The organism is Bradyrhizobium sp. USDA 4538 (assembly GCF_024171045.1).
In the GTDB taxonomy this organism is placed as follows: domain Bacteria; phylum Pseudomonadota; class Alphaproteobacteria; order Rhizobiales; family Xanthobacteraceae; genus Bradyrhizobium; species Bradyrhizobium australafricanum.
In genome coordinates this window covers 7,897,802-8,011,137 of sequence record NZ_JALJZE010000001.1, presented here as the reverse complement: position 1 = coordinate 8,011,137, position 113,336 = coordinate 7,897,802, and the positions used below count along the sequence as shown (strand labels likewise).

The 113,336-nt window shown below is 64.5% G+C and carries 100 protein-coding genes, 1 tRNA gene and 1 pseudogene (2 of these 102 running past the window's edge); 52 read left to right on the top strand and 50 right to left on the bottom strand.

Annotated elements, in window-relative coordinates:
* Positions 1 to 2,166, bottom strand: the 5' portion of a protein-coding gene (locus tag J2R78_RS36860) for a glycosyltransferase (RefSeq protein ID WP_253608664.1). It extends 684 nt beyond the left edge of the window; 2,166 of the gene's 2,850 nt are visible here — the first part of the coding sequence; the start codon lies at positions 2,164 to 2,166; its stop codon lies beyond the left edge, outside the window.
* Between the two features lie 194 nt (positions 2,167 to 2,360).
* Positions 2,361 to 2,972, bottom strand: coding sequence for a hypothetical protein (locus J2R78_RS36855; protein ID WP_057018479.1), 612 nt, complete (start codon positions 2,970 to 2,972; stop codon positions 2,361 to 2,363).
* Between the two features lie 245 nt (positions 2,973 to 3,217).
* Here J2R78_RS36855 and J2R78_RS36850 point away from each other — a divergent pair, with 245 nt between their 5' ends.
* On the top strand, positions 3,218 to 4,846 hold the full coding sequence (locus J2R78_RS36850) for a beta-(1-6) glucans synthase (protein ID WP_253608663.1): 1,629 nt from the start codon (positions 3,218 to 3,220) through the stop codon (positions 4,844 to 4,846).
* On the opposite strand, the gene J2R78_RS36845 is transcribed toward J2R78_RS36850, so the two are convergent.
* Positions 4,806 to 5,186 carry a hypothetical protein gene (locus J2R78_RS36845; RefSeq protein WP_016844836.1) on the bottom strand — a complete coding sequence of 127 codons (381 nt, stop codon included), beginning with the start codon at positions 5,184 to 5,186 and terminating at the stop codon, positions 4,806 to 4,808. The genes J2R78_RS36850 and J2R78_RS36845 overlap by 41 nt on opposite strands.
* Positions 5,187 to 5,280: 94 nt before the next feature.
* Positions 5,281 to 6,651, bottom strand: coding sequence for a hypothetical protein (locus J2R78_RS36840; protein ID WP_253608662.1), 1,371 nt, complete (start codon positions 6,649 to 6,651; stop codon positions 5,281 to 5,283).
* 183 nt (positions 6,652 to 6,834) lie between these two features.
* Between J2R78_RS36840 and glmU the strand changes: the two genes are divergently transcribed.
* Complete coding sequence (gene glmU / locus J2R78_RS36835) at positions 6,835 to 8,193, top strand: bifunctional UDP-N-acetylglucosamine diphosphorylase/glucosamine-1-phosphate N-acetyltransferase GlmU (RefSeq protein WP_253608661.1); 1,359 nt, start codon at positions 6,835 to 6,837, stop codon at positions 8,191 to 8,193.
* A 257-nt stretch (positions 8,194 to 8,450) separates the two neighbouring features.
* Here glmU and J2R78_RS36830 read toward each other — a convergent pair whose 3' ends face one another.
* The 3 genes from J2R78_RS36830 to J2R78_RS36820 all read right to left on the bottom strand — a co-directional run bounded on the left by J2R78_RS36830 (position 8,451) and on the right by J2R78_RS36820 (position 11,389).
* Entirely contained in the window at positions 8,451 to 10,034 is a 1,584-nt protein-coding gene (locus tag J2R78_RS36830) for a cation acetate symporter (RefSeq protein ID WP_253608660.1), read from the bottom strand.
* A 12-nt stretch (positions 10,035 to 10,046) separates the two neighbouring features.
* The gene (locus tag J2R78_RS36825; RefSeq protein ID WP_253608659.1) at positions 10,047 to 10,361 is read right to left on the bottom strand and encodes a DUF485 domain-containing protein; all 315 of its coding nucleotides are present in this window, start codon (positions 10,359 to 10,361) and stop codon (positions 10,047 to 10,049) included.
* A gap of 77 nt (positions 10,362 to 10,438) precedes the next feature.
* Positions 10,439 to 11,389: a LysR family transcriptional regulator gene (locus J2R78_RS36820; protein WP_076828910.1), complete on the bottom strand. Its 951-nt coding sequence runs from the start codon at positions 11,387 to 11,389 to the stop codon at positions 10,439 to 10,441.
* 175 nt (positions 11,390 to 11,564) lie between these two features.
* Here J2R78_RS36820 and J2R78_RS36815 point away from each other — a divergent pair, with 175 nt between their 5' ends.
* The 6 genes from J2R78_RS36815 (at position 11,565) to J2R78_RS36790 (ending at position 17,550) form a co-directional block, all read left to right on the top strand.
* On the top strand, positions 11,565 to 12,629 hold the full coding sequence (locus J2R78_RS36815) for a carbon-nitrogen hydrolase family protein (RefSeq protein WP_057018472.1): 1,065 nt from the start codon (positions 11,565 to 11,567) through the stop codon (positions 12,627 to 12,629).
* Between the two features lie 175 nt (positions 12,630 to 12,804).
* Complete coding sequence (locus tag J2R78_RS36810; RefSeq protein WP_057018716.1) at positions 12,805 to 13,599, top strand: adenylate/guanylate cyclase domain-containing protein; 795 nt, start codon at positions 12,805 to 12,807, stop codon at positions 13,597 to 13,599.
* A gap of 136 nt (positions 13,600 to 13,735) precedes the next feature.
* Positions 13,736 to 14,011: a hypothetical protein gene (locus J2R78_RS36805; protein ID WP_253608658.1), complete on the top strand. Its 276-nt coding sequence runs from the start codon at positions 13,736 to 13,738 to the stop codon at positions 14,009 to 14,011.
* Positions 14,008 to 14,655 carry a hypothetical protein gene (locus J2R78_RS36800; protein ID WP_253608657.1) on the top strand — a complete coding sequence of 216 codons (648 nt, stop codon included), beginning with the start codon at positions 14,008 to 14,010 and terminating at the stop codon, positions 14,653 to 14,655. The genes J2R78_RS36805 and J2R78_RS36800 overlap by 4 nt, the downstream gene beginning before the upstream one ends.
* A gap of 175 nt (positions 14,656 to 14,830) precedes the next feature.
* A complete protein-coding gene (gene glmS / locus J2R78_RS36795) occupies positions 14,831 to 16,657 on the top strand; it encodes a glutamine--fructose-6-phosphate transaminase (isomerizing) (protein ID WP_057018713.1) in 1,827 nt (608 codons plus the stop codon).
* Positions 16,658 to 16,752: 95 nt separating this feature from the next.
* On the top strand, positions 16,753 to 17,550 hold the full coding sequence (locus J2R78_RS36790) for a DUF502 domain-containing protein (protein ID WP_253608656.1): 798 nt from the start codon (positions 16,753 to 16,755) through the stop codon (positions 17,548 to 17,550).
* Positions 17,551 to 17,677: 127 nt separating this feature from the next.
* On the opposite strand, the gene J2R78_RS36785 is transcribed toward J2R78_RS36790, so the two are convergent.
* Entirely contained in the window at positions 17,678 to 17,944 is a 267-nt protein-coding gene (locus tag J2R78_RS36785) for a GIY-YIG nuclease family protein (protein ID WP_253610016.1), read from the bottom strand.
* A 168-nt stretch (positions 17,945 to 18,112) separates the two neighbouring features.
* Complete coding sequence (recG, locus tag J2R78_RS36780) at positions 18,113 to 20,221, bottom strand: ATP-dependent DNA helicase RecG (protein WP_253608655.1); 2,109 nt, start codon at positions 20,219 to 20,221, stop codon at positions 18,113 to 18,115.
* Between the two features lie 245 nt (positions 20,222 to 20,466).
* On the opposite strand from recG, the gene J2R78_RS36775 reads away from it, so the two are divergent.
* Positions 20,467 to 20,757, top strand: a complete 291-nt coding sequence (locus tag J2R78_RS36775) for a succinate dehydrogenase assembly factor 2 (RefSeq protein WP_076828908.1) — start codon at positions 20,467 to 20,469, stop codon at positions 20,755 to 20,757.
* Positions 20,754 to 24,272 carry a transcription-repair coupling factor gene (mfd, locus tag J2R78_RS36770; RefSeq protein WP_253608654.1) on the top strand — a complete coding sequence of 1,173 codons (3,519 nt, stop codon included), beginning with the start codon at positions 20,754 to 20,756 and terminating at the stop codon, positions 24,270 to 24,272. The genes J2R78_RS36775 and mfd overlap by 4 nt, the downstream gene beginning before the upstream one ends.
* Positions 24,273 to 24,297: 25 nt before the next feature.
* Here mfd and J2R78_RS36765 read toward each other — a convergent pair whose 3' ends face one another.
* A complete protein-coding gene (locus tag J2R78_RS36765; protein ID WP_076828905.1) occupies positions 24,298 to 25,203 on the bottom strand; it encodes a LysR family transcriptional regulator in 906 nt (301 codons plus the stop codon).
* A 190-nt stretch (positions 25,204 to 25,393) separates the two neighbouring features.
* Between J2R78_RS36765 and J2R78_RS36760 the strand changes: the two genes are divergently transcribed.
* The 5 genes from J2R78_RS36760 to J2R78_RS36740 are packed head-to-tail and all read left to right on the top strand — an operon-like array spanning position 25,394 to position 29,841.
* Positions 25,394 to 26,170: an amino acid ABC transporter ATP-binding protein gene (locus tag J2R78_RS36760; protein WP_253608653.1), complete on the top strand. Its 777-nt coding sequence runs from the start codon at positions 25,394 to 25,396 to the stop codon at positions 26,168 to 26,170.
* A 27-nt stretch (positions 26,171 to 26,197) separates the two neighbouring features.
* Complete coding sequence (locus tag J2R78_RS36755; protein WP_253608652.1) at positions 26,198 to 26,992, top strand: ABC transporter substrate-binding protein; 795 nt, start codon at positions 26,198 to 26,200, stop codon at positions 26,990 to 26,992.
* Between the two features lie 8 nt (positions 26,993 to 27,000).
* Positions 27,001 to 27,666 (top strand): amino acid ABC transporter permease, encoded by a 666-nt coding sequence (locus J2R78_RS36750; RefSeq protein ID WP_092084788.1) that lies wholly within the window; start codon positions 27,001 to 27,003, stop codon positions 27,664 to 27,666.
* Positions 27,653 to 28,909, top strand: a complete 1,257-nt coding sequence (locus tag J2R78_RS36745; RefSeq protein ID WP_253608651.1) for a M20/M25/M40 family metallo-hydrolase — start codon at positions 27,653 to 27,655, stop codon at positions 28,907 to 28,909. Before J2R78_RS36750 ends, J2R78_RS36745 begins: the two co-directional genes overlap by 14 nt.
* On the top strand, positions 28,906 to 29,841 hold the full coding sequence (locus J2R78_RS36740; RefSeq protein ID WP_197971312.1) for an arginase family protein: 936 nt from the start codon (positions 28,906 to 28,908) through the stop codon (positions 29,839 to 29,841). The genes J2R78_RS36745 and J2R78_RS36740 overlap by 4 nt, the downstream gene beginning before the upstream one ends.
* Before the next feature lie 53 nt (positions 29,842 to 29,894).
* Here the strand turns inward: J2R78_RS36740 and J2R78_RS36735 are convergent, their stop codons facing one another.
* From J2R78_RS36735 to J2R78_RS36725, 3 genes are all read right to left on the bottom strand, one after another.
* Positions 29,895 to 31,121: a GGDEF domain-containing protein gene (locus tag J2R78_RS36735; protein WP_253608650.1), complete on the bottom strand. Its 1,227-nt coding sequence runs from the start codon at positions 31,119 to 31,121 to the stop codon at positions 29,895 to 29,897.
* A gap of 106 nt (positions 31,122 to 31,227) precedes the next feature.
* A complete protein-coding gene (locus J2R78_RS36730) occupies positions 31,228 to 32,781 on the bottom strand; it encodes a class I adenylate-forming enzyme family protein (RefSeq protein ID WP_253608649.1) in 1,554 nt (517 codons plus the stop codon).
* Between the two features lie 28 nt (positions 32,782 to 32,809).
* Positions 32,810 to 34,543 carry an extracellular solute-binding protein gene (locus J2R78_RS36725; protein ID WP_253608648.1) on the bottom strand — a complete coding sequence of 578 codons (1,734 nt, stop codon included), beginning with the start codon at positions 34,541 to 34,543 and terminating at the stop codon, positions 32,810 to 32,812.
* 370 nt (positions 34,544 to 34,913) lie between these two features.
* Here J2R78_RS36725 and J2R78_RS36720 point away from each other — a divergent pair, with 370 nt between their 5' ends.
* Together J2R78_RS36720 and J2R78_RS36715 are read left to right on the top strand one after the other, a co-directional pair.
* Positions 34,914 to 35,744 (top strand): invasion associated locus B family protein, encoded by an 831-nt coding sequence (locus tag J2R78_RS36720; RefSeq protein WP_253608647.1) that lies wholly within the window; start codon positions 34,914 to 34,916, stop codon positions 35,742 to 35,744.
* Positions 35,745 to 36,083: 339 nt separating this feature from the next.
* The gene (locus J2R78_RS36715) at positions 36,084 to 37,358 is read left to right on the top strand and encodes an MFS transporter (RefSeq protein WP_253608646.1); all 1,275 of its coding nucleotides are present in this window, start codon (positions 36,084 to 36,086) and stop codon (positions 37,356 to 37,358) included.
* A 47-nt stretch (positions 37,359 to 37,405) separates the two neighbouring features.
* Here J2R78_RS36715 and hspQ read toward each other — a convergent pair whose 3' ends face one another.
* On the bottom strand, positions 37,406 to 37,738 hold the full coding sequence (gene hspQ / locus J2R78_RS36710) for a heat shock protein HspQ (RefSeq protein ID WP_021081543.1): 333 nt from the start codon (positions 37,736 to 37,738) through the stop codon (positions 37,406 to 37,408).
* A 121-nt stretch (positions 37,739 to 37,859) separates the two neighbouring features.
* On the opposite strand from hspQ, the gene J2R78_RS36705 reads away from it, so the two are divergent.
* Positions 37,860 to 38,813 carry an AEC family transporter gene (locus J2R78_RS36705; RefSeq protein ID WP_016845765.1) on the top strand — a complete coding sequence of 318 codons (954 nt, stop codon included), beginning with the start codon at positions 37,860 to 37,862 and terminating at the stop codon, positions 38,811 to 38,813.
* Between the two features lie 70 nt (positions 38,814 to 38,883).
* Here J2R78_RS36705 and J2R78_RS36700 read toward each other — a convergent pair whose 3' ends face one another.
* Positions 38,884 to 40,068, bottom strand: a complete 1,185-nt coding sequence (locus J2R78_RS36700; RefSeq protein WP_253608645.1) for a UbiH/UbiF family hydroxylase — start codon at positions 40,066 to 40,068, stop codon at positions 38,884 to 38,886.
* A 132-nt stretch (positions 40,069 to 40,200) separates the two neighbouring features.
* Between J2R78_RS36700 and pcsA the strand changes: the two genes are divergently transcribed.
* The 3 genes from pcsA (at position 40,201) to J2R78_RS36685 (ending at position 42,785) form a co-directional block, all read left to right on the top strand.
* Positions 40,201 to 40,929, top strand: a complete 729-nt coding sequence (gene pcsA / locus J2R78_RS36695) for a phosphatidylcholine synthase (RefSeq protein ID WP_057018701.1) — start codon at positions 40,201 to 40,203, stop codon at positions 40,927 to 40,929.
* Positions 40,926 to 41,651 (top strand): TerC family protein, encoded by a 726-nt coding sequence (locus J2R78_RS36690; protein ID WP_253608644.1) that lies wholly within the window; start codon positions 40,926 to 40,928, stop codon positions 41,649 to 41,651. Before pcsA ends, J2R78_RS36690 begins: the two co-directional genes overlap by 4 nt.
* Before the next feature lie 159 nt (positions 41,652 to 41,810).
* Entirely contained in the window at positions 41,811 to 42,785 is a 975-nt protein-coding gene (locus J2R78_RS36685; RefSeq protein ID WP_092084833.1) for a quinone oxidoreductase, read from the top strand.
* 102 nt (positions 42,786 to 42,887) lie between these two features.
* Here J2R78_RS36685 and J2R78_RS36680 read toward each other — a convergent pair whose 3' ends face one another.
* Both J2R78_RS36680 and rimO read right to left on the bottom strand, forming a co-directional pair.
* Complete coding sequence (locus tag J2R78_RS36680; RefSeq protein WP_253608643.1) at positions 42,888 to 44,084, bottom strand: acetylornithine transaminase; 1,197 nt, start codon at positions 44,082 to 44,084, stop codon at positions 42,888 to 42,890.
* A gap of 236 nt (positions 44,085 to 44,320) precedes the next feature.
* Positions 44,321 to 45,646, bottom strand: a complete 1,326-nt coding sequence (rimO, locus tag J2R78_RS36675) for a 30S ribosomal protein S12 methylthiotransferase RimO (protein ID WP_253608642.1) — start codon at positions 45,644 to 45,646, stop codon at positions 44,321 to 44,323.
* A 116-nt stretch (positions 45,647 to 45,762) separates the two neighbouring features.
* On the opposite strand from rimO, the gene J2R78_RS36670 reads away from it, so the two are divergent.
* From J2R78_RS36670 to J2R78_RS36660, 3 genes are all read left to right on the top strand, one after another.
* On the top strand, positions 45,763 to 46,353 hold the full coding sequence (locus J2R78_RS36670) for an ANTAR domain-containing response regulator (RefSeq protein WP_028332037.1): 591 nt from the start codon (positions 45,763 to 45,765) through the stop codon (positions 46,351 to 46,353).
* On the top strand, positions 46,350 to 47,507 hold the full coding sequence (locus tag J2R78_RS36665; RefSeq protein WP_253608641.1) for a CmpA/NrtA family ABC transporter substrate-binding protein: 1,158 nt from the start codon (positions 46,350 to 46,352) through the stop codon (positions 47,505 to 47,507). Before J2R78_RS36670 ends, J2R78_RS36665 begins: the two co-directional genes overlap by 4 nt.
* A gap of 341 nt (positions 47,508 to 47,848) precedes the next feature.
* A complete protein-coding gene (locus J2R78_RS36660; RefSeq protein ID WP_016844408.1) occupies positions 47,849 to 48,001 on the top strand; it encodes a hypothetical protein in 153 nt (50 codons plus the stop codon).
* Positions 48,002 to 48,075: 74 nt separating this feature from the next.
* Here the strand turns inward: J2R78_RS36660 and J2R78_RS36655 are convergent, their stop codons facing one another.
* The 4 genes from J2R78_RS36655 to pxpB all read right to left on the bottom strand — a co-directional run bounded on the left by J2R78_RS36655 (position 48,076) and on the right by pxpB (position 51,211).
* Positions 48,076 to 48,492, bottom strand: coding sequence for a hypothetical protein (locus J2R78_RS36655; protein WP_253608640.1), 417 nt, complete (start codon positions 48,490 to 48,492; stop codon positions 48,076 to 48,078).
* A 152-nt stretch (positions 48,493 to 48,644) separates the two neighbouring features.
* The gene (locus tag J2R78_RS36650; protein ID WP_253608639.1) at positions 48,645 to 49,418 is read right to left on the bottom strand and encodes a LamB/YcsF family protein; all 774 of its coding nucleotides are present in this window, start codon (positions 49,416 to 49,418) and stop codon (positions 48,645 to 48,647) included.
* Between the two features lie 30 nt (positions 49,419 to 49,448).
* Positions 49,449 to 50,483, bottom strand: a complete 1,035-nt coding sequence (locus J2R78_RS36645) for a biotin-dependent carboxyltransferase family protein (protein WP_253608638.1) — start codon at positions 50,481 to 50,483, stop codon at positions 49,449 to 49,451.
* A complete protein-coding gene (gene pxpB / locus J2R78_RS36640; protein WP_253608637.1) occupies positions 50,480 to 51,211 on the bottom strand; it encodes a 5-oxoprolinase subunit PxpB in 732 nt (243 codons plus the stop codon). The genes J2R78_RS36645 and pxpB overlap by 4 nt, the downstream gene beginning before the upstream one ends.
* A gap of 212 nt (positions 51,212 to 51,423) precedes the next feature.
* Here pxpB and J2R78_RS36635 point away from each other — a divergent pair, with 212 nt between their 5' ends.
* Positions 51,424 to 52,122 (top strand): ribonuclease activity regulator RraA, encoded by a 699-nt coding sequence (locus J2R78_RS36635; RefSeq protein ID WP_253608636.1) that lies wholly within the window; start codon positions 51,424 to 51,426, stop codon positions 52,120 to 52,122.
* Positions 52,123 to 52,145: 23 nt separating this feature from the next.
* Complete coding sequence (locus J2R78_RS36630) at positions 52,146 to 52,550, top strand: cupin domain-containing protein (RefSeq protein WP_016847553.1); 405 nt, start codon at positions 52,146 to 52,148, stop codon at positions 52,548 to 52,550.
* A 163-nt stretch (positions 52,551 to 52,713) separates the two neighbouring features.
* Here the strand turns inward: J2R78_RS36630 and J2R78_RS36625 are convergent, their stop codons facing one another.
* The 9 genes from J2R78_RS36625 to J2R78_RS36585 all read right to left on the bottom strand — a co-directional run bounded on the left by J2R78_RS36625 (position 52,714) and on the right by J2R78_RS36585 (position 62,258).
* Entirely contained in the window at positions 52,714 to 53,556 is an 843-nt protein-coding gene (locus tag J2R78_RS36625; protein WP_253608635.1) for a DUF2147 domain-containing protein, read from the bottom strand.
* A gap of 172 nt (positions 53,557 to 53,728) precedes the next feature.
* Positions 53,729 to 54,502 (bottom strand): transporter substrate-binding domain-containing protein, encoded by a 774-nt coding sequence (locus J2R78_RS36620; RefSeq protein ID WP_253608634.1) that lies wholly within the window; start codon positions 54,500 to 54,502, stop codon positions 53,729 to 53,731.
* A 55-nt stretch (positions 54,503 to 54,557) separates the two neighbouring features.
* Entirely contained in the window at positions 54,558 to 55,193 is a 636-nt protein-coding gene (locus J2R78_RS36615; RefSeq protein WP_253608633.1) for a hypothetical protein, read from the bottom strand.
* A gap of 141 nt (positions 55,194 to 55,334) precedes the next feature.
* Positions 55,335 to 56,759 carry an amidase gene (locus J2R78_RS36610; RefSeq protein WP_253608632.1) on the bottom strand — a complete coding sequence of 475 codons (1,425 nt, stop codon included), beginning with the start codon at positions 56,757 to 56,759 and terminating at the stop codon, positions 55,335 to 55,337.
* Between the two features lie 68 nt (positions 56,760 to 56,827).
* Complete coding sequence (locus J2R78_RS36605; protein WP_253608631.1) at positions 56,828 to 57,817, bottom strand: hydroxyacid dehydrogenase; 990 nt, start codon at positions 57,815 to 57,817, stop codon at positions 56,828 to 56,830.
* Between the two features lie 29 nt (positions 57,818 to 57,846).
* Positions 57,847 to 58,947: an ABC transporter ATP-binding protein gene (locus J2R78_RS36600; protein WP_253608630.1), complete on the bottom strand. Its 1,101-nt coding sequence runs from the start codon at positions 58,945 to 58,947 to the stop codon at positions 57,847 to 57,849.
* A 4-nt stretch (positions 58,948 to 58,951) separates the two neighbouring features.
* Positions 58,952 to 59,863, bottom strand: a complete 912-nt coding sequence (locus tag J2R78_RS36595) for a carbohydrate ABC transporter permease (protein ID WP_225164406.1) — start codon at positions 59,861 to 59,863, stop codon at positions 58,952 to 58,954.
* Positions 59,863 to 60,801: a carbohydrate ABC transporter permease gene (locus J2R78_RS36590; protein ID WP_253608629.1), complete on the bottom strand. Its 939-nt coding sequence runs from the start codon at positions 60,799 to 60,801 to the stop codon at positions 59,863 to 59,865. The genes J2R78_RS36595 and J2R78_RS36590 overlap by 1 nt, the downstream gene beginning before the upstream one ends.
* A 116-nt stretch (positions 60,802 to 60,917) precedes the next feature.
* On the bottom strand, positions 60,918 to 62,258 hold the full coding sequence (locus J2R78_RS36585; protein ID WP_253608628.1) for an ABC transporter substrate-binding protein: 1,341 nt from the start codon (positions 62,256 to 62,258) through the stop codon (positions 60,918 to 60,920).
* A gap of 443 nt (positions 62,259 to 62,701) precedes the next feature.
* Between J2R78_RS36585 and J2R78_RS36580 the strand changes: the two genes are divergently transcribed.
* Positions 62,702 to 63,442 carry a Spy/CpxP family protein refolding chaperone gene (locus J2R78_RS36580; protein ID WP_076828866.1) on the top strand — a complete coding sequence of 247 codons (741 nt, stop codon included), beginning with the start codon at positions 62,702 to 62,704 and terminating at the stop codon, positions 63,440 to 63,442.
* A gap of 305 nt (positions 63,443 to 63,747) precedes the next feature.
* Here the strand turns inward: J2R78_RS36580 and J2R78_RS36575 are convergent, their stop codons facing one another.
* Genes J2R78_RS36575 through J2R78_RS36565 form a run of 3 tightly spaced genes read right to left on the bottom strand, consistent with a single transcriptional unit; the run spans position 63,748 to position 66,779 of the window.
* On the bottom strand, positions 63,748 to 64,149 hold the full coding sequence (locus J2R78_RS36575; protein WP_253608627.1) for a VOC family protein: 402 nt from the start codon (positions 64,147 to 64,149) through the stop codon (positions 63,748 to 63,750).
* 24 nt (positions 64,150 to 64,173) lie between these two features.
* Positions 64,174 to 65,361, bottom strand: coding sequence for an acyl-CoA dehydrogenase family protein (locus J2R78_RS36570; RefSeq protein ID WP_253608626.1), 1,188 nt, complete (start codon positions 65,359 to 65,361; stop codon positions 64,174 to 64,176).
* Between the two features lie 11 nt (positions 65,362 to 65,372).
* A complete protein-coding gene (locus J2R78_RS36565; RefSeq protein WP_253608625.1) occupies positions 65,373 to 66,779 on the bottom strand; it encodes an MFS transporter in 1,407 nt (468 codons plus the stop codon).
* Positions 66,780 to 67,043: 264 nt separating this feature from the next.
* Between J2R78_RS36565 and J2R78_RS36560 the strand changes: the two genes are divergently transcribed.
* Positions 67,044 to 67,295: a PilZ domain-containing protein gene (locus tag J2R78_RS36560; protein WP_253608624.1), complete on the top strand. Its 252-nt coding sequence runs from the start codon at positions 67,044 to 67,046 to the stop codon at positions 67,293 to 67,295.
* A gap of 85 nt (positions 67,296 to 67,380) precedes the next feature.
* Positions 67,381 to 68,112, top strand: coding sequence for an adenylate/guanylate cyclase domain-containing protein (locus tag J2R78_RS36555; protein ID WP_225646743.1), 732 nt, complete (start codon positions 67,381 to 67,383; stop codon positions 68,110 to 68,112).
* Between the two features lie 160 nt (positions 68,113 to 68,272).
* Here J2R78_RS36555 and J2R78_RS36550 read toward each other — a convergent pair whose 3' ends face one another.
* On the bottom strand, positions 68,273 to 70,342 hold the full coding sequence (locus J2R78_RS36550; RefSeq protein ID WP_253608623.1) for an ATP-dependent helicase: 2,070 nt from the start codon (positions 70,340 to 70,342) through the stop codon (positions 68,273 to 68,275).
* Positions 70,343 to 70,454: 112 nt separating this feature from the next.
* On the opposite strand from J2R78_RS36550, the gene J2R78_RS36545 reads away from it, so the two are divergent.
* A complete protein-coding gene (locus J2R78_RS36545; protein ID WP_057018676.1) occupies positions 70,455 to 70,712 on the top strand; it encodes a hypothetical protein in 258 nt (85 codons plus the stop codon).
* Positions 70,713 to 70,885: 173 nt separating this feature from the next.
* Here J2R78_RS36545 and J2R78_RS36540 read toward each other — a convergent pair whose 3' ends face one another.
* Together J2R78_RS36540 and J2R78_RS36535 are read right to left on the bottom strand one after the other, a co-directional pair.
* Positions 70,886 to 71,140 (bottom strand): hypothetical protein, encoded by a 255-nt coding sequence (locus tag J2R78_RS36540; RefSeq protein WP_168856375.1) that lies wholly within the window; start codon positions 71,138 to 71,140, stop codon positions 70,886 to 70,888.
* A 119-nt stretch (positions 71,141 to 71,259) separates the two neighbouring features.
* Entirely contained in the window at positions 71,260 to 71,460 is a 201-nt protein-coding gene (locus J2R78_RS36535; RefSeq protein ID WP_026192767.1) for a DUF3072 domain-containing protein, read from the bottom strand.
* A gap of 61 nt (positions 71,461 to 71,521) precedes the next feature.
* Here J2R78_RS36535 and J2R78_RS36530 point away from each other — a divergent pair, with 61 nt between their 5' ends.
* Both J2R78_RS36530 and J2R78_RS36525 read left to right on the top strand, forming a co-directional pair.
* A complete protein-coding gene (locus J2R78_RS36530; protein WP_253608622.1) occupies positions 71,522 to 71,833 on the top strand; it encodes a hypothetical protein in 312 nt (103 codons plus the stop codon).
* 169 nt (positions 71,834 to 72,002) lie between these two features.
* On the top strand, positions 72,003 to 72,185 hold the full coding sequence (locus tag J2R78_RS36525; RefSeq protein ID WP_225646739.1) for a hypothetical protein: 183 nt from the start codon (positions 72,003 to 72,005) through the stop codon (positions 72,183 to 72,185).
* 176 nt (positions 72,186 to 72,361) lie between these two features.
* On the opposite strand, the gene J2R78_RS36520 is transcribed toward J2R78_RS36525, so the two are convergent.
* Entirely contained in the window at positions 72,362 to 74,350 is a 1,989-nt protein-coding gene (locus J2R78_RS36520; protein ID WP_309145030.1) for a PAS domain S-box protein, read from the bottom strand.
* A 273-nt stretch (positions 74,351 to 74,623) separates the two neighbouring features.
* Here J2R78_RS36520 and J2R78_RS36510 point away from each other — a divergent pair, with 273 nt between their 5' ends.
* From J2R78_RS36510 to J2R78_RS36490, 5 genes are all read left to right on the top strand, one after another.
* A complete protein-coding gene (locus J2R78_RS36510) occupies positions 74,624 to 80,914 on the top strand; it encodes a HAMP domain-containing protein (protein ID WP_253608621.1) in 6,291 nt (2,096 codons plus the stop codon).
* 16 nt (positions 80,915 to 80,930) lie between these two features.
* Entirely contained in the window at positions 80,931 to 82,427 is a 1,497-nt protein-coding gene (locus J2R78_RS36505) for a sensor histidine kinase (RefSeq protein ID WP_225162188.1), read from the top strand.
* Between the two features lie 84 nt (positions 82,428 to 82,511).
* Positions 82,512 to 83,669 carry an HlyD family secretion protein gene (locus J2R78_RS36500; RefSeq protein ID WP_253608620.1) on the top strand — a complete coding sequence of 386 codons (1,158 nt, stop codon included), beginning with the start codon at positions 82,512 to 82,514 and terminating at the stop codon, positions 83,667 to 83,669.
* Positions 83,666 to 85,279: a DHA2 family efflux MFS transporter permease subunit gene (locus J2R78_RS36495; RefSeq protein ID WP_253608619.1), complete on the top strand. Its 1,614-nt coding sequence runs from the start codon at positions 83,666 to 83,668 to the stop codon at positions 85,277 to 85,279. The genes J2R78_RS36500 and J2R78_RS36495 overlap by 4 nt, the downstream gene beginning before the upstream one ends.
* 80 nt (positions 85,280 to 85,359) lie before the next feature.
* Positions 85,360 to 86,703: a sorbosone dehydrogenase family protein gene (locus J2R78_RS36490; RefSeq protein ID WP_253608618.1), complete on the top strand. Its 1,344-nt coding sequence runs from the start codon at positions 85,360 to 85,362 to the stop codon at positions 86,701 to 86,703.
* An 18-nt stretch (positions 86,704 to 86,721) separates the two neighbouring features.
* On the opposite strand, the gene J2R78_RS36485 is transcribed toward J2R78_RS36490, so the two are convergent.
* Positions 86,722 to 86,979 (bottom strand): hypothetical protein, encoded by a 258-nt coding sequence (locus tag J2R78_RS36485; protein WP_028340659.1) that lies wholly within the window; start codon positions 86,977 to 86,979, stop codon positions 86,722 to 86,724.
* A gap of 201 nt (positions 86,980 to 87,180) precedes the next feature.
* Between J2R78_RS36485 and J2R78_RS36480 the strand changes: the two are divergent.
* Positions 87,181 to 87,999 (top strand): annotated as a pseudogene (locus J2R78_RS36480) (aminoglycoside phosphotransferase family protein).
* Positions 88,000 to 88,011: 12 nt separating this feature from the next.
* Here the strand turns inward: J2R78_RS36480 and J2R78_RS36475 are convergent.
* Together J2R78_RS36475 and J2R78_RS36470 are read right to left on the bottom strand one after the other, a co-directional pair.
* Positions 88,012 to 88,179 (bottom strand): hypothetical protein, encoded by a 168-nt coding sequence (locus J2R78_RS36475; RefSeq protein WP_016847764.1) that lies wholly within the window; start codon positions 88,177 to 88,179, stop codon positions 88,012 to 88,014.
* 84 nt (positions 88,180 to 88,263) lie between these two features.
* Positions 88,264 to 88,722, bottom strand: a complete 459-nt coding sequence (locus J2R78_RS36470; protein WP_253608617.1) for a helix-turn-helix domain-containing protein — start codon at positions 88,720 to 88,722, stop codon at positions 88,264 to 88,266.
* A gap of 151 nt (positions 88,723 to 88,873) precedes the next feature.
* On the opposite strand from J2R78_RS36470, the gene J2R78_RS36465 reads away from it, so the two are divergent.
* Positions 88,874 to 89,794, top strand: a complete 921-nt coding sequence (locus tag J2R78_RS36465) for an alpha/beta fold hydrolase (protein ID WP_253608616.1) — start codon at positions 88,874 to 88,876, stop codon at positions 89,792 to 89,794.
* Between the two features lie 7 nt (positions 89,795 to 89,801).
* Here the strand turns inward: J2R78_RS36465 and J2R78_RS36460 are convergent, their stop codons facing one another.
* The gene (locus J2R78_RS36460; RefSeq protein WP_253608615.1) at positions 89,802 to 90,356 is read right to left on the bottom strand and encodes an SGNH/GDSL hydrolase family protein; all 555 of its coding nucleotides are present in this window, start codon (positions 90,354 to 90,356) and stop codon (positions 89,802 to 89,804) included.
* A gap of 475 nt (positions 90,357 to 90,831) precedes the next feature.
* Here J2R78_RS36460 and J2R78_RS36455 point away from each other — a divergent pair, with 475 nt between their 5' ends.
* Both J2R78_RS36455 and J2R78_RS36450 read left to right on the top strand, forming a co-directional pair.
* On the top strand, positions 90,832 to 92,094 hold the full coding sequence (locus tag J2R78_RS36455; RefSeq protein WP_253608614.1) for an integrase arm-type DNA-binding domain-containing protein: 1,263 nt from the start codon (positions 90,832 to 90,834) through the stop codon (positions 92,092 to 92,094).
* Positions 92,095 to 92,590: 496 nt separating this feature from the next.
* The gene (locus tag J2R78_RS36450) at positions 92,591 to 92,926 is read left to right on the top strand and encodes a peptidase inhibitor family I36 protein (RefSeq protein ID WP_253608613.1); all 336 of its coding nucleotides are present in this window, start codon (positions 92,591 to 92,593) and stop codon (positions 92,924 to 92,926) included.
* A 414-nt stretch (positions 92,927 to 93,340) separates the two neighbouring features.
* Here J2R78_RS36450 and J2R78_RS36445 read toward each other — a convergent pair whose 3' ends face one another.
* The 3 genes from J2R78_RS36445 to J2R78_RS36435 are packed head-to-tail and all read right to left on the bottom strand — an operon-like array spanning position 93,341 to position 94,890.
* Entirely contained in the window at positions 93,341 to 93,709 is a 369-nt protein-coding gene (locus J2R78_RS36445) for a hypothetical protein (protein WP_253608612.1), read from the bottom strand.
* Entirely contained in the window at positions 93,706 to 94,137 is a 432-nt protein-coding gene (locus J2R78_RS36440; protein ID WP_253608611.1) for a hypothetical protein, read from the bottom strand. Before J2R78_RS36440 ends, J2R78_RS36445 begins: the two co-directional genes overlap by 4 nt.
* A 15-nt stretch (positions 94,138 to 94,152) precedes the next feature.
* On the bottom strand, positions 94,153 to 94,890 hold the full coding sequence (locus J2R78_RS36435) for a hypothetical protein (RefSeq protein ID WP_253608610.1): 738 nt from the start codon (positions 94,888 to 94,890) through the stop codon (positions 94,153 to 94,155).
* Between the two features lie 820 nt (positions 94,891 to 95,710).
* On the opposite strand from J2R78_RS36435, the gene J2R78_RS36430 reads away from it, so the two are divergent.
* The 3 genes from J2R78_RS36430 (at position 95,711) to J2R78_RS36420 (ending at position 97,164) form a co-directional block, all read left to right on the top strand.
* Complete coding sequence (locus J2R78_RS36430) at positions 95,711 to 96,019, top strand: helix-turn-helix domain-containing protein (protein WP_253608609.1); 309 nt, start codon at positions 95,711 to 95,713, stop codon at positions 96,017 to 96,019.
* Positions 96,020 to 96,037: 18 nt separating this feature from the next.
* A complete protein-coding gene (locus tag J2R78_RS36425) occupies positions 96,038 to 96,424 on the top strand; it encodes a hypothetical protein (RefSeq protein WP_253608608.1) in 387 nt (128 codons plus the stop codon).
* Between the two features lie 491 nt (positions 96,425 to 96,915).
* Positions 96,916 to 97,164: a hypothetical protein gene (locus J2R78_RS36420; RefSeq protein ID WP_253636035.1), complete on the top strand. Its 249-nt coding sequence runs from the start codon at positions 96,916 to 96,918 to the stop codon at positions 97,162 to 97,164.
* A gap of 413 nt (positions 97,165 to 97,577) precedes the next feature.
* Here J2R78_RS36420 and J2R78_RS36415 read toward each other — a convergent pair whose 3' ends face one another.
* Entirely contained in the window at positions 97,578 to 99,890 is a 2,313-nt protein-coding gene (locus J2R78_RS36415) for a P-loop ATPase, Sll1717 family (protein WP_253608606.1), read from the bottom strand.
* A gap of 192 nt (positions 99,891 to 100,082) precedes the next feature.
* Positions 100,083 to 100,172 (bottom strand) — tRNA-Ser (locus J2R78_RS36410).
* Positions 100,173 to 100,323: 151 nt separating this feature from the next.
* On the opposite strand from J2R78_RS36410, the gene J2R78_RS36405 reads away from it, so the two are divergent.
* A complete protein-coding gene (locus J2R78_RS36405) occupies positions 100,324 to 100,803 on the top strand; it encodes a low molecular weight phosphatase family protein (protein ID WP_253610014.1) in 480 nt (159 codons plus the stop codon).
* Here J2R78_RS36405 and J2R78_RS36400 read toward each other — a convergent pair.
* Positions 100,757 to 101,191: an NUDIX domain-containing protein gene (locus J2R78_RS36400; RefSeq protein ID WP_253608605.1), complete on the bottom strand. Its 435-nt coding sequence runs from the start codon at positions 101,189 to 101,191 to the stop codon at positions 100,757 to 100,759. The two genes, J2R78_RS36405 and J2R78_RS36400, sit on opposite strands and share 47 nt — an antisense overlap.
* Before the next feature lie 811 nt (positions 101,192 to 102,002).
* Between J2R78_RS36400 and J2R78_RS36395 the strand changes: the two genes are divergently transcribed.
* Positions 102,003 to 102,911 (top strand): septal ring lytic transglycosylase RlpA family protein, encoded by a 909-nt coding sequence (locus J2R78_RS36395; RefSeq protein WP_229190724.1) that lies wholly within the window; start codon positions 102,003 to 102,005, stop codon positions 102,909 to 102,911.
* A 33-nt stretch (positions 102,912 to 102,944) separates the two neighbouring features.
* Here J2R78_RS36395 and J2R78_RS36390 read toward each other — a convergent pair whose 3' ends face one another.
* Complete coding sequence (locus J2R78_RS36390) at positions 102,945 to 103,880, bottom strand: alpha/beta fold hydrolase (RefSeq protein ID WP_253608604.1); 936 nt, start codon at positions 103,878 to 103,880, stop codon at positions 102,945 to 102,947.
* 162 nt (positions 103,881 to 104,042) lie between these two features.
* On the opposite strand from J2R78_RS36390, the gene J2R78_RS36385 reads away from it, so the two are divergent.
* From J2R78_RS36385 to J2R78_RS36360, 6 genes are all read left to right on the top strand, one after another.
* A complete protein-coding gene (locus J2R78_RS36385; RefSeq protein ID WP_253608603.1) occupies positions 104,043 to 105,302 on the top strand; it encodes a D-alanyl-D-alanine carboxypeptidase family protein in 1,260 nt (419 codons plus the stop codon).
* 1 nt (position 105,303) lies between these two features.
* The gene (tmk, locus tag J2R78_RS36380; RefSeq protein WP_253608602.1) at positions 105,304 to 105,990 is read left to right on the top strand and encodes a dTMP kinase; all 687 of its coding nucleotides are present in this window, start codon (positions 105,304 to 105,306) and stop codon (positions 105,988 to 105,990) included.
* Positions 105,987 to 107,027, top strand: coding sequence for a DNA polymerase III subunit delta' (locus tag J2R78_RS36375; protein WP_076828832.1), 1,041 nt, complete (start codon positions 105,987 to 105,989; stop codon positions 107,025 to 107,027). Before tmk ends, J2R78_RS36375 begins: the two co-directional genes overlap by 4 nt.
* 87 nt (positions 107,028 to 107,114) lie before the next feature.
* A complete protein-coding gene (gene metG, locus J2R78_RS36370) occupies positions 107,115 to 109,109 on the top strand; it encodes a methionine--tRNA ligase (RefSeq protein WP_253608601.1) in 1,995 nt (664 codons plus the stop codon).
* Positions 109,110 to 109,123: 14 nt separating this feature from the next.
* A complete protein-coding gene (locus J2R78_RS36365; RefSeq protein WP_253610013.1) occupies positions 109,124 to 109,915 on the top strand; it encodes a TatD family hydrolase in 792 nt (263 codons plus the stop codon).
* On the top strand, positions 109,912 to 110,718 hold the full coding sequence (locus J2R78_RS36360; protein WP_092084660.1) for an MBL fold metallo-hydrolase: 807 nt from the start codon (positions 109,912 to 109,914) through the stop codon (positions 110,716 to 110,718). Before J2R78_RS36365 ends, J2R78_RS36360 begins: the two co-directional genes overlap by 4 nt.
* Positions 110,719 to 110,722: 4 nt before the next feature.
* On the opposite strand, the gene J2R78_RS36355 is transcribed toward J2R78_RS36360, so the two are convergent.
* Both J2R78_RS36355 and J2R78_RS36350 read right to left on the bottom strand, forming a co-directional pair.
* Complete coding sequence (locus J2R78_RS36355; RefSeq protein ID WP_253608600.1) at positions 110,723 to 112,372, bottom strand: acyl-CoA synthetase; 1,650 nt, start codon at positions 112,370 to 112,372, stop codon at positions 110,723 to 110,725.
* A 25-nt stretch (positions 112,373 to 112,397) separates the two neighbouring features.
* A protein-coding gene (locus J2R78_RS36350; RefSeq protein ID WP_253608599.1) for a TRAP transporter large permease subunit crosses the window boundary here: on the bottom strand, positions 112,398 to 113,336 show its end. Its footprint extends 948 nt past the window's final position; 939 of the gene's 1,887 nt are visible here — the last part of the coding sequence; its start codon lies off the right edge, out of view — the gene reads right to left on this strand; it ends in the stop codon at positions 112,398 to 112,400.

Sequence of the window (113,336 nt, the reverse complement as noted above, 5' to 3'; positions counted from 1 at the left end):
GCCGGGCAGGAAGCGCCGCCAGTGCTTCTTGACGATCTGGAAGCCGCCATAGGCCCAGCGATGGCGCTGCTTCTTGAAAGCCTCATAGGTGTCGGGCAGCAGGCCTTCGCCGTAACGCACATTGGTGTAGTGCGTGAGCCAGCCCTGCTGCTGGATCGAGAGGCCGAGATCGGTGTCCTCGCAGATCGTGTCGCTGGACCAGCCGCCGGCCTTGTCCATGGCGGCGCGGCGGATCAGGCACATCGTGCCGTGCACGATGATGGCGTTGAACTCGTTGCGCTGGACCATGCCGATGTCGAAGAACCCGGCATATTCGCCGTTCATGATGTAGTGCATCAGCGAGCGATCGCCGTCGCGATGCTCCTGCGGCGCCTGCACGAGGCCGACGCGCGGATCGGCGAACGCCGGCACGAGATCCTTCAGCCAGTCCGGATGCACGACATAGTCGGCGTCGATGATGCCGATGATCTCGGCATCCGCCGCGGTGCGGTCCATCGCGATGCGCAGCGCACCGGCCTTGAAGCCCTGCACCTTCTCGGCATTGATGAACTTGAAGCGCTCGCCGAGCAGCCGGCAGTGATCCTGGATCGGCCGCCAGAAGTCGGGATCGGGCGTGTTGTTGATGATGCAGACGCACTCGAAGTTCGGATAGTCGAGCCGCGACACCGCATCGAGGGTCTGCTTCAGCATCTCGACCGGCTCGAAATAGGCCGGGATGTGGATCGAGACCTTCGGAAACTTCACGTTCTCGCCGATCGTGGCAGGCGCAAGCGGCTCGCTCTTGCCGATCAGCCGGCGCGGGCCGCGGCCGAACGCCACCGCCGCGATCTCCTCGATCCGCGCCATCGCGATCAGGACCAGCGGAACCAGCAGCACCAGGCCGAGGCTGAGCGCGAAGGCCGAGCCCCAGACGAAGTAGTGCGTCGTCCAGTAGGAGAACACCGTCGCGACCCACGCGCCGACGCCATTGGCGGCCGCCGACAGCAGCAGCGCCTGCATCACGGTCGGTTGGTCCAGCCGCAGGATCGGCAGCGACATGAACAGGCCGACCAGGACGGCGACCAGCGCGATCTTCCAGTAGTTCGGATCGGTGACCGGTCCGGTCCAGGCGAACTTTGGCTCGCGGTCGGCATTGAGGATGCCCCAGTAGGGGCCGACGCCGCCTTCGAAGAACTTCCAGGGCTGATCGATCGCCTCGACGATGTTGTAGTCCATGCCGATGGCTTCGGCGCGGGTGACGAAGTTGCGAAGCACGGTGGCCTGCTGGAACGGGCCGGGAACGGCGCTGCGCAGATTGTAGCCCTGGCTCGGCCAGCCGAATTCGGCAATCAGGATGCGTTTGCCGGGGAAGGAGTCGCGCAACAAATTGTAGCGGTCGACCGCCTGGTCCACCGCCTGCTTGTCGGTGAAGTTTTCCCAGTAGGGCAGCACGTGCGCGGCGACGAAGTCGGACGAGTTGGCGAGCTGCGGATGGTCGCGCCAGATGTTCCAGATTTCACCGGTGGTGACGGGGACGTTGACCGACTTCTTGACCCGCTGGATCACCTTGATCAGCCGGTGCACGTTGTTTTCGGCGACTGCCCACTTGATCGCTTCAGCGCGCTTGCTCAAGCCGCTGCTGCCGTTTTCATCCGGCTGCATTTCCGCGTCGCGGAGGCGCTGCGCTTCCTCGCGAAGGATGCGCTCGGACTCCTCGGGCGGCACGCCGATCTCCGGAACCGAGCCGAGGTTTTCCAGCGGCACCTGCTCGCCGCGGAACACGGTTTCGTTGCCGACCACGATGCCGATGACGTTGCTGTTGCGCTTGGCCAGGTTGATCGCGGCTTCGATCTCGCGGTTGTTGCGGTTGGCGTCCTTGTCGATCCACGCACCAACCGTGACCTTCATGCCGAATTCGGCGGCGACCGGCGGCACCAGCTCGTTGCCTTCGGTCGATGAATAGAGACGGACTGCCTTGGTGAGCGTGGAGAGCTTTCGCAGGTCGGTGCGCACCTTCTCGGTGTCGGCGGCGACGTCGGCGACGGTGTGGCCGGACTCGAACGGAGCGTAGGACAGGCTCGGCAGCGTGCCACGGAAATCGGGCGCCGGCTGCTTCTCCTGGAAGAGACCCCACAGGGCGGCGTGGGCGGCGGTGACAAGCAACAGGACGGCGACGACGGCGCGCATCGCGGTTAAACCATACGGGGCCTGAGATTGAGGACTAAGCGAACCCGTCCCCTGGGTTCGACCAACACGACAGCGGAGGGAAAGATATCTCCGCCATCCGATTTAACAACTGGTGTGCCGCGATGGCGTTTTAAGGGCGCAAGCCGTTCCAGCCGCGAAAAAAATCGCGGCCGGACCCCGGTCGCGGGATATGGCTATTTCGACGCCGGCGCAGGTGACGCCGACGGGGTCGGTGCAGGCGAGGGCGAGGCTGCCGGTGCCGGTGCGGCGGTGCCGGCCGTCGCCGGCGCCGGGGTGGGAGCAGCGGCGGCGGCCGCGGCCTGGGGCTGCGCGCCCGGATTGATCCAGCAGGCGTGGATGCGGCCGTCGAGGCTGCCGCGGACCTTGTCGTCGATCTGGGCGCCGAACCGGGTCAGGCAGCGGAACGCCGCTTGGACGTGGCCGCCGGGGCAGCCGAACCGGTCGTAGAGGTCGAGATGGCGGAACGCGGTATCGAGGTCGTCGTTCCACATCAGGCGGACGACGCGGCGGCCGAGCCAGACGCATTCCGGGTTGCCGGCCGGGCCGTTGATGGCCTGCTGGGCCTCGACGAACTCCTCGACCTTGCGCTGGTTGGCTTCCCGTGCGGCATTTGCGTTGGCGTCGGGCTGTCCGGGCTGCTGTTTCGCCTGATCCGGCGGATTCGGCGTGCCGCTCTGGGCGAACGCGCCGCCGGCCCCAATGAGGAGCGCAAGGCCCGTGACAAGGCCCGTTACGGCAAGATGGCGCAAAGTAGTGTTCTTCAACTCAAGCAGCCGTCGACGCATGTATTCCCCGATAATGTTCCTGCCCCCGCGGGATCATCCTAACGGCTCGCGTGATGCCGTCCAAATAGGTCTCCAGTGCGGCGGAGACTCTGGCGAAATCTGATGACTGGAATTTGGTATTTTGTCCAGCAAACTCACAACTTTATCGACCCAGCGCAAAACTGTCGCAGGACAACCATGGTATTGACCTAATCCCGCTCTTGGCAGATGGGCTGTGACCGGCTAATTCGACGGTCCCCCGGAGGATGGAACCGATTTCGCTTCGTACGCCGCTGGCGCTTCTCCTGATCTCGCTCGCCGTGATTGCATCCGTGTGGTGGTGGCTCGCCACGCCGATTACGCTCGTGCGCGCGCCGATCGATCCCGCTGCAAAGCTGCAATGCGTGTCCTATACGCCGTTCCGCGGCGCGCAGACGCCGCTGGATCCCACCACGCAGATTCCAGTCGAGCAGATCGAGCAGGATCTGACCGATCTCGCCAAGGTCACCGACTGCGTGCGCACCTATTCGATCGAGAACGGCCTCGACCAGGTCCCCGGCGTTGCGGCCAAGGTCGGGCTGAAGGTGATGCAGGGCATCTGGCTCAGCAGCAACCGCTTCAAGAATTTGCAGCAGATCGCGATCGCGGTCCGGCTCGCCAAGGAGTATCCCGGCGTCGTCACCTCGCTGATCGTCGGCAACGAGGTGCTGCTGCGCGGCGAGATGACCGCTACCGATCTTGCCGGCAACATCCGCGCGGTGAAGGCGGCGGCGGGCAATCTTCCTGTCACCTATGCCGACGTCTGGGAATACTGGGTGAAGAACCGCGAGATTTATGACGCGGTCGATTTCGTCACCATTCACATCCTGCCGTATTGGGAGGACATCCCGGTCAAGGCGAAGTACGCCGCGGCGCATGTCGACGATATCCGCAAGCGGATGGCGGTGACATTCCCGGGCAAGGAGATCCTGATCGGCGAGACCGGCTGGCCGAGCCAGGGGCGGATGCGGGAGGGCGCATTGCCGTCGCGCACCAACCAGGCGCGGGTGGTGTCCGAGATCCTCGACCTCGCCAAGCGCGAGGGCTTTCGGGTCAACCTGATCGAGGCCTACGACCAGCCCTGGAAGCGCAAGCTCGAGGGCACCGTCGGCGGCAATTGGGGCCTGTTCGATTCGGTCAAGCGGCAGGTGAAATATCCGCCCGGCGTTGCTATCACGAACTATCCGGACTGGAAGCTGCAGATGGCGGGCGGCATGGCGCTGTCCGTCGCCACATTCCTCGCGGCCTGGCTGACGCTGCGCCGCCGGCCCTGGACGCCGCGGCCGTCGGCCTGGATCGCGGTCGCCATTTCGGCGACGACGGCGGGGGCGCTGCTCGGGATTGCCGGCGACAAGATGTATTACGAGAGCTACGGCGTCGGCGGCTGGCTGCATTGGGGCGTGCTGCTCGCGGCGGGCATTGCCGCGCCGCTGCTGACGGCGCATGCGCTGATCGCCGGCCGCTCGCTGCCGACCTTCCTGGAGCTGGTCGGGCCGCGCGACTATCGCGGCAAGGGCGTGATCGGCGCGGTGCTGGCGATTGTGCTGATCATCACCACGGTGATTGCTGCCGAAACCGCGCTCGGCTTCACCTTCGATCCGCGCTACCGCGATTTCCCATATGCCTCGCTGACCATGGCGGTGGTGCCATTCGCGCTGCTGACCATGCTCAATCGCCCGAAGGAAGGCATCCGGCCGCTCGCGGAATCCGTGTTCGCCGGCCTGCTGGTGATCGCCGCCGGCTACACGATCTACAACGAGGGCACGATCAACTGGCAGTCGGACTGGACCTGCGTGATGTACCTCCTGCTCGCCGCTACGCTGTGGCGGGCGCGGGCCGCGCAAAACCCAGGATGAACAGCCCGATCGCGAGCCCCGACAGCACGACATTGTAGAGCACGATCCCGAGCCCCGCGGCGATCAAGCCGACGGTGAGCAGCACGATCGACGGCCGCGTCAGGTTGAGCACCGCGATTACCAGCGCGGTGATCCCGAACACCGAGTTCTTGAACAGTACGGTCGACAGCGCGCGAGCCTTGCAGAGCATGGTCTGCGCGCCGGCGTCGCAGGCCAGCGCAACGGGAGAGAACTCGATTGCCAGATAGCGCACGTAGAGCGCGTAGCCGACGGTGACGAAGCCCACGACCATCAGGAACTGGACCTGATAGGGGGAGAGGCGGAACGGAGGTTTTGTCATCGCGGCACTATGGTCGGGATCGGGTTGCGGGACAAGTTCGGTCGGAGCATCGAAATCGGTTGAAAATCCGGCCACAATCCCTTGGCTCACATGATTATTGGCTGTTCCGCCGGAATATCGAGGAGATCGTGGTCGGCTCCGGCTTCTTGTCCTCGGCGACCGGCTGCGGCGGTGGCGGTGGTGCGACGGCGCGCTTCGGCACGGCCCGGCGATGCGACGGAGCCGGCTTGGCTCCGGCGGGCGGCTCGTTAAGGGCGAGCCGCTGGCCGTCATAGATCGCTGTCTCGCAGGTCCGCTGCACCAGGCTGAGGCCCGCGCAGATCCTGGCTGCGGTGCCGGCGTCGTTCAGCGGTCCGGCCACCAGGCGCAACTGCATGCCGAGCCCGTTGCTGTTCTCCTTGATCACGATGATCGGCCGCAGCGCCGCCAGCGGCGCGTTGGCCTTCGACTTCAACAGGCCGCGCCACAGCGCGCGCAGTCCATTGACCGAATTGGCCGTGCCGAGATCGACGCCGAACTCAGTGCGGTGGATCTGTGCCTGCGGCGCATCGTCCTCGGCGTCAGGATCCGCTGTGATCACCAGCGGCGGCATCGCTGCGACGGTGACATCGTTGGCGGTCGGCCGCTTGACGGTTTCGGTTGCCTTGTTCGCCGCAGGATCGAGCGATGCCAGGACCGGCTTGTCGGCAAGCGGCTTGTCCGCGACCGGCGCCGGCGCAGCGGGTGCATCCTCGGCGCCGGCCGCGGCGGCGCTCATTGGACTTGCGATCGATGCGGCCGTGGCGGAATTCGGCGGCGAATTGTCGGAGGCTGGCGGCTTCTCCGCGGCGGCCTGCGGCTTGGCGGGCGCGGACGCCGGTTTCTTGTCGGCCGTTGCCGGCTTTTCGGCTGCCGCAACCGGCTTCTCGATCGGCCCAGTCGCCTTGCTTTCACCGGCGGCGGCCAGCTTGTCGACCGCCGCCGGCTTGTCCAATGCGACCGGCGGCGTTGTTGCGACGGCGGCAACGGTTGGCGCGGAGGCGGCGGGCGGCGAACTGGCGGTTGCGGGCGAGGTACCGGGCGCGGCCGCCGAGGGCGATGGTGCCGGCGGCTGCCTGGCGATCGCGCCGGTCACGGAGTCGAGACCCTGCTCCAGCGTGGTGACGCGCGAATACAGCCGGTCGCGGTCGCCGTTGAGCGTATCGATCGCGGACGCCAACCGGCGCGTCTCGTTGTGGCTCTCCTTCGCCAGCGTCTGCAACTGCTGGGCCTGTCGCGCGAGGTCCGCTGCGGCAACCTGGTCGCGCCGCAGCGTCAACGCCGACTGGTTGGCCATCACCGCGACGGTGACGGCGCCGACCGCGGCAACGCCCCACGAGCCGAGCCGCCACAGCATGCGGCGATCCAGAGCATCCTCCTCGGCCAAAAAGCCGGTGGTGCTCTCGGTGTCGAATTCCGCCGCCAGATTGTCGCGATCTTTGGCCAAAGCCCGCTTGGCCCTCCTCGAGGCCCGCCGAATCACGAGGCAAAGATTAACAGGAAATGGACCGGGAACTTGAATCCGGAGCGCCACGGAGGCGAATCGGTTTCTTCTGCCGGGGAAAACAATTAAAGACGGCCTCGAAGACAGCTTTGCGCAGCGGACTGCGCGCGACATTGAGGATTGCGGATGACTGCGCGAACGAGCCTGACAGTGGTGCTTGCGGCCGGTGAGGGCACGCGGATGCGCTCGTCGCTGCCGAAGGTGCTGCACCCGGTGGCGGGGCAGCCGCTGCTGGCGCATGTGCTCGATGCCGCGGCCTCCGGCGAGGGATCGCAGCTTGCGGTCGTGATCGGCCCGGACCACGAGGCGGTCGCCAACGAGGTGCGTCGGGTGCGGCCCGACGCACAGACCTTCGTGCAGCGCGAGCGGCTCGGCACCGCGCATGCGGTGCTGGCGGCGCGCGAGGCGATCGCCCGCAGCGCCGACGACCTCCTGATCGCATTCGGCGACACGCCGCTGATCACGGCCGAGACCTTTGCCCGCATGCGCGCGCCGCTGCGCGACGGCGCGGCGCTTGCGGTGCTCGGCTTCCATGCCGCAGACCCGACCGGCTACGGCCGCCTGGTGGTCGAGAACGGCAAGCTGGTTGCGATCCGCGAGCAGGCCGATGCCAGTGCCGAAGAGCGCAAGATCACGCTGTGCAATGCCGGCGTGATGGCGTTCGACGGCAGGATGGCGCTCGCGATCATCGAGAAGATCGGCAATGCCAATGCCAAGGGCGAATATTATCTGACCGATGCCGTCGGCATTGTCAGGGAACTCGGACTGGAGGCCGTCGTGATCGAGACCAGCGAAGACGAAGTGCGCGGCATCAACACCAAGGCGCAGCTCGCCGAGGCCGAGGCCGTGATGCAGGCGCGGCTGCGCAACCAGGCGCTCGAGGCCGGCGTGACCCTGATCGCACCGGAGACCGTCTATCTCGCCGCCGATACCAAATTCGGCAAGGACGTCACGATCGAGCCGTTCGTGGTGATCGGACCCGGCGTGTCGATCGACGACGGCGCCGTGATCCATTCCTTCTCGCACATCACCCAAGCCACGATCGGCAAGAAGGTGGAGCTCGGACCCTACGCGCGGCTGCGGCCCGGCACCTCGCTCGGCGATGGCGTGAAGATCGGCAATTTCGTCGAGACCAAGGGTTCGAGGCTGGAGGCCGGCGTCAAGGTCAACCATCTCTCCTATGTCGGCGACGCCCATGTCGGTGCCAATTCCAACCTCGGCGCCGGCACCATCACCTGCAACTATGACGGCTTCCTCAAGCACAAGACGCTGATCGGCGAGGGCGCCTTCATCGGCACCAATACGTCGCTGGTCGCGCCGGTCACGATCGGCAAGGGCGCCTATATCGGTTCGGGCTCCGTGATCACCAAGGATGTTCCCGACGATGCGATGGCGCTCGAGCGCAGCGAGCAGTCCATCCGCGAAGGCGGCGCCGCGCGCTACCGCACGGCGAAGCTGAAGGAGAAGGCGGCGAAGGGGAAGTGATCTTCTCGCGACATATTTGCGAGCCTGTCTCAACGATAAGGTGTCGTCCCGGCGAAAGCCGGGACCCATACTCCGCAGCGGAAGTTGGGGGCAGCACTCGTCGTTCCAGCATCGTGAAGCAATGACTGTCGGTGGTTATGGGTCCCGGCTTTCGCCGGGACGACAGCCAATGTGTTGCGCGATCTGTGAGTCACATGTGCGCATCGGGCGGCGGGGTTCGCGACAGGCCGATCGCAACATCGATCGGTTGCCGCGGTTCAGGCCGCATTCTTCGCCTGGCGCGGCTCGTCGGTCTTCGGCTCTACCGGTCCGAGCAGGATGCGCCGCTGCATCTCGTCGAAGGCGAGGTTTGCGTTCTTCTCCCGTGTCACCAGCGACAGCAGGATCGCGACCGCAAAGGATAGCGGCATGCTGATGATCGCGGGATTGCGCAGCGACACGAACCACCATTGATGCTCGACCGCGGCGAGCGGCTTGCCGAGAATGTCGACCTGGATGGTCGGGGATAGATAGATCAGCACCAGCGAGCTCAGTGTGCCGACGAGGATGCTCGCCACGGCAGCAGGCGTCGTGAAGTGGCGCCAGGTGATGGCGAGCACGAGCGAAGGGAAGTTGGCGGCGCAGGCGATCGAGAACGCAAGCCCCGCCATGAAGGCGACATTCTGACCTTCGAACGCGATTCCCAGGCCGATGGCGAGGATGGAAATCAGAACCGTCGCGACCCGCGCGACCTTGAGCTGCTCCGCCTCGGAAGCGGTGCCGCTCCGGATCACATTGGTCCAGACGTCGTGGCAGAGCGTGGCGACGCCCGACAGCGTCAGCCCCGCGACGACGGCGAGCATGGTCGCGAACGCGACCGCACAGATGAAGCCGAAGAACGCATTGCCGCCGACGGTGAGTGCGAGCAGAGGCGCTGCCATGTTGCCGCCGCCGCCGGCCTTGGCCACCGCCTCGGCGCCGACCAGCACCATGGCGCCGAAGCCGATGATGAAGACCATGAGATGAAAGACGCCGATCAGGCCGGTGGCATAGAGGATCGACAGCCGTGCGGCTTTGGAATCCTTCACCGTGTAGGCCCGCATCAGCACATGCGGCATCGCGGCGGTGCCGAACATCAGGCCGAGCCCGAGCGAGATGGCATCCCATTGACCAGAGACCACCTTCGACCCCGGCTGCAGCACCTTGGTGCCGTATTTCTCGGATGCCGCGGCGAACAGCTTCAGCGGGTTCATGTCGAAATGGGTCAACACGAGGAGGGCGAGCAGGATGCCGCCGCCCATCAGCAGCACAGCCTTGACCACCTGCACCCAGGTCGTCGCCAACATGCCGCCGAACAGCACATAGACCAGCATCACGCTGCCGACGACGACGACCGACCAGGTGTAGGGCAGGCCGAACAGCAGCTTGATCAGCGATCCCGTCGCGACCATCTGGGCGATCAGGTAGAACAGGATCACGGCAAGTGTACCGATGGCGCCGGCGAGGCGCACCGGGCGCTGGCGCAGGCGATAGGCCACGACGTCGGCGAAGGTGAAACGGCCGACATTGCGCAATGGCTCGACGATCAGGAACAGAATGATCGGCCAGCCGACCAGCCACCCGATCGAATAGATCATGCCGTCGAAGCCGTTCGAGGTGACGATGCCGGCAATTCCGAGCAGGGCCGCGGCGCTCAGGAAGTCTCCCGCGAGTGCCCAGCCGTTCTGCCACGGCGTGACCTGGCCGCCGGCGGCAAAGAAGTGCTCGGTGGTGCGCGTGCGCCGCGCGGCCCAATAGGTGATTGCCAGCGTCAACGCCATGAAGGCGAAGAAGAACCCGATCGAAAGCGTGCTGCTGCCCATTTGCCTGTCCCCTTAGCGAAGCTCGCGAACGCCTGCGTCGAACACCCGGTTCGCCCACAGCACGTAGACCAGGCAGAGCACGAAGGAAGAGATGATGACGAGCGGGCCGAGCACAATGCAAAGCGACAGGCCGGGCATCAGAATGGTGCCGAGCAGCGGCTTGTCGAACGCGAAAAGCCCCATGAAGCCGAAATAGATCACGATCATCGCAACGCTCAGAACGAGCGCGACGGTCAGCCGCTTCTTGGCCAGCTCCTCGGCCGGTTTCTTGGCCAATGCGCCGCCGCTCGGCGCCGGATCGGCATTGCCGGGAATAACCACGTTCATATCGGCCCCCTCAAAACTTCAGCGCGCTCTGCTTGCGCCAATCGGACGAGCTTCAGCCGGGGGCTGACGGAAGGGAATTATGGATTTTTGCAATCTGCTGTGCGCGGCTGCGGCACGACATCGGCCAGCGTGACCTGCATGTCGGGATCCTGCTTCAGGGTATTTTTCAGGAAGGCGCGGACGGCGCGGATGCGCGGGGCGAATTGCAGGTCGCTGTGGACGTTGAGCCAGACCTCGCGAACGGTGCCGGCGAGAGCCGGCAGCACCGGTATCAGGTCGGGCCGGTCCCTTGTGGCAAAGCTCGGAAGCATCACGATGCCGAGGCCGCCCGCCGCGGCGTTCATCTGCGCGATCATGCTGTTGGAGTGGAAGGCGATTTTCGGCTCTTCGATGACGTCGGCGAGCCAGCGCACCGAATCGACCTGGATCAGGTCCTCGATATAGGACACGAACCAATGATCCTGCAGGTCGCGCAGGCTTGCGGGCATCCCGTGGTGGTCGAGATAGTCCTGGCTCGCGAATAGCCCGAGCCGAAACTTGCCGATGCGCTCCGAGATCAGGCCCGGACCGGGCGGCCGGAAGAAGGACACGAACAGATCGGCCTCGCGCTTATGAACGTAGACCGTCTGGGCGGACGTGACGAGTTCGACGGTGAGCTGTGGCGCGGTGCGTCGCAGCTTGGCAAAGCGTTGCGCCAGATAGAGCGAGGCGATCCCCTCCATGGTGGCGAGCCGCACGGTCCCGACGAGCTCCTGGGTGTCGCTGGCGCTGGCCTCCTCGCGGATCGCGATCACCGCGCTCTCGACCCGCTCGGCATGGCGCAACAGCCGCTCGCCGACTTCGTTGAGCTTGAGCCCGGTGCGGTGGCGTTCGAACACCGCAACCCCGAGCGAAGCTTCCATTTGGGCGATGCGCCGGCTGACGGTGGAATGGTCGAGCCGCAGCCGCTTTGCCGTTTGGCTCAAATTCCCGGCGCGGGCGGCGCAGAGAAACACCCGCAGATCGTCCCAGTTGATCGTGTCGAACATCACCGGCCTCCAGGTTGCGGCCGTTGAAATTGCGGCCCTTGTCAGCAAAGCAATTCCCGTTCCAGCGCGTGGCGGTTCCGATCCTTCGCAACCGACCTTGCGACAATTCCCATGCACGCCGGCAAGCCAGGGATGATACCGCTTCGCTCCCCTAGTCCTAGCCGGGATTTTCGACATGCTTCCTCGTTTCAAGGCTGCTGCCGTCCACGCCGCGCCCGTCTTCCTCGACAGCTGGGCGACCACCGAAAAGGCGATCGCCATCATTCGCGAGGCGGCCAGGGCCGGCGCCGAGCTGATCGCGTTTCCCGAAACCTATATTCCCGCCTTTCCGGTCTGGGCCGCGCTGTGGCCTCCAATCGACAACCACGATCTGTTCGTGCGCATGGCGGAGCAATCCGTGCTGGCGGACGGACCGGAAGTGGCGCGGCTTTGCGCCGAGGCGCGCGCCCTCGGCGTCACGGTCTCGATCGGCATCAGCGAGCGCTCGGCCGTCAGCGTCGGGGGGCTGTGGAACTCGAACCTGCTGATCGGCGAGACCGGAGAAATTCTCATCCATCACCGCAAGCTGGTTCCGACCTTCTATGAGAAGCTGGTGTGGTCGTCCGGCGATGGTGCGGGCCTCAAGGTCGCGGAGACGCGGCAGGGCCGGATCGGCGGGTTGATTTGCGGCGAGAATACCAATCCATTGGCCCGCTTCGCCCTGATGGCACAGGGCGAGCAGGTGCACATTTCGAGCTGGCCGCCGATGTGGCCCACCCGGCGCCCGGCCGGCGGCGGCAATTTCGACAACGTGGCCGCCAACCGCATCCGGGCCAGCGCCCATTGCTTCGAAGCCAAGGTATTCGGGATCGTCACCGCCGGCTACATGGACCAGGCGTTGCGCGCCTTCCTCATTGAACGCGATCGAACGATCGCCGACGTGATCGACCAGACACCACGTGCGGCGAGCTTCTTCGTCGATCCGACCGGCAGCGTCTTCGGCGATGGATTGCAGGACGAGGAGGGGATCGCCTACGCGGAGATCGATCTCAATCGCTGCGTCGAGCCGAAACAGTTTCACGACGTGGTCGGTTACTACAACCGCTTCGACATCTTCGGCGTGACGGTCGACCGCAGCCGGTTGACCCCGGCTCGATTCCGCGATCCAGAGCAGCCGATAGCGGACGTGCAAGACGCGGCAATTCTGTCGGTCGATGCCGACGCTGCATCGAATGGGCAGGGCCGCGACCTCCGGAGCTGACGAAGCGCTGGTGCTGCCTCACACGATCCTTCGTCCGCGTGCGGGACCCGACGCGGACATCGCGGTCCGGCATTCTCGATAGTCCGCAAACCTGCACCGTTGCCAGCGCGGGAATGTATGGCTACGCTTTACCCTGGGTAGGCTGCCAAACGTTCCTTCGATCGGCCGGACGCTCATGCCAAAATTCCTTCGCATCGGAGTCCATCAGTCGAACGTTTCCGGATACACGTCGAAGGCATGGTGCATTCGACGGGCCGGCTCGACGGTTTTCCTGAAATGGGGCGCCGTGCAGGTTGATGGCGCGGGCGACAGGCGAAAGGTCCACTGGACGTTTCCACCGCAGGAAAAAACCATTCGCTGCCGCACGGTGCAGCGCGCCCAGGACTACACCAAGGCCGCCATCGCGCGGCGACGCAGCCATCGCTATGAGCCTCTGGCTGGAAATATCGCGAACCGGCGGCGAACCACCGACCGGGACTCGCAGCTCAAGCAGGCGCTCGCCACGATCCTCTATGTCGATATCGTCCGATCCACCGAAAAGGCCGCGCGGCTCGGCGACACGCGCTGGGCGACGGTGATGAACCACTACTATGTCGCTGTGCGCAGGGAGCTGAAGGCCTTGCGGGGGAAGGAAGTCGTGACGACGGGCGACGGGTTGCTGGCGACGTTCCGCGCGCCGGCAGCCGGGATCCGTTGCGCGACCGCGATCCGCGAGTCCGTGCGCACGCTGGGGCTGGAGATCAGGGTGGGACTGCACGCGGGCGAATACAAGGTGAGTGGCGCGGAGGTGATCGGGCTTGCGTTTCACATCGGCGCGCGCGTCGCGGCGAAAGCACGGGCCGGCGAAGTGCTGGTCTCGAGCGCGGTCAAGGACCTGATGTCAAAGTCCGAAATCCGCTTCAAGGATCGCGGCGCGCACCAGCTCAAAGGCGTGCCGGAGCGATGGCGGCTCTACCGGGTTGAGCATTAGGACGTGCTGGCAGCGCCGGTTACCTCCAGCGTCGGCTGGCCTCGCCGAAAGGCGTTAATGACGTATTGACGCGGTTAACGGCGTTTGCCGTCTGCGGTTTCATCGCTCTTTAGGAGGCGACGAGGCAAAACACGTCATGCGCAGATATGCCGCGACCGTTCTGATCGGAGTCTTTTGCAGCCTGGTGACGTACTTCAGCGCTGCACCACTCTACCAATGGGCCGAGACCGGACAGCTGGCGGTGCTGTCCCGGAAGACACACGACCAACCTGAGTTCGTTTCCTGGGGCGACGATCGGCCCAGCTTCGTGCTGCTGTTCGCGCTCTATCTGTTTTTCCTCAAGAACGGACTGCTCGGCATGCTGGTTACGTGCCGCGAGGTCTGGCTGCGTGGCCGGGGATTGGAACCGTGAGCGCGCGGCTGATCGCTGGATTGATCAAGGTGCTGCTCGGAGGTCTTCTCACGGCCGGTCCGCCGCTCGTGTCGGTCGCGCGCGGCGACGAAACTTCGAGCATCAATGCACGACGCGAGGCGCTTCGCGAATGGAGCAGCCTTGCCAATGGACGCACGGACTTTGAAATTTCCGATCCGGCCTTGGTGCCAAGGTTGCTCGCGCTTGCGGCCGAGCAATCCGGCTGCAAATACAGGGATGACATCGAAAAGTTGCCGGTTCGCTTCATGAAAGTGGCCGGGCACCGTCTCGCGCTGATGTTCTGTCGGCTTTCCGTGACCGGATCGCATCGCGCGTTCGATCTTTCCGACGTCAGCAGACCAAAGCCGATGGAATTTCCGTACGTCGCGCTGAACGGCTTCGGTACGACGGACACTCCGGGTTTCATCACATGGAGGGAGGAGGCCGGCTTGTTTCAGGCCGAAACCGGATCGGACCTGTGTCCCAGCCCACACCTGCGGCATGTCTATCGGCTAGACGTGACCAATCGCGAAAGCTTTGTCGTGGTTCGCGTCGAGGTCAGCGCGCCTGCGTGCGGCGCGGGTCAGGAATGGACCACGATCTGGGAGGCGAAACCGTGGCCCGCGCCGGCGGATCCGCGCTGACGCGCTCTTGCCAAAATGGTTAGCCCCGATTAACCAGCCTTTCGCATCAACCTTGCCGTTTAAGACTGTCGCAATCGGCAATAATTATTGAGTATCTTGCGGCCGGCGATTCCCGTTAAGGGACCGTGTCGCCGCTTTGGCAAATTTTCGGCGATTTTTGGGGACATTGAACCGCATGTGCGGCATCGTCGGCATTCTTGGACGCGCTCCGGTCGCGGAGCAATTGGTGGATTCGCTCAAGCGGCTCGAATATCGCGGCTATGATTCCGCGGGTGTCGCCACGCTGGAGAATGGCGGCCTGGCGCGGCGCCGCGCCGAAGGCAAGCTGAAGAATCTCGAGGCCCGGCTCGAGGCCAAGCCGCTCGGCGGCCATACCGGCATCGGCCACACCCGCTGGGCCACGCACGGGCGGCCGACCGAGAACAACGCGCACCCGCACGCCACCGAGCGCGTCGCCGTGGTGCATAACGGCATCATCGAGAATTTCCGCGAGCTGCGCGAGGAACTCGAGGCCAAGGGCGCGGCGTTCTCGACCGAGACCGACACCGAGGTCGTGGTGCATCTGGTCGACAATCTGCTGAAGGGCGGCGTCAAGCCGATCGAGGCGGTGAGGGCGGTGCTGTCGCAGCTGCGCGGCGCGTTCGCGCTCGGCTTTATCTTCGCCGGCGAGGATGACCTGATGATCGGCGCCCGCAACGGCCCGCCGCTCGCGGTCGGCCATGGCGAAGGCGAGATGTTTCTCGGGTCCGACGCGATCGCGCTCGGGCCGTTCACCGACACGATCAGCTATCTCGAGGACGGCGACTGGGTGGTGCTGAACCGCAAGGGCGCCACGATCTTCGACAAGGACAACGCCATCGTCCACCGCGAGGCGATCAAGCACACGACGGCAACGGCGCTGGTCGACAAGGCGAACTACCGCCACTTCATGGCGAAGGAGATCCACGAGCAGCCCGAAGTGGTCGGGCACACGCTGGCGCGCTATGTCGACATGGCGACCGAGCGCGTCACCATGCCGGTGAAGCTGCCGTTCGACTTCAAGGATATCCAGCGCGTCTCGGTCACCGCCTGCGGCACCGCGAGCTATGCCGGCTTCGTCGCGAAATACTGGCTGGAGCGGCTGGCGCGGCTACCGGTCGAGCTCGATGTCGCCTCCGAATTCCGCTACCGCGAGGCACCGCTGCGCAAGGGCGATCTTGCGATCTTCATCTCGCAATCGGGCGAGACCGCCGACACGCTGGCGGCGCTGCGCTACGCCAAGGCGCAGGGCGCGCACACGCTCTCGGTCGTCAACGTGCCGACCTCGACGATCGCGCGCGAGAGCGAGACCGTGCTGCAGACGCTCGCCGGTCCCGAAATCGGGGTCGCCTCGACCAAGGCGTTCACCTGCCAGCTGATGGTGCTGGCCTCGCTCGCGGTCGCCGCCGGCAAGGCACGCGGCGAGCTGTCCGATGCCGACGAGGCCAAGCTGGTGCATGGCCTGGTCGAGATTCCGCGCCTGATGTCGGAAGCGCTCACCACCGAAGTGCAGATCGAGAAGCTGGCACGCGAGATCTCGAAGTCGCGCGACGTGCTCTATCTCGGCCGCGGCACCAGCTATCCGCTGGCGCTGGAAGGCGCGCTGAAGCTGAAGGAAATCTCCTACATCCACGCCGAGGGCTACGCCGCCGGCGAGCTCAAGCACGGGCCGATCGCGCTGATCGACGAGCACATGCCGGTCGTGGTGATCGCGCCCTACGACAAGGTGTTCGAGAAGACCGTCTCCAACATGCAGGAGGTCGCCGCCCGCGGCGGCAAGATCATCCTGATGACCGACGCCAAGGGCGCGGCGGAAGCGACCATCCAGTCGCTGGTGACGATCGTGATGCCGGACATGGGGGCGACCTTCGCGCCGATGGTCTACGCCGTTCCGGTGCAGCTGCTCGCCTATCATACCGCTGTCGTGATGGGCACCGATGTCGACCAGCCGCGGAATCTGGCCAAATCGGTCACGGTCGAATAGTCGCAAGCCGCAGCTTCACGCGGCCCTTCAAAAATGCGACAGAATGGCTTAGCTGGGTGGTGGACTACGGCCGCTTCGACGACCCTGGAACCGCAATGACCTCCAACCAAGTGCCTCCCGCCTCGACCGGTGAATTGCCCCCGGATGCCCCGCGCGGGCTGATGGCGCGGTTTCGCAACTATTTCCTGACCGGCCTCGTGGTGGCCGGACCGGTTGCGATCACCCTGTATCTGACCTGGTGGTTCGTGAACTGGGTCGACAATCTGGTCCGGCCGTTCGTGCCCACGGCCTACCGGCCGGAAACCTATCTGCCGTTCGGGCTGCCGGGTTCCGGCCTGATCGTCGCGGTCATCGCGCTGACGCTGCTCGGCTTCCTCACCGCCAATCTGATCGGGCGAACCCTGGTCGATCTCGGCGAACGGCTGCTTGGTCGCATCCCTGCGGTGCGTGCGATCTATCGCGGCCTGAAGCAGGTGTTCGAAACGCTGTTCTCCGGCAACGGCTCGAGCTTCCGCCGCGTCGGCCTGGTCGAGTTTCCCTCGCCCGGCATGTGGTCGATCGTGCTGATCTCGCAGGCGCCGAGCGCCGAGCTCGCGGCCAGCCTGCCCGGAGCGGAAGAGCATATCTCGGTGTTCCTGCCGTGCGCGCCGAACCCGACCACCGGCTTCTTCTTCTACGTGCCGAAGAGCAAGATCATCGAGATCGAGATGAGCACCGAGGATGCCGCGACGCTGATCATGTCCGCCGGCGTGGTGCAGCCCGGCGCCAACGATCAGAAGCGCGCCGCGGCGCTCGCCGACATGGCCAATGCCGCGCGCATTGCGAGCCAGGCCTCGACCAACCAGGCCTCGCTGCAGCCGGCAACTCAGCCCGCGCCGGCCAAGGTCGAATAAGGGGCCCAACTCCATCCTCGTCATTGCGAGGAGCGAAGCGACGAAGCAATCCATGATTCCACATATGCGGACCGATGGATTGCTTCGCTACGCTCGCAATGACGGCGGGAAGGGGCGATGAGCACACCTAGATCAGCGTCTCGTAGAGGTCGTTCCAATCTGGATTCAGCGCCTCGATCAGCGCAATCTTCTTCGCGCGGGTGCCGGCCTTGATCTGCTTCTCTCGAGTGATCGCATTGTACATGGTTTCGTGCAATTCGTACCAGACCAGAATCTTGCAGCCATATTTGGCCGAGAAGCCCTTCACCAATCCCTCGCGATGCTCAAACGCACGCTTGGGCGGATTTGCGGTAACGCCCGTGTAAATGGTGCCGTGACGCTTGTTGGCGAAGATGTAGAGGCATGGTTGTTTTCATGATGTCCCCCAGCCGCAAATATACACCGTCATTGCGAGGAGCGGAGCGACGAAGCAATCCACGCTTCCGCATATGCGGAACGATGGATTGCTTCGCTACGCTCGCAATGACGATGGGTAGAGCGCTCGCAATGACGGGGTTGGCCGCTACCCCGCGCCGATCAGCGGCACGGCTTCGTCGCGTTCGTAGAGGTAGAGCAGGACGCGCAGCGCTTCGCCGCGTTCGCCCTTCAGCTTCGGGTTGTCCTTCATGATCCGCAGCGCCTCGTCGCGGGCCTGGGTGATCAGCTGGCCGTGCACCTCGGAGCGCGCGATGCGGTAGCCGGGCAGGCCGCTCTGGCGGATGCCGAGCACGTCGCCTTCGCCGCGCAGCTTCAGATCCTCCTCGGCGATCCGGAATCCATCCGTGGTCTCGCGGATCACCTTCAGCCGCGCCTTCGATATCTCGCCGAGCGGCTCCTTGTAGAGCAGCAGACAGGTCGAGGCTTCGGAGCCGCGGCCGATGCGCCCGCGCAGTTGATGCAGCTGCGCAAGCCCGAAACGTTCGGCGTTCTCGATCACCATGATGGTCGCCGCCGGCACGTCGACGCCGACCTCGACCACCGTGGTCGCGACCAGGAGGCCGATCTCGTGCGCGGCGAATTGCGCCATCACGCGGTCCTTCTCGGTGCCCTTCATCTGGCCGTGCACGAGACCGACGCGATCGCCGAACCGCTTCTGCAGGCTCTCGAAACGTTCGGTCGCGTTGGTGAGATGCTCGGTGCCCTCGGCCTCGGATTCATCGACCAGCGGGCAGATCCAGTAGACCAGCTTGCCGGCGCCGAGCGCGCGGCCGACGCCGTCCATCACGTCCTCGATCCGGCTCATTGGCACCGCGCGGGTGTCGATCGGCTGGCGGCCGGCGGGCTTCTCGCGCAGCTCCGAGACGTCCATGTCACCGAAATATGTCAGCACCAGCGTGCGCGGAATCGGGGTGGCGCTCAGCACCAGCACGTCGACGGCCTCGCCCTTGGACGTCAGCGCGAGGCGCTCGCGGACGCCGAAGCGATGCTGCTCGTCGACCACGGCAAGCGCCAGCGCCTTGTAGATCACGTCGTCCTGGATCAGCGCGTGGGTGCCGACCAGGAGATCGATCTCGCCGGCCTCGAGCCGCGCCAGCAGCTCGCGGCGCTCCTTGCCTTTCTCGCGGCCGGTGAGGATCGCAACGCGTAGGCCGGCGCTCTCGGCGAGCGGCGCGATGGTCTTGATGTGCTGGCGCGCCAGGATTTCGGTCGGCGCCATCAGCGCGGCCTGCTTGCCGGCTTCCGCAACCGCGGCGGCAGCCAGCAGCGCCACCACGGTCTTGCCGGAACCGACATCGCCCTGAACGAGGCGCAGCATCCGCACAGGCTGCTGCAGGTCCGCGATGATTGCCGCGACCGCCTCTTGCTGCGACCTGGTCAGCGCATAGGGCAGGGCATCGATGATCTTCCGGCGCAGATGACCATCGCCGGCGTTGCGCACACCGGCGGGGCGGCGCAGCGTGGCGCGGATCAGGGCGAGCGCGAGCTGGCCGGCCAGCAGCTCGTCGAATGCGAGACGTGACCAGAACGGACCGTCGGGCAGGATATCGGTCAGCTCGACCGGCACATGCACGCGGGTCAGCGCCTCCCTGATCGGCGGGAAGTTGCAGCGGCGCAGCACCTCGGGGCTGATCCATTCCGGCAGCTCGGGCAGCCTGGTCAGCGCCTGCGCGATGGCGCGGCGGAGCGAGCCGATCGCAAGCCCCTCGGTCAGCGGATAGACCGGATCGATGCCGGACAGTTTTGCAAAGCCCGCTTCATCGACGACGCGATCGGGATGCACGATCTGCGGGATGCCGTCATACATCGCCAGCATGCCGGAAACGTAGCGCTTCTCGCCGACCGGCAGCAGCTTCTCGACATAGCCGGGCTGGGCGCGGAAGAAGGTCAGCACGACGTCGCCGGTGTCGTCGCTGGCATAGACGAGGTACGGCGCGCGCGAATTGCGCGGCGGCGGCGGACGATGGCGGTCGACGGTGACCTCGAGCGTCACCATGGTTCCGACCGCGGCGTCGCGGATCTTCGGCCGGGCGCGGCGGTCGATCACGCTCGCCGGCAGATGCAGCAGCAGATCGACCAGCCGCGGCGTCTCGCTGCGGTCGAGCAGGTAGCGCAGCAGTTTGTCCTGCTTCGGGCCGACGCCCGAAAGCGTCGTGACCTGGGCAAACAGCGGATTGAGCAGGGCTGGGCGCATCGACGAATCCAAGACCGTTTCACACCGTCATGCCCGGCCTTGTGCCGGGCATCCACGTCTTTTTTTGGAGCTGATGTCGGCCGGGTCCCGTCTACAAGGCTTCGACGGGCGCAGAAGCCCGGTGACGGCATGCGCCCACGGAAACCCCAAAACGCGGCGAATGAGGGCTGACATCGGCCATCGCCATGGCTATATCAAGCCCGCCCGGCACGTCCGGGCTTTTGGCGTTGGATGGATTTTGGGACATGACGGGATCGACACGATCGAGCAGCGGGCTCGATGACCGCCGCAAGCGGCTTTTGTTTCGCTGCTGGCACCGCGGCACCCGGGAGATGGACCTGATCCTCGGCCGCTTCGCCGACGCGACCATTGGCGAGCTGTCCGATCACGAGCTCAGCGAGCTCGAGCATTTGATCGAGGTCCCGGATCCCGACCTCTATGCGGCGCTGACCGGCGACAAGGTGCTGCCGTCCGAATATGCCACCGCGCTGTTTGCCCGCATCAAGGCGTTCCGGGTCGCGGATCCCAGCGCATGAAACAGCCGATGAAATCACCGGCCGCGATGCTCGCGCCCGGCCGGGTGCTGACCATCGCCAACGTCGCCGAGGGCGCCGAAGGGCTCGTCATCTCCGACCTGGCGCGCGCGATCGCGGCGCAGCCGAAGCGGCCGGCGGTCAGCCTTGCCGTGGTGTGCCGTGACGGCACGCGGATGCAGCAGCTCGCCCGCGCGCTGGAGTTCTTTGCGCCCGATATCGCCGTGATGCAGGTTCCGGCCTGGGACTGCCAGCCCTACGACCGCGTCTCGCCGCATGCCGGCATTTTGGCGCAACGGCTCACCGCTTTGGCCAAGTTGTCGCGGCTGGTCGGCAGCGACAAGCCGCTGATCGTGCTGACCACGGTGAATGCGGCCGTGCAGCGGGTCCCGGAGCGCGATCAGGTTGCAGCGCAAGCGCTGTCGGTTGCGCCAGGCAATGTGGTGCCGATGGATTCGGTCGTGGCCTGGCTCGAGCACAATGGCTACACCCGCTCGTCAACGGTGCGCGAGCCCGGCGAATATGCCGTGCGCGGCGGCATCCTCGATCTGTTTCCGGCCGGCCTCGACCAGCCGGTGCGCTTCGACTTCTTCGGCGACAGCCTGGAATCGATCCGCACTTTCGATGCCGAGACCCAGCGCACGCTGCTCGACATGCGCGGGCTCGATCTCGTGCCGGTGTCGGAATTCCAGCTCACCACCGAAACCATCCGGCGTTTCCGCATGGGCTATGTCGCCGCGTTCGGCGCGCCGGGGCGCGACGATCAGCTCTATGAAGCCGTCTCCGAAGGACGACGTCACCCCGGCATGGAGCACTGGCTGCCGCTGTTCCAGGAGCGGATGGACACGCTGTTCGATTATCTCGACGGCGCGACGGTTGCGATCGAGCCGCAGGGCGAGGACGCGGCGCGCGAACGCTTCTCGCAGATCGTTGACTACTATGACGCGCGGCGCGAGGCGCTTGAGCATCCCGGCAGCGGCGCGGTCTACAAGCCCCTGCCGCCGGACCAGCTCTATCTGACCGAGGCCGAATGGACCAAGCTGCTCGGCGATGCGCCGCTGGCGCGGCTGACGCCGTTCGCGGTGCCCGAAGGCACGCCCGACGTGTTCGACGCTGGCGCGCGGCAGGGCCGCAACTTCGCCCCCGAACGCGCCGACAGCAACGTCAACGTGTTCGAGGCCGTGGTCGGCCATGTCGGCGCGCTGCAGTCACAGCGCAAGAAGGTGGTGATCGCGCTGTGGAGCGAGGGCTCGCGCGACCGCATGGGCGCGATGCTGCGCGACCACAAGCTCTTGAACACGACCAGCGTCAACACCTGGCGGATCGTGCAGGCGACGCCGCGCAACGAGACCATGCTGGCCGTGCTCGGCATGGAATCCGGCTTCGAGACCGACGAGTTCGCCGTCATCAGCGAGCAGGACATTCTCGGCGACCGCCTGGTGCGGCCGCGCAAGGCGAGCCGCAAGCTCGACAATTTCATCTCGGAGGTGACGAGCCTTGCAACCGGCGATCTCGTGGTCCATGTCGAGCACGGCATCGGCCGCTTCGTCGGGCTGCAGACACTGGAAGTCTCCGGCGCGCCGCATGACTGTCTCGAGCTGCATTATGCCGCCGAAACAAAGCTGTTCCTGCCGGTCGAGAACATCGAGCTGCTGTCGCGCTATGGCTCCGACAGCGCCAATGTCGAGCTCGACCGTCTCGGCGGCGGCGGCTGGCAGGCACGCAAGGCCAAGCTGAAGAACCGGATCCGCGAGATCGCGGGCGAATTGATCAAGATCGCGGCCGAGCGGCAGCTGCACGAGGCGCCGAAATTCCCGCTGCAGCCGCATGTCTATGACGAGTTCTGTGCGCGCTTCCCCTATGAGGAGACCGAGGATCAGCTCGGGGCCATCACCTCGACCTTGAAGGACCTCGAGATCGGCCGCCCGATGGACCGGCTGATCTGCGGCGACGTCGGCTTCGGCAAGACCGAGGTGGCGCTGCGCGCGGCGTTCGCCGTGGCGCTGGAGGGCAGGCAGGTCGCGGTGGTGGTGCCGACCACGCTGCTGGCGCGTCAGCACTCGCGGACTTTCACCGAGCGCTTCCGCGGCTTCCCGGTCAATGTCGCGCAGGCCTCGCGGCTGGTGTCGACCAAGGAGCTCAACCAGGTCAAGAAGGGGCTCACCGACGGCAACGTCGACGTCGTCGTCGGCACCCATGCGCTGCTCGGCAAGACCATCAAGTTCAAGGACCTCGGCCTGTTGATCGTCGACGAGGAGCAGCATTTCGGCGTCAGCCACAAGGAGCGGCTGAAGCAGCTGCGCGCCCAGGTCCATGTGCTGACGCTGTCGGCAACCCCGATCCCGCGCACCCTTCAGCTTGCATTGACGGGCGTCCGCGAGCTCTCGATCATTGCCTCGCCGCCGGTCGATCGCCTCGCGGTGCGCACCTTCGTCGCGCCGCATGATCCCCTGATGATCCGCGAGGCACTGCTGCGCGAACGCTACCGTGGCGGCCAGGCGTTCTACGTCGTGCCGCGGATCGAGGACCTCGCCGGCGTCAAGGATTTCCTCGACAAGAACGTGCCGGAGATGAAGGTCGCGGTCGCCCACGGCCAGATGCCGCCGACCGTGATCGAGGACATCATGTCCGCGTTCTACGACGGCAAGTACGACATCCTGCTCTCGACCACGATCGTCGAGTCCGGTCTCGACATCCCGAACGCCAACACGCTGATCGTGCACCGCGCCGACATGTTCGGCCTCGCCCAGCTCTACCAGCTGCGCGGCCGCGTCGGCCGCTCCAAGCTGCGCGCCTATGCGCTGTTCACGCTGCCGGCACAGCAGAAGATCACGGCGCAGGCGGAGCGACGGCTCAAGGTGCTGCAATCGCTGGAGACGCTGGGGGCCGGCTTCCAGCTCGCCTCGCACGACCTCGACATCCGCGGCGCCGGCAATCTGCTCGGCGAAGAGCAATCCGGCCACATCAAGGAAGTCGGCTTCGAGCTGTACCAGTCGATGCTGGAGGAGGCGATCGTCAACCTCAAGGCCGGCGTCGCCGAGCCGGCTGCCGACCGCTGGTCGCCGCAGATCACGATCGGCATGCCGGTCCTGATCCCCGAGGACTATGTCAACGACCTCAGCGTGCGGCTGTCGCTGTATCGCCGGCTCGCCGATCTCGACACCGACGAGGACATCGACGCCTTCGCCGCCGAGATGCGCGACCGCTTCGGCGTGCTGCCGGACGAGGTGCGCTATCTGTTCAAGGTCGCGGCGATCAAGGCCTATTGCCGAAGGGCCAATGTCGGGAAGGTCGATGCCGGCCCGAAGGGTGCCGTGATCGCATTCCGCGACAACAGCTTTGCGCATCCGGAGCGGCTGGTGAGCTTCATCCGACAGCACGGCCAGGCCGCCAAGGTGCGGCCCGATATGAAGGTGGTGTTCTTCCAGGAGTGGGATACGCCCGAAGAGCGGCTCGCCGGCACCACCGAGATACTGCGCCAGCTCGCCAATCTCGCCGAGAGCAAGAAGGCGGCTTGACACGCGGTTCGACGCAAGCCCCCGCTCAGGATCGGATCAAATAGGGCGCAACGTGGTCGTCGAGCAGTTTCAGGAACTGCTCGGCGAGAACGCTGAGTTCGCCGATCGTCGGCTTGAGGACCCCGACCTCGTAGTGGATCGCCGGCGCGAAGGGGCGGACGACGAGCTTGCTCGCACCGCTGGTTCGCCTGAGCGTTTCGGACGCGCTGAGCGCGTCGACGAGGCAGACGCCCGCTCCATCGATGACGAGGTTGAGCGCGACGGCAAAGAATTCACACTCGATCGCCGGATGAAACGGCGTACCGCTGGCTTCGAAGGCGCGCGATACCGCGGCATAGGTCGATCGGCTCTGCGAGGTGATGATCAGATCATGTCGCTCGAGAAGATCGGGAGTGACGACTTTCCGGTCAGCCAGTGCATGCGTTGCAGGCATCACGCAGTCCAGGGACATTCGGTAGCGCCGCAACACGACATTGGTGCGGTCGAACGGCGGCTCGGCGACTCCGAAGTCGAATGCACGCGCCGAGACCAGGCTCCTGACATTCTCGGAGCTTCGGGTCAGGAGCCTGATCGTTGTTGACGGGCGCTCGCGCTGGAAGCGGCTGACGACGCCCGGAAGCCAGACTATCCCAGGTCCCGGACTCGCGATCGTCAGAACGCCGCGCTTGCCTGCAGAGATTCCGGCAGCGGCGTCCTCCAGTTCGGCAAACCCGGCGAGCGCCCGGATCGCTTCATTGTGCAGCAGATGCGCCTCCGGCGTAGGCACGATATGGCGGCTCTCCCGGCGAAACAGCGCAAACCCGACATCTGCCTCCAGCCGTTTCAAGGCCGCACTCACAGCCGGCTGCGATACCCCGAGTGCACGCGCGGCCTCGGTTGCCGATCGATGCTGCATAACAGCATGAAAAATCTCAACAAGCCGCCGATCCATAATCAATATCTATATATCGTTTCGATGTCGCTCGTGGTATGAGCATGAAGGGAAATGCCAATAATACAAGGAATTTTCGCACATCACGCCGGCGAAATTCCAGATAATGTTACCGCAATCTGAGCGTGACGAGCATTGGCATTATATTTGCTTATGTTTCGAGATGAAGTCGTCTGGAGGGTCTGCGGGGATGAACACAAGCCACGCATCGTGCGCCGCGTCGGTCCTGGCCGCCGAAGCGGTGGTCAAACGCTTCGGCGCCCACACCGTTCTGAACGGCGTGGATCTTGCGCTGGGCACCGGGCAGTCGACCTGCATCATCGGTCCAAGCGGCTCCGGCAAGACGACCCTTCTGCGATGCATGGCGCTGCTGGAGGCTCCTTCCGACGGGCGCGTCGTGATGGAGGGGGCGACGGTCTCGCAGGCCCGGCCATCGTCGGGTGTGCGGCTCGCTGCCCGCAAGGTGCGGCCGGAAATCGGAATGGTGTTCCAGCAGTTCAATCTGTGGCCGCACATGACGGTGCTGGGAAATATCATCGAGGCCCCGATGCGGGTGCGCGGGGTCAGCCGGGATGAGGCGGTCGTCACGGCCGAACGGCTGCTTCAGAAGGTCGGCATGGAGGCGAAGCGCGATGCCTATCCGGCCAGGCTGTCCGGAGGCCAGCAACAACGCGTCGCGATCGCCCGGGCGCTTGCCATGCAGCCGAAGATACTCCTGTTCGACGAGCCGACGTCGGCGCTCGACCCCGAACTTCGCCGCGAGGTGCTGCAGGTCATGCGCACGCTCGCGCTCGAAGGCATGACGATGCTCGTGGTGACGCACGAGATGGGCTTCGCCCGCCGCGTGGCGAGCCATGTCGTGTTCATGGACGAGGGGATGATCGTTGAGCACGGCACGCCGGCCGCCTTTTTCGAACGGCCGACAACCGAGCGCGCCAAGCGCTTTCTCAATCAGTTTGACGAGTGATCAATGCACGACAGGAGATTGAAGCTCATGCCGAATCTGCGCCGACTTGCCTTCGTTTGCGCGCTCTTTCTCTCGATGACGCCGGCGGCTGCCCAGCAGACGCAGTCGCGCCTCTACGAGATCACCAAGAGCGGGGTACTCAGGGTCTGCATCTGGCCGATGTACTATTCGATTTCGTTCCGCAACCCAGATAGCGGACAGCTCGAGGGGATCGACATCGATCTCTCCAAGGAGCTCGCAAGGGACATGGGCGTGAAGCTGGACTATGTTGAGACCAGCTTTGGCAGTTTCATCGCCGACCTGCAGGCCAACAAATGCGATCTCGGCATGTTCGGCGTCGGGGCGACGATGAAGCGTGCGCAGGCCGTCGCGTTCTCGGACCCGTATCTGACGAGCGGCGTCTATGCCGTCGTGCGCAAGGGCGGCCCGATCACATCCTGGGCGGATATCGACAAGCCGGGCGTCAACGCCGGCGTCTCGCTCGGCAGCTATGTCGAGAACTTCATGCGGTCCTACTTCAAGAACGCCAAGACCGTCGCGGTCGCACCTCCCGCCACGACCCAGGCTGAGCTGATGGCGCAACGCGTCGACGTCGTCATGACCGATTATCCGGCCTCGATCAAAATGAATGCCCAGTTCGACTGGACTACGACGGTGGCGCCGCCGGAAAACCTGTCCGTGACGCCTTACGCTTACGTCATGAACCAGGGTGACCAGATCTGGCTGAACTACGTGAACCTGTTCGTTCGCACCATCAAGCTCGACGGCCGGCTCAAGGCCGCCGCCGAGAAGAACAAGCTCGGACCGATCGTCGCGCCCTGAGACCTCAGATGCAAAGCTACAGCTTTCGCTGGGACGTCATCCCGAACAATCTGGGCTTTCTTGCCTCCGGCATGGAAATGACCCTTTTCATTTCAATTGTCACGCTCGTGGTGGCGACCCTGTTGGGGCTCGTCATCGCGATCATGCAGATGTCCCGCTTCCGCATCGCGCGCATCATCGCGCTTTCGGTCGGCGAAATCGTCCGCAATACGCCGATCCTCGTGCAGCTGCTATGGGTCTATTACGTGCTGCCGATCGTCTTCAATGTGAGGATCGATGCGCTGGCCGCATCGATCCTCGGTCTCTCGCTCTATTCGGCGGTGTTCATCTCCGAGGTCTTCAGGGCGGGCATCCAGACCGTTCCGGTCGGGCACCGCGAGGCGGCACAGGTGCTCGGCCTGACGCCCGCGCAGAGCTTTGTGCGGATCGTTGGCCCGCAGGCGATTCGCAGCGTGCTGCCGCCGCTGGCCGCCAATTTCGTCCAGCTCATCAAATATTCCTCGCTTGCGTCCGTGGTGTCGGTCGGCGAGGTCACGCGGCGCGGCATGGAGTTGTCGTCGTCAACGTTCAGGCCGCTGGAAATATTCACCTTCATCGCGGTGGTGTATTTCGCGATCTGCTGGCCGCTCACCCACTCAATCCGCATATGGGAAGCGCGCCTTGCACGACGTTGATCGAGTTCGCCGCGCGGTTTCGAGCGATCGGACCGGCCAGGTCGTCGAGCTGGCGATGCGGCTGATCGGAGTGCCGTCGCCAAATCCGGACGGCGACACGCGCGCCGTGGCGGCGCTGGCGGCCGATCTGCTCAGGGCGCATGTGCCGGGCGTTGCCGTTGAGCTGCATCCGGGGACAGCCGAGATCGTCAACGTCGTCGCGCGGATCAAGGGCCATGCCCCCGGCCGCCGCATCGTGTTCAACGGCCATCTCGACACCTATCCGTTGGGCGAGCGGATGAGCTGGTCGGTCAATCCCGACGGAGAGGTCGTGGGCGGCCGCCTTTACGGCCGCGGCGCGGCCGACATGAAGGGCGGCATTGCGGCATCGATGGCCGCGATGGTCGCGCTGGCCGAGCAGCGCGAGGCATGGGCGGGAGAGGTGGTGCTGACGCTCGCCGGCGACGAAGAAAGCATGGGTCCGTACGGGACCAAATACCTGCTCGACCAGGTCTCCCATGCCAGCGGCGACGCCGTGATCATTGGCGACGCCGGTTCGCCGATGGTGCTGCGCTTCGGCGAGAAGGGATTCCTCTGGATCGAGATCGAGGCGGAGGGCAGCGCGGCGCACGGCGCGCATGTCCATCTCGGCATCAATGCGATCGATCGCTTGCGCGAAGCGCTGGACAGAGTGAGTGAGCTGCGCAGCCTGGCAGTTGCGATGCCGGTCAATGTCACCGATGCCATCCGCCGCGCAAGGCCCGTCTCCGAACCGTTGTGCGGCGCCGGCGAAGCCGACGTCCTGTCGAACGTCACGGTCAACATCGGAACGGTGAGTAGCGGTTCGTCACCGAACCTGGTGCCGAGCCATGCGCGAGCGGCCATCGACCTGCGTCTGCCGGTCGGCGTCACGTCGGAAGCTGTTCTCGCGCTGTTGCGAGAGGTGCTCGATCTGCCCGGCATCACATGGCGCGTGTTGCGCTGCTTCGAACCCAATCACACCGACCCCGGTGACGAGATCGTCACGCGCTGCGCAACTGCGGCGACGGACATCATCGGCAGGGCGCCGGCGATCAACATGCGCGTCGGCGGCTCCGATGCGCGCTGGTTTCGCATGGCCGGAATCCCGACGGTCGTCTATGGACCGACACCTCACAACATGGGCGCGCCGGACGAGTACGCTGACATCGCCGAACTGGCGACGGTGTCGCGCGTGCACGCGCTGACCGCCTTCGACATGCTGACAAGAGAGAACAGAGAATGAGCGACGTGGCGGGTTTCGTGGGTCCGGAAACATTTATGGGATTGCCGGCGGGGTTACCGCGGCCGGGCAGCCGCGCTGCCGTGCTCGGCGTGCCGTTCGATTGCGGCACGCATCCGTTCCGCGTCGGCGCCCGGCAAGGTCCCCTGGAGGTCCGGCGGGAGTCGCGGCTCATTCGCCGCTATCATCCGTCGCTCGCCGACGTCGATGTGCTGTCATTGCTGGGGGCGGTCGATGCCGGCGATGTTGCCTTGGTGCCGGGACGCATCGAAGACGCCTTTGTCAAGATCGAGGCTGCCGCTGGCCAGATTCTCGAGCTTGGCGCGGTGCCGGTCGGGATCGGCGGCGACGGTTCGGTTTCGCTTCCGCTGATGCGCGCCGCCGCCCGGTATCACAAGGATCTCGTCGCATTGCATATCGACAGCCATACCGATGCATATCCGTATACGCCGGACGATCGGTACAATGCGGCCACGCAGTTCACCAACGCGGCGCAGGAGGGCGTGGTGAACGCCGGCCGATCCTGGCACATCGGCGTGCGCGGATTCACCTATTGCCCGGGTGTGCTCGAACATACGCGGTCGCTCGGATTTCGCGTCGTCACGATCGAGGAGCTGATGCGGCGCGGTTTCGCGCAGACCGTCGCGGAATTCAGCCAGGTCGTCGGCGCGCGGCCGGTCTATCTGTGCTGGGACATGGATGTGTTCGATCCATCGGTTGCGCCCGGCGTCTGCACGCCCGCCTGGGGAGGCCTGTCAGCCCGCGAGGGGATCGAATTGCTGCGCAGCCTTTCAGGCTTGAATATCGTCGCGATGGATTTCAACACGGTCAGCCCGCCACAGGACGTTCAGGGGATGGCCGCCCAGCTCTGCGCCCATATGATCATGGAGGCTCTCGTGCTGCTTGCCGCGGGCATGGGGCTGTTGCCGGACTGAAATCGCGGCGGCTTGATAGGTCACCCTGACTGTGCCCTAAAAATCCGCGGGCCTTACGACGCAGCGCGCTCCGGCGTTCCGAACAGGCGGCCGAGCAGCGACAGTGCGGAATCGCCCGGCATCAGCGTTGCGACGCTGACGGCGGGCTCGGAGCGGGCATCGCGGCGGCCGTTCTGGGTGTGGCGCATCACACTCGCCAGACGCCGCGTGATCGCTTGTGCGTTGCGCAGGTCGGTGCCGGCGAATGCCACGACCAGCGAGCGGTCGTCATGCACCGCGCCGAAATCGGCCCGGCGCATCAGCCGGCTGATGATCCGTGCGCCGTCGAACTGCGCGCGCGGCTGCGTGTTGTCGAAGGTGAAGCGTGCCACCGAGAGCGCGCCGCCGCGCTCGGCGGTCTGGTAGACCGCGGTCGCGAAGTCGCGCTCGAACGCGGCCTTGGTGAGCAGGCCGGTGCGGGCATCGATCAGGCCCTTGGCGTCGATCGCCTTCAGCATGCGGCCGAGCCGCGCCTCGAAGGCGTGCTGGCGGATCATCGGCAGCGCCATGTCGGCGATGCGGGTCGGCCCGGCCGTGACGATCTCGAGATTGGGCAGCTCGTATCGCGGCGTAAGCTCGCCCGAGGCGACGATCACGGGCAACGGGCGGAAGCGGACGTCCTCGGTCAGCACGGTCAGGAACGCATCCATCACTCGCGGCGTGAAGCCTTCCGCCAGCACGATGCCGTCGATGTCGCGGCTACTGAGATGCTTGGCGGCGGCCTCGATGCTGAGCGCGCCGACCACGCCGGCGCGTTCGCCGAGCGCGACCGACAGCGTCGGGTAGGCGCCGCCGCGACCGATCAACAGCGCGGTGGCCTCTCCGATCGGATCGATGTCAGACAGGGCGATCGGTGCCGGCGGCACCAGGCGGCGCATCACGGTAGAATGCAGCGCGCGAACGCGTAAGGACGCGTTGAGCCGGGCGACCAGCCGATCCGGCAGACCCTTGCTCTGGAAGAATGCGATCACGGTGTCGGGCAGGGTGGTCGCGGGATCGACCGCGATCAGCGGCAGATACGGCGCACGGGCGGCGGCGCGCTTGGCGAGGCCCGACAGGGTGACGAAGTCGACCCCCTCGGCGGCCGCGATGATCGCGGCCGGCTTGACCTGCTCGATGGCCCGTCCGACCTCGTTCCAGTCGGTGACCACGACCGGGAACAGTTTCGTCTCATCGAGGGCCGCGGCAAACGACGGCTTTGTCGACGCCGATACGATGAGGACCGGACCTTGTTGGGACATTCGAACGCTCGAAACCAATGCTTAAGATCAGCAACGGCTGCGATGCTAGTTCGCATGGCTTAATGCGGCGTCAACACAATGATAAGACTAACACAATGATAAGATTTTAACTCAACCCGGCGCCGCCACGGTCGCGAAATGCCTCGACCATCAAGGGGTTAAGACCAAGTTCTGTGAGGGCGTCGCGGGCGCGCGCATTGTCCTGTGCCCGTCCGGCCAGCCGGTGGCCGCTGAGACGGTCCGGCAATGCGGTGAGCAGCGCGCCCTGGCCGAGGCGGCGCGACCACTCCTGCAGCTCCTGGGCGAGGAAGCGGTAGCCGCCGACCGTCATCACCCCCGACGGCGGCGCGGTGATGTTGACGGCCCCGGTCGCGCGATCGACCCGCGCGGCATATTCGGTGTCGACGAAATCGCGCGGCGGCGGCGCGATCAGGCTGTCGCCGGGCGGAGGCGGCGGCGCATAGGCGGCGACCGGCACCATCGGGCCGCGCAGGCCGAGCGTGCCCTTCGGCGTCAGCAGGATCTCGCCGGCGACCGATGCGCCGGGCGCTTCGCGCGGCGCACTGTGCGGCCCCGGCTTGATCACGGCCGGCGATCCGTCCTCGGCGGTGCGGCGGGCGCCGAACAGCCCGGCCTCGCCGAACAGATAGACGTCGGTCATGGTCACCCGCCGCGAGCTCCAGTGCGCGCTGGAGGCAACTTGCTCGGGCGTACGCCAGAGGCCGATCACGGTGCGCAGGCTGGGCAGGCGCTCCGACAGGCCGCGCTCGTCGAGCCGCAGCGCGAGCTGCGCCGGCGCGATCAGCGTATTGCAGGTGTGATCGTTGAACTGGGTCTCGAACGCGTCCTCGTCGAAGGGGTGGTGCAACACCAGCGTTCCGCCCGACAGGAGCCAGGTCACCAGCGACGCGCAGATGCCGGCGAACGACATCGGCGCGAACGCCGACATGATGGTGGCGCCTGGCGGCAGATCGCTCTCCAGCGACATCGCGAGCCCGCCGGCGATCAGGCCGAAATGCGCGCGCGGCACCGGACGAAGACCTTCGCTGGTGACGTCGAAGGAGATCAGCGCCGGCTTGCGGCCGTCCTGGATCATCGGGCGCGAGGCCCGGGAGTCCTCCAGGATCGCCTGGTCGAGCGAGGCCATGCCTTCGGGCAGATCGCTCCCGAAGCCGCAGACATGGCGGATCGAGAACGCTTCCGCCGCGGCGTTCATGGCGATGTCGGCATAGGAGACGCCGTCGATCCGGCCGCAGCTGACGATCGCTCGCGCCGCGGTGCGGTTGAGCACAGACGTCAGCTCGGCCTGCCGCCACAGCAGCGGCAGCGGCACCACCACGAGGCCGACCCGATGCGCGGCAAGGACGGTCAGAGCGAATTCGACCGTGCCGGGCAGCTGCACGGCGATCACCGTGTTGGCCGGCAATCCGCTCTGCACGAAGTGGGCGGCGATCGCCGAGATCGCGCGGTCGGCCTGGGCATAGGTCAGGCGCTTGCGGGTCTGTCCGGTGATGCGCTGCTTGTTGAGCGGGTCGACCAGCGCCAGCGCCTCGGGTTGCCGCGACAAAGTGCGCTTGAACAGGGTATCGAGCGTTGGCGAGGTGATCGACTGGTTCACGGGTTCAACGTCGGTTGCATCGCTTCGCTCGGACCAGGTCATGCCGCGTCGGGTCGTATCACTCGGCAAATCATCTGGATTGCGTGCCGGGCTTCTGCCACCAGGTCTCCGGCAGGTAGCCCGTCAACGCCGTGGTCGAAGGCCGTTCTATCCGATTCCAGCGCGCGATCCATTGCTCTCCCAAGTTAAATAGGGGGATAGCGTAGAAGCCCGACATCAGGGCCCGGTCCAGCGCCCGCACCGCCGAGACGAAAGCCGGCCGCTCGCGTGCCGCGAGCAGCGCCGCAATCATGGCGTCGATGGCGGGATCCTTGGCGCCCATGTAATTCCTTGTGCCCGGCACATCGGCGGCCTGGCTGCTCCAGTAGAACCACTGCTCGTTGCCCGGCGACAGCGACTGGTCCCAGCGGATGGGGATCATGTCGAAGTCATAGCCGACCCGGCGCTGCTCGAACTGCACCGCGTCGACCACCCGCACCGCGGCTTCGATGCCGGCCCGCTTCAGGTCACGCTGATAGGCGAGGGCGATCCGCTCATGCTCGCGCGTCGTCACCAGGATCTCGATGCGCAGCGGCGTCCCTGTCGAGCGCTGCTTCAAGACTGTGCCGTCGAGCGCGTAGCCCGCCTCAGCGAGCAGCGCGAGCGCACTGCGCAGGAGGCCGCGGTCGCGCCCCGACCCGTCGGTGACCGGCAGTCGATAGCGGCCGTCGAGGATATCGGGCTGGATGTGCGACAGATATGGCTTGAGCAGCTCGCGCTCGCGATCGTCGGCGGGGCGGCCATAGGCGGACAGATCCGATCCGGCGAAGAAACCGCCGGCCCGCGAAAACAGTCCGAAATAATAGTTGCGGTTGACCCATTCGAAATCGAACAGCATCGCCAGTGCCTGACGCACCCGCAGGTCGGCGAATTTCGGCCGCCGGCTGTTGAAAACCAGGAATTCGGACGGCCGCGGCGTGCCGATCTTGATGGTGTCGCGGATCACCTCGCCGTTGCGCGCCGCCGGGAAGTCATAGCCGTCGTGCCAGCGCAACGGCTCGGTCTCGGTCCGGAAATCATACAGGCCGCGCTTGAAGGCCTCGAACATGCCGTTGGCCTCGCGGTAGTAATCGAGCCTGATCTCGTCGAAGTTCCAGAGGCCGCGGTTGATGGGCAGGTCGCGGCCCCAATAATTGGGATCGCGCGTGAAGGTGACGCTGGCGCCGGGCTTGACCGCCGTCACGCGGTAGGGGCCGGACCCGATCGGCGGGGCCAACGTCGTTTCCTCGAACTTCTCGGGATCGATGGCGTGCCGCGGCAGGATCGGCATCAGGCCGAGGATCAGCGGCAATTCGCGATCCGCCACGCCGCCGAAATCGAACCGGACCGTGAGCGGGTCGAGTGCCTCGGCCTTTGCGACTTTCGAATAATACTGGCGGTGCATCGGACGGCCGTGGTCGCGCAGCAGCGCCAGCGAGAACAGCACGTCGTCGGCCAGCACCGGCTGGCCATCCGAGAAGCGGGCGCGGGGATCGATGTGGAACGTCACGTAGCTTCTGGCGTCGTCGGTCTCGACGCTGCGCGCGAGCAGGCCGTACAGGGTGAACGGCTCGTTATTGCCCCGCGCCATCAGGCTTTCGTAGACATAACCGCGCTCGTAGCCGTACCCCCTGACCTGCTGCACGGGGACGCCCCTGATGATCAGGGGATTAAGGCTGTCGAAGGTGCCGATCACGCCCTGGACCAGGCGGCCGCCCTTGGGAGCGTCGGGATTGGCATAGGGCAAGTGGGTAAAGTCGGGTGGCAGCGCGGGGGCGCCATGCATCGCGATCGCGTGGCTCTCGGCGGCCGCCGCAGGGACCAGCCCGCTCGTCGTGTACCCCAGGACCAGCCAAATGGCGGCCCATGCGGCGCGCCAAGTGTGCCCGGGAACACGTGCGTGAGGCGCCGGATTTGATTCGCGAAACGTCACGTCCGGAGGTTTATCACAGGCCGCTGAAACTCGCCGCGAGATGGTCGCAAATCCGCTTGTCGGCATTGATCTTTCCGCGCGCCGCTGTATTGAAGGCGTGCAATTCGAAGGCGGGAACGCCTGTCACGTATCCGCCTCAATTGACTAGGAGACAGCCGCCCAAACGGCTATGTGTCGGCGCCTGCAGCGGTTTCGGGCTTCCGTTCAGAAAGGGTTTTCCGCAATGAATTTCCGTATCTTGGCCGCCCCGGTCCGGCCGCATGGGCGAATTGTTGCCCTGATGGCGGCGACGGCATTCTCTGCAGCGCTCCTGGTTTCTGCCGCTCGGGCCCAGCAGCCGGCAGCGCCGGCGCCTGCGGCACCGAAGGCTGCGCCCAAGGCGGCACCCAAGGCAGCTCCGAAGGCTCCGGCAGCCCAGGCGCCCGCCCAAGCACCGGCCGCCGGCCAGCCGCCCGCTGCGGCCGCCCAGCCGCCGGCGCAGGATCAGCAGATCCAGCTGATCTACGCCCCCTGGACCAAGTTCTGCCTGAAGGGCCAGGAAGCCAACGCCAAGCAGGTCTGCTTCACCGGCAAGGACGGCCGCATCGAGTCCGGCCAGCCGGTGATCGCCGCCGTGATCATCGAGCCGGAAGGCGAGCCGAAGAAGATCCTGCGCGTCACGCTGCCGCTCGGCATGCAGCTCGTGCACGGCACCCGCATCATCGTCGACGGCAACCCGCCGCAGCAGGCGCCCTATGTGATCTGCTTCCAGAACGGCTGCATGTCCGACTATGAAGCAACGCCCGAGCTGATCGCCAACATGAAGAAGGGCCAGAACCTCGTGGTCCAGGCGATCAATTCCAACGGCGCGCCGCTGACGCTGCCGCTGCCGCTCAACACCGAATTCGCCAAGGCCTATGACGGCCCGCCGACCGATCCGAAGGTGTTCGAGGAAAACTCGAAGAAGCTGCAGGAAGAGTTGCAGAAGCGCGCCGAAGAGCAGCGCAAGAAGCTGGAAGGCGCGGGCGGTGGCTCTGCGCAGGCTCCGGCGCCGGCCAACCCGGCGGCCAAGTAAACACCTCAATCACGCGTTCAAGAAAACGCGAGATCATCGCGATCAAAAGGCGCCCGGAAGGGCGCCTTTTTTGTCATGCGAAACAGACTGGCTGCTGGCAGCCTGCTGCGCTGGTGATTGCGCAGATCGTGTGCGATGGTCGTCGCAGGGTGCTTCGATTGCGTCGCGCGATGAGCGCGCATCGTTGGTGCCTGGTCCGGACCAGTCCGGCGTCGAAGCACAATCATAAATCCGATACGGGAGGCCAGACGAAAGCGCGAACAGCGCCTTCGATGCGCGAATGCGCGCGTGGTTCTTCCGCGAATCCTGGCCGCCGCTCGCAGTCATGGAAGTCGCGCAATGTCCCAGCAAGCCGGCACGCAACGGCGGGAACCGCGCTCCCGGCCTCGGGAGCAGCCGACCGGCGGTGCGTCGGTCGATGCTGGCGTTCGCGTCAGCCAGGACAACGTCCCCGGAACGTTTCATCCCGGCATCGTCCATCTCGCGCTGGCGATGGGCGGCTTCGCGATCGGCATCGCCGAATTCGCGACCATGAGCCTGTTGCCGTTCTTCGCCCACGACATGCACATCAGCGAGCCCCAGGCCGGCCACGCGATCAGCGCCTACGCGCTGGGCGTCGTCGTCGGTGCGCCGGTGATCGCGGTGCTGTCGGCGCGCATGACGCGGCGGACGCTGCTGATCGCGCTGATGGGCTTCTTCGCGCTGATGAACGGCCTTTCGGGGCTGGCGCCCGATTATCACACCATGCTGGCGCTGCGCTTCCTGGCGGGGTTGCCGCACGGCGCCTATTTCGGCATCGCCATGCTGGTCGCGGCTTCGCTGGTCCCGACGGACAGGCGCACGGCGGCTGTCGGCCGCGTGCTGCTGGGGCTCACCATCGCGACGACGGTCGGCGTTCCGCTCGCCAACGGGGTCGGGCAGGCGATCGGCTGGCGCTGGGCCTTCGCGATCGTCGCCGGCCTCGCGCTCTTGACCGCGATCCTGGTGCTGATCTTCGCCCCGCGTGATGCCGCGAGCAGCAATGCGAGCCCGCTGCGCGAACTGTCGGCGCTCGGGCGCAAGCATGTCTGGCTGACGCTGGCGATCGGCGCCATCGGTTTCGGCGGGCTGTTCTCGGTCTACACCTATCTGGCCTCGACCATGCTGGCGGTGACCCAGACCTCGCCGGCGCTGGTGCCGGTCACGCTGTGCGTGTTCGGCGCCGGCCTCACCGCCGGCAACATCATCGTGCCGCGCTTCGCCGACCGCGCGCTGATGGCAACCGCAGGCGGGCTCCTGCTGTGGTCGGCGGCGACGCTCGCGCTCTATCCGCTGGCGGCCGGAAATTTCTGGACGCTGACCGCCGACGTGTTCCTGATCGGGCTGGGCGGAGCGCTCGCCACCGTGTTGCAGACCCGCCTGATGGACGTCGCGGGCGAGGCGCAGAGCCTCGCCGCCGCGCTCAACCACTCCGCCTTCAACGTCGCCAATGCGCTGGGTCCGTGGCTCGGCGGAATGGCGGTTGCAGCCGGCTATGGCTGGACGTCGACCGGCCTCGTCGGCGCGGGGCTGGCGCTGGCGGGCTTTGCCGTCTGGGCAATCGCGGTTGTCTTGGCCAGGCGCGAGGGGGTGTGAGCGTGGCAGCGCGAACGCCGTGGCATTCGCCGGAGCGCCGCCGGACCTCAGTTCAGCGACGGATTGCGCGGACGGTAGCCGCCCGATTTGTCCTTGATGAAGATCTCCGCCACCTGCGAATGCCGGATCGGCTCGCCGGACTCGTCGGGCAAGAGGTTCTGCTCCGAGACATAGGCGACGTACTCGGTCTCCGAGTTTTCCGCGAGCAAATGGTAGAACGGCTGGTCCTTGTGGGGCCGCATGTCCTCGGGGATCGACAGCCACCATTCCTCGGTGTTGTTGAACTCCGGGTCGATATCAAAGATCACGCCCCGGAAGGAGAACACCCGGTGACGGACGATCTGCCCGATCTGAAACTTGGCGGTGCGCGCTTTGATCATGGCTCGTCGATAGACCAACATTGTGGCCGATGCTAGGGGCTAAGGTCCGAATTAACCCGCGCTTTACCGATTCCAGCCCTGCAAAAACGACCCGAAATCCGGCCGAGAAACTACTTTCAGAATGATCGATATCCTCAATCTGGCGTTGCCGTATTTCGGCTTGATCTTCATCGGTTACGCGTGCGGCAAGGCCAAGGGTTTGCCCGAGAGCGGGCTCGCCTGGATGAATTTCTTCCTGCTTTACGTTTCGTTGCCGGCGCTGCTGTTCGGGATCATGTCCAAGACGCCGTTTGCGGAGCTGAACAACCCGCCATTCCTGATCGCCACCACGCTCGGAACCGTGCTCGCATTCTTCCTGGCGATGGTCGCGGGCAAGGTGATCGGCGGGCTCACGCTGCGCGAGGCGACGCTGGCCGGCCTGTCGGGCGCCTATGGCAATATCGGCTATATGGGGCCTGGCCTCGCGCTCGCCGTGCTCGGTGCCAAGGCGGCGGCGCCGACCGCGCTGATCTTCTGCTGCGACAGCATCTTCCTGTTCTCGATCGTGCCGCTGCTGATCGAGCTCACCGACCGCGACCATCCCTCGCTGCTGCACGCACTCGGCGTGGTGCTGCGGCAGATCGTGCAGAACCCGCTGATCATGTCGGCGGTGTTCGGGGCGCTGGTCGCCGCGTTTCACATCCCGATCCCGGTCGCGCTCGATCGCACCATCCAGTTCCTGGAAAACGCCGCCGCGCCGACGGCGCTGTTCGTGCTCGGCATCACGGTGGCCCTGCGGCCGTTCGAGCGGGTGCCGTGGGAGGTCCCGGGCGTGGTCGCGATCAAGCTCTTGATCCATCCGCTGCTGGCGTTCGGCCTGATGCTGCTGTTCGGCCCGTTCGCGCAGCCTTGGGCCGCGACAGCGGTGCTGATGGCTTCGCTGCCGCCGGCGCTCAACGTGTTCGTGATCGCGCGGCAGAACGACACCTGGATCGAGCCGGCGTCGGTCGCGGTGCTGATCGGCACCTTCGCCTCGGTGGTCACGCTGACCAGCGTGATGTGGTTCATCCAGAGCGGACGGCTGGTGTTTCCCTGATCGGCGCGCTTCTTATTTGACGCGATTTCTTAACGCGAACCGGTACCCACTTCGCTCGAAAACGCTTTGCTCACCGCCGCCACGATGGCGCGAGGCCTTCGCGCATCGCGAGGCGCCGCAACGGGCCGAATGCGCCGAGCAGATGCAGGCCGGCAGCGCGCGCCGTCTGCATGCCGAGGAAATCGCTCAGCAGCGATCGGTTGGCGATGTCGATCGCCCAGGTCCGGCTGGCGACATCGGGGCGCCGCGCCGCCTGGTAGCGCGACAGCACATTGGGCGCGCCGGGATCTTCGCCACGACCGATCGCGTGAGCCGTGATCTCGGCGATATCGGCGGCATCGCGCAGTCCCATATTGAGGCCCTGCGCGCCGATCGGCGGCAGCACATGGGCGGATTCCCCGACCAGCGCGATCCGGTCCTTGGCGAATTGCCGCGGCCGCTCGATCGCGAGCGGAAACACGTGACGGCCGCCCTGGACCTCGACGCCGCCGAGGATCGAATGCGATTGTCGCTCGGCGGCGACGGACAATTCGTCGTCCCCGAGTGCCATCAGCCGTTCGGCCTCCTTGGGCGCCGAGACCCAGACCACGCTGCTTCTGACGCCGCTGAGCGGCACGAACACGCAGGGGCCGTGCTCGGTGTGGAACTCGGTCGAGATGTTGTGGTGCGGCCGGGTGTGGGTGACGTTGAAGGTGAGGGCGGACTGCCCGAGCTCGCGGCTTGTCACCTCGATGCCGGCGGCCTCGCGGGACAATGAATTGCGCCCGTCGGCACCGACCACGAGCCGGGCCTGAAGCGACTGGCCCTGCCGCGTCACCACGGTGACCGCTGCATCGTCCGGCCGCACCGAGGCGGCTTCATCGTCGAACCGCGTCAGCGCGGACATTTCACCGGCGCGGTCCTCGAGCGCCGCGACCAGCGAGCGGTTGTCGATGTTGAAGCCGAATTGCTCGCGGCCGATCTCATCGGACGAAAAGCGCACCTCGGGCGCACGGATCAGGCGGCCGGTGTCGTCGACGAGGCGCATGGTCTTGAGCGCCGCCGCTCGGTCGCTGCAGCGCCGCCAGACGTCGAGCCGATCCAGGATATCGGTCGAGGCACCGAGCAGCGCGGTGGTCCGGTTGTCGGCATAGGGCGCGCGGCGCGCCAGCAGCGCAGTCCGCGCACCTGCGTCGTCAAGGGCAATCGCAGCCGTTAATCCGGCCGGACCGCCGCCTATTACGATAACGTCATAATCCAGCGAGCTGTCGGTCATATCAGGACATTTGACATGCTTGGCCCGATTTTCAAGCCATCGGTAACCACCAAGAGTTTCCAACGCTTTGCGGGGCGGAACGCCGCAAGACCGCATATGCAAACCGGTCCGATTCCTGATAGCACTCGGCCGATGGAGCATTCGAGCCAGCCCGATGCGTTGCCAGAACGGATGCGGACCGCCGCATTCACCGTTCATATTTTCACGGCGCTCGGCGCCGGGGTCGCGCTGCTGGCGATGCTGGAGGCGGTGCGCGAGCACTGGGCCAACATGTTCGCCTGGCTCGGGGTCGCGCTCATCATCGACGGGATCGACGGCCCGCTGGCGCGCCGGCTCGACGTGGTGCGGCTGCAGCCGAACTGGTCGGGCGAGGTGCTCGACCTGGTGGTTGATTTCGTCACCTATGTGTTCGTGCCGGCCTATGCGATCACCGCGAGCGGCATGCTGCTGCCGCTGGCGGCGCCGATCCTCGGCATCGGCATCGTGGTCTCCAGCGCGCTGTATTTCGCCGACCGCCGCATGAAGGCCGATGACAACCATTTCCGCGGCTTCCCGGCGCTGTGGAATGCGGCGGCGTTCTACCTGTTCCTGCTGCATCTGCCGCCGGTGCTGTCGACGATCGTGGTCGCGCTCCTGATCGTGCTGACCTTCGCGCCGTTCCACGTGCTGCATCCGCTGCGTGTGGTGCGGCTGCGCTGGCTGACGCTGTGGCTGCTCGGCGCATGGGCGCTGCTCGGCATGTACACGCTCGCCAACGATTTCGTGGTCGGAGCCCCGATCACCTTCGGTCTCTGCGCCATCGCCGTCTACATCATCGGCAGCGATACCGTGATCCGCCGGATGAAAGCCTTCAGAGCATGATGCAATTGATCACCAGCCCGGAAGCCTGGGCGGCGCTGTTGACCCTGACAGCGCTCGAGATCGTGCTCGGCATCGACAACGTGATCTTCCTGTCGGTGATCGTGTCGCGGATTCCGCCGGCGCAGGCCAAGCGCGCGCGGCAGATCGGCCTGCTGCTGGCCCTGGTGTTCCGCATTGTGCTGCTCTTGATCCTGGTCTGGCTGATCGGGCTGACCCAACCGGTGATCACCGTCAGCGACGTCGCGCTGTCGTGGCGCGACATCATCCTGATCGGCGGCGGCCTGTTCCTGATCGCGAAAGCGACCCATGAGATCCACGGCGAGGTCGAGGCGCGCGAGGCGGAAGCCGACGGCAGGCCGAGCGCCAGCGCGTTCTTCTGGGTGATCGTGCAGATCATCATCATCGACCTGGTGTTCTCGCTGGATTCGATCATCACCGCGATCGGCATGGCGCAGGACATCGAGATCATGATCGCGGCGGTCGTGATCGCCTGCGTCATCATGTACATCTCGTCGGGACCGGTGGCGCGGTTTGTCGCCGAGCATCCGACCACCAAGATGCTGGCGCTGGCCTTCCTGGTGCTGATCGGCGTGGCGCTGGTGGCCGATGGCTTCAAATTCCACATCCCGCGCGGCTACATCTATTTCGCGATTGCCTTCTCGGCCGCGGTCGAGGCGTTCAACGTCATGGCCAAGCGCAACCGCAGGAAGCCGGCGCGCTGATGGGCATGATCTCCGCGCAAACGCTGCGCGTTTGTCGCGAGGGAAAGCCGGTTCGCACTTTTCCGGATCGTGCCGTAGCCGGTTCCGGCCCGCTTGGTTGACAAGCCGGCCGCGATGGCATTCGCTCGCTTGACGCTGATATCTGAGGGGAGCGACGACATGACCAAGGCTGTGCGCGTGCACCAGGTGGGGGGCCCGGAAGTCCTGACCTATGAGGACGTCGAGGTGGGTGCGCCGGGGACGGGCGAGGTCCGGATCCGCCAGCATGCGGTCGGTCTGAACTTCATCGACGTCTATTTCCGCACCGGCCTCTACAAGGCGCCCGGCCTGCCGTTCATTGCCGGCAATGAGGCTGCCGGCGAGGTGTTGGCCGTGGGTCCGGGCGTGACCAATTTCCACCCCGGCGATCGCGTCGCCTACTACTACAATCTCGGCGGCTACGCGTCCGAGCGCGTCATCCCGGCCGACAAGCTCGTCAAGCTGCCCGACCATATCACCTACGAGCAGGGCGCCGTGCTGATGCTGAAGGGCCTCACGGTCTGGTATCTCCTGCACAAGACCTTCAAGGTCGAGCACGGCCATCGTGTGCTGATCCACGCCGCGGCGGGCGGCATCGGGCTGCTCGCCTGCCAATGGGCGCGGGCGCTCGGCGCGCATGTCATCGGTACCGTCGGCTCGAAGGCGAAGGCCGATCTCGCGCTCGCCAATGGCTGCGATCACGTCATCCTCTACAACGAGGAGAACTTCGTCGAACGCGTCAAGCAGATCAGCCGCGGCGAGCTCTGTGACGTCGTCTACGACGGCGTCGGCAAGACCACGTTCCCGGGATCGCTGTCCTGCCTCAGGCCGCGCGGTCTGTTCGTCTCCTTCGGCAACGCATCGGGTCCGGTGCCGCCGTTCCCGCTCGCCGAGCTCAACAACCACGGTTCGCTGTTCGCGACGCGGCCCAAGCTCAACGACTATGTCGGCACCCGCAAGGAATTGCTCGAAGGCGCCGACACGCTGTTCGCCGCCGTGATCAACGGCAAGCTGCACGTGCCGATCAACCACGCCTATGCGCTGAAGGATGTGGCCAAGGCACATATCGATCTGGAGAGCCGGGCGACGACGGGCGCGGCGATCTTGCGGCCGTAATTTCAGCCGTCATTGCGAGCGAAGCGAAGCAATCCACCTCTCCGCCCGGGAAGATGGATTGCTTCGTCGCTTCGCTCCTCGCAATGACGAGCGGGGAGGATCCTACGCCACCCGCCGCGCAGCGCCGACCTTGGTCAGCACCGTATCCAGGCAGTCGATGACAAGGGAAATCTCCTCCCGCGTCACGTTCAGCGCCGGCATGAAGCGCAGCGTGTCCGGCTGCGGCGAGTTGATCAGCACGCCGGCCGCGAACGCCTCGGCAACCACGGCGGCACCGATCGGCATCTTCAGGTCGAGCGCCAGCAGGAGGCCGCGCCCCCTGATCTCGCCGAGACCGTGCCGCGACGACAGCCGCTGCAATTCGCGCTCGAGCAAAAGGCCGGCATCGACAACCGATTTCAGGAAATCGGGCTTTGCGATCTGATCGAGCACGACAAGCCCCGCGGCGCACATCAGTGGATTGCCGTTGAAGGTGCCGCCCTGATCGCCGTGATCGAAGCACGAGGCATGCTCGGTCGCGAGCAGGGCCGCGAGCGGCACGCCGCCGCCGATGCCCTTGCCGAGCGTCATGATGTCGGGCTCGATCCCGGCGTGCTGATAGCCGAACAGCTTTCCGGTCCGGCCGATGCCGGTCTGGATCTCGTCGACAATGAGCAGCAGGCCGCGCTGCTGGGTCAGCGCCCGCAACTCCTGCAAAAACTCATCCGTCGCGGACCAGACGCCGGCCTCGCCCTGGATCGGCTCCAGCATGACCGCGACCGTCGACGACGAGATCAGCTTTCGCACCGACTCGATGTCGTTCAGCCTGGCCTTGCGGAAGCCCTGGACCTTCGGCTCGAACAGCGGCTCGAACGCTTTCTTGCCCGAGGCCGACATGGTCGCGAGCGTGCGGCCGTGGAAGCCGCCTTCGAAGGTGATGATCTCGTGGGCACCATTCTTGTACTTGGCGCCGAATTTCCGCGCGAGCTTGATCGCGCCTTCATTGGCCTCCGCGCCTGAGTTCGCAAAGAACACCTGGTCGAAGCAGCTGTTGTCGACCAGCAACTTTGCCAGTTTCAGGCTTTGCTCGTTGTAGAACGCCGGGCTTGGCGTCAGCAGCCGTCTCGCCTGCGCGGCCAGCGCGTCGGCCACGATGATCGGCGAGTGGCCGAGGGGATTCACGGCCCAGCCCTGCACGAAGTCGAGATAGCGGTTGCGGTTGCTGTCCCACAAATACGAGCCGGCGCCGCGCACGAACACGACCTCGGGGCGAGCGGTGATGTCCATCAGCGCATCGAACGGATGGGTGGCGTTGGTCATGTCGATCTCCTCTGGGGTCGGTGTGGGGATTAAGGGCAGGCCGAAAAGCAAGAAGGCCGCGCTTTGCGGGCGCGGCCTTCTCGAAAACCTTGACTGATTTATCAATCAGCGATGGCGTCGGACACGGCGCAGCCCAGCATCGTCGCGGGTGCGACGACGGTTGATGGCGCGGCGGTGGGTCCGGTTCAGCTTCATGGCGGAGGGCCATACAGCCGAACGCCGGAACATGTCAAGCGTCAGAATCCGGCGACGCTGCCGTGGAGGTCGTATTGGTCGGAGCGCTCGATCTTGGCGGTGACGATCTCGCCGACCTTCAGCGGGCGGCGGCTGGTGAGGTAGACGGCGCCGTCGATCTCGGGCGCATCGGCCTTTGACCGGCCCTTGGCCACCGTGGGGCCAACCTCATCGATGATGACCTGCTGGCGGGTGCCGACCTTGCGCTTCAGGCGCCGGGCAGAAATCTTCTGCTGCCGCGCCATCAGCGCATTCCAACGCTCCTGCTTGATCTCGTCGGGCACGGCATTGGCAATCGCGTTCGACGCGGCACCGGCAACCGGCTCGTATTTGAAGCAGCCGAGGCGATCGATTTCCGCTTCATCGAGCCAGTCGAGCAGATAGGCGAAATCGGAATCGGTCTCGCCGGGGAAACCGACGATGAAGGTCGAGCGCAGCGTCAGCTCGGGGCACGCTTCACGCCATTTCTGGATGCGAGCCAGCGTCTTCTCCTGCGCAGCCGGGCGCTTCATCGCGCGCAGCACGTCGGGGCTCGCATGCTGGAACGGGATGTCGAGATAGGGCAGCACCTTGCCCTCGGTCATCAGGCCGATGACCTCGTCGACATGCGGGTAGGGGTAGACATATTGCAGCCGCACCCAGGCGCCGAACTCACCGAGCTCCTTGGCGAGATCGAAGAATTTTGCGCGGACACCGCGGTCCTGCCACGGGCTCTCGGCGTATTTCAGGTCGACGCCATAGGCCGAGGTGTCCTGCGAGATGACGAGCAATTCCTTGACGCCGGCCTTCACCAGCTTCTCGGCCTCGCGCAGCACGTCATTGGCCGGCCGCGACACCAGATCGCCGCGCAGCTTCGGGATGATGCAGAAGCTGCAGCGGTTGTTGCAGCCTTCGGAAATCTTCAGATACGCGTAGTGCCGCGGCGTCAGCTTGACGCCCTGCGGCGGTACCAGGTCGATATGCGGGTTGTGAGCCGGCGGCAGCGCGCGGTGCACGGCATCCAGCACGCTCTCATATTGCTGCGGCCCCGTGATCGAGAGCACGCCGGGATAGGCGCTCTCGATCTGCTCCGGCTCGGCGCCCATGCAGCCGGTGACGATGACCTTGCCGTTCTCGGCCATCGCCTCGCCGATTGCGGCGAGCGATTCCTGCTTGGCGCTGTCGAGGAAGCCGCAGGTGTTGACGATGACGATGTCGGCGCCGTCATGCTTGCGCGCCAGCTCATAGCCTTCCGCGCGCAGCCGGGTGATGATGCGCTCGGAATCGACCAGCGCCTTGGGGCAGCCCAAGGACACAAAGCTCACTTTCGGCGCGGCGGCCTCTTGCATATCTCTGATCTGCCTGATGAATGGGCAGGAGCTAGTCCCAATTGCCGAGAATTACAACCCTTTCCCGGGGCTTCCGGCATGATATGGATGCATCTGCCGGGCCTTAAGAGTTGTCGATGAGCGCTGAATCGTCTCCCAAGATCGTCATAGTCGACGAGAGCCCGATCCGAGCGGCCATCCTGGAGGAGGGACTGCGGGAGGCCGGGTATACGGACGTCGTGCATATCAGCGAGATGCAGAGCCTGCTCTCGCGAATCTATGCGCTCGACCCCGAGATCATCGTCATCGACCTCGAGAACCCCAGCCGCGACGTGCTGGAACAAATGTTCCAGGTCAGCCGTGCGGTCCGCCGGCCGATCGCGATGTTCGTCGACCAGAGCGACGCCGCCTCGATCCAGGCCTCGGTCGAGGCGGGCGTCTCCGCCTACATCGTCGACGGTCTCAAGAAGGAGCGGATGAAGCCGATCCTCGATCTGTGCGTCTCCCGCTTCAATGCCTTCGCCAAGCTGCAGGACGAGCTCGACCGCACCAAGCACGCGCTGGAGGAGCGCAAGGTGATCGACCGCGCCAAGGGCATTCTGATGAAGGTGAAGGGGCTGACCGAGGAGGAGGCCTACGTGCTGATGCGCTCGACCGCGATGCGCGAGAAAAAGAAGATCGGAGAGATCGCGCAATCGATCCTGACGGCGTCGGAGCTCCTGAAATGACCACACCATTGCGCATCGGGTTCATTCCGCTGGTCGACGCTGCCGCGCTGATCGTTGCCGTCGACACGGGATTCGCGGCGGCCGAAGGCCTCGACGTCACGCTGGTGCGGGAAGTGTCGTGGTCGAACGTCCGCGACAAGCTCAATATCGGCCTGTTCGACGCCGCTCATCTGTTGGCGCCGGTGGCGATCGCTTCGAGCCTCGGGCTCGGTCACGTCAAGGTGCCGATCGCGGCGCCCTTCAACCTCGGGCTCAACGGCAATGCCATCACGGTATCGCCAGCGCTGCACGCCGCGCTGATGGGAGAGATCGACGGCGACCGCTTCGATCCGATGGCAACCGCACAGGCGCTCGCCCGCGTGGTGGCCAAGCGGCGCAAGAGCGGGGCGGAGCCGCTGACCTTCGGCATGACCTTTCCGTTCTCGACCCACAATTACCAGTTGCGGTTCTGGATGGCCGCCGGCGGCGTCGATCCCGATGAGGACGTCCAGCTCGTGGTGCTGCCGCCGCCCTACATGGTCGACAGCCTCGCCAACGGCCATGTCGACGCGTTCTGCGTCGGCGCGCCCTGGAATTCGATCGCGGTCGATCTCGGCATCGGCCACATCCTGCACTTCGTCTCCGACATCCTGCTCAGCGCGGTGGAAAAGGTGCTGGCAATGCGGCAGAGCTGGTCGGAGAAGCATCCCGACATCGTGGCGGCGCTGGTGCGTGCGCATCTGCGCGCCGTGGAGTTCATCGAGCGGCCCGAGAACCGGTCCGAGGTCGCGCGCATCCTGGCGCAGCCCGAGCGGATCGGAGTCGATGCCAGCGTCATCCAGCGCACGCTCGATGGCCACCTGAAGATCTCGCCCGACGGCACCATGCGCGAGAGCAATCGCTATTTGCTGGTCGGGCGCGAGGCGGCGGCGCGGCCTGATCCGGGGCAGGCGGCCTGGCTCTATGCGCAGATGGTTCGCTGGGGCCAGGCGCCATACCGGCCGGAAGCGCTGAAGACCGCCATGGCCGTGTTCAGGCCCGATCTCTACGACGCGGCATCGGGTCGCCCGGCCGGCGCCTCCAGCGCCATCGGGGCGTTCGCCGGCCCGCCGTTCGACCCGCGCGACGTTCCGGGCCATCTGGCGGCGTTCAAGATCGGGCGCTGGAAGGCCTGAGCGCGCCGCAGCGGCCGCTTCCGGCGGCACGTGCACGACCGGTGCGTCGTGTTGCTGGGACAGGGATGAGCAACAGGCGCGGGCGCGGTAGCGCCTCAGCTATCGACCTCCGGCTACTTTGCATGGGGTTGTTTTCGAGATTTTGGGTTGTTGCAGGACTGGCGCGGGTTCCCGACGCCTCGAATTGCGGCGAATAGGATTCTCGGCCGAGCGCGCGAAAAGGAATATTCCTCTCGGAACCGTGTTCCCGAAGGCGGCGGCATCGCTATTTTTACCGCCCGCTTGAATCCGGACGCGAACGATATTCCATATGCCCGAGAATGGGGCGTTGGAGATCGACCATGCGCGAGCTATCGGCGGAAGCCCGCCTGCACCTTTACGCGCGAAACATTTCACGGAAGTCCGGGACCGGAATTCACACCGCGGCGCTGTACAGTGCCTTTGCGGTGATCGCGGCCATCGTGTTCGGCACGCTGTCCGTCCACCCGTTCTGAGCCCTTCAGAACATTCAAAAGCCGCCGTCTGATGTCATCAGGCGGCGGCTTTGTGTTGGCTGGATGCTGACGGCTCAGTAGCCGTAGCCGCGACCATATCCGTAGCCGTAGCCGCCACCGCAGGTGTTGCAGGTCGGCTGAACCGGCGCGTAGTAGGAATAGCCCGGCGAGACCATCTGGGTGCGCTCTTGGGTGGCGTATTGCGGCGGGATGCGCTCATAGGCGACGCCTTCGGGCGCGACCATCACCGTCCTCGGCACCATCACGGTACGATACTGTGCCGGCGTGCGATGCGCGACGACGCGGCCCGGCGCCACCATGACGGTCTCCTGCACAGTGCGATACTGCGGCGGCACGCTCTGCACCTGATAGCAGGTCGTGCACGGCTGGGGCGGCGGCGTATAGCAGCTGTAGCAGCCGGCGGATGCCGCGCTGGTGAAGGCGGCGGTGGCAACCGCGGCAATGGTGAGAGAGAGGCTGGTGCGGAACATGCTTTCGTACCCAATTTCCTAAGAGGACAATCAAAGGCTCGGAAGCTGCACCTAACAATCAAACGGCAAGTTTGGGTTTAAGAAGACTCTTAACGGAATCTAAAAGGGCCGGCGCGGCGGCCGGCCCTTTTTTTGATCAATGCAATCGCGGCTTAGTATGCGGTCTTGAACGGCGCAACGGTGATGCCCGCCTGCTTCAGCGCCTCGCGCAGGCCGCGCGCGATTTCGACGGCACCACGCGTGTCGCCATGGATGCAGACGGTATCGGTCTGCATCTTGATCACCTTGCCGGTGACCGAGACGACCGCGCCGTCCTGCACCATCCGCACCACACGATCCGCAATCGCCTTGGGATCGTGCAGCACCGCGCCGGGCTTCTTGCGCGACACCAGGTTGCCGTCGTCCTCATAGGCGCGGTCGGCGAACACCTCATGCGCCATCCGCAGATTCGCCGCTTCACCTGCGCGCACCAGCTTCGAGTTGGCGAGCACCACGAAGATGAGATTGGGATCGACTGCCTTGATCGCATTGGCGATCGCTCGTGCCGTCATGTCGTCCTCGCAAGCGACGTTGGAAATCGCGCCATGCGCCTTCACATGGGTGACCTTGTGGCCAGCCGCGGTCGCGATCGCCTGCAAAGCGCCGATCTGATAGGCGATCAGGTTCTCGATCTCCGAGGACGTCAGTCCCGGCATCGGGCGGCGGCCAAAGCCGTGCAGGTCGCGATAGCCGGGATGGGCGCCGACGCTGACGCCGCGCGCCTTCGCCAGCTCGACCGTCTTGCGCATGATGTCGGCGTCGCCGGCATGAAAGCCGCAGGCGACGTTGACCGAGGTCGCAAGCTCGATCATCGCGACATCATTGCCCATTTCCCAGGGGCCAAAGCTTTCGCCGAGATCGCAATTGAGGTCGATAGTTGAAGTCATGACGATCGATCCGTCTGTTGTTGTACAGATTCAGGGTAGCGCAACTTGCCAGGTCGACACATCGACGGCGTTGACGGCCTGACCCGCGACATTCGCATCCCGCAGCGCTTCGATGTTGAGACCAAAATCCTCAATGCCGCGGAGGCGGTCGGGCAGGGAACGCAGCAGCTCGTGGAACTTGATCGCCTCGGCCTGCGCTTCCGCCATCGTCACCGCCTTGAAGCGGAACGGCCGGCCGGCCGAGATCTGCGCGAAGCGGCCGAAATCGGCCGTGATCACGGTTGCGATCTTCGGGTAGCCGCCGCTGGTACCGCGGTCCGGCATCAGCACGATCGGCTGGCCGTTGCCGGGCACCTGGATGCTGCCGTTCACGGTGCCGTCGGAGACGATGTTGTGACCGTCGAGATGCTTGATGACGGGACCTTCGAGGCGATAGCCCATGCGGTCGCTGGTCGCCGAGATCTTCCACTCGCTGTCGACCAACAGCTTCTTGTGGTCCTCGGCGAACTCGTCGTCCTGCGGGCCGAACACGATGCGGATCGGTGCATCGGTCGCGGCCGGCAATTCGATGCGGCGCTCGGGCGCGCCGCTTGCAGCCTGCGTCGTCAACTCGTCGCCGCTTTGCAGCGGCCGCGGGTAGGGGCTGCCGAGCCCGGCGCGGGCGTTGACGGCGAGGCTGCCGAACATCGGCTCGCCTTCGATGCCGTGCTCGATCGCGAGATAGCTGAACGAGCCGCCGCGCGCGAAGCCGAGAGTGAGCGTCTCACCTTCGGCAAGCGTCGCCGAGCTGTCGAACGCGACCGGCCGGCCGCCGATATCCGCATTGCGCGACGCGCCGGCGAGGGCGACGCGCACCGCGCCCCCGCGCGCGGTGAAGCTGGCGCCGAACGGGCCGATCTCGACCGCGGCGGCGAACAGGTCATTGCCGACCAGCGTGTTGGCGGCCGCCAGCGAAAGCCGGTCCATCGCGCCGCTCGGCACGAGACCGTAACGCTGCGAGCCCGGACGACCAGCATCCTGCACCGAGCTTGCCGGGCCGATCGAGGTGACGACGAGCTTGCTCATGGCGTCACCAGTTCAGCGACGAACTCGCCGGCCTCGGCGGCGCGGTCGTGCTCGGCAAAGGTCTTGGCGTCGATCGCGGTGAAGGTGATGGCGTCGCCCGGCTCCAGCAGGAAGGTCGGATCGCGATGCAATTGGTAGGTTCGCACCGGGGTGCGGCCGAGCAGGTGCCAGCCGCTCGGGCCGGCCAGGCACTGCACGCCGGTCTGGATGCCACCGATCGAAATGGTGCCGGCCGGGGTCAGTAGCCGCGGATCCTTGCGCCGCGGCATGTGCAGGAACTTCTCCAGTCCGCTGAGATAGGACCAGCCTGGCGTGAAGCCGATCATGGCGACCCGATAGTCGCCGGCGACGTGGCGTGCCACGATCTGGTCGGGCGTGGTTTTGAGCGCCTTCGCGACGTCCTCGAGATCGATGCCATGCTCGCCGCCATAGGTCACGGGAATCCGCCAGCGCCGCGTTCCGGTCTCGGTCGGCGGCGCCTTGGCGGCGCGTGCCAGCAGCTGCTCGCCCAGCCCATCGAAAGTGATCTGCACGGGGTCGTAATGCACCAGCAGCGACCGGTAGGTCGGCACGGTCTCGGTGATGCCGGCGATCGGCTCGGCGGATATCACGCGGTCGAGCGCCAGCACCCGCCGGTTGGCGGCGTCGTCGATGGTGCGGCTGAATTCCACCGTGATGGCGCTGTCGCCACTCGGCAAAAGGCGGGGAGGACTTAAGGGTTCGGCCATTGGGTCAAGCGCTGTCGTCAGCCATCAAGCTAGCGTGTTTCGAGATAAAACGGAATTCGCTTCGTGCAAAATGATGCAGCAACTTCAATAAATTAATCGGCATGCCGGCGATAAATCTGGATGATCGCAGCTTTTTCGCGCAGCCCTTGACGCAAGGCCTTTGCCCGGCAACATGCGCCGGTCTTTTCCTCCCATCGGAGCAAGCTTTCCAGATGTCACTGTCCGCCGAAGCGATCGCGACGCTGTCGCACGTGTCCACCGCCACCATCACCACCGTCCTGCTCAAGAAGGGCCTGCGCAACATCTGGATGCGCGGCACCAAGCCCTTGAAGCCCGGGCAGAAGCGGCTGGTCGGACCGGCCTTCACGCTGCGTTTCGTGCCGGCCCGTGAGGATCTGGCGACGCCGGAATCCTGGTCGTCGCCGATCTCGACCCGCACCGCGATCGAGGCGATGCCGGCGGGCTGCATTGCCGTGGTCGATGCCATGGGCATCACCGATGCCGGCATTTTCGGCGACATCCTCTGCGCCCGCATGGTCAAGCGCGGGGTGACGGCGCTGATCACCGACGGCGTGGTGCGCGACGTCGAGGGCGTGCTCGGCACCGGCCTGCCGGTGTGGTGCGACGGCTACGCGGCTCCGCCGTCAGTTGCAGGTCTGACCTTCGTCGGCTGGGGCGAACCGATCGGCTGCGGCGGCGTTGCCGTATTCCCGAATGACGTGGTGGTGGCCGACCAGGACGGCGCGGTGCTGATCCCGCAGGCGTTCCTCAATCACGTGCTGGCCGAGGGGCCGGAGCAGGAACGGATGGAAGCCTGGATCGTCAACGAGGTGAACAATGGCGCCCAGCTGCCCGGCCTGTATCCGATGAATGCCGAGACCAAGGCACGCTACGCCGCCACCAAGAAATAACGTCAAGAAAGGGAGGTAACCCCATGGACATCCACGTTTCCGGCTCGCGGCCGACCCGCCGCGCGCCGAAGGAGAATTTTACCGGCACGGTGCTGCAGGACCCGATCAACATGGCGCCTGCGCCGGCGCGGCTGAACGCCTCGCGCGTGTCGTTCGAGCCCGGCGCACGCACCGCCTGGCACACCCATCCGCTCGGGCAGACGCTGTATGTGATCTCCGGCATCGGGCGCGTGCAGGCCAAGGGCGGCCCGATCAGGGAGATTCGTCCCGGCGATGTTGTCTGGATTCCGCCGAACGAGAAGCACTGGCACGGCGCCTCGCCGGACAACAGCATGACCCATATCGCCATGCAGGAGGCGCTCGATGGCGTCTATTCGACCTGGATGGAGCACGTCACCGACGAGGAATACAACGGCAAGGTCGGCTGAGCAGCCGTAGCAGTTCGCAAGATGAAAGCCCCGCTATCAGGCGGGGCTTTTGATTTTATGAGACTGTAGCCCGGATGGAGCGAAGCGCAATCCGGGGCGGTCTCTCCCATGGTGAAAATCCCGGATTACGCTTCGCTCCATCCGGGCTACGATTTGCAGGCAATCAATTCACCCGCGTCCATGTCTGGCCGCCGCAGAACATGCCGCCGAACGCACAGCCCTGGACGCGCAGCGTGTCCGGGCTCTTCATCGCGATGTTGGAATCGTAGGTGCTGCCGCTGTTCGGATCGAAGATGCGGCCGCTCCATTTGTCCTTGCCCGGCTTCATGTTGATCAGCACCTGTTCGCCGTTGGCGTTCGATTTCTTGTCGACGGCGTAGCCACAGAGATTGGCGCCGCATTGCTCGATGCGGATTTTGCCTTCCTTCTCTTCGGTGAGCCAGACGCCGAGCGGCGAGTTCGCTGCTTGCACGGGATTGGCGAGCGGCTTGGGCACCGGAGCGCTCGGCGAGGCGGCGCCAACCGTTGGAGCGGTGGTGTGCTTTGCAGCCGGCGCAGTTTGCTGGACGGCTGGCGCCGCGGGCGGCGGCGGTGTGGTCGCGGCTGTAGCTGAAGGCGGCGTGGCCGCAACGCCCGTGCTGGGCGGCTCTGCCGTTGCGGCAGGCGCCGGCGCGACGGCGGCCTGATCGACGGCTGGCGGAGCGGGCGGAGCAGCCGCAGCTGGCGCGCTGGGCGGCGCGGCCTGGGAATTCGTCTTAGCGTCCGTCTTAATGTCCGACTTGGCGTCCGTGTTGGCTTCCTTCGGAGCCTTGCGCTTCTGCTCGGTGTCGTCGCTCTTGGCGCGTTTGGTGCGGCGGGGAGTATTGTCGTAGACGCCGGGGATCGAAACCGTGCCGCGATCGGGATCGATGCGAATAGTGCGGCCGCCGTAATCGAATGTGTACTGCGCCTGCGCTGCGGCCGTGCTTGCCAGCACGAGCGTGGCGATCGCCAGAAGCTTTCTCATCTCGACCTCCGGTGCAGGGAGCCTCGTTCGCAAGGCTATCCGGTGACCACCCCGTTGAACGTGTCCCAGATCACGGTCAGAACATGAGTCGTATCCTCGCGGTCTAGGTTCAAATCGCTGGATTGCGGTCTGATTTCAGGCCGTGCGCTTCAAATTTTGAGCGTGGCGCGGGCTATTCGAACCACGTGGCGTAGATCTTCGCGTAGCTGCCATCTTCGCGCGCGATGTGAAGCCATTGGTCGACGAACGCTTTCAAGGCGACGTCGCGCTGCATCCAATAGGCCTTTTCCGCGAAGTCGAACGGCTTGTCGGGATGCACGGCGCACAGCACGCCGGGATGCAGCTTCTGCTGATAGCGCGTCTCGGATGCATCGGTCATCATCAGGTCGGCGTCGCCCTTGGCGATCTCGTCGAAGATCTTGGTGTTGTCGTTGAAGACGCGGATCTCGGCGGTTTTCACGTGGGCGCGCGCGAAGCGCTCGTTGGTGCCGCCGGGATTGACGATGACTCGGGTGCCGGGTTTGTCGATCTCGGCGATCGTCTCAAACTTGCCCTTGTCGGCGCAGCGCGCGATCGGCGTCTTGCCTTCGCGCATGATCGGCGTCGAGAACAGACCCTTCTTCTGCCGATCGAAGGTGATGGAGACGCCGCCCATCGCGATGTCGAAATCGTCGGCCTCGAAATCCTTGGTCATCTGCGGCCACGATGTCGGCACGAACTCGACCTTGACGCCGAGCGCCTTGCCGAGCGACTGCGCCATGTCGACATCGAAGCCGCGGAAGGCCTTGGTCTCGTTGTCGAGATAGGTGAAGGGCAAATAGTCGCCGGTCATGCCGACGCGCAGGATGCCGCGCTTGACGATCTCATCGAGCCGGGACGGCGCCTGCTGCGCGTGCGCGGCGGACAGGAGCAAAGCGAGAGCGAGGCCGGCCACCGCGCGAAACATCGAGGTCTTCTCCATCCGCATTTGATTGCGATGCCCGAAGGGCACGTATCGCGTCTCAGGCCTCGTTGCTGTCCTTGCTCGCCTGAACGACGCTCGCAGTGCGGCTGAGCATTTCGTGCTTGAAATGCTCGAAGCGCCGCCGCGCTTGGGCCTCGCGATCGTCGACGAATTTGATCGCGGCATCCCTATCCATCGGGCCGTTGACGAGTGGGGTCGATGCCTCGCCGACGGTCTCGTCGACATAATATTGGGCGCCGTCCTGGCGCACCGTCCAGCGGAAGCGCAGCGCGGCCATCGGACCTGGGCCGGACTTGGAATAACCATTGGCCTCGATCGGTTGGGGCGGCGGCTGCATCGGCTCCGGCTCCGCTTCCGGCTGGCTCGGCTCCGGTTCGGTTGGCTCCGGTTCACCTGCTTCAGCTTTACTTGCCTCGGGCTGTTCGACCGGCTCTGGCTCCTCGATCGAAGGTGGCTCGGCAGGCGCGGCCTCGACGGACACGGCCGCGATGGACTCGACCTGGATGGACGGCGGCAAAGGCGGCGGCATTGCTATCGAGGCCGGCGGCTCCGCGGCGGGCCCAACTGGCTTGTCCGCTGTCTTGTCGGTTGGTTTGGAGGTCTCGGGAGGTGTGGTCGTCTGGTCGAGAATGCTCGCGATTGCGGCCAGCGCATTGTCGGTCGGGTCATTCACGGTTTGGTCTCCCAGGCTGACGGCGCGCGGAATCGTGCCGACGCCCTCCCTATCTACCTGATCTGACTATCCTTTGTCAGCCCCGGTGGTTCTGGCGCGCAGTCGTGACGCGAAGCGGATCCACTTCGCTTGAAAGCGTCGCTAGGCACAAACCGGCGGACGCCGGTCCTTCCAGGGGCGGACCTGTTCGAGCTGGCCGGCCAGGCGGAACAGTAGTCCTTCCTCGCCGAGCTTGGCCGCGAACATCATGCCGAGCGGCAGACCGGCCTTGTTCCAGGCCAGCGGCACCGACATTGCCGGCTGTCCGGACATGTTGAACATCGAGGTGCCCGGCATGTAGCGGCGCAGCACCGGCGCGATGTGACCGAGGTCCTCGGACATCGTGTTCAGTTCGCCGAGGCGGAGCGGCGGCGCGCACAGCGTCGGGCTGAGGAAGATGTCGCAACCTTCGAAGAAGGTCGCAAGCGCGCGCGAGATCTGGAACGCTGCAAGCTGCGCGGCGACGTAGTCGGCCGGGTTCATCTTGGTCGCATTCTGGGCGCTGGCGAGCGTCAGCCGCTCGACATCGTCCGACGTCAGGGTGCGCCCGACGCGCTGCTCGAGCAGACGGATCGTCAGCGCCGTGTTGCCGCCGACGATGGTCGTCATGACCGCGGCGGGATCGGCCGCCAGCGGCGGCGCACGCTCCTCGACATGATGGCCGAGCCCCGCCAGCAGCTTGGCTACGTCGCGGACCGCCGCGGCGATCTCGGGATCGATGGCATCGCCGTAGGGCGACTTGTCGGTGAAGCTGATGCGCAAATGGCCGGGATCGCGGCCGACTTCCTGCGAGAACGGTCGCTCCGGCGGCGGCGCGACATAGAGGCTCGATGGCTCCGGGCCGTGGATCGCATCCATCATCACCGCGCTGTCCCGAACGCTGATGCTGAGCACATGGCCGACCGAGAAGCCGCCCCAGCCTTCGCCGCGATCGGGCCCGCAGGGGCTGCGGGCACGCGTCGGCTTCATGCCGAACACCCCGGAGGCGGAGGCGGGGATCCGGATCGACCCGCCGCCGTCGCTGGCATGCGCGACGGGCAGGATGCGGGCCGCGACCGCAGCCCCAGCGCCGCCGGACGAGCCGCCGGAGGACTGGTCGAGATTCCAGGGATTGCGGGTCGGGCCGAACAGACGGGATTCCGTCGTCGGCATCAGTCCGAATTCCGGGCTCGAGCTCTTGCCGAAGATCGCAAGCCCGGCGTCGAGGAAGCGCTGGGCCAGCGTGCCGTTGTGGTCGGCGACGAAGTCCTTCAGCAGGCTGGCACCCGACGTGGTGCGTGTGCCCTCGAGCAGATCGAGGTCCTTCAGCAGGAACGGCACGCCGGTGAAGGGACCGTCAGGCAGCCCTCTGGCGATCTGGCGCTCGGCATAGTCGTAATGCTTGACGACGACGGCGTTGATCTTGGGATCGACGGCGGCGGTACGCGCGATCGCCTCGTCGAGCAGCTCCTGCGGCGTCACGTCCTTGTTGCGGACGAGTTCGGCGAGACCGACCGCATCGTAGTTGCCGAATTCCTTGAAGGCCATGTGGGTACTCCGCATCGCCGGGCCGATCCTTCGGATCGGCCGCGGCGCAAACGAGGAAGGCTGAAAGCTCAGCCGAGGACGTCCTGGTTGATCACGTTCTGGCGCAGCGGATTGCCATCCAGCACGCTCAGGATATTGCGTGCGGTCTGCTCGCTCATGCGATCGACGGCCTCGACCGTGACGCCGGCCACATGCGGCGCCATGATCACGTTGGGCAAAGCGTGCAGGGGCTGGCCGACCGGCGGCGGTTCGACCTCGAACACGTCGAGGCCGGCGCCGGCGAGCTTGCCCGACACCAGCGCGTCGTGCAGCGCCTTCTCGTCGACGATGCCGCCGCGGGCGGTGTTGATGAGATAGGCGGTCGGCTTCATCAGCCTGATCCGCGCGGCGTTGAACAGCCCGACGGTTTCGGGATTCTTCGGGCAATGGATCGTGACGAAGTCCGCCCGCGGCAGCGCCGCTTCGAGGTTCGACACGGCCTCGCAGCCGGCAGCCGTGATCTCGCTGGCGGGCTTGTAGGGATCGTAGACCAGCACGTTCATTTCCATGGCGAGGCAGCGCTTGGCGGCGCGGGTGCCGATGCGGCCGAAGCCAACGATCAGGACGGTCTTGCCGTAGAGATCGAACGGCAGCACGCCGAGCCGGCTCGCCCAGGTGCCGTCCTTGACCATCGTGTGCATTTCCTGCGCGCGCTTGGCCAGCGTCAGCATCATGAACACAGCTTGTTCGGCGACCGACGGCGAGTTCGCGGTGCCTGCGACCATCAGCGGCACCTTGCGGCGCGACAGCGCCGGAACGTCGACGGCGTCATAGCCGACACCGATCCGGGTCACCACCATCATGCCCTTGGACGCCTCCAGCTCCGCCTCGCCGAAGCGGGTTGCGCCGAGCGCCACGCCATGGACCGGCGCATGCTGCTCGAGCATGGTCTGAAAGTCCTTGGCGGAGATCAGGTTGGGAAATTCGATGAGTTCTACGTCGTCCCGCTCGTTGAGGAGCACCCGCGCCCCCGGTGACAAAGTCTGGGTGACGAAAATCTTCTTCTTGTTGGTGGCCATTTCCTGCCCTTGAGGTTTCTTGTGCGCCGTCAAAGGACGACGCCGGTCACCTCGTTTAGCAAATGCATATTGTTGAGGTCCACAGCCAATCGGAGCGGGCTGCCATCCTGCGCACCGGCATTGGGATTGACCCGGCCGCAGACCTGGGTGCCCTCGAGCGTGAAATAGACCAGGGTCTCCATCCCCATCGGCTCGGTGACGTCGAGCATCGCGTCGAACGGCTCGATGCCCGGTTCGGCATGCGGCCGCGCCTCCATGACGTGCTCGGGCCGGATGCCCAGCAACAGCTTGTCGGTGCGGGGGAGAGCCTGGTAGCGGGCGGCGCGTGCCGGCGGCAGCGCGAAGGCGAGGCGATCGGTCAGCCGCACGTTGAGCTTGCCGCCGGTGTCCTCGAGCCGACAGGGCACGAAATTCATCGCGGGCGAGCCGATGAAGCTTGCGACGAACCGGGTCGCCGGCTTGTGGTAGAGCTCGTTGGGCGTGCCGATCTGCTCGATCCTGCCGTGGTTCATCACTACCACGCGGTCGGCGAGCGTCATCGCCTCGACCTGGTCGTGGGTGACGTAGACGGTCGTGGTGCGGACCTTCTGATGCACCTTCTTGATCTCGATCCGCATCTGCACGCGCAGCTTGGCGTCGAGGTTGGACAGCGGCTCGTCGAACAGGAACACCTTCGGATTGCGCACGATCGCCCGTCCCATCGCGACGCGCTGGCGCTGGCCGCCGGAGAGCTGCTTCGGCTTGCGGTCGATCAGGTCGGTGATGTCGAGCATGCGGGCGGCCTCGGTGACCCGGCTCTTGATCTCGGCCTTGGGATAGTGCTTCAGCCGCAGGCCGAACGACATGTTCTCGGCAACGGTCATATGCGGATAGAGCGCATAGTTCTGGAACACCATCGCGATGTCGCGGTCCTTCGGCGGCACGTCGTTGACGACGTCGCCGCCGATCATGATGTCGCCGTCGGAAATGTCCTCGAGGCCGGCGATCATCCGCAGCGTCGTCGACTTGCCGCAGCCGCTCGGCCCGACCAGCACCACGAACTCATGGTCGGCGATATCAAGGTCGATGCCGCGCACCGCCTCGACCTCATCGTAACGCTTCACAACCTTCCGCAAGCTGACATCAGCCATAAGTTCAACCCTTTGTCGCACCGGCGGTCAGGCCGGCAATGTAGTAGTCCATCAGGAAGGCATAGATGATCAGCGGCGGCGCGGCGCCGAGCAGGGCGCCGGTCATGATCTGTCCCCAGTTGAAGACGTCACCCTTGATCAGGGTCGTGATGATGCCGACCGGCAGCACCAGCTGATCGGTCGATGTCGTGAACACCAGCGGATAGAGGAACTGAGCCCAGGAGACGGTGAAGGCGAAGATCGTGGCCGCGATCAGGCCGGGCAGCGCGACCGGGATGAAGATCCGGGTCAGCGTCTGGAACCAGCTCGCGCCGTCGATGATCGCCGCCTCGTCGAGCTCCTTCGGGATCGAGGCGAAATAGCCGATCATGATCCAGGTGCAGAACGGCACCGTCAGCGTCGGGTAGATGAACAGCAGCACGTACCAGCGATTGACGAGCTGGATGCCGGTCCAGTCGCCGAACACGGCGAACATCTTGAACAGCGGAATGAACAGCAGGCTGTCCGGAATGAGATAGGTGAGGAACACGCCGGTCGCGAGCGTCGCCGAGCCCCAGAATTTCATCCGCGCCAGCGCAAAGGCCGCCGGCACGCTGATCAGCATCGTGATGGTGACCACGATGATCGAGACCCAGGCCGAGTTCCAGAAGAAGCGCAGGAACTGGTTCGAGGTCAGAAGCTCGGTGTAGTTGCTGAGTGTCGGGTGATAGACCCACCACGGATTGGTCGCGGCCGAGATCTCGGCGCTGCTCTTCAGCGAGGTGATCAGCATGTAGATCGGCGGCGTCAGCGAGAAGATCGCAAACAGCACCAGGAAGAAATAGGACCAGCGCAGCGCCCAGGCGCGGTCGCGGCTCATGCTGCCGTACTTGACCTTGCGGGTCGGTCCGGACTTGTCGATCGTCAGCGAGCTCATCAGGCTTCGTTCCCGCGTTTGGTGATGTCGCGCAGGATGAAGATCGCCGCGACCGCGAGGATCGGCACCATGAACAGTGAAACGCTGGCGCCGAGCGGCACATCGCTGCCCTCGATGCCGACGCGGAACGCCCAGGTGGCGAAGATATGGGTGTGGTCGAGCGGGCCGCCCGCGGTCAGGATGCGCACGATGTCGAAATTGGCGAAGGTCACGATCAGCGAGAACAGCGTCGTGATCGCGATGATGTTGCGCATCATCGGCAGGGTCACGTACCAGATGCGCTGCCACCAATTGGCGCCGTCGATCGCGGCCGCCTCATAGAGCTGGTCGGGCACCGATTTCAGCGCCGCCAGATACATGATCATGAAGAACGGCGCGCCGTACCAGACGTTGACCAGGATCACCGAGAAGCGCGCCCACATCGCATCGCCGGTCCACGGGATCGGCCCGATGCCGAAGAAGGCAAGCGTGTAGTTGAAGGCGCTGTAGGAGGGGTCGAACAGCCAGAGCCACGCCAGCGTGCTCATCGCCGGCGGGATTACCCATGGCACCAGCAGCATGCCGCGCCACTTGCGCTGCTTGTTGGCGGGTACGTTGTGCACGAAATGCGCGACGATGAAGCCGATCAGGGCTTTGAAGATCACCGCCGAGATCGCGAAAATGCAGGATTGCTTGACCACCAGCCAGAAGGTGTCGCGCTTGAACAGGAACTCGAAATTGCCGAACCCGACGAACTTCGTCATCGCCTTGTTCAGCGTCGCGAGGTGCAAGGAGTAGAGGGCCGGGTAGAGCACCAGGATCGCGATCAGGAGGATCAGCGGCAAAGTCATCAGGAACGCGGCCATCGACTTGCGCCGCAGCGCGTTGCGCAGGCCGACGCGCCTTCGTCCCGTCTGGGCAGCGGCTGCGCGGTTGGATTGGAATGCGACATCAACCATAACGCAGGTCCCTCGCGCGGGTTGGTTGCACAGCTCGCCGGTTCGGCGGCTGGGATGTGAAGACGGGACCTCGCGCGGCCAACATTACGGGCGGTCGCGCGAGACCTCGCTTGTCGTCAGCTTCGCATGAAGCCTTCGCACTCGCCCTCGGCCCAGGCGAGTGTCTTTTCCATGCTTTCACCCTGGTAGTACCGTAGGCACATCTTGGTCAGCGTGGCCTGGAAGTAGATCTGCTGCGCGATCTTGGGCGGCGCGGGCGAGGCCGCAATCGACAGCGTCTGGTGCTTGTAGGGGTTCGGATAGTGGTAGAGCGTCCCCTTTGGCGGCGCTTGCTCCGCCCAGACCTTCAAGGTCGTGAGCTTTTCGTAGGCCGGCAGGTCATAGCCACCGCTGGCGACCACCATTTTCTCGATCGATGCAGGTTGCGACAGGTGCGTCAGCAGGCTCTTCGCCGCCTCCTTGTTCTTCGAGAACGACCAGATCGACCAGAAGAACGGCAGATAGGGCGCGAAGCGTCCCTTCGGCCCGGCCGGGAACCCGTGCGTCCAGCACTGCTCCGCGACTTGCGGAGCATCGCGCTTGGCGACCGCCCACGCGCTCGGCGGATTCAGGATCATCGCGCCCTTGCCGGCGACCAGCCACTTGTTGTTGGAAGCGTCGTCCCACGCCGACACATCGGGCGGCAGGAACGCGAGCAGCTTCTTGTAGTAGTCGAGGGCCTGGCGCACCGCGTCGGTCTTGACGGTGAGATTGCCCTTGGCATCGACCAGCTGCGCGCCGAACGACTGGAAGATCGCGCCGGCGGTGTCGACGCTGTCGCTGGTTTCGCCAAGGCCGATGCCGAACGGGAATCCAGCCTTGTGGCAGGCTTCGGCCGCCTTGAGGAAGGTATCGAGGGTCCAGTTATCGGCTTTCGGCTCGCTTCCGGCCGGATACATCTCCTGCACGTCGATGTTGGCGTGTTTCTTCATCAGGTCGATGCGTGAGCAGGGACCCTTGATCTGGCTGCCGACGCTAGCGGGAACGCCGAGCCATTTGCCGCCGGCCTGGCCGAGATATTTCACCGTGCCGTTGACATCGCCGTTCAGCTTGATGAGCGGATCCATGATGTCGTTGACCGGCTCTAGCAGCTCGGCGTTAGCCTGCGGCCACCATGTCGGCATCTGGAAAATATCGTGACCGGATTTCGCCTGCGCCTCGGCGGCGATGGTGACGATGTTCTTGTTGCCCTGGCTGGTGATGTAGTCGATCTGGACCTCGACCTTCTCCTTGGCAGCCCATTCATTGACCAGCTCGGTGGACGCACTGTTCGCGCCGGGCACCCAGTGATCCCAGAAGCCCATCGAGAGCTTTCCGGCTGCGTAGGCGCCACGCACGTAGGGGGCTGTAATCAGCGCGGCCGATGACAGCGCTGTCGCTGCGACGAATTCTCGGCGCGAGAGCTTCTTCCGTGACATGGCATTCCCTCCCTGGTAGCCGACGGACAAAAGACTTTTTGAATCCCGTTGTTGTTTTTGTGCGTCGCGTTTGCGCGACGTCGCGGGATTGCGTTGAAACCGATCAGAACAGAATTGCCGGCATCTGTCGAGAAACGAGATGCTGATGCCAACTAGAACTAACGTTGTGGTCAAATAGCAGGCAGTGTCGTTCGCATCATTGCAGTTGCCGGCGGTTTGCCGCGCGTCTTGCGATCATGCTGCGACGCACGCGGAGACAAGGTCGCAGACGGTGCGCGGTTGAGCCGCAGCTTTCCGGTCAAGCCTCAGCGAACTCTGTTCCGCCATGTTGATGCCCGGCGCGGCCGATAGACTTGCTGAAGCCGGAAACGCTAAAGTCCGGATTTGTCGAACCTACTCCCGCATCAATTCCGCAATCCACCACCGATCACGGAGACCCGATCATGCTCATCCCGGTAGCGAAGCTGCGCGCACAATGGAGATTGTGCGCCGCGGTTGGGGCCGCCACCGTCACGTTGCTCGCAGTGCCTCATATGGTCGATGCGCAGATCGTGCAGGGCGTCGAAAAGGGGGCGCGCGAGGGCAACAAGGCTGCCGGGCCGGTCGGCGGCGTTCTCGGCGGAGCCATCGGCGGCGTTGTCGGGGTGGTGACCGGCGTGACCGGGGTGTTGACCGGCAACAATGGCAACAACCCCAATGCCGGCAGCGGCAAGAACGCACAGGGCGCGGCGGCCGGCGCCAAGGCCCCCAAGTCGGCCAAGGCCGCCGCCAAGGACAAGGGCGCGAAGCAAGCGCCGACCGTGCTGACCCAGGCCGGCGCGCCGCAGCTGACGGCCGAACAGATCGTCGCCAACAGCGACGCCAACATCGAACGGATCAAGAAGGAGCTCAACCTGACGCCGGAGCAGGAGAAGAATTGGGCCGGCTTCAACAGTGCGATGCACTATCTCGGCCACAACGGCGCCGACCGACTCAACCTGCGCATCGCGCGGGCGCAGCGCGATCCGCCGGATGACATCATCGAGCAGATGCGCAACGAGGCCCAGTTCCTCAATGACCGGGCGGTCGATCAGCGCGGCGTCGCCGACGCCGCCGAGCCGCTGTTTGCCAGCCTCGACGACAAGCAGAAACAAATCTTCATCAACGAAATGGTCCGCCTGAGCCACGAACGCGGGCTCGACTGAGGAAATCTCGCCGGCCAAGTGGGGACGAATAGCCGGGCCACCAAGCCCTGGGGTAGGTTAAAGGCGCAGCACCCGGCTATTCTGCCGCAGCGGCGCGGCCCGGTTAATTCGTCATTCAATGTTGAAGAAAAACGGACCGGATCACGCCCGAGTGATGGCCGAGTCAGGGCCTTGTCGGGAACCATCCACAGCGCCCGAGGCCAGCGCGGATTGAGCCGTCAATGACCGGGACATCGGCGCGGCAAAGCGACGATGTCCTTCGGACGGCTCTGCCCGGCAATCAGCGATCCGCAAAACGCCGGCGCTTAGCTCTTCGGGAAGTTCAGCTCCACACCGACGCCGTCCGGATCGTAGAGGAAGATCTGGGTGTCGCCGGTGCGCGGCACGATCTGCTCACGGAAGGTGACGTTCTTCGACTGCAGGCGCTTGCGCACGGCTTCGACGTCGCTGGCGGCAAAGGCGATATGGTCGAGGCGGCCGGTGTCCTCATATTGCTTCGCGGTGCCGCGCACCACGATGCCGTCGCGGGGCTTGCGGGTGCCCATCAGATGGACGGTGGCCTGACCGCCGGAATAGAGCCAGTAGCCGGGGAAATCGAGCGGCGGCCGTTCGCCGTTCTCGAGCCCGAGCACATCGCAATAGAACGCCTTGGTCTTCTCCAGATCCTGCGGCTCGATGGTGTAATGCTGTAGTCCACCCAATGGCATGGTTCTTCTCCTTGAGAAATCGGGTTAAACGAAGCTGAGGTCGGCATCGACGCCCAGCATCCAGGCGCCGACGGTCTCGAAATGACTGAAGCGGCCCTGCAGTTGCTGCGTCACGGTGTGGATGTCGCGGAAGCGCCGCTCCAGCGGATGGCCGTCGAAGATCGCAGTGGCGCCGGCGGTGTTGTAGGCGAAATCGACGGCCTCCCGCGCCTTGTGGATGGCATGCGTGGCCGCCATCCGGATCGTCATGCGCTGGGCCACCGTGATGCTGTGGCCGGCAACCAGATCCTTCCAGATGTCGGCCATCGACTGCAGCAGGAAGGCGCGGGCGGCGCGCAGATTGACCTCGGCTTGGGCGAGGCCGGACTGCACCACCGCATTGTCCCGCAGCGTCTTCTTCATGCCGCGCGGCACCTTGTTGCGGGCGACGTCGACGAAATTGTCGAGCGCGCTGCGGGCAATGCCGCAGGCGACCCCGGCAAAGCCGATCTGGTAGCAAGTATGGTTGCTCATCCGGTACAGCGGGCCATCCTCGCGACACTCGCGGTCGAATTCGCGGGTGATCGAATGGTCCGCGCGGACGAAGAAGTCATCGAGCGCGAACTGGTCGCTGGCGGTACCGCGCAATCCGACCGTGTTCCAGATGTCGGTCCATGCGACGTCCTCGGTCCGCACCAGCATGGTGCGCTCGACCTGCTCGCCCTTGGCATCCCGGCGCGGCGAGCCGTCCGCGGCATAGACCGGGCAGTGCGCACCGAGCCAGGTGGCGTGCCGCCCGCCCGAGGCAAACGACCAGACCCCGGTGACGCGGTAGCCGCCCTCGCACTCGATCGCCTTGACCTTCGGGCCGGGGCCCCAGGCGAGCGCGGCACGCGGGTCGGCAAATACTTCCTGCGCGACCGGCAGGTCGAGATAGGCCGCCGACATCGCGCAGCCGCCGGCCTGGCTCAGGCACCACGCCGTCGAGGCATCCGCCTTGGCGATCGTCTCGATGGCATGGAAGAAGGTGACCGGGTCGGTTTCGATCCCGTTGGTTGAACGCGGCAGCAGCAGGCGGAACAGCCGCGCCTCATGCAGTCGGTCGAGCAGGTCGGGCGGCAGGCGGCGCGTCGTTTCGATATCGTTGGAGGCGGCCGCCACCGTGTCCCTGATCGCCTCGGCGCGGGCAATCACGTCGCGATCACCGATAAGGTCCGCAGAAGTCACATTCATGTTCGCCTCCCTCAGGCGCGCCGGATCGTTGCGGAGGCCGCGACGTCGACCGTCGCGTTGAGCTCCTTGTCGATCTGCTCGATCGATTTGCCCCGGGTCTCGAGCCCGAAGAACAAATAGACGGCCCCCGCCATCAGGAACCAGCAGCCGAGATAGACAAAGGCGGTCGGGATCTGGGTCAGTGGCACGTCGGGCTTGAGGTAGTTGTTCGAACCGACGATCAGCGCAAGCCCGACCGGCCCGATGATCTTGCCGATGCCGCCGAAGCCATAGGCCGACCCCATCCCCGTGGTACGCAGATGCGACGGCCAGACTTCCGCCGCGTAGGGACCGACGATCGCAAAGCCGCCGTCGGCGAAGAAGAAGGCGGCGGCCAGCAGCAGCCAGAACGCCGACATGCCGAACAAAGTCGCGTCGTAGTGGTAGCCGGCAATGATGGTCAGCGCGCCGGCGCCGAGGCCGAGCAGGCCGCCGGCAACACGCCGTCCGAGCAGCTCAGAGAACCAGGAGAACGAGATGCGGCCGAGGAAGCCGGTGACGCTGAGCAGGATCATCATCTTGGCGGCGTCCTGCGGCGTCACCTTCAGCAGCAGCACGAACAGCGCGGGGGCCCATAGCGTGATGCCGTAGACGCCGGTTTGCGCGCCGGCATTGCCGAGCCAGGAGACGATCAGGCTGCGCGGATATTTGAACAGATCGAACCAGCTCGTCGTGACGACCGGACCGGCGTCGGCTGCGCTCGGCAGCGGCAGCTCCGACGGCGGCACCTGCAGCGCCCAGGCCAGCGACTTGCGTGCTTCGTCATAGCGTCCTTGCCGGCACAGCCAGCGCGGCGACTCCGGAACCCAGATCCGAACCAGCAGCACCAGGACTGACGGCAGCACGCCGATCGCAAATAGCAGCCGCCACTGATCGGTTCCCATGACGGCTCCCAGCACGGCGCCGAGGCCGACGCCGAGCGGGATCACGCAGGTGACGAGGCCGCCAACCCAGCCGCGCTTGTGCGACGGCATGAACTCCTGCACCAGCGGCAGGTCGACACAATAAAGACCGCCGACGCCGGTTCCGACGAAGAAGCGCAGGATCGCCAGATAGACCCAGCCGTTATCGGGTGTGAAATAGAGCAGGCCGGTCGCGATCGAGAAGTTCAGCACCGTGCCGATGAAGACGATACGTCGACCGACCCGGTCGGCGAGCCAGCCCCAGAGGTAGGCGCCGAGGATGGCGCCGATGCCGGAACTCATCAGCACGGTGGCCGACTGGCCGAAGGTGAGCTTCCACGGTCCGATCAGGAACGCGAGCACGAAGCCAATCAGGAAGTAGTCGAAGAATTCCAGCGCATCGCCGATGATGGCCGCCGCAAGGATCTTGATCTGGTTGCCGGTCAGAGTCGTCCGGCGATCGAGAATCTCGAACATGGCGCGTCTCCCCATGGCGCCTGTTCATTGTTCCCCGGAGCGTGCGTCGCGCCAGCGCATCGCCCATAGGATGAGGCTATCCTCGTGCCAGCGCGAACGACAAGCCCGCGCCGACGCGGGGCTCATCTGCATTGGCGCGATAAGCGGTTCGGCGTACTGCTGCGCACAAATGGTGGTGCGAAAGCCCGATGTGAGCCGCCGGAGCCGTTGACTTCTGCAATGCCGATCGCCCACGTTTGCGTGGAGGAAGCGGGGAGCAGCCGGGTGGACGAAAAGCGCAAGCATCCGCGAACCGAGGTCAATGAACCCGGCTATGTCTCGTCGGGCGGTTCGGTCATGCATTGCACGATCGTGAACATCTCGCCGGAGGGGGCGGCCATCGAGGTCGAGAATCCGGCCTTCGTCCCGCACCGATTCCGCCTGGTGATGGCCCTCGACGCCTCGGTCGTCTACGAGTGCCAGGTGATCTGGAGTAAGAAGTCGCGAATTGGAGTGAGTTTCGTGGCAACCGCCTGAGCGCGGCTATCTCGATTGGGGACGCCCATGAACCTGCGTGCCAAGGCGGTCGGGTTTCGTTGCTGGAACAGCAGGTGATCCGCCGATGACTCCGGAACCTGCAACGATCTGCCTTGGCTGCTGGCAAAACCTGCATATGCCGATCCCGTTGCGCGGTCCCTTGGCGGCGCCGTTCCGTCTGTTCGGCGTCCGGCCGAGCCGCATGAACCCGAACACATGCACGCTCTGCGAGATGGCCTTCTCGAAGATCATGAAGGCGCGCGCCGTGACCATCGACGCCACCATCCTGTTCGCCGATCTGCGCGGCTACACCACACTGACGCAGACCATCGCGCAGGACGGGCTGACCTCGCTGCTCGACGCGTTCTACGACGACTGTGCCGCCGCGATCTGGCGCTATGACGGCATCCTCAACAAGACCATCGGCGACGCCGTGTTCGCGATCTTCAATTTTCCGGTGCGGCGCGACGATCATGCCGTGCAGGCCTTGCTCGCGGCGCGCCAGATCCAGCGCAGTTTTCGCGACAGGCACGACGCGCTGGTGCGGGCGATCGGCGCCGGCGACATCGAGATCGGCATCGGAATCGGGATGGATAGCGGTGACACCAATTTCGGTGAGTTCGGCCAGGCCCACCGCGACCTGACGGCAGTCGGCACGGTGGTCAATCGCGCGGCGCGCGCGCAGGCGGCCGCCAGGTCAGGCGAGATTCTTGTGACGACGGCCGTGCGGGATCGAACCCGCGACATGATCACGGCAGCCGGTGCCGATTACACCCTGAAGGGCTTCGACCAGCCCGTCACATTATTTCCTGCGTGAATTGGCTTTCGCGTGAATTGACGCGGCGCAAAAAAAGACGGCTCCAGCGTGCAACTGCGCGCCGAAGCCGTCGGGGATGGTCGTTTGCCGATTACGAACGCCGCCTCAACGCAAGGTCGGCGGCTTTGTTCCAGCCCGGATGAAAAGCTTCGAACCGGCGTCAGCGCCACATGCCGCGCATCCGGGCGCCGATGTCGATCGGCGGCGCGCGGTTGGCCGCCGATGCCTGCGCGGCCGCGGCGCGCGGCCAGGTGGTCCGCTCGAACATCGGCAGCAGTCGTTCCGGGATGAAGCGGGTGCGCGAGGCGTACATGTGGCGGTCGCCCTTGGCCGCCTGGCCGTGGACGAAGAAGCGCTGCGGTACCAGCAGATGCAGATCGTCCTTGGCGCGGGTCATCGCGACATAGAGCAGGCGGCGCTCCTCCTCGAGTTCGGCCGACGTGCCGGCGCCGAGGTCGGAGGGCATGCAGCCGTCGACGACATTGAGCACATAGACGGATTTCCATTCCTGCCCCTTGGCGGAATGGATCGTCGACAGGATCAGATAATCCTCATCGAGCAGCGGCACGCCAGCCTGGTCGCTGGTCGCATCGGGTGGATCGAGCGTGAGCTCGGTGAGAAAACGTTCGCGTGACGGGTAGCCGGCGGCGATCTGCTCGAGCTGAATGAGATCGGCGCGACGTACCTCGCTGTCCTCGTGGATGCGATCGAGATGCGGTTCGTACCAGAGGCGGGCGCGTTCGATGTCGACGGGCCATTCCGAGTAGCGGAGGTTCTCGATGGCCTCCACGAACAGCCGCCAGTCCGCACCGGCGCGGGGCGGAGCGGGCAGTGCGACGAGCGCAGCGATCGGATCGGCGGCCTCGGTCATGCGGTCGAGCACCCGCTGCGCCGAGGTCGGTCCGACGCCGGGCAACAGATGCAGGATGCGAAAACCTGCAACCCGGTCGCGTGGATTGGCGGCGAAGCGCAGCAGCGCCAGCATGTCCTTGACATGCGCGGCGTCGAGGAATTTGAGGCCGCCGAATTTCACGAACGGAATGTTGCGGCGGGTCAGCTCGACCTCCAGCGGTCCGCTGTGCGAGGAGGTGCGGAACAGCACCGCCTGGTGCTTCAGCAGGTTGCCTTCCTCGCGATTGGCCAGCACCTGCTCGACGATGTAACGGGCCTGATCGGCCTCGTCGCGGATCGTGACGAGCAGCGGCTTGCGGGTCGAGGTCCGGTCGGTCCACAGGTTCTTGGTGAAGCGTTCCTTGGCGAGCGAGATCACGCCATTGGCGGCCGACAGGATCGGCTGCGTCGAGCGATAGTTGCGGTCGAGCGTGACGATCTCGGCGGCCGGGCTGAACTGGGCCGGGAAGTCGAGGATGTTGCGCACGGTGGCGGCGCGGAACGAATAGATCGACTGCGCGTCGTCGCCGACCACGGTGAGCCCGCGGCCCGCGGGCTTGAGTGCGAGCAGGATCGAGGACTGCAGACGGTTGGTGTCCTGATATTCGTCGACCATCACCTGGTCGAAGCGGCCGCCGATCTCCTCGGCCAGTGCGGTGTCCGTCACCATCTGCGCCCAGTAGAGCAGGAGGTCGTCGTAATCGAGCACGTTCTGCCGCTGCTTGGCTTCGACATAGGCCCCGAACAGCTGTTTCAATTCACCGGCCCAGCCGGAGCACCACGGGAAGAACTGGCCGAGCACGGCCTCGATCGGCATCTCCGCGTTCACGCAGCGCGAATAGATCGCAAGGCAGGTGCCCTTGGTGGGGAACCGGCTTTCGGTGCGGGAGAACCCGAGATCGTGGCGGACCAGATTGATCAGGTCGGCGGAATCCTCGCGGTCATGGATCGTGAAGGCCGGGTCGAGGCCGATACGCTCGGCGAATTCGCGCAGCAGCCGCGCGCCGATGCCGTGGAACGTGCCGGCCCAACTCAGCGCGTCGGTCATGACCGAGGCGCGATCGCCGAGCACGCGGCGCGCAATGCGCTCGACGCGGCCGGCCATCTCGGCGGCGGCGCGCCGCGAAAAGGTCATCAACAGGATGCGGCGCGGATCGGCGCCAGCGACGATCAGATGCGCGACGCGATGGGCGAGGGTGTTGGTCTTGCCGGACCCCGCGCCCGCGATCACCAACAGCGGCGCGCCGACGATGCAATCCTTGCCGACCCCGTGCTCGACAGCGCGGCGCTGCTCGGCATTGAGCGCATCGAGATAGGCTGTGTTGGCAAGATCAGTCACGAATCACCCCCACGAAACGCTAACAGACATTGCGATTCATTGGGGCCGACGCGCCGAGGCGGACGCAGAGAAATTAGATTGACATTAACGCGGCGCGGCGCACAACCCCGCCATGGGTGACGTATCCAAATCCGACACGCCGCTGAAGGCGACGTTCAAGGTGCGGCTGAACGGCGAGACGGTGACGCTCGCGACCGTCGGCCAGGCCTATAGCTTCATCAGCAATCTCAGCGCCGTCGAATGGATGGAGTTCCGCTCGCTGCATGACGAGGCATTGGTTGCGCTCGAGAGAGCGGCCGGTAACGCCATGCTGACGGTGCAAGCGACCAACGCGTTGCGGATGCTGTTCGTCCGCGCGAAACTGCTTTGAAAAGAAAATGAACCGCCTTGGTGTTCCATTGGCCCTCCAAGGCGGCCCGAGAGTGCGGCTGAAGCGCATTGCGCACCCGGCCGTCGCGTGTACCGCCGTTACCTTGTTTGCGGCCATAACGAACAGCGCCTTACGCAACCACCGCCGATTCGGCTGTAGCCGCGGCACCACAATCACAGGCCAACGTCATCGACCAGGCGGTCATACACGAGCGCAGACCGGAGGTTCATGGTTGCGATCTTCAGATAGCCCGGCTCGCGCATGGCGTTGTTGAACATCATGATCGCCGTCTTCCAGTAGCCGCGCTCGCGCTGATCCAGGTTCAGCGCGGACAGGTAGTCCGCGGCGTCGCCGACCGTCGCGAGCGTTCGCCCGTCCTTCAGCGTAATCGGGAACGCAAGCGGCGACCGCTTCTCCAGCTCCAGCACGTCAGGCTCCCCCCAGGACCAAGCAGCAATAAGACAAAGCAGCAATAACAGGAACAGACCTAGCTGCGCCGCTATATCAAAGCCTTAAGGGGACGTCCGGCCTGGCTGGAGCGGACGGTTCAGAAAGAATCCGCCAGCGCGATCTCCGCCTTCAGCGCATCGATGCGCCGTTCGGCTTCCTCGGACGTCAGGTCGCGTGCGTACTGGTTCGGCTGATAGGCCTCCTCGGCGAGGCTCCTCAACCGCAGCGCCTGGGCACGGGTCATCAGCCCGCCAAGCCGCTCCGCAACCCCACCATATCTTACCGCTGCCACGCTCATTGCTTGCCTCGCTTGCTGGATCGTGACTTGACAATATGTTCTATTTTTGTTCTAACAAGCCATGGACAACAAGATCAATGAAATTCGGCGCAAGATCAGCACGTTGCGAGCTGAGATGACCCTGATCGAGGCGTCGATCCGGGATCAGGTCAACCGCGACCTCGATTGCAGTGAAGCATCGTACCGGCTGATGGCGATGCGAGCCGAAGTGGCCCAACTGGTCGGCCGGTGGAAAGCCGCCGGCGGCGGCGAGCGTCTCCCCACGGTCCGAGAGCGGCTGAGCCGGAGCTTCGAGGACCGCGCCGGCACGAAGGTCAAGGTGGACAAGGACAAGGCGAAGCCTACGTCCGGCCACAGCAACGCCCGGGTGTGATCCGGCGGTTCGCCCAAAGAGGGGAGCCTCGAACACCGGCTCAGGCCCAAATCAGGTTTCAAGGAAGGAACCCGGACCGCAGGATCTGCATTTTCTTGTGGTGAGAGCCAATACCATAGCATCGCCCAGCGCCATGATCGCCGATCCGACCGCGCCACCGCGGGCATCGATGAATGACGATCGCAGTCCACTGCTGACGCTGATCTCCTGCATCAGCTGCATCAGGACGATGCGGCTCGAGAGCAGCCATCCGGGCAGCGAGGGCAGGGATATTCTTCAGTACCGCTGCGAGCAATGCAGCCGCATCGAGCGGGTGCAATTGGTGCGGCGAAGCTGGCCGGCGGAACGCTAGCCTTTCGATTTTGAACTAGTGTCCCGAATCCGAAGTTCGCATCATTTGCCGCATCTTCGGAGCGAACTTCGGATTCGATAAGGACACTAGCAAACTTATGATTCTAGTGTGCTTTATGAATGCGAAGTTCGTGAAAGTGGCTGCCGCGAAATCGCACGAACTTCGCATTCAGCACACTAGGAGCGGGCTTTCGCCTTTGGTCTTGCCACGACGTCATGCGCGGTGGCATCGAACTCGCTCGAAGCGTTGCCGGATGGCCCGCTCGTCGCGCTGCCGACGCCGTGCCCCGTCAACTTTGCGAGTTCGCGGCTGAGGTCGTGGATGTGGTACGGCTTGCGTAACACCGGAAAGTCGGACCTCACGTCGCGCGCGCTCGCGCTGTAGCCTGTCGTCAGCAGGATCGGCAGCTCGGGCTTTCTGTCCCGGATCGTGCGCGCCAGCTTCAGTCCATCAATCCTGCCGGGCATGACGATGTCGCTGAACACCACATCGATTCCGTTGGCGTCGATCTCCGACAAGGCGGCCTCCGCGTTCGGGGCCCAGCGCACGGTGTAGCCGAGCTGTTCGAGCAGGCCCGTGCTCGCATCGGCGACGGCAGGATTGTCCTCGATCAGCAGGATCGTGGCCAAGCCGGGCGTGCTGTGCCCCGTGGCGGTGCGCTTTGCGGCCGCGGTCCCCCGCGGCAGATAGATGCTGACCGTCGTGCCCTTGCCGAGCGCACTCGTAATCTCGACCCGTCCGTCCGCCTGGTGCGCGAAGCCGTGAACCTGGGACAGCCCAAGGCCGGTCCCTTTGCCGACCGGCTTGGTGGTGAAGAAGGGATCAAAGACCTTGTTCATGACATCGTCGGGAATGCCTTCGCCGGTGTCGGTAATGCTGACGACCACCTGGGCGGCTTCCGGGACATTGCGCGCCGCGACGGTCAGCGTGCCGCCGCAGGTCATCGCATCCCGGGCATTGACCACGAGGTTGATCAGCGCGGTCTCAAATTCCGTCGGATCGACGAAGATCGGCCAGAGATCCGGTCCGATCTCCATGTTCAGCTTGATCGCGCCGCCGAGCGCGCTGGTCAAAACCTCTCGCACCGCGGTGATCCTGTCAGCGACGTTGATGGTCTGCGGATTGACACTCTGCCGACGCGCGAAGGTGAGGAGCTGCCTGGTCAGGGACGCGGCACGCTCAGATGCGGTTTCGATCGCGCCGAGTGCAAGCGTCCCCCGTTCGCTCATCACCTCGCGCTTGATCCGGTGCAGATTGCCGGAGATGATCATCAGCAGGTTGTTGAAGTCGTGCGCGACGCCGCCGGTCAGTTGGCCGAGCGCATCCATCTTTTGCGATTCCGCAAGCTGACGCTGCACCTGTTCGAGCTTCTGATGCGCGTCGCGCCGCTCGGAAATATCCCGGGTGATCTTGGCGAAGCCGACCAGGCTGCCGTCGGTATCGCGGATCGGATCGATCACGACGCTCGCCCAGAAGAACGAACCGTCCTTGCGGACCCGCCAGCCTTCCTCCACGTAATGCCCGGTCTCTTCCGCGATCTTGAGCGCATGGGCGGGTTTGCCGGCAGCCTGGTCGGCCGGCGTATAGAACCGCGAGAAGTGCTGGCCGATGATTTCGCCGGGCGAATAGCCCTTGATGCGCTCGCCGCCGGCGTTCCAATTGGCGACGATGCCGGCCGGCGTCAGCATATAGAGCGCGTAGTCGGTGACATTGCTCACCAGCAGGCGGAACTGGCTTTCGCTGGCCTCGAGATCCGCGCGTGCCTGACGCCGCTCGGTGATGTCGCGGGTGACCATTGCGTAGCCGACGAGCTTGCGCTTCTCGTAGATCGGATCGATGACCACAGCGGCGTAGAATTGCGACCCGTCCTTGCGGACAGACCAGCCTTCGGCCGCTGAGTGCCTTTCCTTCCGCGCCATCTGCAGCGCTCTCGCCGGAACGCCGGATGCGCGATCCTCGGCAGGATAGAAGACCGAGAAGTGCTGGCCGAGGATCGCCTTGGCCGGATAGCCCGTGATGCGCTCGGCGCCCTTGTTCCAGTTGATGACCCGGCCATCGGGGCCGAGCATGCAAATGGCGTAGTCGACCACGCCGCCAGCGACCGGCCGACGATCGTGCCGGCTCTCGACGATGCCCCGTTTGGGTTGTTCTGATTTCTTAACCATCACCGATCCTGCCCCCGCCCGAAACGCGCGGGGATGGTCAATGTTCCATGCGAGCACGAGGACCGGGCGATCAGGGCCGGCTCCGTCGTTCTTCGGAAAAGTTCGGCCAACGGTCGGAACTTTTGGTTCCAATCGCGATTAAGGTACTCGGTTTGCGTCACAAATTGCGGTTTTGGCGTTTTCCCGCTTGAATAGATCAAGGGCAGTCATTCTTATGGTCACACTGGCTTTTCCGAGTCTCTGGATTCGCAGCCAGCGCGTAGGGGAAATTACATGACCGATCTCGGTTCGTCGCCTCGTCCCCGTGCTGATACGCGCCGCAGCCAGCAATCAAACGGAAGCCTCGATTCTTCGCATGACCTGCTGCAATCGCTGCAGGCGATGCGCGCCGGCGACTTCTCGGTCCGGATGCGTGGCGACTATCTCGGCATCGACGGCAAGATCGCGGACGCCTTCAACGAAATCGCAGCCGCCAACGAGCGCATGGCGCAGCAATTGGCGCGCGTCGGCCAGGTCGTCGGCCGCGAGGGACAGACCCGCCAGCGCGTCAATTTCGGCCTCGCCAGTGGCGCCTGGGCCGATATGGAGAGCTCGGTCAACACGCTGATCGATGATCTGCTGTGGCCGACCCGCGAGGTCACCCGCGCGGTCGCTGCGGTGGCGCAAGGCGACCTGCTGCAGACCGTGCAGCTCGACGTCGAGGGCCGGCCGCTGCGCGGCGAATTCCTGCAGTCGGCGAACATCGTCAACACGATGATCAAGCAGCTCTCGGTGTTCACCTCGGAGGTCACGCGCGTGGCGCGCGAAGTCGGCACCGAGGGCAAGCTCGGCGGCCAGGCCCAGGTGCCGGAAGTGACCGGCGTCTGGAAGGACCTGACCGAGAGCGTCAACTCGATGGCCAACAATTTGACCGGCCAGGTCCGCAACATCGCCGAGGTGACGATCGCGGTCGCCAACGGCGACCTGTCCAAGAAGATCACGGTCGACGTTCGCGGCGAGATCCTGCAGCTGAAGGAAGCCATCAATACGATGGTCGATCAGCTGCGTTCGTTCGCCTCCGAAGTGACGCGCGTGGCGCGCGAGGTCGGCACCGACGGCAAGCTCGGCGGCCAGGCGATCGTGCCCGGCGTCGCCGGTACCTGGAAGGACCTCACCGACTCCGTGAACGCGATGTGCGGCAACCTGACCGCCCAGGTACGCAACATCGCCAACGTGACCACGGCCGTGGCGCGCGGCGACCTGTCGCGCAAGATCACGGTCGACGTCAGCGGCGAGATTTTGGAGCTGAAGGACACCATCAACACGATGGTGGACCAGCTCAACTCGTTCGCGTCGGAAGTGACGCGTGTGGCGCGCGAGGTCGGCACCGAAGGCAAGCTCGGCGGCCAGGCCCAGGTGCCCGGCGTCGCCGGCACCTGGAAGGACCTGACCGACAACGTCAACTTCATGGCATCGAACCTGACCGCGCAGGTCCGCAACATCGCCGACGTCGCGACCGCGATCGCCGGCGGCGACCTCTCGAAGAAGATCACGGTCAACGTGTCGGGCGAGATCCTTCAGCTGAAGGAAACGCTGAACACGATGGTGGACCAGCTCAACGCGTTCGCGTCCGAAGTGACGCGCGTGGCGCGCGAGGTCGGCACCGAAGGCAAGCTCGGCGGCCAGGCCAACGTGCTCGGCGTCGCCGGCACCTGGAAGGATCTGACCGACAACGTCAACTTCATGGCGTCGAACCTGACGGCGCAGGTGCGCAACATCGCCGCCGTGACGACGGCGGTCGCGGGCGGCGACCTCTCCAAGAAGATCACGGTCGACGTGCGCGGCGAAATCCTCGAGCTGAAGGACACCATCAACACGATGGTCGATCAGCTCAACGCGTTCGCGGGCGAGGTGACGCGCGTGGCGCGCGAGGTCGGCACTGAAGGCAAGCTCGGCGGCCAGGCCGAGGTGCGCGGCGTCGCCGGCACCTGGAAGGATCTCACCGACAGCGTCAACTCGATGGCCTCGAACCTGACCGCGCAGGTCCGCAACATCGCTGAGGTCGCGACCGCGGTGGCGAAGGGCGACCTGTCGAAGAAGATCACGGTGAACGTGTCGGGCGAAATCCTTCAGCTGAAGGAAACGCTGAACACCATGGTGGACCAGCTCAACGCGTTTGCCGGCGAGGTGACGCGCGTGGCGCGCGAGGTCGGTACCGACGGCAAGCTCGGCGGCCAGGCCGAGGTGCCCGGCGTCGCCGGCACCTGGAAGGACCTGACGGACAGTGTCAACTCGATGGCCGGCAATCTCACGGCGCAGGTGCGTAACATCGCCGAGGTCGCGACCGCGATCGCCGGTGGCGATCTGTCGCGCAAGATCACCGTCGACGTGCGCGGCGAGATCCTTCAGCTGAAGCAAACGCTGAACACGATGGTCGACCAGCTCAACCGCTTCGCGGGCGAGGTGACGCGCGTGGCGCGCGAGGTCGGCACCGACGGCAGCCTCGGCGGCCAGGCCAACGTGCCCGGCGTCGCCGGCACCTGGAAGGACTTGACCGATAACGTCAACTCGATGGCCGGCAACCTCACCGCGCAGGTCCGCAACATCGCCGAGGTGACGACCGCCGTGGCGCGCGGCGACCTGTCGCGCAAGATCACCGTCGACGTGAAGGGCGAAATCCTCGAGCTCAAGAACACCATCAACACGATGGTGGACCAGCTCAATGCGTTTGCGGGCGAGGTGACGCGCGTGGCGCGCGAGGTCGGCACCGAGGGCAAGCTCGGCGGCCAGGCCGAAGTGCCCGGCGTCGCCGGCACCTGGAAGGATTTGACCGACAACGTCAACTTCATGGCGTCGAACCTGACCGCGCAGGTCCGCAACATCGCCGAGGTCGCGAGCGCGATCGCCGGCGGCGACCTGTCGAAGAAGATCACCGTGGACGTGCGCGGCGAGATCCTGCTGCTCAAGGACACCCTGAACACGATGGTCGAGCAGCTGCGCTCGTTCGCCGCCGAAGTGACGCGGGTGGCGCGCGAGGTCGGCACCGAGGGACGGCTCGGTGGCCAGGCCGTGGTGCCCGGCGTCGGCGGCACCTGGAAGGACCTCACCGACAACGTCAACCTGCTGGCGGCGAACCTGACCACCCAGGTGCGCAACATCGCCGAAGTCACCACCGCGGTGGCGCGCGGCGACCTGTCGCGCAAGATCACGGTCGACGTGAAGGGCGAAATCCTCGAGCTCAAGAACACCATCAACACCATGGTCGACCAGCTCAACGCTTTCGCGGGCGAGGTGACGCGCGTGGCGCGCGAGGTCGGCACCGAGGGCAAGCTCGGCGGCCAGGCCGAGGTGCGCGGCGTTGCCGGCACCTGGAAGGACCTCACCGACACCGTCAACGTCATGGCGGTAAACCTGACCGAGCAGGTGCGCGGCATCGTCAAGGTGGTGACCGCGGTCGCCAACGGCGATCTGAAGCAGAACCTGACGGTGAAATCGAAGGGCGAGGTGGCCGCGCTCGCCGACACCATCAACAACATGACCGAGACGCTTGCGACCTTCGCCGAACAGGTCACCAGCGTGGCGCGCGAGGTAGGCGTCGAGGGACGGCTTGGCGGTCAGGCCAACGTGCCCGGCGCGGCCGGCACCTGGAAGGATCTCACCGGCAACGTCAACCTGCTCGCGGCCAACCTGACCTCGCAGGTGCGCGCGATCGCGGAAGTGGCGACCGCCGTGACCAAGGGCGACCTGACGCGCTCGATCCAGGTCGACGTCCGCGGCGAGGTCGCCGAGCTCAAGGACAATATCAACACGATGATCGGCAACCTCCGTCTCACCACGGAGCGCAACACCGAACAGGACTGGCTGAAGACCAATCTGGCGCGCTTCACCAACATGCTGCAGGGCCAGCGCGATCTTGCGACCGTCGGCCGGCTGCTGCTGACCGAGCTTGCGCCGCTGATCAATGCGCATATGGGCGTGATCTACCAGGTCGACAATCCCGAGAATGCGCAGTTGCGCCTGTTGTCGGCCTATGCCAGCGACAGCAGCAATCCGCATCCGCAGATCGTCCAGTTCGGCGAGGGATTGATCGGCCAATGCGCGCTCGACAAGCGCCAGCGTCTCGTCTCCGAAATTCCCGGCGATGCGGTGCCGATCAATTCGGCCTTGATGCGGATCATGCCGAAGAACCTCGTCGTGTTTCCGGTGCAGTTCGAGAACCAGGTCAAGGCGGTGATCGAGCTGTCCTCGATCTCCTCGTTCACGACCTCGCAGATCACCTTCCTCGAACAGTTGACCGACAGTATCGGCATCGTGCTCAACAGCATCGAGGCGACGATGCAGACCGAGGCGCTGCTCAAGCAGTCGCAACAGCTCGCCGGCGAGTTGCAGACCCAGCAGAAGGAATTGCAGCAGACCAACGATCAGCTGGAGCAGAAGGCCCAGCAGCTTGCCGAACGCAATGTCGACGTCGAGCGCAAGAACCAGGAAATCGAGCAGGCGCGGCGCGCGCTGGAAGAGAAGGCGACCGAGCTGTCGCTGACTTCGAAGTACAAATCCGAATTCCTCGCCAACATGTCGCACGAATTGCGGACACCGCTGAACTCGATCCTGATCCTGGGCCAGCAGCTCACCGAAAATCCCGACGGCAATCTGACCGGCAAGCAGGTCGAGTTTGCCCGCACCATTCACGGCGCCGGCACCGACCTGTTGAACCTGATCAGCGACATCCTCGATCTCTCCAAGATCGAGTCCGGCACGGTGACGGTCGACGCCGAGGAGATTTTGACATCGAGCCTGCTCGAGACCGTCGGACGGCCGTTCCGGCACGAGGCGGAGAACCGGCATCTCTCGTTCAGCATCGATGTCGACGCCAATCTTGCGCGCAGCATGGTCACCGACTCTAAGCGGCTGCAGCAGGTGCTCAAGAACCTGTTGTCGAATGCGTTCAAGTTCACTGCGGAAGGCGGCGTCAGCCTGACCGTGTCGGCCGCGCTCGGCGGCTGGAGTGTGGAGCATCCGATCCTCAATGCGGCGCCCGCGGTCGTTGCGTTCGAGGTTTCGGATAGCGGCATCGGCATTCCGCAAGACAAGCAGAAGCTGATCTTCGAGGCGTTCCAGCAGGCCGACGCCGGCACCAGCCGCAAATATGGCGGCACCGGCCTTGGACTGGCCATCAGCCGTGAGCTCGCGGGTCTGCTCGGCGGCGAGATCCATCTGCGCAGTGCGACGGGCAAGGGCTCGACCTTCACGCTCTATCTGCCGCTGAAATATGCCGGCCCCTCGGTGGCGCTGCGCCCGCAGGCTCGACCGATAGCGATGCCGCATACGCCGGCGCCGGCGCTGCAGGTGTCAGGCGCGCAGGAGCGTGTGATCGAGCAGCTTCCCGACGACCGGCTCGATCTCGAGCCCGGCGACACCATCCTGCTGATCGTCGAGGACGATCCGCATTATGCGCGGGTGCTGATCGATCTGGCGCGCGACAAGGGCTTCAAGGTGCTGGTCGCAAGCCGCGGCGCCGAAGCGCTGGATCTGGCCAAGCAGTTCCAGCCGAGCGCGGTGTCGCTCGACGTCTTCCTGCCCGACATGCTGGGTTGGACGGTGCTGAGCCAGCTCAAGCACAATCCGCTGACCCGTCACATTCCGGTTCAGATCATCACGCTCGACGAGGACCGGCAGCACGCGCTGGCGCGCGGCGCGTTCTCCTTCGTCAACAAGCCGACGACGACGGAAGGCGTCAGCGCTGCGCTGTCGCAGATCAAGGAATACGCCAGACCACGCCGCAAGCGCCTGCTGATCGTGGAGGACAATGCGGCTGAGCAGCTCAGCATTACCGAACTGCTCGGGCACGAGGATATCGAGATCGTGACCAGCGGTACCGGGGCAGGGGCGCTCTCAACGATGCGCGAAAATCCGTGCGACTGCGTCGTGCTCGACCTGCGCCTGCCCGACATGAGCGGTTTCGAGGTGCTGGATCAGATCCGCAAGGACGAGACGCTCTCCAATATTCCCGTTGTCGTGTTTACGGGCCGGGAACTTTCAGCTGAAGAAGACGCGGAACTGCACACGATGGCGCGCAGCATCGTCGTCAAGGGCGTGGAATCGCCGGAGCGTCTGCTCGACGAAACGTCACTGTTCCTGCACCGTGTGATCACGGAATTGCCCGTCGAAAAACAGAGGATGCTGGAGAAGCTCAATAGCTCCGACGAGGATCTTATTGGCAAGACCGCACTGCTGGTCGACGACGATGCCCGCAACATCTTCGCGCTCTCGAGCGTGTTGGAGCGGCGAGGTATGAAGGTGTTGACTGCGACAACCGGTCACGAGGCCATCTCGCTGGTCGAATCCAATCCCAAGATTGCTATCGTGCTGATGGACATCATGATGCCGCAGATGGACGGTTACCAGACCATCGGCGCCATCCGGCAAAACCCCGCCTTCGCGCGGCTGCCGATCATCGCGCTGACCGCGAAGGCGATGAAAGGCGATCGAGAGAAATGCCTGGAGGCAGGCGCGTCCGACTATCTGGCGAAACCCGTGAACACCGAGCAACTGCTGCTGGCGATCCGCATGTGGCTGCACCGCTGATCGGCGATCGAACATGATGGACCACGAAAAGGTAAACATCCTTCTGGTCGATGACCAGCCGGCGAAGCTGCTGGCCTATGAGGTCATCCTGAAGGAGCTCGGCGAGACGCTGGTAGCCGCGTCGTCGGGCCGCGAGGCGCTGGAGTTCCTCCTCAAGAACGAAGTCGCAGTCATCCTGGTCGACGTCTGCATGCCGGAGCTCGACGGCTTCGAGCTCGCGGCGATGATCCGCGACCATCCGCGCTTCCAGAAGACCGCGATGATCTTCATCTCGGCGATCCAGGTCAGCGATATCGACCGGCTCCGCGGCTACGAGATGGGCGCGGTCGATTACGTGCCGGTGCCCGTCGTGCCCGAGGTGCTGCGGGCAAAGATCCGCGTGTTCGCCGAGCTCTACCGCAAGACACGGCAGCTCGAACGCCTCAACGCGGAGCTCGAGGACCGCGTGCGCGCACGCACTGCCGAGCTCGAGCAATCGACCACGCGGCTGGTCGAAAGCGAGGCGCGCCGCAGCATGGCGATTGCGGCCGGCAAGATGGGCTCGTGGGACTGGGATTGGGTCAACGGCGACTGGATGTGGGACGAGGGGCAATACAAGATCTTCGGCGTCGACCCGAAATCCTTCAAGCTCACCTCCGACAATATACAGGCGCTGTTTCATCCCGACGATGTCGAGCACCTCCGACAAGCCTGGACCGGCTTCGGCAAGGGCCAGACGTCCTATGAAACCGAATTCCGCGTCATGCGGCCGGACGGCGAGGTGCGCTGGTGCGTCGGCACAGCCGCGGCCACCAGCGACCGCAACGGCAAGGTGGTACGGGTGAGCGGCGTCACCGTCGACATCACCGATCGCAAGAAGGCCGAGGAGCGGCAGAGCCTGTTGACCCGCGAGGTCGACCATCGCGCCAAGAACGCGCTCGCGCTGGCGCAATCGATCGTGCGCCTGACGCGCGCGCAGAACGTGACCGCCTATGTGCGGGCGGTCGAAGGCCGCATCACGGCGCTGGCACGCGTGCACACCGTGTTGTCGCTGTCGAGCTGGCAGGGCGCCGAAATCCGGCGGCTGGTCACCGAGGAGATCGCGCCGTATTCGGAAGCCGGACAGATCCAGATCGATGGCGAAGAGGTGCAGTTGCAGCCCGCGACCGCGCAGACCTTGGCGCTGGCGCTGCATGAGCTCGTCACCAACTCCGCCAAATACGGTAGCCTGTCGGTGCTGTCGGGCCGGCTTGCGATCACTTGGGAACTGCACGACGAAACGTTGATCCTGGCCTGGGTGGAATCCGGCGGACCTCCCGTGACCAAGCCGAAGCAGAGGGGTTTCGGTACGAGAAGCGTCATCGCCAGCATCGAGACCCAGCTCGGCGGCCGCGCCGACTTCGATTGGCGCACCGAGGGCCTGGTGTGCCGGCTCACGGTTCCGCTCAAGGCGCTGGCAGGAGAGCCCGCGGCCTACCGCGATTTGTCGACGGCCGAGCAGCGCCAGCCCATGGTCAGTTCCAGGGCCGTGTAGCGCATCCCACCCGAACAGGAACCAAGCGCCGGACGCTGCGGTTAACGGGGCTTGATCGCTCCATTCGTGGCTTGAGGTGCTACCGTGGATGCCCAAACCCGAGAGCGCGGGCCGTCCGGGGAGAAGCCGCGGCAGCCCAAGCGCAATCCCGAGCAAGGATCGCGACCCGACAGCGCATCCTCGCCAGAGCGGGAAACCGAGCGCAAGCCATCGATGCGCGACCGGCTGCGCGAGCACTGGCTGCTTGCCACAGTCGGCGCCTGTCTGCTCCTGCTCGCGATCATCGGTGGCGTGAGCTATTGGCTCAACGTGCGTCACTATGAATCGATCGATGACGCGTTCGTGGCCGCACGCAGCTTTGCGGTGGCGGCGAAGGTCGGCGGCTATGTCGTCGAGGTCCCCGTCACCGACAACCAGCACGTCAATGCCGGCGATCTCCTCGCGAGGATCGATGAGCGCGACTACAAGATATCAGTCGATCAGGCCAGCGCGCAGGTCGCGGTCGCAGAGGCCAATATCGCCAATGTCGAGGCCCAGATCGACAGTCAGCAGGAGCAGATCAAGGAAGCCAAGGCGCAGCAGCAACAGGCCGAGGCGCAATTGAAGTTCGCGCGGGAGGAGGCGGAGCGCGCCCAGAACCTCGTCGAGAAGGGCGCGGGCACGGTGCAGCGGCAGCAGCAGACCCGCTCGGATCTCGACGCCCAGCAGGCCAATGCCAGCCGCGCCAGGACGGCAGTGACTGCCGCGGAGCTCGGCGTCAAGACGCTCGAGGCTCAGCTCAAGAGCAGCAAGGCATCGCTGGAGCAGGCGCGGGCACAGCTCGATCAGGCCAAATTGAACCTGCAATATACAAGTATCGTCGCGGCGCAATCCGGACGCGTCGTCAAGCTGAGCGGCGCGGTCGGCACCTATGTGGCACCGGCCCAGAGCGTCATGATGTTCGTTCCTGACGAGGTCTGGATCACCGCCAACTACAAGGAAACGCAGCTGACGGACATGCGGCCGGGCCAGCCGGTCGAGATCAGGATCGATGCCTATCCGGGGCGCAAGCTCACCGGCCGCGTGGCTTCGGTTCAGCCGGGTTCGGGCACTGCGTTCAGCCTGCTGCCGGCGGAGAACGCCACCGGCAATTTCGTCAAGGTCGTGCAGCGCGTTCCCGTGAAGATCGTGATCGACAATTGGCCGAATGACCTTCCGATCGGGCCGGGCATGTCGGTCGTGCCCTGGACCAGGGTGCGATGAGCGACGTTGCGGCAGGCGGCGGCGCAGCCTGGTCGCCGGAGCGTTCGGCTGCCGGCGGACATAATCCCTACCTGATTGCCTTCGTCGTCTCGATCGCGACGTTCATGGAGGTGCTGGACACCACGATCGCCAATGTGGCCTTGCGCCATATCGCGGGCGGCCTGGCGGTCGGCATCGACGAGAGCACCTATGTCATCACCAGCTATCTGGTCGCCAACGCGATCGTGCTGTCGATCTCGGGCTGGCTCTCGACCGTGATCGGCCGCAAGCGCTTCTACATGATCTGCGTCGGCACCTTCGCGTTCGCGTCCCTGCTGTGCGGGCTTGCCTGGAGCCTGGAGGCGCTGGTTCTGTTCCGGATCATCCAGGGCCTTGGCGGCGGCGGGATGGCGACGAGCGAGCAGGCGATCCTCGCCGACTCCTTTCCGCCGGCCAAGCGTGGCCAGGCGTTCGCGATCTACGGCGTCGCGGTGGTGGTTGCTCCCGTGGTCGGGCCGACGCTCGGCGGCTGGATCACCGACACCTATAGCTGGCACTGGATCTTCCTGATCAACGTGCCGATGGGCTTGCTCTCGCTGGTCCTGGTCGGGACGCTGGTCAAGGAGCCGTCCGGCGCCGAGCAGGAGCGCAAGCAGCTCCTCAAGGACGGCCTGCGCGTCGACTACATCGGCTTCGTACTGGTCGCGATCGGGCTCGGTTCGCTCGAATTCGTGCTCGACGAAGGCCAGCGCAAGGACTGGTTCGGGTCCAACATGATCGTCGGCTTCGCGCTGGCCTCGGCGATTTGCCTGATCGCGCTGATCCCCTGGGAGCTGACGCGCAAGGACCCGATCGTCGATCTCCGCCTGCTGGGACGTCGCCAGTTCGGATCGTGCTTCCTGGTGATGCTGTGCACCGGCGCGGTGCTGATCTCGTCGACGCAGCTCCTGCCGCAGCTGTTGCAGACCGAGCTGAACTATACTGCGCTGCTTGCCGGGCTCGCACTGTCGCCCGGCGGCGTCGTCACGCTGATCTTGATGCCGGTGGTGGGCCATCTCGTCAGTCGCGTTCAGCCGAAATATCTGATCGCGATCGGCGGCTGTATCGTTGCATTCTCGATGTGGCACCTGACGGGACTGAACGGCGACATCACCTATGGCTATGCCGCGCTCGCACGCATCTTTCTCTCCGCCGGGCTTCCGTTCCTGTTCTTGCCGGTCACGACAGCGTCATATGACGGCGTGCCGCCGGATAAGACCAACCAGGCCTCGGCGCTGATCAACGTCGCGCGCAATATCGGCGGGTCGATGGGCGTCGCACTCGCTCAGACCGCGCTGGCGCAACGCCAGCAATTCCACCAGAGCCGGCTGGTCGAGCATGCCGCGCCGTCCGACATCGGGTATCAGCAGACCATCGACACGATGACGCGCTTCTTTCAGGCGCAGGGGTCGAACGCATCGGACGCCGCGTCCCAGGCGGTCGCCTGGGTCGGCCAGACCTTGCAGCGGCAGGTCGACCTGCTCGCCTATATCGACGTGTTCTGGATGCTCTCGATCATCGGCCTCGTGATGATCCCGCTGGCGCTGATCATCAAACCGGTCGATCTGACGGCGCCACCGAAGGGACATTAGAGCAGACGACATTGTGAACGCGGGAGCGGCCGAACCGCGCTATGAACGGCGTGGCCGAAGGGAAATCGCGCGAGGAGCATATGCCCAGGACGAGTCTTGCCGGTGCGGGTCTGTCGGTCGTCTTCCTCGCGGCGATCAGCATCACGCGGTCGGGCGCCGAGCCCGTGCTGAAAGGCGCGGAAGCCTTCGGCGACTGGCAACGCGACAAGCCGGGCACGGTGCGCCTGATCACACCGCAGGACTTGCCCAAGCCCGGGGCAACGGCGTCGAGCAGCAAGTTTCCGCGCGTCATGCCGAGACCTGCATCGGCCACGCCGCAGGTGCCGGCAGGGTTCAAGGTCGAACTGTTTGCGAGCGGGCTCAGCGGCCCGCGGATCATCCGGACCGCGCCCAATGGCGATATCTTCGTGGTGGAAACCGGCTCGGGCCGCATTCGTATCCTGCGCAGCGCCGACGGCGCCACTAGGCCTGCGACCAATGAAATCTACGCAACCGGCTTGAACCAGCCGTTCGGCATCGCGTTCTTTCCGAGCGGTGACAATCCGCAATGGCTCTATGTCGCCAACACCGACAGCGTCGTGCGCTTTGGCTACCGTAACGGCGATCTCAAGGCGTCGGGAAAACCCGAGACGATCGTCGCCCGGCTGCCGCCCGGCTACGGCCATTCCACGCGTGATATCGTGTTCACGCCGGACGACAAGCGGATGCTGGTGTCGGTCGGCTCCGCCGGCAACGCAGGCGAGGGGCTGGGTCGCCCGCCGAAAGGCATCGAGGCCTGGAGCCGCGACCATGCGCTCGGCGCGGCCTGGGGCGACGAGACCGATCGCGCCGCCGTGCTCGCCTTCGATCCTGACGGCAAGAACCAGAAGCTGTTTGCCACGGGGATCCGCAACTGCGTCGGGCTTGCGATCCAGCCGGGAAGCGGTACGCCGTGGTGCTCGACCAACGAGCGCGATGGCCGCGGCGACAACCTCGTGCCCGACTACGTGACACGGGTCCGCGAAGGCGCGTTCTATGGCTGGCCCTGGTATTACATCGGCGGCAACGAAGACCCCGCGCATGCCGGCGCGCGGCCCGACCTGAAGGACAAGGTGACGGTCCCCGACGTGTTGTTGCAGGCCCACTCGGCGTCGCTTGGCCTGACCTTCTACACCGGCAGCAGTTTTCCGCCGGAATATCGCGGCGATGCGTTTGCCGCCGAACACGGCTCGTGGAATCGGTCGAAGCGCACCGGCTACAAGGTCATTCGCATCAGGCTGAAGGACGGCGTGCCGACCGGCGAGTACGAGGATTTCGTCACCGGCTTCGTCATCGGCGACAATGAGGTCTGGGGCCGTCCGGTCGGTGTGACGGTCGCGCGCGACGGCGCACTGCTGGTCTCCGAAGACGGCAACGGCACGATCTGGCGCGTCAGCCGCGACTAGCGCTGCAGGCGGCGCGCGCTAGCCGAGTCCGTCCTTGAGGCCATACTCCTCATAGATGGTCAGGGGATCGGTGTCGGGAAACAACCGGCACTTGGCCTGCGCAAGATGCAGCGTGACGGCGCCGGCCTCACATCTGGCGGTCAGGATTTTTCGGACATCCTCCATATGCGCGCGCGGCTGATGCTTTGACGGCAGCTGTTCGAGCGCCACCAGCGCTGTGGCCAGGGCCTCCGTGACCACCCATTCGTCGTGTCCGGTAATTCCCTTTCGCGGCATCGCCACACCCTCCGTAGCACCGGCTGCGACATTGTAGCGCGAGATGGGTGGGGGCTGTCATCAGCCAACATGGGCAGGGCAGCGGGGAACCGGTTCGCGTGACCCTGCCACGATGCGCCGCAGGGAACCGGCGTGGCAGCGCGCGGAAGCAATGATTAGAACCACGAGGCTCGCTTCTTCGTCCCCGGTCAGTCCACCCAAATGTTCGCTCCCTATCTCTCGGCCTAGAGTCTTGTCCCCGACGGCGACCCGATCGTGACGCACGCCGCACGGTTGCTGCCGGTGCGCCGGCATGGGGAGCCGGCCATGCTCAAGCTCTCGCACGAGCCGGACGAACGCCTCGGTGCCGTCGTGATGGAGTGGTGGGACGGCGAAGGCGCGGCGCGGGTTCTTGCCCGTGACGGCGACGCCCTTCTGCTCGAGAGGGCGACGGGATCGGCTTCGCTCAGCGAAATGGCGCGAACCGGCCGGGACGACGAGGCCTGCAGGATTCTCTGTGCAACGGCCGATCGGCTTCACGCCGAGAGAGCGAAGCCGCGGCCGGATCTGACGCCGCTGACGCACTGGTTTCGTGAGTTGTGGCCCGCGGCGAGGGCGCATGGCGGCATTCTGAACCGATCGGCGGAAGTTGCCGAAGCTCTGCTGGGCGATCAGCGTGAGATCGTGGTCCTGCATGGCGACCTGCACCATGACAACGTGCTCGACTTCGGCGCGCGCGGCTGGCTTGCGATCGATCCGAAGCATCTTGTCGGCGAGCGCGGCTTCGACTTCGCCAACATCTTCACCAATCCGGATCTTGCGGATCCGAGACGGCCGGTCGCGACCGAACCCGGACGCTTTGCGCGGCGGCTCGACATCGTCGTTGAAGCCGCGCGGCTGGATCGCCGGCGCCTGTTGTCATGGATCGTGGCCTGGACCGGCTTGTCGGCTGCATGGTTTCTGGGGGATGACGATCCGCTCGCCGAAATCGACCTTACGATCGCACAGCTCGCCGCCGCCGAACTCGACCGGATAGCATAGGGCGCGCAGCGACTACGCCGCCGCGGCGCTGGCTCCACTCAGCGACACGCTCAGAATCCGCCACTTCGAGATATCGAAGAAATAGGCGGCCTTGATGCGCGCGGAAGCGGGGTCCGGCGCCTGAATCGCGGTGTGGAATTGCCGCGTCCCATCGCTCAGCGAAATCCGGAATGTCTGCATTGGTCGAACCTCCACGCGCGGATGCTGCGGCACGCGGGGTTAACATCCGGTTGCTGTCGACGGCGCGCGCGACACGCTCGCTTCTCACTCAAGTGAAGCCGGCGGCAGCCGCACCATCGTGTCCTCCGCGCCAACGACGCGTCCATCCTGCGCGCGCAACTCGAGCCGTCGTACTGGCAGCCCGTTCTTGCGGTCGACCAGCAGCACATGCGCCTCATCGGGTTCAAAGAAGAAATCCTCACCCCACTGCCGGAGCGCCACGAGGAGCGGGAAGAGGCCGCGTCCCTTTTCGGTCAGCACATATTCCTGGTAAGGACTGCCGTCGCTTGCGGGCACCGTCTCCATGATGCCGTGCGCCAGGAGGTTGCGGAGCCGGGCCGAGAGGATGTTCTTGGCAAGCCCGAGGCTCTTCTGAAATTCGCCGAAGCGGCGCAGCCCGTCGAACGCATCGCGGACAATCAGCAGCGACCACCAGTCGCCGATCGCATCCAGCGGCCGGGCAACGCCGCACATCGAGTCCCTGTGGCTCACTCGCTTGGCCATCGTGATCCTCAACACTCATTCCCTGGGCGGTGATCGGGCGCTCAGTGCCGCGGCCGGAAAACCACCCGATCGTGGTTTCGATATATTGGTTGCAAAGTAAAACCTCAAGCGATACACGATGGTTGCAAATTAAAACCTCTCGAGGTCCACCATGATCCAAGCCGACGCCGCGTTCGACGGCACCTTTCCTTTCGCACCGCATTTCAGCGCGGCGCCGGGCTTTCAGATGCATTATGTCGACGAAGGTCCGCGGGACGGCGAGGTGGTGCTTTGCCTGCACGGCGAACCAAGCTGGGGCTATCTGTTCCGCCACCTCGTGCAGGGCCTCAGTGCGACGCACCGGGTGGTCGTTCCGGATCACATGGGTTTTGGCAAGAGCGCGACGCCGGCGCATCGCAGCTATTGGCTGCAGGACCATGTCGACAATCTCGAAGCGCTGGTCCGCGCGCTCGATCTCACCGACATCACGCTCGTCATGCATGATTTCGGCGGCCCGGTCGGCATGGGGCTGGCGGCCCGGCATCCGGGCCGGATCCGCCGCATCGTCTCCGCCAATGGGCCAACGCCGTTCGGGCAGAGCGATCTGTTCGATCGCGTCGCCGCCAACGCGCAGGTCTCGCCGTGGTTTCAATGGATCGCAAAGGCCGAGGCGAGCGGCGACCTCGAGCCGGTTCTCGGACAGCTCGGCTTCAACATTTTGAGCACGCTGAAGCTCAACGGATTCGAGAACAACGCCGTCATCACGGACGCCTGGCTCGCCGCCTACGGCGCGCACTTCGCCCGTCCGGCGGACTGCCTCGGTGCGATCGGCTGGGCCAAGGGCTTTGCGACCGGCGCGCATCAATTCCAGACGCCCGATCCCGCCGCCGACCGCTTGATCCGCAGCAAGCCTGCGCTCGCGATCTGGGGCGAGGCGGACCGCACGCTGCGCGCGGAGCATTTCCTGCCGCTGTTTTCCGCAATCTTCCCGACGGCGCCGGTCAGGCGCCTTGCCGGCGTCGGGCATTACTGCTTCGAGGATGCGCCTGGGGAAATCGCCGGCCTGATTGCGGAGTTCATGCGGCAGACGTGACTACGCGTCACATCGTGCATTCCGCCGAGATCGCAGCCTCAAGTGCCGGCACCCAGGCCTTGTAGGCGGCCGCGGTGAAATGAATACCGTCGGCCATTTTCGCGCCGGGCGGCAGATGCGCATCGATGAACCGAACGCCACGCGCAACTGCGGCGGCTTCGATCGCCCGGTTGGTCGATTCGTCAGCTGCGACGGCGATGGCCACCAATGGCCGCGTCGACAGCGACTTGACGGTCTCGATGAGGTTGGCGAAGTCGCGTTGCGCCGTTGGCGATCCGGCGTCGTTCGCGCCGACCGCGAGGACGAGCAAGAACGCGCCCTGGTCCTGCAGCACGCGCCCGGCGAGCTGCTTTGCCTCCGCGATGGTCTGACCGCCAACTCCGGCATTGACGACCGGACGTCCGCAGAGCTGCCGGGGCAGCGGGGCCATTTCGGTGATGCTGTCGCCAAGCACGACGATCGGCGCCGGCGCGTCGGCGAGCGCAGCGCGTATCATGAATTCGCGCACAGCTGCATGATCGTGAAAGGCGTGCTGAGACACTTCGCCGAAGCGGTTGCGCATCCTCTGCAGCTCCGCAAAGGAAGCGACAAAACCAATCAGAAAAGTAACGGCCAAAACCCAAGGTAGTGCGCGACGCATTGCTCCTCAGAGCTATCATCGCGGCTCCAGCCCGAGCAATATTCGGAAACACCCGCACAACGCCGGAGCGATCACTTTCTGCGGATCACGTCCTGCGGGAGGTGGCCGGATACGGCGGCGCACAACCCGTTACCTTCGTTGCGGCCATCTGGTGGTTGGCTATCGCGGCCGCTTTGGTCTCAGCTCCGAACCCGGCTGGACAGCGCCCAATCGAAAGCAATGGCGGAAGGGGTGTCCTTCGTACTAACTGTTACCAACGTTTTTGTGCATCCCTCGTTGTTTGAAGAAGTGCCCATTTCATAGGGGTTTCTCGTTACGCCTGTCTTTCGCTATTTGCTGTCCTCTCCTACAATCCCGCGCAATTGCTAGGGCACGAAGTAGGGCAGGGAGCAGAACGGTGGCTCGGGAAATCAACAGGCTCAACGCGAGATCAGTCGCAACGATCAAGGAATTCGGCCGGCATGCGGATGGCGGCGGCCTCTATCTTTCGATCTCGCCGAATGGCGGCCGGCGCTGGGTCTTCCTGTATCGTTGGCGTGGCAAGCCGACGGAGATCGGGCTTGGCTCGGCTCGGGTATCAAGCCCACCGAAAGCGGATGACGTGACACTTGCCCGCGCCCGAGATCTTGCCAGCGAGGCGCGCGCGCTGATCGCGAAGGGTGTCAATCCAAAAGGCGCTAGGCGGCCTCAGGAAGGCGTCACATTCGGTGAATGTGCTGGCCAGCTATTTGAGGCCATGCGGCCGTCATGGCGCAACGAGAAGCATGCCTCGCAGTGGAGAATGACGCTGCTCGGCAAAGCGCCGGACGGCACGGAAACCGAATTTGATTATTGCAAGCCGCTTCGACCGATGGCGGTCGACGCCGTTACCACAAATGACGTGCTCGAAGTTCTGAAGCCGATCTGGCAAAGCAAGCCGGAAACCGCGTCTCGTCTTCGCGGCCGGATCGAAAAGGTTTTGGATGCGGCCAAGGCACAAGGACTGCGTTCTGGCGAAAACCCGGCGCGTTGGCGCGGGCACTTGGACCATCTTTTGCCGAAGCAGTCCAAGCTGACGCGCGGCCATCACGCGGCGATGTCCTATGCGAGTGTCCCCACCTTCATGAGCGATTTGAAGACCCGCGAAGCTGTCGCGGCGCGTGCTCTCGAATTTGCGATCCTCACCGCAGCGCGATCAGGGGAGGCGCTGGGCGCACGCTGGGAAGAAATTGATCTCGATCGCGGCGTGTGGACTGTGCCGCCGCAGCGGATGAAGGGAGGCATCGAGCATCGGGTGCCGCTACCAAAGCGCGCGGTAGCGATCTTGAGGACGCTCCATGAGGTCCGAGTCGGTGAGCATGTCTTCCCGGGCCAGAAAGCCAAGAAGCCGCTGTCTGGGATGGCTTTGGAGATGATGCTTCGGCGCATGAAGATCGAAGACGCGACGCCGCACGGTTTCCGTAGTTCATTCAGAGATTGGGCTTCCGAGTGCACCAACTTTAGCAGAGAGGTTTGCGAGGCTGCGCTCGCCCACGTGATCGAAAGCAAGGTGGAAGCCGCGTATCGGCGGGGCGATCTGTTTGAGAAGCGGCGCAAGCTGATGGAAGCTTGGGCGATGTTTTGCTCAACGCCGAAGGCTAGCAAGGTGGTGCAGTTTAGTGGCAAGCAAATGAGCGTCTAACAAAGCTCTGGTCGCGCTTGGAGATCGAGGTGGGCTAGCTCCCACTGCTCCAATGTGGTCGTGCGGCGGGTGCGGGTCCGCGACAATGTGTACAATTTACGATAGCAGTCGCGCTGTCGTACTATCCATCATTATCGTCAAATTAATTGGTATCCAACAGCGGAAGGGTAGGCGCCCTGTCCGGGTTGACAGTATTGGCCTGCCAGTAGCATCTGAGGAGGATCGGATGGACTGTTCCATAGAATACGATGGGACTTGCGGCAATTTTGGTCGGCAACCGTGGGTACAAAACAATTCTAGCAATGGAAGAAGAAGAGCCACCGTTCGGATCGACAAAAATGGATCGTTTTTCAGGAACGACACTTATGACCTGAACGCAGGCGAGCGCGCCATAATCAATGCATGCACAAGCGTCGGAGGAGATAACTACTCTTTCGTCGTTACTGGGTGCAGCAGCATTTGATAGCTCCGCACTTTACAAATGCAGGAGGAAGATATGCCTCGCGGTATTCTATTATTTGATGGGAAGAACGGAGAGGGCTACAGCAAGTCATTCGGTACAGATATGCCAACACTACCTGCCGAGATCGATGCGAAAGCCGAGAGTCTCTCTATCCTTCGCGAAGCGATCCCGGCAATTCTCTACGACCAGCCAAACTACGGCGGAAATTCGGTTACGCTCGTAACGGCCGGCGGATGCGATGACCTGTCGAATTTACCAGGTGGCGGCAATTGGGCCAATCGCATCAGGTCATTCAAGCTAAAGGTTGCTGCACCTCTAGGTGAATCGATGGTCCAAGTAGAATTGGTCGACGCGCCCCGCGAAACCTAACTGTAAGTTTAGGGCGCAGGGCGTGAATAGTTTGCGATACCTCTCTGTCGTATCCGGACGTGTGGCGGCGGACGCTTCGTCCGCCACATCGGAAACCTAAGGTCGCTGAAATCAATCAACAATCTCGGCTGATGGGCGCGCGTGCCCCAGCGCAGGCCCTAGCATCGCGATTGGAGTGAGCGGCCGGAGCTGTGAGCACGACGCGCAGTTCTGTGAACACGGCGTGCATATCTGCGGACAACGGTTCCCCGTAGTCTCTGCCCATCGCGAGGAACGCCGCCGCTAGGCTCTCTTCAGGGTTTCCGCAGATGCGCGGCTTCCAGTCGTCAGCCTCAATCGCCGGTCCGACGTCGCCGAACCGGTGAAGCCGCCGGTCGTCGCACCCAGCTGTCTGGCGCTTCCTCGAAGGGGCCGTCATCGAGCCATCCCACGCGATGGCTCGCATGGCGGTACACCGTCGTCGGTGAGTAGCCACGCGTCATAGGCGGCCATTGCTAGATCCTGTTGCGCCTGCGTCGCCGGCAGGCCGCCAATCACCAGCAGCGGCTCTTTCAGCTCCAGCGCGGCCGCGCGCGCCCGATCAGCGAATGCGTCAAGGTCTTCTCCCGGCTCGCGCAGCCATTCGTGCTCGCCCGCTGCAGCAAAGAGCGGTTCGCCCGGCGGCAGACATCCGTGAATGATCACGACGCGAAGCGGGCCACCGCGCGGCAACGTGTCTGAAGGTCGCTCCGCATTCATGCGGCGCTCCAATGCCTCAAGACGGCGGATGAGTTCGCTGGTCATCTAAATCGGTCCTCCAGTGCATGCAGTCTGGTCTCCAACTGCTGCGTTTCGATCGCGCGCCGCTGCATTTCGATCACGCCGGCAACCTCTACTGCCTCAGCCGGCGAGAGCTGACCCGCTGCCATCGCCTTTGTGACGGTCGCCAGCGCGCTAACGACATCGGCTGGCGTTTCCAGCTTCGGTAACGGAAACCGCACGGTGCGGCCCCGGCGCGGCGGCATGATGCGGTCCAAGATCAATCGGGCCGCCTGCATGTCTCCGCGCTTCGCTTTTGAGACGACCTTGCCGACCACGGACTCGATGTCCTGGCTGAGCAGCGCCTCAGCCATGACCGTCGTCTTGTTTCGTGCACCTTTCGGTCGGCCGGCATTGCCGACGGCGAACGGACGACCCCGCGTTCTCTTCGCGTTTTTACGCAAGGCGGCCATTCCGCTTCGGCGTTTTTACGCGGGGCCGGATGCGCCGTGCGCGTAGACGGAGCCGCCAGCCGACCGGCCATACCGGTCATCGGCGCCGAACGAACGCACCCGCATGGGCCGCCGAGCCATTTGCGCGTAGATCGTGCCGTTGCCGACGAAGCGACGCAGGAGATGACCCGTGGGCAAATGTTCGGTGATCATGCGATGTTCGAACGGCTTCAGATCAGGCGGATTGAGACCGGCCTGCAACGCATCCGCACGGATGTCAGCGCACACGTTCGAAAGCACCTGCTGATCGTTGCTCAAGGATCTCAGGTCGGCGCCTTTCCACCGCGCGCTGTGCTTCTGCAATTGGCGGTGCAGGCGAATTTCATAGTCGACGTGGTTCTCACCGTTCATCGGCGGCTCTGCCGGGCCGCCCAGAGCCCGGAAAACGCTGTCACAGCGCGATTGCGTCTCCGCGAGCTTGTCCACGTCCGTCTTGCGATACATGCGGTCATGAAGCTGGCCTACACGCGACGCCAAAGCCGCGAACTCCCCATGACCCACTGCGTCGGCCGCGACCCTTTCAGCCATTACACGATCATCGCCTCCGTCCATCCGGCCGCCCACGTCCCGCGACTTGAGGACAGCATCGCAGCGTTTTTCGATATCCTCGAGTCGTGCATCGACCTTCGCGGTGTGAGCGGAGAATGCATCTCCGAGCGCGGTAAGCGCGGTGAGCACCTTATCGAGATCGATAGTTTCATTTTCGCCTGACATCTTTTTAGTCCTCTTGTGTTGATGTCGATCGCGTTGTGACAGTCCCTGCGATTTCAAAATCTACAGCATGTCGCGATCGCGCGCGACTTTCTCCGTGAATAACTTCGCTTGTTACCCTGTGCTCGCGCCGATGTTGTGCACGCTTCGAGATCGTGCGATCATCAATGCGGTCTCCTCGATCGTTGCTGATCGTGACCGCCAGTCCTCTGTGTTGAGATCGCCCGCCGTCCCATACCGGCGGGCGATCTTTTGAGTCGAGATGACGGCCGCCGGATGTACGCGACGTCGATCGCGGTGGCCCGCTGCGTATCCTAGCCACAGCGCAGCGGGCCACTGTCCGAACTGCGAAGCGGAAATGCTGTCCGCCACACAAGACGCGTGAAGGCAGTGTTTTTGCAGTGATCGTCGCTGCGCCCTCGACACTGTCCTAACAGCTGCCCTAGCGCCCGTGAGCGCGATTGCGATTGCTGGCGAGGACAGCGGCCCATTGCGCTGCATGGAGTGAACGATGACCGGCGACAAGACGGCCAGAGTTTTCAACAGAAAGTGATAGCGCGTCAAAATCTCACGACGTGACGCTAAGCATTTGATTTTTCAGCAACCGGATTCGTACAGCCAAGCGCGAGTCTGTACGTGCAAAATTCAGATTGACGCGTAGACGCCGTTGTCGACTGATCACGATCGAGATTTCCTCGTGACCAACGGGGGTACGCGCGACATCCGTCCCGACTTCCATTGGGGTCTCGGTTTCGCGAAAAAGTAGCGAACCACGGCGCGTGTGGCTTGGTCGGCCGAGCGCCCCAATGGAGACTTGCTAGTCATGCCGCGCGGCGTTCAACCGTCCACGAGAAAGCCACGCACATCGCGGCAGCGCGCTCACGAGCGCGGCGAAGAGAAACCCTTTGTATCGCGGCAGATCGCTCCCCTAGCGCCAGAGCAGGTAGAGCCGTTGGCGTACACGATCGACGAAGCTTGTTTGATTGCGAGGGTAGGGCGCAACTCGCTTTACAAGGCAGCCGATTCAGGCGCTCTGCGCGCACGCAAGCTCGGCAAAAAGACACTCATACTGCGGGAAGATCTTCAGCGCTGGCTGGGAGAATTGCCGCGATATGAACCCAAACGCGCTTAGTCGCAGCCGAGTGAAATCGTGACGGACAGCAATCTTGTCGCGCAGCTCAACGCGAATTGGCGCGTAATGCTGCTCCACGACGAAGGCGCGTGGAGGTGCGCAGCGTGGTCGATCGAACAGCTGAGCGATGATGGAGCGTGGCGTGGTCGGTACGCGGTCCGCACCCACCAGATGTTGCTCGATGTCGTCCAGTATCGCTGCGGCACCGTCGATCCGGCTGCCGCTGCGATCCTAGCCACGTTGCCGGCTTACTCGTACCGTCGTGTAGACGGTGAGCCGCCGCCTCGCCACAAGCTCAGAAAAGCCATTACCTCGCAGGAGATGGAGCGCAAGCCAGTCGCGTCCGTGATCTCTGAGGAGGCAAAGCGTTTCGTAGATTGGAGGAAGGGAAGGCCGCGCCGGTAGCCGGCACCTAGAAAGAAAAGAGCCGGCGACGTGTGAAGCGTCCCGGCTCAAATGATCCGATCGAAATTTGTCTTGGCGGACAGAGTTCGGACCACGTGCCTCACTTATAGACACCGCGCACGTTCGTCGCAAGCTCGCTCCCTCACAGCAACTTTCCATTCGGCCGCCATAGGCCAGCCCGTCTATCGGGATGAGCCCTGCGAGCCTAGCCAGGGTTGTTGCGGGTCACTCACGCCACAGAAATTAGTTTGGACGCTGCCGGCACAACTGCTGAGCAGCACGGACGGCGCGGCTGCCTGATCGGCTGCGCATGTCCCGCCGCCGCATGAGGCAGCGAGAGCCCCGACAGAGCGACCCCGGGGCGACGGTTAAAAGCCGTGGCTCGTAGATCAGGTGCGTAAACGGCACTTCGTCCTGAGCTGGGCGAGGTGTGTTCCGGGTTCTGTTCGCTTCGCGAACAAAACGATCGAGATAGGAAGGGGTTTTTGGAGATGAGGAAGAGAGTTGAGCAATCAAGCGAGAGTTTCGCGCTCAAGCGCCGTGCCAACGAAGCGCTCGCCGAGTGGAAAAACCAAACAGGCGTCAAGGCGATACTGCACAAGACACCAAATCAATTGATCGAGCAGAAGAGAAACCGCGTGCGCGCGCGGATCAGAGATCGAGAGGAGCGACGGAGAATGTCACACGGTGCTGCGAGCGAAGTCCGCCATCTCCATCCCAGTGGAGAGCTCGATCGATGAGGAAGGATTGCAGACTGAGTCAGAGGCGCCGGCCGAGCGGGGGAGGGCGAGGGTCGCACCAAAGCCACTTTGTCGGATCTCTTCTCCGCCAATTGGCAATCCCACGTCACTGAAACCGATCAACAATCCTGTCGTAGCGGCGCGCATGCCCCAATGAGTGCCCCAACATCACCGGGTGCTCTCAGTCAAGTATTCGGCATTGGAGCGAGAACAGGAAGAGAACCGCGTCTCATTTTGCGACTTTTTGGACGAATTTGCCGAGTCCATCCATGTTGACGCTTGCGCAATCGATTAGCTCGCCATACCGTGACCGCACAAGCTTGAAACCAGTCACTAGGGGTTGACCATGTAACCGCCGCGGGAATACCGAGTTTCGGCTTTGGCAGAGCGGGCACAGCCCGCTCTTTTTGTTTTTAGTTATTCAGCACGACGTGAAAGGCTTCATTGATTACGTACTGCCCGGTCCCATGTATGGCAATTTCGGCAGCGACCCGCTTCTCATTATAGTCGTAGTCGTAGATGTATTTTTCGCGTCCATTGACTGTGATGCCTAATACTCCGTACCAAATCATTAGATCGAACGCTCTATCGAGATCCTCCTTCGGAATCCCCACGGCTGCGAAACGTTGCAACACCTCGCTGCGGGTGATGGATTTGGTCGCCCCGATCAACGAGTAAAGAACGTCCGCAGAGATGCCCGATACATCCCGAATTTCATAACCAAAATCGTCCACCAGAATGTTTGCGTGCTGTCGTACAGCATCTCGGCAATCGTCCTCGCTAACTAGGCTATGACCACGATTGATCGCATGAGCGACCGCGTTCTCAACGATCGTGATCAAGAATCGCGGTCGCATGAGGCAATGATCGACCAGAAATTCAAACGAATCTTGAGCGCCAACGAGCGGCGTAACTATGCGCTTCCAAAGAACCTCAAATGGCTCCTTCGCATCATCCAGCGCGGCTTGCAGACGCCGATAAATGACTTGGCGCAGTTTGACTCGGTCCGTCCAGTCGAGCCTGACCAGAGCCGTCTTGCCTCTATCCGGAGTGCTTTCAACCAATAGCTCGTAAATGTCGTTACGTAGAAAGACGACGTGCGTGAACTGTCGGTCAACGGTTGCAAAATCTCGACGGACTTTCTCAAGAGCCTCAAGGAGCAAACGGAGAAGTCTGATGTCGAACTTGTCGACGCCCGACGCCGGCCATCCCTTATCGAGGTTATCGAATAGCAGAACCAGTTGCGATTCTTTGACAGTGTTCTTTAATATCAGCTCTTTGAGAGCGCCCACGGCATCTCGGAATACAATATTCGTCAGTCGCTCCGCACTCAGTTTTTCTCCACGCTTCTCAGCGCGTTCAATTTCTTGAATAACAAAGGAACCGAGCCTATTGATGCGCGCCGTGAAATCCCCTGAATGGATCACGCCCTGCTTTTCCAGCACCTCTGATATCTCGCGGGACGCAGTCAGTGCTCTGCCATCAGTTCTCGATCGAGCGTCGAGATTGTCCTGAATTTTCAGCAGCACTTCAGAAAGAATGACGAAGTACCAGAAAGCCGCGAGCGTGTGATCGAAAACACCCTCGCCAACCATCTTGAGCAAACTTTCTCGGAACAGACTTAGTTGGTGGGACTCCGGCTTGAGGTCGGTGACGACCGCGTTTCGTTGAGTTCGGATGTCATTCCGGACCACGAAGAAGATTGCCGTTTTCCCTGAGCCTTTCCGTCCGGCAACGACTGTAACCTCGCCACGTCTTGTCTTCAGGTATTCGGAGGTCTCGACGAAATAATCTTCAAGTGTACGAAATTCGTTTTCGGCGGCGGATGCCCCGAGAAAAAGACCTTGGAGAAGGGTGCGACTGGCACGTTGATGAGGCTTCGAAATCGACTGACCCGCGACGAGCGCTGATTGAACAAACGCTTTCACCTTTTCATTGATCTGATCTTCACTTCTCACGTTCTCGATCAGATCGCGGAAGTCTGCTGGTCCAGGCTCCTGCGACAGCAGCCGCAGCAACAGCGTTTGACGTTCGAGGCCGTGGCTAAGTCCAGCTAGGAAGGCGGCACGTAGATTATGCCGTGCGGCATCTTCTATTTGCTGTGACAAAAACGGAACAATCACGCCTGAGGATGCGGAGACATCGGCAATGATTGAGACCGTCGAAAAGCGAGGCACCTCGACTGGATCGAAGCTTCGAAAATGGGTTCGAGTGGCCTTTATTGCTGAAACGATCGAATTGATGAAATCGGTCTTCCGATAGCCGTTCAAGAAATAGAGGGGCTGTTGAAAGTTTACGGGCTTCGAAAACAGCGAGACCAAATCGCCGGCCGGGGGATCGAGAAGTATCGTCTTTAGCGCATCGGAATTCTCGTACGATCTATAGCGAATATTGTCGAAAAATCCGTCGCGCTGAATCGCGGCAGATGCGCCCGCGAAAGATGAGTTCAGGACTGGCGCGATCGGTTTACCTTTTCCAATCGCAAATCCGGCCTCATAGTAGACGTTGAAATTTGGCTGTGTGATATCGCACGCGAAGACGTCCGCATCGACAATGGAACTCCTGACGTCGTCAGGAATGCTCAGGCCGAAATTATTGAGTTGCGGCCAAATGCGCACATCGATTGATGGATTGGCTGCGCTAGCAAGCTTACTGGCGGATTCAATTGGCCCTACGAGTTCGGCATCTCCAGCCGGATAAGCGAAAAACACTTTCTTGTATGACATTGCGGCGATTCCCCAAGCACCCACAAGTAACTGCACGCAGGGAGGCGTGCAACCTTAGGGTCAAATTACCGACACCGCATATGGGATAAGATCGTCCCGCGCGGCGAAAGCTACGTGGCTAGGGCACCCGCTAGGGCACGATTAGGTCGCAAAAGAAATCATTATATATTTCAGTGCGATGGACGTTATAGCTGGCGGAAGGGGTGGGATTCGAACCCACGGTACCCTTGCGGGCACGCCGGTTTTCAAGACCGGTGCCTTAAACCACTCGGCCACCCTTCCGGATCAAGGATCAGGCCCTTAGCGTAGGGCGGCGCCGAACGCAACGCGAACTTGGCAGCGAAACCCGGGCGGGCCCGTCATTCGCCGGTCCGTGAACTCAAAGGGCCCACGCTTGCAACGCCGTTGACCGCGAGGGCCCACCTTGGCCATCATGACGCCCATGAAGCGGGTCCTCTTTCTCTGCACCGGCAACTACTATCGCAGTCGATACGCAGAGGAACTGTTCAATCATCTTGCAAGAGCCGAACAACTGGCGTGGCGCGCATCCTCCAGAGGCGCGGCCGAGCGGGGATCGCCCGACAATGTCGGGCCGATGTCAGTCTTCACCGACGATCGTCTCCGCGCGAGCGGCATCGTTCCGGAAGGCGCGACGCGCTTCCCGCAGCCCTGTTCATTGGCCGACTTCGACGATGCCGACCTGGTGATCGCGCTCAAGGAGACCGAGCACCGTCCGCTGATCGAGCGCCGGTTCCCCGAGGTCGCCGACAGTGTGACTTACTGGCACGTGGACGATATCGACTTTGCTCATCCGTCAGTCGCGTTGGCCATGATCGACGATCACATCCGCGCACTGGTTTCGGCGCTCAGGTCATCGGTTCGCGCTTCAGAAAGATCTCCAGCGCAAACGTAGCCGGTCGCGCGAGCATGTCGCTGATGCGTTCGAGATCGTCGATGGCGACGATCTCGAGGCGGCCTTCGGTCACCGTCAATTGGTCGATGGGCACATCGCGCGCGAGGAACACCTCGCCGCGAAGCGTGCCGTTTGGCGTTGCATGATCGGGACCGGAATAGCAGCCGATCAACTCGAAACGCTCGGGCGGCAGGTAGTAGCCGATCTCCTCGTGGATCTCGCGAACGACGCATTCGAGGAAGGTCTCGGCGCCCTCCCGCCGTCCGCCAAACAGGCTGATCTTTCCGCGATCGGTAACATGCGGGAGGTCGTCGCGCAGTTGCATCAGCAGCCGGCCATCTGTGCTGACGAGAAGGGCGGACGTTCCCTCCCTGACACTGCCGGTCATCCGTACATCCTCTTCGGGAAACGGCGAGGATGCGTCACGAGTGGGGCGGGGAGAAGACAGCGCGTCTGCCGCAACCCGTTTGGCGGGGAATGAGTAGGGGTAACCGATGCCCGTCGCACGGGCGCCGGTAGAATCTCAAAAACGTTCAGCCGAAAGCGAACGCCAGCAGGCTCGAGCACAGCAGCACGAGGCTTGCTGCGGTCAGGGTCAGAAACCCGTCGGAGACCAAATCGTGATTACGCATGATACACCTGCCTTCAATCGATGCTCATCCGAATTGATTAAAGCTTTCCGAACATTCACTCCTGGAAAGAGGTGACGCGTCTTTCCGCCTTCAACGGACTGTCAGGCCCGGTACCGATAGCCTTCCACGGCGTGCGCCAAGAAGATCGCCGCACTCACCAAGCCCATCACCGCTGTAACCGTCTCGATCATCGCAAACTTCCTTTGCGCCCCACACGGAGGAGAGAACGATTGCAGGCTTGCACAGTCAAAAAGATTCAATTGTTGGAATCCAAGATGCGCCCGGACTGATGATTTGCTGCAACAGTGTGTCTGATCGCGGGACAGGCGAGGGCGTTTGGCAGGGGCGAAGGTCAGTAGAACGACGGAGGCGGCGCAACAGACCATTCACCAAGACGCCACCGCCCGCCGGCTCTCCCCATTTCCGCCGTGTTCCGGTTGCGATATCGTCACGCTCTGGTGCGGAGGTGGGCCGCACAGCGACGGCAAGGGACTTCGACGCCTCGGAGTGGGCGCAGGTCCGGCAGAATGGTACTTGGGGCAGATGGGGATTAGACGGCCAGATTCGATGATCCGGACGGCACGCGGCGCCGTTGCGGTGGCGACGTGCCTCGTCCTCGCCAATTGTGCCTCCTCGAACAAGTTTGCCAGCCGGGTCGACCCCAAATACGGGGTGTCGTCGAGCCCGCGCGTGGTGGCGCTGGGTGATCCCGTGCCGAAAGGCGGCGGCACCTATCGCATCGGCAAGCCGTACGTTGTCGCCGGCCGCACCTATGTGCCGGAGGAGAATGAGAACTACCGCGCGGAGGGCATGGCGTCCTGGTACGGCGACGATTTCCATGGCCGCCTGACCGCCAATGGCGAGGTGTTCGACATGGGCTCGCTCACGGCCGCCCATCCGACCTTGCCGATGCCGAGCTACGCCCGCGTCACCAATCTGAGCAATGGCCGGTCGCTCGTCGTTCGGGTCAATGACCGCGGCCCGTACCACGGCAATCGCCTCATAGACGTCTCGAACAAAGCCGCAGAATTGCTTGAATTCAAAGGCAATGGCGTGGCTCGCGTCCGCGTCGAATATGTCGGCCGGGCGCCGCTCGAGGGGTCCGACGACCGCCAGCTGATGGCGACCCTGCGCACCGGTACTCCAGCGCCGTCCCCGTCGATGGTCCGCGTCGCCTCGGCACGGCCGTTCGTGCCGGAGATGTCATCCTCCTCGGGCCGGGTCCGTGGCGACGTTCCGTTGCCGGAGGGGCGGCCCTACAGCCTCGGCAACACCCAGGCCGACTACGCCTCGGTGAGCGCCACCTCGGAAATGTCGGCCTCGAGCCGGTCGCACCGCCGCGCTCTGAGCAATCCGCGCGAAGTCTCCTATGAGGGCGACGCGCGCTACGCCGCAAGCCCGAGCCCGGCAGCCGCCTATGTCCCGATCGACGCGCGCGGACCGGCCGAAGTCCTGAGCGGGCGCGGCCTCTACTGAGCCGTGCGCCTACAGATCAGGCTGTTGGCCTGATCATTTCAGAAACGCGATCAGCGCCTTGTTGACCTCGTCCGGGCGTTCCTGCTGGATCCAGTGGCCGGCCCCCTCGATGATCAGCTTCTGCTTGAGATTCGGCAGCACGCGCTCCATGTCCGCGACCCGCTTGGCGCCGATCAGCCCGGTGATCACCGAATCATTCGAGCCGGCGATGAACAGCGACGGCTGATGGATTTGCGCGTCCTGCCAGGGCGCGGTCAGCTCCCAGTTGCGGTCGAGATTGCGGTACCAGTTGAGGCCGCCGCGGAAGCCGGAGTGCCGATAGCCTTCGGCGAATTCGGCAATGTCGGCCTCGGTCAGCCAGGCCGGCAATGGCATTCCGGCCGGCAGCTTGCCGAGGAAGCCCTTGGCCTCGTCGACGAACATCGAGCTCGGATCGGAGACGCCACGCCCGAGCACCAGGCGCATGGTGTGGGCGATGTCGCGCTCGAACTCGGCCTCGGCTACGCCGGGCGGCTGGAAGTACTGCCAATAGAAATTGGTGATGCCGCTGTCGCGCAGGGTCTCGAGCGGGCGACCACGGCCGCGGAACGGCGGCGGCACGCTGAGGCCGGCGACCTTCGTGAATATGTCGGGACGGAACAGGGCCGCGTGCCAGGCCACCGGCGCGCCCCAGTCATGGCCGACGATCATCGCGCGTGTCTCGCCGAGCGCGGCAACCAGCGCCACCATGTCTCCGACCGTATCGAAGATCGTGTAGGCGCCGACCTCGGCCGGCGCGCCGGTGCGGCCGAAGCCGCGCATGTCAGGCGCGACGACCCGAAAGCCTGCCGCGGCCAGCGCCGCGATCTGGTGCCGCCATGAATAGGACAGTTCCGGCCAACCATGACAGAGCACGACCAGCGGGCCTTGCCCGGCCTCGCGCACGAACATGTCGATGCCGTTGGCGGAGATGGTGCGGGTGGATGACATTCGCGTTTCCGCCTTGTTTGCCGGTTCTGCTGACGTTAGCCGGTTCCAAGGATACGGACGTTCAAAGCAGGCGGCAATCCAGCTTGCCGTGCACAAGCGCAGAAACCTCAGTTGTTTGCGATACTTCCAGCTGTTAGAACGCAGTCTTTCAGGACATCGCCGATGGCAGCCCAGACCGCAGTTCCCCGCACGTTGTCAGCTCGCGCCGGGCGTTGCTGGCGTGGCTTGATCGCGGTCGCGGTCGCGCTGGCGATCGGTTGCGGCGGAATGGTCTATGCCGCCAACAACAGCGTTCAGGGCGCCAAGAAGGAAGAGGGCGGGTTCGACGGCGATGCGCCGACCGCGATCCTGGTCGAGGCGTCCAGCGGCAGCGTGCTGTTCGAGAAGAACGCCGACGAGTTGCGCGCACCCTCCAGCATGATGAAGCTGATGACGGCCGAGGTGGTGTTCGACGCCATCAAGAAGGGCGACATCAAGCTCACGGACGAGTACCGGATCAGCGAGAACGCCTGGCGGCGGGGCGGGGCGCCATCCGGCACCTCGACGATGTTCGCGGCGATCAACAGCAAGGTCTCGGTCGACGATCTCCTGCACGGGGCGATCATCCCGAGCGGCAACGACGCCTGCATCGCGCTCGCCGAAGGCATTGCCGGCAACGAGCATACCTTTGCGACCGACGTCATGACCAAGCGCGCCCGCGAGCTCGGCATGACCAAGTCGACCTTCGGCAATTCCAACGGGCTGCCCGACCCGGCCAACAAGATGACGGTCCGGGAGCTTGCAACGCTGGCGCGCCACATCATCCTGACCTACCCGGATAGGTACAAGCTGTTCGGTGAGAAGGAATTCACCTGGAACAAGATTCGCCAGCAGAACCGTAATCCGCTGCTGAACGCCTTGCCCGGTGCCGACGGCTTGAAGACCGGCTACACCAAGGAAGGCGGCTACGGCATGGTCGGCTCGGCCGTGCAGAACGACACGCGGCTGATCGTCGTGGTCAACGGCCTCGAGGATTCCGAGGACCGCGCGACCGAAGCCAAGAAGATGCTGGAATGGGGGTTCCGCAGCTTCGAGACGCGGACCCTGATCGCGGCCAATCAGCCGGTCGGCTACGCGCGGGTGTTCGGCGGCGAGAGCCGTTCGGTCAAGCTCGTCAGCCCCGATCCGATCAAGGTGATGGTGTCGAAGAACGGCAACGACAAGCTGCTCGCGCGCATCATCTATAGCGGCCCGGTCAAGGCGCCGATCACCGCCGGCCAGAAGATCGGGGTGGTGCGGGTGTGGCGCGGCCCCAATGTCGCGATGGAGGCTCCGGTGTTCGCAGCGGACGCGGTCGGCACCGGATCGACGATGCGTCGCGCGCTCGACGGCGCCCAGGAGCTGGTCATCGGCATGTTCCGCGCAGGGGTCGAGAAGCTCTGACATGGCGGAAGCAGCAGTCCAACGGCCGAGCTTGCGCGGTCGCTTCATCACCTTTGAGGGCGGCGAGGGGTCGGGCAAATCGACCCAGATCCGCAAGCTTGCCGAACGGCTCGATGCCGCCAAGCTGCGCGCGATCGTGACCCGCGAGCCCGGCGGCTCGCCGGGGGCGGAGATCATCCGTCACCTCGTGCTGTCGGGGATGGGCAAGCTGCTCGGGCCGGAGGCCGAGACGCTGCTGTTTGCCGCTGCGCGCGACGACCATGTCCGCACCGTGATCCTGCCGGCGCTCAACCAGGGCATCTGGGTGCTGTGCGATCGCTTCTTCGATTCCACGCGTGCCTATCAGGGCCAGCTCGGGCAGGTGTCGCCCGAACTCGTCAACGCCATGCAGCGCGTGACCATCGGCGATCTCAAGCCCGATCTGACCTTCATCCTCGATGTGCCGGTCGAGGTCGGACTGCAACGCGCCGCCGCGCGCCGCGGCACCGCTACGGCGGATCGCTTCGAAGCCGAAGGCATCAAGTTCCATCAGGATTTGCGTGACGCGTACCGCCGGATCGCGGCCGAAGATCCGGAGCGCTGCGTGCTGATCGACGCTACGGCCGATCCGGACACGGTCACGGCCAGGATATGGGCCGCGCTGCGCGAACATCTGCGCGCAACGCTTGCGGCGGACAGCATCGCATGAGCGCGCGCAAGGTCGAACAGGAGAGCGCCGCCCGCCATCCGCGCGAAACGCCGGATTTGTTCGGGCATCGCGAGGCGGAGACCGCCTTGCTCGATGCCTATCGCAGCGGACGAATTCCGCACGCCTGGCTGATCGGCGGGGCGCAGGGCATCGGCAAGGCGACGCTGGCCTACCGCATGGCGCGGTTCGTGCTGGCGTTTCGCAATCCGAAATCGTCCCAGGTGCAGCAGGCGCCGACGCTGCTGGTCGATCCGGCCGACCCCGTGGCGCGGCAGGTCGCGGCAGGCGCTCATGGCGGGCTGCTGGTGCTGGAGCGCGGCCTCAACGATCGCGGCGTGATGCGGACCGTCATCACGGTCGACGAGACGCGCGAGACCATCTCGTTCTTCGGCTCGACGGCTGCGGTCGACGGCTGGCGCGTCTGCATTGTCGATACCGTCGACGAGCTCAATCCCAACGCCGCGAACGCGCTGCTGAAGATCCTCGAGGAGCCGCCACAGCAGTCGCTGTTCCTCCTGGTCAGCCACGCACCGTCACGGGTGCTGCCGACCATTCTATCCCGCTGCCGCAAATTGCTGCTGCGACCGCTGGAGACGGACGATGTGGTGCGTGCGGCCGCGGCCGCAACCGATATCGAAGCCGACGATCCCGCGCTGGCGGAAGCCGCCGCAGCATCCGAAGGCAGCGTCGGGCGGGCGCTGTCGCTGCTCGGCGGCGATGCGCTGAAACTGCAGCAACGCACGGCCGCGCTGCTCGCGACGCTTCCGAGTGTCGATCCGCGTGAGCTGCATGCGCTGGGCGAAGCGCTCGGCACCAGCGACCGCGTCGCGCTCGCCGCCTTCATCGACGGCATCGATCGCTGGATGAGCGAGCGCATGCGCACGGGCGATGCCAATGCCAATCTGCCGCGCCTTGCACGGCTGGCGGAGGTATGGGAAAAGATCGTCCGCGCCGCGCGCGATACCGAAGCCTACAATCTGGAGCGCAAGCCGCTGGTTTTCTCGGTGTTTTCGATGCTCGCGGATGCGACCCGATAGACACCGCGTCTTAAACGCATCTGCTGAAAACACATCCGTCTGACAACACTCCTGACAATCTCGTTTCGATCTGCAAAGGATTCCGTGGTGGCGACCGCTAAGAAGAAATCGTCGAAAAAAGCCAAGAAGACGAAGAAGGCATCGCCCGCTCGCGCGACCAGCAAAGCAACGGCGAAGGCGCGCGCAGCCAAGAAGGCCGGGCGCGTCGCCAAGAAAGCGAAGAAGGCCGCCAAGTCCAAATCCAAGACCGGAGCCAAGGGCGCCAGGAAATCGGCGGCAAAGAAGGTCGTCAAAAAGGCCGTCAAGAAGGCTGCGAAGCAGACGGCCAAGAGCACGGCCAAGAAGGCTGCTGCGAAGGCCACCAAGGCTGCGCCGAAGAATGCAGCCGCAGCCGCCGCCGCACCGGCGGCAAAGAAGCCCGCTCTGCCGATGGCTCCCGTTACCGAGAAGGCGCCGAGACCGGCAAAGGTTCGCGCGCCGAAGCAGCCCAAACCCGCGGCGGTGGCTCCTGCGGCCGCTTCCGTTCCGGTGCCCGCCGCGGACCGCGGCAACGTCTTCTACATCACGACCGCGATCGCCTATCCGAACGGGCAGCCGCATATCGGCCACGCCTATGAGGCGATCGCGACCGACGCATTGGCGCGCTTCCAGCGGCTCGACGGCAAGGACGTATTCTTCCTGACCGGCACCGACGAGCACGGACAGAAGATGATCCAGACCGCGGCCGGCGAGGGCATGACGCCGTTCGATCTCGCGACCCGCAACGCCGCGCGGTTCAAAGAGATGGACGAGCGGCTCAACGTCTCGTTCGACCGCTTCATCCGCACTTCGGAGCCTGCTCACCACAAGTCGGTGCAAGAGATCTGGCGCCGCATGCAGGACAATGGCGACATCTATATCGACACCTATGCCGGCTGGTACTCGGTGCGCGACGAGGCCTATTACGCCGAGGAGGAGACCGTCGTCGGCGAGGACAATGTCCGCCGCGGCCCGCAGGGCACGCCGGTCGAATGGGTCGAGGAGAAGAGCTATTTCTTCAAGCTGTCGGCCTACCAGGACAAGCTGCTGCACCTTTATGAGAGCCAGCCCGATTTCATCGGCCCGGATTCGCGCCGCAACGAAGTGATGAGTTTCGTGCGCGGCGGGCTCAAGGACCTCTCGATCTCGCGCACCACGTTCGACTGGGGCGTCAAGGTCCCGGACGATCCCGAGCACGTGATGTATGTCTGGGTCGACGCGCTGACCAACTACATCACCGGCGTCGGCTATCCCGATGAGAACGACAAGCATTGGCGCTACTGGCCGGCCGACGTGCACATCATCGGCAAGGACATCATCCGCTTCCACGCCGTGTACTGGCCGGCCTTCCTGATGTCGGCAGGCATTCCCGTGCAGAAGCGGGTCTATGCACACGGCTTCCTGTTCAACAGGGGCGAGAAGATGTCGAAGTCGGTCGGCAACGTGGTCGACCCCTTCAATCTCGCCGAGCAGTACGGCGTCGACCAGATGCGCTACTTCTTTCTGCGCGAAGTGCCGTTCGGCCAGGACGGCAACTACAACCACGAGGCCATCGTCGCGCGTATCAACGCCGACCTCGCCAATGATTTCGGCAATCTGGCGCAGCGCTCGCTGTCGATGATCGCCAAACAACTCGGCGGCGTGCTGCCGGAGCCCGGCGAATTCAGCGGCAACGACAAGGCGATTCTGGCGCAGGCCGACGCCATGCTGGAGACGTCGCGGACCGCGATGGCGACGCAGCAGATCCATCAATGGCTCAACACGGTCTGGGCCGTGGTCGCCGAGGCCAACCGCTATTTTGCCGGCGAGGCGCCGTGGGCGCTGGCGAAGACTGATCCCGCGCGCCAGAAGACGGTGCTGTATGTCACCGCCGAAGTCGTGCGCCAGATCGCGATCATGGCGCAGGCCGTGATGCCGGAGTCCTGCGGCAAGATGCTCGACAGCCTCGGTATCGCTGCTGACGCCCGCAGCTTCGCGGCGGTCGCCGAACGGATCAAGCCGGGTACGGTTTTGCCTGCGCCTGTCGGCGTCTTCCCGCGCTATGTGGAACCGAAGACCGAGTGAGTGGTTCGAAATTCATGCTGGTCGACAGTCATTGCCATCTGGATTTTCCCGACTTTGCCGACGATCTCGACGGGATCGTCGGGCGCGCCGAGGCGGCCGGCATTGGCCGCATGGTCACGATCTCGACCCGGGTGAAGCGGCTCGGCGGTCTGCTCGCGATCACGGAGCGCTTTCCCGACGTCTACTGCTCGGTCGGCACCCATCCGCATCATGCCGACGAAGAGGACGGCATCCCGGCCAGCGAACTGATCGAACTGACGAAGCATCCGAAGGTCGTGGCGCTCGGCGAGGCGGGGCTCGACTATTTCTACGAGCACGGTTCGCGCGACGCCCAGGAGCGCGGCTTTCGCGCGCATATCGCGGCGGCGCGCGAAACCGGCCTGCCGCTCGTCATTCACACCCGGGAGGCCGACGAGGATTGCGGCCGCATCCTGGAGGACGAGGTCGCGAAGGGCCCGTTCAAGGCGGTTCTGCACTGCTACACCGGCGGGCGCGAACTCGCGATGAAGGCGATCGCGCTTGGGCTGTCGATCTCGTTCACGGGCATCCTGACCTTCAAGAAGTCCGACGCGCTACGCGCGCTGGCAGCCGAGCTGCCGGCCGATCGCATCATGGTCGAGACCGACGCGCCGTATCTTGCGCCCGGCAAATTCCGCGGCAAGCGCAACGAGCCGTCCTATGTCGTCGAGGTCGCCAGGGTGCTCGCGGAAACCCGCGGCGTTTCCCTGGAGGAGATCTCGCGGCAGACCACCGAAAACTTCTTCCGGCTGTTCTCCAAGGTGCCGGCGCCGAAGGTTGCTGCATGACGCTGACACTGACCATTCTGGGCTGCGGCTCGTCCGCCGGCGTGCCGCGCCCGGCACTCGGCTGGGGCGCCTGCGATCCCGGCAATCCCAAGAACCGCCGCCGCCGCTGCTCGATCATGGCCGAGCGCACCATGGAGCACGGCACCACGCGGGTCGTGATCGACACTTCGCCCGATCTGCGTGAGCAGCTGATCGACAGCAATGTCGAGCACATCGACGCGGTGTTCCTGACGCATGAGCATGCCGACCAGACCCACGGCATCGACGATTTACGCTCGGTCGTGCTGCATCAGCGCCGCCGCATCCCGGTCTACTTCAACCAGTCGACCGCCAAGGACATGATGGCGCGGTTCTCCTATTGCTTCATCTCGCCGGAAGGCAGCGACTATCCGCCGATCCTGACGCGGCATTCGATCGAGGCCGGCGAGAGCCATACGGTCCAGGGGAAGGGCGGCCCGCTGAAGCTCGCGGCCTTCCTGGTGCATCATGGCAAGATCCCGGCGCTCGGCTACCGCATCGGCGGCGCCGCCTACACGCCCGATCTGCACGACATCCCCCAGGAGAGCTGGCCGGCGCTCGAAGGTCTCGATCTCTGGATCGTCGACGGCTTGCGCTATGCGCAGCATCCCAGCCATTTCAGCGTTGCGGACGCGCTGTCGTGGATCGAGCGCTTCAAGCCGAAGCGCGCGGTCATCACCAACATGCATTCCGACCTCGACTACGAGGTGCTGCGGCAGAGTTTGCCGGCCGACGTCATCCCGGCCCATGACGGCATGCGGCTGACGCTCGACCGGGCAGGCTGAAGACTCAGGCCGAGATCGCCTTGGCGGATCCGACCTGGTTGCGCAGCAGGAATTTCTGGATCTTGCCGGTCGAGGTCTTCGGGATCACGCCGAACACCACGGATTTCGGCGTCTTGAACCCCGACATGTGCTCGCGGCAATAGGCGATGATCTCGGCCTCGGTCGCCTTGGCGCCGTCCTTCAGCTCGATGAAGGCGCAGGGCACTTCACCCCATTTCGGGTCGGGCTTGGCCACGACTGCCGCAAACAGCACGGCCGGGTGCTTGTAGAGGATATCCTCGACCTCGACGGAGGAGACGTTCTCGCCGCCGGAGATGATGATGTCCTTGGAGCGGTCCTTGATGATGACGTAGCCGTGCTCGTCGAGCACGCCGAGATCGCCGGTGTGAAACCAGCCGCCGGCAAAGGCTTCCTGCGTCGCCGTCGCGTTCTTCAGGTAACCCTTCATCACGATGTTGCCGCGGAACATGACCTCGCCGATGGTCTCGCCGTCGCGCGGCACCTCGCGCATGGTCTCGGGATCGAGCACCGTGACGCCTTCCTGCAGCGGATAGGATACGCCCTGGCGCCGCTTCAGCTGCGCGCGCGCATCAGCCGACAGCTCGTCCCAGCCCGGCTGCTCGGCGCAGACCGAGGCGGGGCCATAGACCTCGGTCAGCCCGTAGACGTGGGTCAGCTTGATGCCGATGCGCTCGCCGCCCTCGAGCACGGCAACCGGCGGCGCCGCGCCGGCGATCAGGCCGACAACGGGCTTTGCCTTACCGGCCTTCGGCGCATCGGGCGCGTTGATCAGCGTGTTGTACACGATCGGCGCGCCGCACATGTGGGTGACGCCGTGCCTCGGGATCAGTTCGAAGATCTTGGCCGGGTCGACCTTGCGCAGGCAGACATTGACGCCGGCGGCTGCCGCGATCGTCCAGGGGAAGCACCAGCCGTTGCAATGAAACATCGGCAGCGTCCAGAGATAGACCGGATGCTGGCCGAGATTGCCGGCGAGGATGTTGCTGACGGCGTTGAGATAGGCGCCGCGGTGATGGGTCACGACGCCCTTGGGATTGCCCGTCGTGCCCGACGTGTAGCTCAGCGCGATCGCATCCCATTCGTCGGCCGGCGGCCGTTCCACGAAGCCGGGATCGCCCGCCGCGACGGCTGCCTCATACTCGATCTCGCCGATCCGCTTGCCGCCGCCAAAGGCCGCGTCATCGACGTCGATCACGAACGGCTTTGCGCCCTTCATCAGGGTCAGGGCCTCCGCGATCACGCCGGAGAATTCGGGATCGACCAGAATGATCCTTGCGCCGCCATGCTCGAGCTGGAACGCGATCGATGCCGCGTCGAGGCGGATGTTGAGCGCGTTGAGCACCGCGCCGGTCATCGGCACCGCGAAGTGCAATTCGTTCATCGCCGGGATGTTCGGCAGCATCGCCGCGACCGTGTCGCCATGGCCGATGCCATGGCCCGCGAGATAGGACGCAAAGCGCCTGCAGCGCTCGTAGGTCTCTTTCCAGGTGAAGCTGCGGCCCTCATAGACCGCGCTGAGATGGTCGGGATAGACGGCAGCCGAGCGCGCCAGGAAGCTCAGCGGCGAGAGTGGCACGTAGTTGGCCGGCGTCTTGTCCAACCCGATCGAGTACTGGTTCTGAGCTGCACTCATGGCTCTATCCCATCCGCAAGGTGCTTTACAGGAAGCCGATCGATATCCAGGGGAAGATGGCGACGATGATCAGGCCGATCAACAGCGCCAGCATGTAACCCCAGATCGGCCGGATACCCTCGGCCGGATCGACGCGCCCGATGGCGCAGGCGGCATAATAGCCGACCCCGAACGGCGGCGCGAACAGGCCGATGCCCATCGCCAGGATGATGATCATGGCGTAGTGCACCTCGTGGACGCCGACCTGGTGCGCGATCGGAAACAGCAGCGGCCCGAACAGCACGATGGCCGGGATGCCCTCGAGCACGCTGCCGAGGATCACGAAGGCCAGGATCGAGACCGCGATGAAGGTCGCCGACCCGCCGGGCAGCCCGGTCATTGCCGCCGCCAGCGCCCGCGAGAAGCCGGACTGGGTCAGGCCCCAGGCCATGCCGGTCGCGGTACCGATGATGAACAGGATCGCCCCCGACAGGCACGCCGTGTCGATCAGCATCGGCAGCAGCCGCCGCCAGTTGAACTTGCGGTAGATCAAGAGGCCGATGACGAAGGCGTAGACGATGCCGATGGTCGACACTTCGGTGGCGGTGGCGATGCCTTCGACCACGGCGTAGCGGATCACGAAGGGCAGGGCCAATGCGGGCAGGGCGAACACGAACGCCTTGCCGATCTCGCTGCCGGTGGCGCGCTGGACGTGGCTGCGGTCTTCGCCGCGGTAGCGCCACCACACCAGCCCCGACAGCGTGATCGCCAGCACCACGCCGGGCAGCAGGCCGCCGGTGAACAGCGCCGAGATCGAGACGCCGGTCACCGAGCCGATCGTGATCAGCACGAGGCTCGGCGGAATGGTTTCGGTCTGCGCGCCGGTGGCGGCGAGCAGGGCGACCAGATCGCCCGGCTTGGCGCCGCGCTGCTTCATCTCCGGGAACAGCACGGGCGCGACCGCGGCCATGTCGGCGGCCTTCGA

What these genes read in the sequence shown, in the direction of transcription:
- J2R78_RS36855 (WP_057018479.1), bottom strand. Translation starts at nt 2,972, where the DNA reads ATGCGTCGACGGCTGCTTGAGTTGAAGAACACTACTTTGCGCCATCTT.
- glmS (WP_057018713.1), top strand. Translation starts at nt 14,831, where the DNA reads ATGTGCGGCATCGTCGGCATTCTTGGACGCGCTCCGGTCGCGGAGCAA.
- J2R78_RS36790 (WP_253608656.1), top strand. Translation starts at nt 16,753, where the DNA reads ATGACCTCCAACCAAGTGCCTCCCGCCTCGACCGGTGAATTGCCCCCG.
- J2R78_RS36760 (WP_253608653.1), top strand. Translation starts at nt 25,394, where the DNA reads ATGAACACAAGCCACGCATCGTGCGCCGCGTCGGTCCTGGCCGCCGAA.
- J2R78_RS36570 (WP_253608626.1), bottom strand. Translation starts at nt 65,361, where the DNA reads ATGAATGTGACTTCTGCGGACCTTATCGGTGATCGCGACGTGATTGCC.
- J2R78_RS36525 (WP_225646739.1), top strand. Translation starts at nt 72,003, where the DNA reads ATGAATGACGATCGCAGTCCACTGCTGACGCTGATCTCCTGCATCAGC.
- J2R78_RS36810 (WP_057018716.1), top strand. Translation starts at nt 12,805, where the DNA reads ATGCCAAAATTCCTTCGCATCGGAGTCCATCAGTCGAACGTTTCCGGA.
- J2R78_RS36765 (WP_076828905.1), bottom strand. Translation starts at nt 25,203, where the DNA reads ATGGATCGGCGGCTTGTTGAGATTTTTCATGCTGTTATGCAGCATCGA.
- J2R78_RS36490 (WP_253608618.1), top strand. Translation starts at nt 85,360, where the DNA reads ATGCCCAGGACGAGTCTTGCCGGTGCGGGTCTGTCGGTCGTCTTCCTC.
- J2R78_RS36720 (WP_253608647.1), top strand. Translation starts at nt 34,914, where the DNA reads ATGAATTTCCGTATCTTGGCCGCCCCGGTCCGGCCGCATGGGCGAATT.
- J2R78_RS36590 (WP_253608629.1), bottom strand. Translation starts at nt 60,801, where the DNA reads ATGGTTGATGTCGCATTCCAATCCAACCGCGCAGCCGCTGCCCAGACG.
- J2R78_RS36520 (WP_309145030.1), bottom strand. Translation starts at nt 74,350, where the DNA reads ATGGTTAAGAAATCAGAACAACCCAAACGGGGCATCGTCGAGAGCCGG.
- J2R78_RS36680 (WP_253608643.1), bottom strand. Translation starts at nt 44,084, where the DNA reads ATGACCAACGCCACCCATCCGTTCGATGCGCTGATGGACATCACCGCT.
- J2R78_RS36365 (WP_253610013.1), top strand. Translation starts at nt 109,124, where the DNA reads ATGCTGGTCGACAGTCATTGCCATCTGGATTTTCCCGACTTTGCCGAC.
- J2R78_RS36575 (WP_253608627.1), bottom strand. Translation starts at nt 64,149, where the DNA reads ATGCCATTGGGTGGACTACAGCATTACACCATCGAGCCGCAGGATCTG.
- J2R78_RS36360 (WP_092084660.1), top strand. Translation starts at nt 109,912, where the DNA reads ATGACGCTGACACTGACCATTCTGGGCTGCGGCTCGTCCGCCGGCGTG.
- J2R78_RS36630 (WP_016847553.1), top strand. Translation starts at nt 52,146, where the DNA reads ATGGACATCCACGTTTCCGGCTCGCGGCCGACCCGCCGCGCGCCGAAG.
- J2R78_RS36635 (WP_253608636.1), top strand. Translation starts at nt 51,424, where the DNA reads ATGTCACTGTCCGCCGAAGCGATCGCGACGCTGTCGCACGTGTCCACC.
- J2R78_RS36715 (WP_253608646.1), top strand. Translation starts at nt 36,084, where the DNA reads ATGTCCCAGCAAGCCGGCACGCAACGGCGGGAACCGCGCTCCCGGCCT.
- J2R78_RS36645 (WP_253608638.1), bottom strand. Translation starts at nt 50,483, where the DNA reads ATGAGCAAGCTCGTCGTCACCTCGATCGGCCCGGCAAGCTCGGTGCAG.
- tmk (WP_253608602.1), top strand. Translation starts at nt 105,304, where the DNA reads ATGGCGGAAGCAGCAGTCCAACGGCCGAGCTTGCGCGGTCGCTTCATC.
- J2R78_RS36400 (WP_253608605.1), bottom strand. Translation starts at nt 101,191, where the DNA reads ATGACCGGCAGTGTCAGGGAGGGAACGTCCGCCCTTCTCGTCAGCACA.
- J2R78_RS36375 (WP_076828832.1), top strand. Translation starts at nt 105,987, where the DNA reads ATGAGCGCGCGCAAGGTCGAACAGGAGAGCGCCGCCCGCCATCCGCGC.
- pcsA (WP_057018701.1), top strand. Translation starts at nt 40,201, where the DNA reads ATGGAGCATTCGAGCCAGCCCGATGCGTTGCCAGAACGGATGCGGACC.
- J2R78_RS36670 (WP_028332037.1), top strand. Translation starts at nt 45,763, where the DNA reads ATGAGCGCTGAATCGTCTCCCAAGATCGTCATAGTCGACGAGAGCCCG.
- J2R78_RS36475 (WP_016847764.1), bottom strand. Translation starts at nt 88,179, where the DNA reads ATGCAGACATTCCGGATTTCGCTGAGCGATGGGACGCGGCAATTCCAC.
- J2R78_RS36485 (WP_028340659.1), bottom strand. Translation starts at nt 86,979, where the DNA reads ATGCCGCGAAAGGGAATTACCGGACACGACGAATGGGTGGTCACGGAG.
- J2R78_RS36505 (WP_225162188.1), top strand. Translation starts at nt 80,931, where the DNA reads ATGGACCACGAAAAGGTAAACATCCTTCTGGTCGATGACCAGCCGGCG.
- recG (WP_253608655.1), bottom strand. Translation starts at nt 20,221, where the DNA reads ATGCGCCCAGCCCTGCTCAATCCGCTGTTTGCCCAGGTCACGACGCTT.
- J2R78_RS36725 (WP_253608648.1), bottom strand. Translation starts at nt 34,543, where the DNA reads ATGCATGGCGCCCCCGCGCTGCCACCCGACTTTACCCACTTGCCCTAT.
- rimO (WP_253608642.1), bottom strand. Translation starts at nt 45,646, where the DNA reads ATGCAAGAGGCCGCCGCGCCGAAAGTGAGCTTTGTGTCCTTGGGCTGC.
- J2R78_RS36585 (WP_253608628.1), bottom strand. Translation starts at nt 62,258, where the DNA reads ATGTCACGGAAGAAGCTCTCGCGCCGAGAATTCGTCGCAGCGACAGCG.
- J2R78_RS36555 (WP_225646743.1), top strand. Translation starts at nt 67,381, where the DNA reads ATGACTCCGGAACCTGCAACGATCTGCCTTGGCTGCTGGCAAAACCTG.
- J2R78_RS36610 (WP_253608632.1), bottom strand. Translation starts at nt 56,759, where the DNA reads ATGGCCTTCAAGGAATTCGGCAACTACGATGCGGTCGGTCTCGCCGAA.
- J2R78_RS36845 (WP_016844836.1), bottom strand. Translation starts at nt 5,186, where the DNA reads ATGACAAAACCTCCGTTCCGCCTCTCCCCCTATCAGGTCCAGTTCCTG.
- J2R78_RS36435 (WP_253608610.1), bottom strand. Translation starts at nt 94,890, where the DNA reads ATGTCAGGCGAAAATGAAACTATCGATCTCGATAAGGTGCTCACCGCG.
- J2R78_RS36445 (WP_253608612.1), bottom strand. Translation starts at nt 93,709, where the DNA reads ATGACCAGCGAACTCATCCGCCGTCTTGAGGCATTGGAGCGCCGCATG.
- pxpB (WP_253608637.1), bottom strand. Translation starts at nt 51,211, where the DNA reads ATGGCCGAACCCTTAAGTCCTCCCCGCCTTTTGCCGAGTGGCGACAGC.
- J2R78_RS36740 (WP_197971312.1), top strand. Translation starts at nt 28,906, where the DNA reads ATGAGCGACGTGGCGGGTTTCGTGGGTCCGGAAACATTTATGGGATTG.
- J2R78_RS36465 (WP_253608616.1), top strand. Translation starts at nt 88,874, where the DNA reads ATGATCCAAGCCGACGCCGCGTTCGACGGCACCTTTCCTTTCGCACCG.
- J2R78_RS36530 (WP_253608622.1), top strand. Translation starts at nt 71,522, where the DNA reads ATGGACAACAAGATCAATGAAATTCGGCGCAAGATCAGCACGTTGCGA.
- J2R78_RS36830 (WP_253608660.1), bottom strand. Translation starts at nt 10,034, where the DNA reads ATGGGCAGCAGCACGCTTTCGATCGGGTTCTTCTTCGCCTTCATGGCG.
- J2R78_RS36805 (WP_253608658.1), top strand. Translation starts at nt 13,736, where the DNA reads ATGCGCAGATATGCCGCGACCGTTCTGATCGGAGTCTTTTGCAGCCTG.
- J2R78_RS36430 (WP_253608609.1), top strand. Translation starts at nt 95,711, where the DNA reads ATGCCGCGCGGCGTTCAACCGTCCACGAGAAAGCCACGCACATCGCGG.
- J2R78_RS36470 (WP_253608617.1), bottom strand. Translation starts at nt 88,722, where the DNA reads ATGGCCAAGCGAGTGAGCCACAGGGACTCGATGTGCGGCGTTGCCCGG.
- J2R78_RS36660 (WP_016844408.1), top strand. Translation starts at nt 47,849, where the DNA reads ATGCGCGAGCTATCGGCGGAAGCCCGCCTGCACCTTTACGCGCGAAAC.
- J2R78_RS36355 (WP_253608600.1), bottom strand. Translation starts at nt 112,372, where the DNA reads ATGAGTGCAGCTCAGAACCAGTACTCGATCGGGTTGGACAAGACGCCG.
- J2R78_RS36535 (WP_026192767.1), bottom strand. Translation starts at nt 71,460, where the DNA reads ATGAGCGTGGCAGCGGTAAGATATGGTGGGGTTGCGGAGCGGCTTGGC.
- J2R78_RS36650 (WP_253608639.1), bottom strand. Translation starts at nt 49,418, where the DNA reads ATGACTTCAACTATCGACCTCAATTGCGATCTCGGCGAAAGCTTTGGC.
- J2R78_RS36420 (WP_253636035.1), top strand. Translation starts at nt 96,916, where the DNA reads ATGAGGAAGAGAGTTGAGCAATCAAGCGAGAGTTTCGCGCTCAAGCGC.
- J2R78_RS36440 (WP_253608611.1), bottom strand. Translation starts at nt 94,137, where the DNA reads ATGGCCGCCTTGCGTAAAAACGCGAAGAGAACGCGGGGTCGTCCGTTC.
- J2R78_RS36735 (WP_253608650.1), bottom strand. Translation starts at nt 31,121, where the DNA reads ATGTCCCAACAAGGTCCGGTCCTCATCGTATCGGCGTCGACAAAGCCG.
- J2R78_RS36625 (WP_253608635.1), bottom strand. Translation starts at nt 53,556, where the DNA reads ATGAGAAAGCTTCTGGCGATCGCCACGCTCGTGCTGGCAAGCACGGCC.
- J2R78_RS36450 (WP_253608613.1), top strand. Translation starts at nt 92,591, where the DNA reads ATGCCTCGCGGTATTCTATTATTTGATGGGAAGAACGGAGAGGGCTAC.
- J2R78_RS36565 (WP_253608625.1), bottom strand. Translation starts at nt 66,779, where the DNA reads ATGTTCGAGATTCTCGATCGCCGGACGACTCTGACCGGCAACCAGATC.
- J2R78_RS36690 (WP_253608644.1), top strand. Translation starts at nt 40,926, where the DNA reads ATGATGCAATTGATCACCAGCCCGGAAGCCTGGGCGGCGCTGTTGACC.
- J2R78_RS36685 (WP_092084833.1), top strand. Translation starts at nt 41,811, where the DNA reads ATGACCAAGGCTGTGCGCGTGCACCAGGTGGGGGGCCCGGAAGTCCTG.
- J2R78_RS36460 (WP_253608615.1), bottom strand. Translation starts at nt 90,356, where the DNA reads ATGCGCAACCGCTTCGGCGAAGTGTCTCAGCACGCCTTTCACGATCAT.
- J2R78_RS36385 (WP_253608603.1), top strand. Translation starts at nt 104,043, where the DNA reads ATGGCAGCCCAGACCGCAGTTCCCCGCACGTTGTCAGCTCGCGCCGGG.
- J2R78_RS36755 (WP_253608652.1), top strand. Translation starts at nt 26,198, where the DNA reads ATGCCGAATCTGCGCCGACTTGCCTTCGTTTGCGCGCTCTTTCTCTCG.
- J2R78_RS36850 (WP_253608663.1), top strand. Translation starts at nt 3,218, where the DNA reads ATGGAACCGATTTCGCTTCGTACGCCGCTGGCGCTTCTCCTGATCTCG.
- J2R78_RS36665 (WP_253608641.1), top strand. Translation starts at nt 46,350, where the DNA reads ATGACCACACCATTGCGCATCGGGTTCATTCCGCTGGTCGACGCTGCC.
- J2R78_RS36730 (WP_253608649.1), bottom strand. Translation starts at nt 32,781, where the DNA reads ATGACCTGGTCCGAGCGAAGCGATGCAACCGACGTTGAACCCGTGAAC.
- J2R78_RS36595 (WP_225164406.1), bottom strand. Translation starts at nt 59,863, where the DNA reads ATGAGCTCGCTGACGATCGACAAGTCCGGACCGACCCGCAAGGTCAAG.
- J2R78_RS36405 (WP_253610014.1), top strand. Translation starts at nt 100,324, where the DNA reads ATGACGCCCATGAAGCGGGTCCTCTTTCTCTGCACCGGCAACTACTAT.
- J2R78_RS36415 (WP_253608606.1), bottom strand. Translation starts at nt 99,890, where the DNA reads ATGTCATACAAGAAAGTGTTTTTCGCTTATCCGGCTGGAGATGCCGAA.
- J2R78_RS36815 (WP_057018472.1), top strand. Translation starts at nt 11,565, where the DNA reads ATGCTTCCTCGTTTCAAGGCTGCTGCCGTCCACGCCGCGCCCGTCTTC.
- J2R78_RS36775 (WP_076828908.1), top strand. Translation starts at nt 20,467, where the DNA reads ATGACGGGATCGACACGATCGAGCAGCGGGCTCGATGACCGCCGCAAG.
- J2R78_RS36705 (WP_016845765.1), top strand. Translation starts at nt 37,860, where the DNA reads ATGATCGATATCCTCAATCTGGCGTTGCCGTATTTCGGCTTGATCTTC.
- J2R78_RS36580 (WP_076828866.1), top strand. Translation starts at nt 62,702, where the DNA reads ATGCTCATCCCGGTAGCGAAGCTGCGCGCACAATGGAGATTGTGCGCC.
- mfd (WP_253608654.1), top strand. Translation starts at nt 20,754, where the DNA reads ATGAAACAGCCGATGAAATCACCGGCCGCGATGCTCGCGCCCGGCCGG.
- J2R78_RS36655 (WP_253608640.1), bottom strand. Translation starts at nt 48,492, where the DNA reads ATGTTCCGCACCAGCCTCTCTCTCACCATTGCCGCGGTTGCCACCGCC.
- J2R78_RS36605 (WP_253608631.1), bottom strand. Translation starts at nt 57,817, where the DNA reads ATGGCCACCAACAAGAAGAAGATTTTCGTCACCCAGACTTTGTCACCG.
- J2R78_RS36495 (WP_253608619.1), top strand. Translation starts at nt 83,666, where the DNA reads ATGAGCGACGTTGCGGCAGGCGGCGGCGCAGCCTGGTCGCCGGAGCGT.
- J2R78_RS36600 (WP_253608630.1), bottom strand. Translation starts at nt 58,947, where the DNA reads ATGGCTGATGTCAGCTTGCGGAAGGTTGTGAAGCGTTACGATGAGGTC.
- J2R78_RS36825 (WP_253608659.1), bottom strand. Translation starts at nt 10,361, where the DNA reads ATGAACGTGGTTATTCCCGGCAATGCCGATCCGGCGCCGAGCGGCGGC.
- J2R78_RS36510 (WP_253608621.1), top strand. Translation starts at nt 74,624, where the DNA reads ATGACCGATCTCGGTTCGTCGCCTCGTCCCCGTGCTGATACGCGCCGC.
- J2R78_RS36750 (WP_092084788.1), top strand. Translation starts at nt 27,001, where the DNA reads ATGCAAAGCTACAGCTTTCGCTGGGACGTCATCCCGAACAATCTGGGC.
- J2R78_RS36390 (WP_253608604.1), bottom strand. Translation starts at nt 103,880, where the DNA reads ATGTCATCCACCCGCACCATCTCCGCCAACGGCATCGACATGTTCGTG.
- glmU (WP_253608661.1), top strand. Translation starts at nt 6,835, where the DNA reads ATGACTGCGCGAACGAGCCTGACAGTGGTGCTTGCGGCCGGTGAGGGC.
- J2R78_RS36545 (WP_057018676.1), top strand. Translation starts at nt 70,455, where the DNA reads ATGGGTGACGTATCCAAATCCGACACGCCGCTGAAGGCGACGTTCAAG.
- hspQ (WP_021081543.1), bottom strand. Translation starts at nt 37,738, where the DNA reads ATGATCAAAGCGCGCACCGCCAAGTTTCAGATCGGGCAGATCGTCCGT.
- J2R78_RS36395 (WP_229190724.1), top strand. Translation starts at nt 102,003, where the DNA reads ATGATCCGGACGGCACGCGGCGCCGTTGCGGTGGCGACGTGCCTCGTC.
- J2R78_RS36700 (WP_253608645.1), bottom strand. Translation starts at nt 40,068, where the DNA reads ATGACCGACAGCTCGCTGGATTATGACGTTATCGTAATAGGCGGCGGT.
- J2R78_RS36820 (WP_076828910.1), bottom strand. Translation starts at nt 11,389, where the DNA reads ATGTTCGACACGATCAACTGGGACGATCTGCGGGTGTTTCTCTGCGCC.
- J2R78_RS36620 (WP_253608634.1), bottom strand. Translation starts at nt 54,502, where the DNA reads ATGTTTCGCGCGGTGGCCGGCCTCGCTCTCGCTTTGCTCCTGTCCGCC.